Origin of the sequence: Candidatus Chromulinivorax destructor, assembly GCF_003366055.1 — a bacterium.
Classification (GTDB): Bacteria; Babelota; Babeliae; order Babelales; family Chromulinivoraceae; genus Chromulinivorax; species Chromulinivorax destructor.
Map to the genome: position 1 here is coordinate 519,045 of NZ_CP025544.1, position 115,343 is coordinate 634,387.

The window sequence follows — 115,343 nt, forward strand, 5'->3', positions numbered from 1 at the left end:
TTCATCATATGATTGTCCTGTAACTTCATACAATATTGCATGATTTAATAAACGAGCTGCAACAAAACTGTATGCTTGATCAAGCTCTGAAAATGGTACAGTTGCCAAAACAATAACATTATTAAAATCTTTCATACTCATAAAATCGAACATGCTTTGTCGTGCTGTTGCAACGATTTTATCAATATCAACCTGTAGCTCATATCCAAGAGCTGCTCTTGCAACAAGCTTTTTAATGTCTGAAGAGCTGAAAGATACCGTTGTCATGTCTTTGAGAGTTACATAAAAATTTTTATCAAATAACTTTGTATTTTGGTTTACCACTTTCAACTCCCGCTCGTCAATGCTTAAATTACATATTGAATTTTTATTACGGTAAAAACTAAATTTGCACGTACTTATAATTACAATAGAAAAAAAGATTATTTAAAAAATAATTTTAATCACGTAAATATTCTTAAGTAAGCGCTTTTTTAGCATTTTTATTAAGTAGATTACCTAATTTACGAGTGCTAATCAAGCGATATTTTTTAATTTTTTTACAAAAAATAATTCATAAAAAATGTGTTGATTTTATATTTTTTTTCAGGAAGAAAACTTTTTATAAATTATAAAAACAACTCTTTGCATGCACCAAAAAGCATCATTTGAATTGTTTATTATAGTTACAAATTCAAAACATTGACAAACAGGCATTTGATCTTGGTATAATAAAATCAGAAAAAGAGAAAAAAATAAGTAAACCAAAGGGGGATATCATGAGTTTATATAAAAAAAATCTACTTGCATGCGTCATGCTCATTTCATCAACATTATTTAGCTGTCGTCATGAACTAGATCATGGAATCACTGAAATCAAAACTCAAACTGAATTACAAAATATTTTAACAAAAAGCCAAGGTCCAGTTGTAATTTCGTTATCCATGCAAAATTGTGGATGGTGTCACAAAATGGCTCCCATTATTGAAAAAGCTGCTCATAATAAAAAATTTGAGAATATCGCTTTTTATAAAGCCGATGCTCACGCATTAACCCCAGATGAGGGAAAAGAATCTATCCCAACTGAAGATATTGTTGTTCATGCCCTTGCAGGTCAATTAGGTAACAATGATGAAGTAAAAGTACAATTATTAAAAAATACAAAAAAATCTGATAAAAATGAGCAAGGCGATACAATTATCACCCATGTTCCAGGCTATCCTTTTATCATATTTATAAATAACGGAAAATGTGTTGGAAAACAAGTTGGTGGAATAGTAAGAACTCAAGAACAAATAAATAAAAAAATATCTGAGGAACAAGTTTTTGCTGACAAACTATCAGCTATCTTTCCTAATTCAATTGATAACGATACAAAGCAAAATAAATTTAACTTGATACAGCGTAATACACAAAGAACTCAAGTAGGTGCATAATGAAAAAGGGCGGAGTTTAATCCGCCCTTTTCTATACTCTATAATTAAAGTTTATGAAACAAGTAGCAATGCTACAACTGACATAAGTTTAATCAAAATGTTTAATGCTGGACCAGATGTATCCTTGAAAGGATCTCCAACTGTATCACCAACAATAGCCGCTTTGTGTGCATCAGAACCTTTGCCACCTAATTCACCAGATTCGATGAATTTTTTAGCATTATCCCATGCTCCACCGCCATTTGCCATCATTAATGCTAGCAATACACCTACAACAGTCGCACCAACCAGTAAACCACCTAAAGCATGTACGCCTAGAAGGTAGAAAACTACGATTGGAGCTAGAATTGATAATACACCAGGTAAAACCATTTCTTGCAATGCTGCTTTGGTTGCAATTGCGATACAGCTTTCGTAATCAGGATCTGTTGTACCTTCAGCTAAGCCTGCAATTTCTTTAAATTGACGACGAACTTCAACAACCATTTTTAATGCTGCATCACCAACTGAACGCATAGTTAATGCTGAAATTAAAAATGGCATAACTCCGCCAATAAATACGCCTGCTAATACCGTAGGATCAATAACGTTAATTGCATCAATGCCTGCTTGTTGAGCAAACGCGTTGAATAGAGCAACTGATGTCATTAACGCTGAACCAATAGCAAAACCTTTACCCATAGCTGCTGTTGTGTTACCAAGAGCATCTAAACCGTCAGTGATTTTACGAACTGATTTATCAAAACCAGCCATTTCTGCAATACCGCCTGCGTTATCCGCAATAGGCCCGTACGCATCAACAGTCATCGTGATACCAACTGTTGCAAGCATACCAACTGCAGCGATTGATACACCAAATAAACCACCGCCGTAAGTAAATGCTAATAGAGTTGCACCAGACAAGAATAAAACAGGGAATACAGTTGATTCCATACCTACAGATAAACCGTAAATAATGTTGGTAGCTGCACCAGAAATTGAGCTGCGAGCAACATCAACCATTGGTTTTCCGCCTGTATAATATTCAGTGATCATACCAATAGCTACACCTGAAATACACCCAATGATAACTGCTACAAAGTAGTTCATATCAATTGCCATGTAATTCATATATGCGTATGCAAGAGATAAGAAAACAACCATTGCAAAGTATGTTGCATTACGCAATAACGCTGCTGGAGATTGTTTGATTACATAACCAAAGAAAATACCGCACGCAGAACCAAAAAGTCCCAATGCTGATAAAACTAATGGTAATGAAACAAGATCAAAAGAGTAGCCAGCGCTTAATGCTAAAATAATCGCTGAAATCATTGCACCAACATATGATTCAAAAATATCTGCACCCATACCAGCAGTATCACCAACACAATCACCAACGTTATCTGCAATAACTGCAGGGTTTCTTGGATCATCTTCAGGAATACCTAGTTCTAATTTACCAACTAAATCAGCACCAACGTCAGCAGACTTAGTATAAATACCGCCACCAACACGAGCAAAGAAAGCTACTAAGCTTGAACCTGCTGCAAATGCAGTTAACACTTGAACAAAATGAGATAATTCAGAAGTAAAAAAGAAAACAACCCCAAGACCTAAAAGCCCAAAACTTGCTACTGCAAATCCCATAACTCCGCCGCCAAAGAAAGCTGTTAACAAAGCCGCTGATTCACCTAAGTCTTTTGCAGCAATTGTTGTTCTTACGTTTGCGCCTGTTGCAGCACGCATACCGATAAAACCAACAAACATAGAAATTGCACAGGACAATAAAAATGCTGCAGGAACATAGAAATCATGAGTTGCATAAACTAATAATGCTGCAACTGCTAGAGCTACACCACTAATAATTTTATACTCTTCTCGTAAAAATATCATCGCACCACTACGAATAGCTAACGCAATTTTAGCAGCCTTGATATCATTAACCTTAATAGATGCTATGCGCATATTAAGGAAAAGAATAACAAGAAAGCCTAAAATCGATGCGCCAGCAATTATTGCGTATAAACAATCACTTGTCATAGCTAAACCACCTTTGAATTTATTGAAATTAAACTGACATTATAGTAAAAAAATACCTTTTTTACAGGCTTTTGTAAAGACTATCTTCTCTCAAAAAGGGCCGAATGATCGCTCTTTCCTTAAATGGGAACGTCAAGTGCCCAACAATTTGGTATTCATCACGACCTTTTCCAAGCACAGCAATCACACTACCTTGTCGCGATAATTGATACGCAAGTTCAATAGCTTTCGTTCTATTCAACTCTCGAATGTGCTCAAATTCTCTCATTCCCGTAAATCCTGCAACAATATCGTCTGCAATCGCTGCTGCTGATTCATCACGAGGATTATCTGATGTCACAATCGCAATATCAGAATATTTTTCTACAATTGCTCCCATCATAGGCCGTTTACTCCGATCACGAGCACCACCTGCACCAAAAACGACAACTAAGTGGTCGGTCATTTGGCGTAACGTTGAAAGAACCGCTTCATAGGAAGAAGGGTTATGAGCATAATCAATAAAGCAAGTTGCCCCATTTTTTAATGGGTACTGCTCCATGCGACCAGGAATTTGCGCCAGTGAAGCTGTTGTAGGTTCTATTGATGCAAAAGAAAAACCAAGACTGTGCATCACAATAATTGCGGATAATAAATTATACGCATTAAATTTACCAACAAGATTTGCATGAAATGCATACATATTTTCATCATGCTTAAGTTGCAATAAAATTGATCGTGATGAAAGCGTCGCTAATGCATATCTTGTAGCTGTTGGATTTTCTAACGAAAAAGAACTATACAAAGGATATTGATAAAGTAATTGAGCTCCTGATGGATCTTGCGCATTAATAAACATATGAGCTGGATCTTTTACCATGCTAAAAAAAGTAACCTTAGCATCCAAATATTCTTGCATATCTTTATAAAATTCAAGATGCTCTAACGAAAAATTAGTAAAGACTCCTGCGTCAAACTCAAGTCCATATACACGATATAAACTTAATGATTGAGCTGAGACTTCCATCACAACATATTCCATTTCTTGCTGCACACACAAATCAAAAAACATATGTAAATGTTCAGGTAAAGGTGTTGTTAAGTTTACTGCAACAAGCTGAGAACCTATTATTTTTTCAGCAGTGCTGACAAGGGCTACTTTTTTTCCTTGTTCTTTGAGCAAATGGTAGATCATGTAGGAAGTTGATGTTTTACCTTTTGTCCCAGTTATTCCAATTAATTTTAATTTTTTTGCAGGATGATTGAGTGCTTGCGCTATCATCTCAGCTAAAGCTTTACGGCAATTTTCAACATAGATACATGAAATATGAGATCGAATCATGTCGTCAATAACATCACTTGGCAACACAACACCCTGCTGCACAACAATAGTTGTCGCACCTTTTTCAAGAGCTAAACGAATGTAGGCAGCGCCGTTTTCTTTTGTACCTGGAATCGCTACAAAAGTAGAACCAGCCCCCACGTTGTCCGTGTGGCTGGTTACAGGATATATTTTTGGTAATTCTAACTTCATGGTTATACGCGTTGACTTTCGTAAGTAGTAAGACCTTTTTTCACCACGGCAATAAACCAAAGAACACCGACGATGTTTACAATAAATAGACCTGCATTGACCAAATCTGCAATATTTAAAATGAGGTATACATCCATATACGTTCCAAAGAAAGCACTTGCTGCGTATAATAATGGAAAAATGTACATACATTTACCGCCAGTTAAAAAGCTCCAACAAATTCTGCCAAGATATGCATATGAAACTAAAACGCTCACCCCAAAATTAATAACTAAGAACGAGATAATCCAGCCGCCAAACCAACCAAATACAGTTTCGTATGCTGAGATAACCATAGCTGAACTGGTTTCACCGCTACCGTTATTCCAAACACCACTTGAAAGCAATGATAACGCGATCATTAAACAAACAATGTGGGTGTTAATATAAACACTCAACATAGATAAAACACTGTCTTTAACTGCATGCTCACCCGTTGTAGCACCAAATGCAACCGCTGCTGTCCCTAAACCTGCCTCATGAATTAAAATGCCACGTTGAAAGCCAACTGCTATTGATTTTTGTAAAGCATAGCCAAAAGAACCACCAATGAAAGCTTGCGGATTGAAAGCTCCATCAAATATCAAATAAAATGCATGTGGGATCATTTGATAGTGATACATTAAAACTATTAATGATGAACCAACAAAAAGAGCAACTTTAAAAGGAACTAAAAGATCTAAATATGAAACAATACGCTGCGCACCACCAATTAAAACATACCCAATAAAAGCTAAAGCAAAATAAGCAGTAATATAAGGATCAATCCCCCATGTTTTTTGTAATGCAAGGCCAACAGTATTACACTGAATCATATTGCCACCAAACAATGCATAACCTAAACAAAATATAGCAAATGCATATGATAAGAAAATTCCCATTGGCAACAAGCTTAAATAGAGCATTGGTCCGCCTTTAGCACTTCCAAATCTATACTTGCCAATAAAAGCCATTCCTAAATATACTTCTGCATACCGAAGGGCTACTGCACATGTTGAAGCTACTAAAAGCCAAAATACTGCACCTGGTCCACCAATACATATTGCAGCTGGAACGCCTGATAAACTACCATTTCCAATATTTGCACCAAGCGTATTAATAAATGCTTGAAATGCTGTTAATTCGCCACTTTTTTTAGTCGCAGAAACATCTACCTGTGGAGAAAAAATCATGCCAATAGCACTAAAAAAATGCCGAAATTGAACAAAGCGTAATTGAAGCGTCACAAAGACAGAGACTCCAAAAATACCAATTAACAAAGGAAAGCTCCATATATTTTGAGCCGCAATGGTAATAATAGATGAAATATCCATAGTATTCCTTAATTAAAGAGCGATTATGTGGTATATCTGTTTATTAGCATACATAAAAACTTAAAAGAATCACGCAAAAAATAGCTGATTTGCGATCGAATTTTAATTCAAAAAGGATGTCCCATGAGAATTATGGCTCTTGATCTTGGTGATGCATGGGTAGGAACTGCTTTAACAGATCAACTAAGATTTTTTGTTAAACCATATAAAACTGTTGCTGCAGCAGACCTTGAAATATTTTTAACACAAGCGCTTGTACAAGAAAAAGTTTCTGAAGTTGTTGTTGGCTATCCAAAAACAATGCAAGGAACCGAAAGCGATCAAACTCGCTTAGTTGTTGCAACCAAAGAAAGATTACAGGACATGTTCCCTTTAATAAAATGGGTTTTATGGGACGAACGATTAACAAGCAAACAAGCACAAAAAATTCGTAGCCCGAAAAATAAAGAAGAAAAACTTGCACAACACTCAATCGCTGCTGCTATAATACTTGAATCGTATTTACCTTTTAGCAATCAATCAATTTCTTGACATTAATAAGCATCTTTATTTAAAGTCTTTTAATAAAAAGAACATGCAACATTATTAAAATGAAAATGGAGTAATAATGAAGTGTAGAAAGTGCTCAGGTCTCATGATTCAGCAATCTTTTTTCGATCACTTTTTAAGCTTTGAAGGATGGAAATGCTTAAATTGCGGAAAGGTCTCTTTAAAAAAAGAAAAAACATTAGAGTTTGACCACTTTGGAATATTTTTACAACAACAAAAAGTTAAGAAATAAATAGGCTTCATGTCATACATCATAACTATTCAGTACCCATACCAGTATCTTGAAGTGAGTATTGCATGCAATTCAATTACACTTGAAACAGTGGTGGTACCAAAAATACAAGCTGTTGGATTAATAATTCCAACGCTTGCACAACTGCTAACAAACCATGGTCTGATTTTATCAGACATTGCATGCATTGGAATCAATACAGGACCTGGTCCATTTAATACCTTACGAGCAATTATTGCAACAGCAAATGGAATTTCGTTTGCTCAAAAAACTCCTTTAATTGATTGTAATGGCTTAGAACTTCTTTTGCAGGAAAATAAACAAGAACATCAAGTCGCAATTCTTGACGCCTTTGGTAACGATGTTTATTTTGCAATAAAATCATCTGGGCAACAAGGCTATACATCTATTTGCAATCTGGTTGAAATGCTTAATAACACGTATAAAAATCAGTCATTATTATTTGTAGGCAACGGATCAGTTAAGCATCAATTGTATATTTCTCAAAAATTTGCGGGCAATGCACACATTGACCAAGAACTACTCTTTGCAAGTTCAACTGCACTGCTGAATCAAACCTATAAAAAATATCGTGAAAACAACACAGCTACAGAAATTTTTCCCTTGTACTTTCAAAGCCCTGTTACCAAATCTTAAAAACTATTTTCTATGCAAAAATTAAAAGAGACTTTTTAGCTCACACCTCAAAGTCTCTTAATGTATTTTTAGTTTATGAAACTATTTTGGATTCTGTTGTATAAAATCTAGAATTTTACGAGCTCCATCATCAGGAGTACCTTGTGAATTATCAATCCACAGGTCATAATTATTACCTTCATGCACAGAATAATAATGACTTGCAGCATGTCCAATAGGACTTGTACTGCGAGCTTGTTCACGAGCTTGCAAAATATCAAGCGGGACTGTTACACCAATAAGATAGACGGGACAACCTTGTAACTGTTTGAGCAAATCTTTTATCCATGCTTGCTCATACATAATGTAATCAACCACAACATTATTACCTGCTTTTGCATACCCAGCTATAGCTGCATGCATACCTTTGATAATTTTTTGACCAGATTGCCCAACATGTAAAGAGACAATATTATTTTCGATCGTTACACATCTTAAATCATTTCCAAAATCAGCATCAGCTTTTACCCCTAATGTTCCATGCTCATCAGGAAACAGATCATTAAAAAAATTATCAATACCAATGGCAAGGTAGGGAACAGCTGCTAAGCGCTGAATACTTTTTTGCAAACTTGATTTACCTGCAGCAGAGGGACCATTAAGAATAATAACAATACCAAATGTATCTGTTTTAATGTTTGTTCTAGATTGCTTATACATAAAAAAACTCAAGGCTACAAAGAAAACAAATGCAATTATTTTATACATCAATATATACTCCATGCATTTTTTATATAATAAAAACAAAACTGACAATGAAAAAATTTAAAATCTTACAATTCAAACTGAAATTATTGTAAACTGATGCTATACAAAAATAATATCACAATATAAGCATACAACAAAATAAGGTTGAAAGATGAAATATAATTTTAAAATAGTTTTAATTATGATGATCTCTTTTCAATGGAACGAAATTGAATCGATGGTTACCTCATATAACAAATCAGATGATCACGTATCAGCGAGCAATGAATATGAAGATATGTATGCTTCTATAAGCCCTACCAAACCAGAGCATATCGCCAAAAAAAGCAATGGTAATTTTTATGAGAATGTAGTTGATGCGTTAGATCATTATTTTACAACACCTATAAACGAGATTGAAAATAAAATTGATACGACACCTGAAGTGACATCCTTTATAGGTTCTCAAGATACTAAAAACAGTGTGTATGATTACCTATTTGAAGATGAAGAAAAAAAAGAAAAAACAACCGATACGTTGACTCAACTAACAGAACAAAGCGTACATCCTATTTTATTATCCGCAATTAATAGTCCAGACAAAGGCATGCAAGCTGCTATAAACTTTGTACTGAGCGAATCAAACGTTAATAATCAAAACAATCCAACAGAAACCAGTCCATTACATTTTGCAATCAAATATAATGCCTATAACTTAGCAGCACTTCTTATTGGTGCAGGAGCAAACGTCAATGCACAAGACATAGATGGTTACACTCCGTTACATAGTGCAGTGATATATCATCACAATGAGGATACTACCAATGATTCTATAAAAGCATTACTCAAGGCTGGAGCTAACTTGTATATACAAGACAAAGAGGGAAAAACTGCTGCAAAAATAGCACGAGAACTCAATATGATGCCACTTTATGACTTAATTGAGCAAGCTGCTGTCTATCGACTTATTAACTAAAAAGCATACAAAAAACACTCGTTTCAAATTGTAATAATTTGCAACAAAGAACCCCACCCCTTGCATTTCACGCTGAAAATAAACTACTATTATACATGCAAATAAAACATACTTTTAAAAAAGGAATTTATTATGAAATATACATATAGATTACTATTCATGTTATCACTCTTACCAGCAAGCTTACAACTAGAAGCAAGACATTATGGTGATTTTTTGCATGAAAAAGGAAATGACGTGCATGAAGATTCTGTAAATCATGATTTTAATTCATTAGCAGATGTCATGAAAATGATAGCACAACATAAAGCTCAAGGAACTTATGACGGTAGCACTCCATTACATTATTTAGCAAATGGTGATGAAAGTGATGCAGTTGAATTACAAATTGCTAAAGAATTAATGCAATCTCATCCTGAATTTATTAATGATCAAAATAATGAGAATCAGGAAAGCCCATTACATGTAGCTGCAGATTCAGAAAATTTTGAACTAATAAAAGCTCTTATTAACGCTGGTGCAAAAGTAAATGCTCAAGATGTCAATGGTAGAACAGCTTTACATTATATTGCTTTTGGAGACACTGAGAATGATGCTAACAATTTAAAAATAGCTCGATTTTTGATTGATCATGGAGCAGATCTGTCTATTATAGATGCTGTGCAACATGAAGAAGATGGAACTATTTTTGGAGGCCTAACAGCTGCTGATATAGCTGCTAAGTACAACACTGATTTAAAAATGAAAAAATTACTTGCTGATGCCTTAGCAAGTGAAAAAGGAAATGACGTGGATGAAGATTCTGGAAGTTTTGATTTTAATTCATTAGCAGATGTCATGAAAATGATAGCAAAACATAAAGCTCAAGGAACTTATGATGGTAGCACTCCGTTACATTATTTAGCAGAAGGTGACAACAATGATCAAGTTAATTTAAAACTTGTTAAAGAGTTGATACAATCTCACCCTGAATTTATTAATGATCAAAATAATGAGAATCGTGAAAGCCCATTGCATGTTGCTGTAGATTTAGAACATTTTGAACTCGTAGAGCTTCTTATTAACGCTGGAGCAAAGGTAAACGCTCAAGATCTAGGTGGTCGCACACCTTTACATTATATTGTCTTTGAAAACTATCACGCAGGTGATGCTAACAATTTAAAAATAGCTCAATTTTTAATTAAGCATGGTGCTGATGTATCTCTGAAAGATAACGATGGAAAAAATGTTCGCGATATAGCAATTGAACAAAAAGCTGAACCTGCGTTACGGTCACTTCTGTCAACTTTAAAAAATTTAAATATGTAAATTTAAATTAAAATAATCGGCTAAGAATAAAATATTCTCAGCCGATTATTTTGTATAGTATCATAATTCTACAATCTAAACAAACCAGAGACTAGACTAATTGCTCGCGTTGATCGAAGCACCGTGGGGGTTAGTAAACAAGCTACAAAGCCTGTTTGCTTGGTCAACTGCTTTTCAACATCAGTTAAATCACCTTCTGGACCAACTAATAGATAGTAGCTTTCGTGCATATCAATCGGACTATACCATGAAGAAAATGGCACACCCGTGACATCAAAATGAAATTTCTTGCCTGCAGTAGGAGTTTTTAACCAATCAGTAAGTTCTACTGGTGGCAAAATAGTTGGATAAGAAAAATCTTTTGACTGCTCTGCTGCTGCAATAGCAACGCGTTCTAATTTTTCTAATAATTTTGACGTGCAAGGTGTTTGGGTCTTTTCAGTTGAGAGTAACTGAATCGTCGTGATTCCAACTTCAGTTAAAGAATAAATAGCATCAGAAAGTGCATCAATTTTTAATAATGGAAGTAAAAAAGTTATTGCTGGCATAACTTTACTGTTAACTTTTCTATCTTTCCAAATACCGACAACTTTATTCTTACCTTCGCATCGCAAAAATAAAAATGAAATATTATGCTCTTTATCAAAAAGTATAACAGAATCACCTGGTTTTATACGAACAACATGCTTAAAGCGATGATACAGTTCATCAGAAGTGAACGTAATATCACCTGGATCTGTATCATGCGTAAAAGCTGAAACATCATTGCAATAAAATGCAAATTCATGTTTGTTTTCTTGTGATTTTTTTTTCTTATTCAGCATATTTTGATTTAAACCATTCAAGAGTAGAATTATATGTTTGCGTTACCTGCATTTGTCCATACGCCCATGCAACATACGAAAGAAGTACCATAGTTTCATAATACGATAACTCCCTTGGCTCAGCTATTTGTTTGTTGCAATCAACAATAGGAAGATCACTATTTTCAATGTCGGCCCAATCATCGTCATCATCATCTCCAAAAAGATCATACAACATATCATCTTGCTGGAAATCAGGATTATCTATAAAAAAACTATTTTTTACTATAATAATTTTTACAATCTGAAAATCAGAATCTATTTGAAAATTAATGTATAAACCCTCTTGTTCTTGGCAGATAATCTCATGACAATTTATTTGCGAAATAACATCATCAACAGATTGTTGTAAAGATTGCATGTTTATCATTTTTTGTGACATATCTTGTTGAGTATACTCAATTTTATTATCTTGAAATATAGATGAGCCAACAATATGCTCATTTCCATCTGTGTCACAAGAAAAAAGAATAAAAGAATTTTCGATACATACATCACGAAGAGGTATTGCTACTGTTTGTATGTACGCGTAAGCATCAAACGACCACATAATACTGCATATTGCAATAATTCTAAGCTTTTCAAACATATATTTCCTTTTTATTAAAATCTAAAATCGATATATACTTTGACTATACATATCTGATGAATTTAAATTCAATGAATCCAATGTATATCAGTTTTTATAAAATTTTAATCACTTTTCAATGGTTTAAAAAACCTCATGAATATTAAACACTTGAGGATCAACATGTCATCGGCACCCGTGAATATTTTAATTATTCTTGATGGCCTTGGAATATCTGAGCAGAACTATTATAATGCTTTTTTTAAAGCATCTACTCCTCATCTTGATAGATGGAAATTTGAACATTCTTACACAACTTTACAAGCTGCTGGAACATTTGTTGGCTTGCCTGATGGCTATAATGGAAATTCTGAAGTTGGTCATTTTGCTTTAGGGTCAGGTAGAATTATGAAGCAAACTTCAACATTATTAAATCACTCTATGCAACAATCTATATTACAGAACTCTGACATCATAGCAAATCTATTAAAAAAATTCAATACAAACAGGACTGTACATCTCTTGGGACTCGCATCCAATGGGAATATTCATAGCAATATTGATCATCTTAAAGCTTTGATATTTGTATTAAAATCTCATGACATCACTAATATTTTAGTCCACGCAATTCTTGATGGTCGAGACACAGCCCCACAATCAGCTCAACAGTTTCTTGATGCTATTGCAACTGATTTAGAAAAATATAAATGCGGAAAAATTGCATCAATACATGGAAGATTTTATGCCATGGACAGAAATAATAACATGGATAGAACGCAAGCAAGCTTTTCAATTTTAACTCAAGAACAAACATCCAAAACATCTTATACGGATAAAATAAATCAAAGTTATGATCAAAATATAACTGATGAATTCATACAGCCAACTGCATGCATAGAAAATCATACGATTCAACAAGGTGATGGGGTTATTTTCTTTAATTTTAGGCCAGACCGCGCAATTCAACTGACTCAAAAAATTTTAGAACTTGATCTATCTTTTTTTGTAACCCCTGTGCTATACCACGCATCACTTGCAACAACGCCATTAATTACAGCTGCAAAAGCAGATAACACCCTGCTTGAAGTTATATCTGCTCACAACAAATCCATTTTTACCATCGCAGAAACTGAAAAATATGCACATGTTACCTATTTTTTTAATGGACATAAAGATATCAGACTGCAAGGTGAAGTACGAGTCTTAGTTCCATCTTTAACTGATGCTGATATTAAAAAAAATCCATGCATGCAAGCTGAAAAAATAACTGCTCATGTTCTAGAATCTTTACACACAAATCCATCTGATTTTTATCTGATCAACTATGCAAATGCAGACATGATTGGTCATTCTGGAAATTTAGATGCAACTATTGCAGCAATTGAATGCTTAGACAGAGAATTAGGACAATTATATGAAGAGGTTGTTACAAAGCGCAACGGGATTATGTACATAACAGCTGATCATGGTAATGCTGAAGTTATGCACGATACAATAACAGCACAACCATGCACAAGTCATACAAGTAATCCTGTACCTTTTTACATGTTATCATCAAACAACAAAGAAGATTTAACACTCACATCTCTTGCAGATGTAGCGCCCTTTATTTTAGAAAACATGAATATTACTGTTCCTGATGAAATGAAAAAATAAAGACTAGCGCTGATTTTTGTCCTAATTACCTACTTGATAAAAATCAAATATTTCCTGGGCTTGACTGTAATCAACTTGATACTGTTGCTTAAAAATTTCATCAAAATTTGTGCGCTCTAGCATAACCGATATTGATCCTTGTTCTCCATGTACAATTGCTATAACAGGATTGTATTTAAAAAACGATGCATGTAAACATTGCATAGCTTTGCGTTCAGTATATGAGGCTGCAATTACTCCATTGATTGCATGGCAAGCAGTACGTTGAGGATAGCTTTCATCATGCTTGCATAACAATGCGATTTCTGCACGCAAAGCTGCTTCATTAAGCATTTTACAATATTTTTGTTCATCAAAAGATGCATAGCAAATTTGAAAAAACATACAAAGTGAACTTACTAAAAAGATGTATTTATTAATTGTATGCATGGGGTTTCTTTCTAAAAAAATACTAATAATTTTAAAATTTCTTATGTAGAACTGTGTTTAATCTACCTTAAGAAATAGTAAATTCAAAATAACTTTTACAAAAAAAGCTTATGACAAAGAAATCTCTTTGTCATAAGCTTTTTTAAATTTTATTAACCAAATCTTTTACAAATTTCTAACTTGCTGAAGTCTTCCATAATTAACTGCATGTTTGTCATAACGTAATGCAGCTGAATTTATAGCTTTATCATGATCATCTACATTTTTTTTAGCTGGATACCAGACTAAATCCATATATTTATCTTGATAATGAGCAATATCTTTAAAACCAAACTTACCTTCATATAATGCACGAGCTTTTGTATTAGCTAAACGAGTAAAAATAGTAATCTTTGCAGCACCACGAGCAATCATATCATCAATAACAAATTGAAGCATTTTTGTTGCATACCCTTTTTTGCGATGATCTTTATCAACTGCTAAAAATAGTAAATGCCACCAATATAATGATTTTGGATAATATGCAAGAAAACCAATAGTTTGGCCACGCTCACGCAACACTTTTAATACCAGCTTATCAGATTTTGTATGCTGTGTTTCGCTGCGATTATCAAGCATAAAATCAACTGAATAGGTATTCATGCTTTCATCACTAATAAGCATTTTCCATTCATCAGCAAATATTTTTTTTATTGCTGCTTTATCTCGTGATTCAACATAGTCAACAATACCATTGTCATAAAAAAACCATGAGTATGCAAAAAATAGTCCCAGAAGACATGTAAGTATGCCTATAATTTTTTTCATGTTAGAGCCATAATGCCTAAAAAATTTTATCATCAAACTTCCTTTAAATATGAGCTAAAAATTTGTAAGTAAACTTATAAAATAAGATAGAGTAAACGGTCACAAAAATATAGATCTAAAGAACTTGTGACTCGTAGACGATCTCATACAAAAGTAATCCTTTTGATGGAGAATTAGGAAGAGTTTGCTCAGAATTTTTTGCATCTAATGCAGCTTGAACATCATGATGAGAAAGGTCATCTCGCGAAGCAACCGTTAAACAAGCTCCAACGATACGACGAATCATATAACGAAGAAATCCCCGGCCTTTCACCACAATCACATGAGCCTGCATAGCATCGTCAAATTCTAAATGAATAGAATGAACGGTGCGAATCGTACTTTTCATATCATAGCCGGTGCAAAAAGAACGAAAATCATGTTCCCCTACTAAAAGTTGAAGGGCTTTATTAAGCTCATCAAAATCTAATGGTCGTTTAAAATACCAGCCACAATGCTGAAATAAAGGCATTGGTCGTTGAACAAAAAAGAAATATTTATATGTTTTGAGAAAAACATTATGACGAGGATTAAAACCCTCAGGAACAATTGCTATGTCTCTGATTAAAATATCATCAGGTAAAGCATTATTCCATGCAAATTTTAAAGTTTCAGGTGCGATCTGCATAGCCAATGTAAAAGTTGCAACTTGCCCAAGGGCATGCACTCCTGCATCGGTACGAGACGCACCTGAAATAGTAATCTTCTGTTTAAAAACAGACTCGAAACAATCCTGCAAAATTTGCACGACAGTAATATTATGGTTTTGAAATTGCCACCCGTGATACGCAGTGCCATCATACGCAACTATAATTTTATACGCTGTCATACAAAAAATTCGCTTCTAGTAAAGAGTTGCGCAGTATGGTAATAATGCCATAATACGAGCTTTTTTAATCTCTTTAGAAACCATTTTTTGATATTTACAAGTGTTACCAGAAATACGAGCTGGTAAAATTTTACCACGTTCTGTTAAGAATTTACGTAAGAAACCAGCGTTTTTGTAATCGATTTCTGAAACTAGTCCAGGGTTGTTACAAAATCTACAGTGTTTAGCACCGCCTGAAGAATCTTTGCGTAGTTTTTTCTTTAAAAGACGCGCACTGATTTTTAATTTAATTTTTTTAGTCATAGCTTAATCCTACTCGTTATGATCTTCGAAATCTTCTTCATCTTCTTCATCAAAATTTACTGAAGAAGTTGCAGCTTTACCAGCTACTCCACCAACAATAGATTTTTCTTCAGGTTTTCTGCCTTTAAAGCCACCACGTGGTTTTAACAAGCCTTCCATGTCATTTTTTTTCAAAAATGAATCTACATCAGTCGGAGTATCTTCGAGAGATTCAGGACGTTTGTATTCTAAAGAAGTACCTTCTAAACGATGAATCATGTTTTTCATAATCAAAGTGTTAAATTTGAAAATGTAAGAAGCACGAATATCTTTTAACAATGCATCACGGTTTTCTAAAGCAACTTCAAAACGTGCTAAGAAATAAACACCGTAATCATTTTTTTTAACTGGATAAGCCAGTCTGTACTTGCCCCAACGCTCAAAAGAAAGCATTTCGCCTTGAGCTGAACGAACAGCTTTCAGGAAGTAAGACTTAATTGACTCAGTTTCATCCCCAGTAATCTCAGGGATAGTCAGAAATAACATTTCGTAACGTAACATACGCGCCCTATATGGATACTATACCCTGTAGATGATTACAGGCTATAATAGGTTAAACAAACAGTATTTAATATAAAAAGTGTATCAGAACCATAGTATTTTACTAGTTTTGATACACTTTTCATGTATTTCAAAATGAAAAAAGTAAGCAAACCTGATTATATAAAGATATACAAAGAGGTTTCACTTGTGCAATCTTACGCTAATCTTTGAATTCTTTGAACAACACGCCCAATAATTCTAAAATGATCTTTACCGCGTACTAAAGCTACTGGAGCTTCTTTATGGTTAACAGATTCAAGAACGATAAAATCGTCTGTGTATGTTACACGCATAATAGCTTTTACTGGAATATCGTTACCAAATTCTACAGCACCAATATCACCTGAACGAGTCCAAACCTCAGGAGAGATAATTAAAAAATCACCTTTTGTAAATGTTGGGAACAAGTTATTGTTATCGATTGATAATGCAAACATAGCATTATCAGATGTGTTTAATACTGGAACAAAAACTTCTTTAAATCCAGTTGTGATTTGCATTAATTGATTGTTGTATGGAGACGGGTTTGATGGAACATCGCCAACCACTGGAACAACTTGAATTTTAAGACTTACATCAGAAGTTTCTGGTAAGCTAACATTGTTGTCAATATTATCAGTTCTTTTGCGACGCTGAGCGAACAGCTCTAAAGGACTTAGCTCGAATGCATTTGCTAATTTTCTTAGCGAATCTTCATTCCAACGTCTTGTGCCATTTTTAATATGAGTTAAATAACTTTCAGACATTCCTGTTTTTTCAGCTAAAACTTTAGTCGTCCAGCCTTTTTCACGCAATAATTCTTTTACTCTTAGCTCTGTAGATGTTGAAAAAGACATTTCTTTCCTCCCGGTATCGGAAAATTTTTGGTAGTATAATAAATAAAAACAACTTATTACTATAAAGAGTATCTACAGGCAATTATTTGTCAAATGAAATAATTTCACAATGAAAGAAAAAAATATAAAAACGCAAGAAAACAATCCTATTCTATTTGAACTGGAACAAGGATATTGGCGTGAAAATAAAATTATTTGCGGTATTGATGAAGTTGGCAGAGGTTCTTTAGCTGGGCCTATTGTGACTGCTGCCGTCATTTTAAACCCCCATGCTATAAACGTTTTTTTAAAAGATTCAAAGCTCATGACAAAAGTTCAGCTTGAAATTATTTCAAAGTGGATCATGATGAACAGCACTTACAACATTGGTATAAGTAACAGCAGAATCATTGATCAAAAGAATATTTATGCTGCAACACAAATAACTATGAAAAAAGCACTATTTCATCTGTTGCAATCAACTGAAAAACAGCCTGATCTCATAGCAATTGATGCCATGCCACTCCCGTTAATTAATACACCCTATGAAAAAATCCCTGTTGCCTCATGGACGCAAGGTGAATCAAAATCAGCATCTATAGCAGCTGCATCAATTCTTGCAAAAGTAACTCGTGACAATATTATGAAAATTATGCATAACTCTTTTCCAGGCTATGGATTAGAAAAACATAAAGGATATGGAACAGCTGCTCACATACAAGCGCTTAAAAGTAATAAGGCTTGCGTTGTACATCGCTCAACATTTATCAAAAACTTTAAAGGAAAATCTGATGAAACAGCAAAACAACAAAGCCTCTTCAGTTAAAACAGACGAAACTTTTTTTGCTGAAATTCTTGAAAGCAACATTACCAACTGGCAAGCTCAAAGTTGGAAGTGGGATGCCATTCCTGAATTTGGTTCACTTGTCATTGCAACATCTGACAATCGTACGTTATTTGGTATTATTTATGACATTACAACAGGCCCTATTGACCCAATACGACAACCAGTTGCTTATCAAAAAACTCAAGAAGAACTCTTACAAGAACAACCACAAATTTTTGAATTTTTGACAACTTCTTTTTCGTGTCTTTCAATTGGTTATCAAGAAAATAATCAATTTTTTTATAACTTACCGCCACAGCCACCAAAAATGCATACATTTGTAGGCAATGCGACAACAGAACAGTATGCAACATGTTTTTCACATGAGCATTTTTTACACCTTATATTTAATACAACAGAACAGATCAACAGAGAAGAACTTTTACTTGCAATCATACGGCATCAATTACAACACAACGTATTAACCAAAAAACGACTCAATAAATTTATTGAATCGTTTTTTATGCTTAACAGGAATAATTACTTGCAAACAAAAATGTTTTTACCTCGTTTGCAAAAACTTTTAGAATCTACTGCTGGCTGGCAGGAGCTGGCATAACAATAATTTGTGGCCGAGTTTGTTGCTGCTTACCAAAAGAACCAAGTGCATACCCCCCAGTAGCACCAAGAACAACTCCAACCATTGCAACTCTTTTTTGGCCGCCTTCTTTTAACCACGTAAAAAAGCATTCAGAAAAACTTTTTGACCCATGGTGATTAATTTGCACGTTTTCAATAACAACCGACTCCGCTTTTCCAAACAAACCTGATTTATTCATATGAATCGACTTGCGAGAGCCATCTTTTAATGAATCTTGTATCATAGGCTCAATAACTTCTGCCTGCTGGACGGTATCTTTTAAAGAATCTTCCAGCTGAGTTTTTAATTTTTGCATATCATACGTCTTTATCTTTTCTGCAAAAGATGTTGCTTGGGTCTGAACTTTCTGAGATATCTGCTTTGAATAAACCGCCAAACGACTAAGATACGAAGCCTGTAATCCATTACAAAAACAAATTATTACTCCAAAAACAATGCAATACAATTTTTTAATCATGATAAAAACCTTTTTTAATATGTATATAATTAAAGATACCAGTCGATGTCTTTGCACGCAAACGGTGATAGGTATATTTAATGGTTCTGACTATCACATCTTTTTTGCACAATTATAAACAAAGTGCTTTGCGAAAATATTTTTCTTTGTGATACTTAATTAAAATAAAATGAGTCATTTTATAAGAGAAAATAACTCACCAAAAAAATTTAAAGGGTTATCTATGTTTGGCTTTATTAAAAATACATTACAAAAAATCTATAGTGCTGTTACTTCTCATTTCGTCTCTATATTTGCACAAAAAAAAATATCTCCAGAAACTTTAACTGAAATTGAAAAAATTTTAATTACTGCTGACACCGGTATTACCACAACAAAAGTAATTATTTCTTCACTTGAAAAACAGTATGCTGCAGGTACGATTGTCGATGGTAAGCAGCTTCAACTAGCTTTAGAAAAAGAGCTTCTTGCAACCCTTGCACAAGCTCAAACAGCTCCAAAAAACTCTTCAATTTTCTTGCTTATTGGCATTAATGGCAGCGGCAAAACAACATTTGCAGGCAAACTTGCATATTCATTTGTAAGCAAAGGTAAAACATGTATTCTTGCTGCCGCTGATACCTTTCGTGCAGCAGCTCCTGAACAACTCAAGTCATGGGCAACTGCGAGCGGTGCTGATATTTTTATGGGCAGCGCTCACCAAGACCCTGCTGCAATAGCCTTTGGAGCAACAGAAAAATTTAAACAGTCGCAAGCTGATGTTTTAATTATCGACACTGCGGGCAGACTGCAAACCAAAGAAAATTTAATGCGAGAAATCGAAAAAATAAAACGAGTTATTCAAAAACAACTTCCAAATGCAACAATTCATACACTTTTAACTGTCGATGCTATGCTTGGGCAAAATTCATTTCAACAAGCAAAAATATTTCATGAAGCAGTAAAAATTGATGGCATTGTCTTAACTAAAATTGATGGAACTGGTAAAGGCGGCATCATATTTTCTATCACACAAAATTTAAACATCCCGGTAGAATATATTTCATACGGTGAAAAAATGGGCGATATGAAGCTGTTTAACTCGCAAGAATACGTCACCAGTCTCTTAGGATCATTTACTGATAAACAAACTCATGAATAAGCTCATTTTACAAATTACCCAAGCTACCAGCTTATCAACACAGCAAGCCTGGTGGTTGCTGGAACATGTTACAAAAAAAAACAGAACCCAACTTGAGTATAATCCCCATGAGTTATCAGACGATGAGCAAGCTCAACTTGCTCATTACGTTCAAGAAGTCGCAGTTAAGCACAAACCACTTGCTTATATTCTTGGCTTTGTACCTTTTTTAGATCTTGAACTTATCGTACAGCCTCCTACGTTAATACCACGCCCAGAAACTGAGGCATGGGTACATGAAGTTATCTGTATGTTGAAAGAAACAAATATAGAAAATTTACGCATATTAGACCTTGGGACAGGTTCTGGCTGCATAGGGTTATCTCTTGCACAAGCACTTCCCTTAGCTCAAGTTTACTGCCTTGATATTGCTCAATCAGCAGTAGATCTTGCTGCAAAAAATGCTCAAAAAAACAATATCTTGAACGTTAGATTTTTACAATCTGATCTTTTTGCACAACTGCCGCAAGGGTTAGAGTTTGATTTGATAGTTTCAAATCCGCCTTACATTGACCCTGCTGTTCAACTGGACAAATCAGTTGCAGCATGGGAAGATCATGGAGCGCTCTTTGCAATAAACAAAGGTATACAGATTATTGAGCAAATTATACAACAGGCTCATCATCACTTGAAAAAAAATGATGCACTTAATTACCAATTGATTATGGAAATCGATGCATCTCAAGGTGATATCGTACAAAAATTATTAGAAACTTATAATTTTAAAAATATACAGATCAAAAAAGATCAATTTGATCGTGATCGTACTGCATGGGCTCAATAAAAAAGCTTCATGTTTTATGATGAAGCTTTTTTATTTTTAAAATTTCAGTGGCTTAAAACCAAGATGAAGATTTTTGTTTTTCTTCAACTTTTGGCTTTTCTTGAGATTTCTCCATTTCTTCATATTTATAAGCCGCATACAAAGCTGCGTATAATGATGCACAAGCTCCTGTTGCAACAGTGCCTCTATTTGGTAAATCCTTTGTTGCTTCAAATGATCCTAAACCATAATTAACTACATAACTGCACGTACCAACGACCAATGCAACATCAACACTTTTTAAAATTATATCAGTAGATGCAATCGATGCTTTTTGTAAAGGCGTCCCATGCTTTGCTACATGCTTGCGGGCATCACTATATTCACGTAGAAACTTTTCAAACTCAGATTCAGGCTTTGCTACAACTAACGAGCTCATCATCAACAAGCTTATAAAAAATAATTTTTTCATTTTTTGATTTCGATTTATTTAATACAAAATTAAGATTTTTTTTCTTCTTCAGATTTCTGCATTTCTTCATACTTATAAGATATGTACAAAATAGTCAATACTGATAAAGATGTTATTACTGCAATATTTCCTCTATCTGGCATGTCTTTTGTTGCATCAAAAGATGCTAAAATAGAATCAACAACACAACTACATCCACCTACAGTAAGTGCTACAGGAACAGCATCTAAAACTAAATTTATCGACATTATTGATGCTTTTTGAAATGGTGTACCATTTTTTTTAAGTTCATGAACAACATTCAAAAAAATATATAACTATTGTAAGAATAACAAAGTGATGTTTTTCTTATAAGATGAAACGATGGCTTCAAAAAAAAGGCTTTTTTTTGAAGCCAAATAAATTTTAAGCAATCTCTTCTTGATCTTTATTTTGTTGAGCAAGCCAATCTTCATACAAAGATGAAGCAAAAAATACAGAGTACAAAGTTACGCAAGCCGCTAAAATTTTTTCATCTTTACAATCCATGTTTCTTGTTGCTTCAAATGAATTAACAATAACTTGACCAATACATGTTGCGATTCCGATTGCACAAGCACCTTTTACAGCAGGCCATATGCTAGAAACTATTTTATAATTTGCTTTATCAAATGCGCTATCTGCAAAAACAGGCATACTTACGAACAACAATGCAGCTAGCATTAGTTTTTTCATAGAAATTCTTTCACATAAAAATATATAACAATATACCTGTATTGTAATAACTCCTACGCAAAAGTAAAATGGCGGCACCTGTTTTTGGCTTTGTCTTTTTAATGCGTTCGTAACTCTTCTTGATAAAATAAATAGAGTCCACACCCAAGCCCAAGCAAAGCAAAAAGCGATATAGAAGATATCTGATGCCCTAAAAATAATGATGCATACAACATACCAAATGCTGGTTCTAAAAACCCTGCAAATGAAATAAATGTTGGGCTATATCGTTTGAGAAGCGAAGAATAGAGGTTGTAACCAATTGCAGTTAACATGGCAAATAACAATAACAGCCACCAAAAGCTCTCGGTCAGCTGCATGCTAAAAATAGCATCCCTATCAACCAAAATATTAAGAACTAAGGTTATAGCTCCACCCACGGTTAACGCCATGCCCGTCAGCAATGATGAGGACACGTGAACAACTTGTGATAACTCTTTGTGTAAAATCCAACCATAAGAAAAGGAAATAATAGCAGCTGCAAAAACAATATAGCCTGCTAAAGCCATAAACCAGGATACTTGGTTAAAATGGCCATGGTTTGATTCTAATACAATGGGAATTACTGATGCAAAGCCAATGGCAAGGCCCAATAATTTTGTTCTGTTAAGTTTTTCATTGTGCAAAAAATAAAGCATGAGTGCCGTAATAAATGGTGAAAGCACGAATAAAAAACATGCTTTGACAGGGTCAATATACTGCATCCCCCAGGAAAAACCGATGGCAGAAAACGTGTATAAACAAAATGCATAGCTAAAAAAAGATGGTCGAAGTAGTTGGCGCAACTGCTCCCACACTGAATTTTTATGTTTGGATAAATATAAACTTAATAAAATAATTCCACTGCCAAAAATTCGTGCACCTGCAACAAATAATGGATAATGATTCGTCGACATAATTAAACTATTTAAAAACATCGTTCCCGTAAAACAAAGATATAAAAATATAAGTGCTACCACATAACCCCCTTTAGGTTTAATAACTATTATTCATAATTATAATTTTTGATTTTTTTAAATACAAGATTATACTCCAATAAACCAACCTAACTTCCAAATAGAAGGAATAGCTCAATGAATCTAAAATCTATTTTTTTGATACTATCATCTATCGCATGCAACACTATGCATAGCTCGCAGGTTGATGTAACAGCAGAACAAAATCCCCAAGCACCACAAAATATCCAAACAACTTCTCAAGAAAAAGCAAAAGTAACCTCATATCTAACACCTCCATCAATAAAGCCTGTAGATGCTACGCCAGCACCTTCAAATTTTTTTACAACAGCTGCTTATGGAATTTTAAAACATGCAGGAAAAACAGATTACGAAATATTAATGGACCTTGCTAAATCAGGTACTTTACAAGCTGACTATGCAACAAATCGAAGTGAAGCTTTTAATCGATTTAATGCGGCTGCAAGAGAGCGATTTAAAGAGAAAGATTTATTATTAGCTCAGCAACAGGAAAAAATAGCTAACCTATTTAGCACTGCAAACAAGATCGACGCTGATTTTGTTTTAGCAAAAGCATTAGCTGCTGAATATTTCACCTTACAAAAAGACGCTCTAGAAAAAACTTTAAAAAAACAAGCAAATGAAATTGAGCCCGCATTGCGAAAAATAAGAAATGATATTATACAGCAAGCTGACAAAGATTATATTGATGCGCTTGCCAAACAATTAGAACATGCACATCACGCTGCATCAAATTGCCAATACCTTTACAGAGAATCTAAAAGCTCAGAGAATTTTACGTTGCAAAAAGATGAGCATTATCAAAATATTAAAGCATTCTCTGAACTGCTTGCAACTATTAATCAGGACGTAGAAATTGCAGATGATACAAATTTGTATCATCTACCAAAGAAAAAATAATTAAATATAGTAGGGCTAAAATTTTTAAATTTTAGCCCTATTTCTCTTTCTAGGTTCTGTGAACAAAATTTTTACGAAAGAGTTTTGCCCTACGTTTTCTACGAAAACTCCGGGAATTTGCTGGCCGGTGGGCCTGATACACTCTTTTTTTAGATAAAAAAGCGTAAAGTGGCCGCCGCCACTCATGTTTCCGGAGATGAGCGGAGCGATATCGTAGGATTGCATGCTACTTTTAAATTTGGTTAACTCAGCCTAGTCTTGCTATTGACTCTTTACAATGTTTTATTAAAAAAGCATTGAATAGTCGTTCTTTTAATTCTATACTGTGCATGAAATAGTACATTATTATTTAAAAGGGGTTTTCATGAAAACATTTCGCATAGCATTAACAGCAGCAATGTTACTATCGTTACATGCAACATACTTCTGTATGGAATCAACTGACAAACCTGCCCTTACACGCACATTAAGTCATGATGGAACAAGAAAAGTTCTCACTGGTAATAGTGGTGGCTTGTTTGGATCGGGAATAGATACCCTTAATAAATTAGGGCAAGAGTACGCACCAGGCTATGTCTATGCACTTGGATCAGATAAACACGCTCAAAGTCGCTGGGAAAATGTTGGTAAACATGATATTAAAACTCTAGAGCATGCCTATAAGTATGTTGCAGCTGTACAATCTAAAGGCTGGAACATATCTGAAGATGCATTAAAACCTTCACGTGATTTAATTAAAACTGATAGAAATAACAAACGGGAACTAAGTGTTAAATCTTTCAATGCACTCAATGAAAAAGGTTTACAACTTATTTATGCTTCTGCTGAAAGACAAAAACAAAAAAAATCACATACACCTTTAGATTTACAAGACCTTGAGAATCTAAAGAATTTACAAGAACTCCAAGCTCAAGCTCGTGCGCACAAAGATTTACACAATGCAACATATAAAAAAAATCTTATAACAACACCTATTAACATTCAAAGTATGGATAAAACAACTCCAGAAACTTATAAAAAACAGATTGAATACTTAGGGAAATTACACTCAAAAAAATAGCCTTCTATTTAAATAGATCCAGGAAAAAAGCTCTGATTCGTCAGGGCTTTTTTCTTGCCCATGGAAAAAAATATCGAATCTGCTATACTGAGTATGTCGTAATTTTCTTATGCAAAACAAAGTATGTACTATGACAAACCTTAATAAAATCAAAATATTACCAGCTCACGAAGCAATTAAGATCGCCGCTGGTGAAGTTGTTGAACGTCCAAGTAATATCATTAAAGAACTTGTTGAAAATAGCATCGACGCAGGCTCTACAAAAATTACCATCACCGTGCATCAAGCAGGTACATCATTAATTATTATCACGGATAATGGCTGCGGTATGTCGGCAGATGATGCAAAATTATCAGTCGCTCAACACGCAACAAGTAAAATTACAACGGTGCATGATCTTGAATCTATTACAACTTTTGGCTTTCGTGGCGAAGCTCTTGCAAGCATTAACTCTGTAAGCAAACTAAGTATTACGACAAAAACTGAATCAGATCAAACTGGTACTTACATTGCTTGGAGTTTTGGAAATTTAATCGAAGAATCATTGCGAACGCATCAAACCGGTACAACCATACAAATTGCTGATCTGTTTGAAAATATTCCTGCCCGTAAAAAATTTCTTAAAAAAAATGAAACTGAATTTCGAGCAATCGTCACGCTGTTTCAGGCTCTTTGTTTAGACTACCAGTCTATACATTTTCAGCTGTATGATGAACATAAGCTTCATTTTAATTGTCCTGCAGTTACCAAGCTTATAGATCGCTGCGCACAGCTATTTGATTTTAATTTATATAATAAAATGATACCGCTCACAGAACTAACAAACTCCTTATGCTCAGTTTCTGGTATTGTTTCGGTTCCTAGTTATTATCGCTATGATCGCAATCAGATTTTTATTTTTGTTAATAATCGCTGGATTAAAAATATCGATATAACCAAAGCAATTATGAAAGGCTATGCCGGGCAACTTCCTCCACAAAAATTTCCTGCTGCTGCAATTTTTATTACCTTACCTTCTGACCAGGTTGATGTAAACATTCATCCAAAAAAGAAGAAATAAAGTTCTTACATCCAAAAAAAATTGAAGCCGTAATTATCAATAGCTTAAAAGCAACCTTTGAAGAAACAGTCTCTGCCCAGATGCCAACATCTTTTGCGCAACCAAAAACAACTGCTCAATACCCTGCATTTTCTGTTGAGGTACAAAAATCTCATCAATCTATCAACCCTATCGATATAAAAACTTTTAATAATTTTAATTCTTTTGATATTACAGCTGATAAAAACAACTCAATTCCAACAAGTTATAACAGCACCTCTGTCGATACCAAAGTTGAAGAAGAAACAATAGAATTTACCCCGCCAATGTTTGCATCGCACGCATTTCAAACTCCGGCACAACATCACGATGAAAATATTGAACCAGTGTACGAACAGATAGAAATAACACAACATCATGATGCTATTATTATAGGCCAATACAAAACAACCTATATTTTGTTTGAAAAAAATAGCAATTTAGTTTTTGTTGATCAGCATGCGGCACATGAAAGAATTTTGTACGAACAGTTCAAAAAAAACTTTGCTGATATTGCAACAGTACACCTGATTTTTCCTGAATTTATTAAATTATCATCGCATGATATTATGACAATAACACCGTATCTTTCGCTTTTGCGTGATCATGGTATTCATGCAGAACTTTTTTCTGATACACAGCTCATGGTTCAAGCAACACCAGTTCACCTAAAAAACCAACTGTTACATGAAACAATACAACAAATCATTAGTTGGATTGATACAATCGATGAAAATGACCCTGCAAGAATATCAAACCTGCTCCATGAAAAAATTCATACAAAAATGGCATGTTCAGCTGCTATCAAGGCTGGTGAAAAATTAAATTTACAACAAATGCAGCAATTATTAGATGATCTTGCTAGAATAGAACATCGATACTCATGCCCACATGGTCGCCCAACATTTTGGATCTTGCCAATTGAAGACATTGAAAAAAAATTCAAGCGCGATTATGGAAAAAAATCAGAACAATTTTATGATTTTTTATCATAAGAAATCAATCTTAATATCTACGAAAATCTAATACAATATGACCTATACTTACTCTCAAATTCCCTGGTTACTTTGCCTTATTCTTATTGCGCTTGTTTTTTATTTATACTTACGATTAAGTCAAAATACCCCTGTTATAAAAACAAATAAATTACGAAAAAATATGTCTGCACAAGAAGCTCTTGACATGCTTTTGCAAGGAAATAATGAATATATTCAAAGTGGGACCTCAGAATTTGACCGCAAATCTGTAGCTCATAGCCAACATCCATGTGCAATCATTTTAAGCTGCTCAGATTCACGCGTCTCGCCAGAACTCATATTTAATCAACTTCACGTTGGTAATTTATTTATTGTGCGTAATGCTGGTAACATCTTAGACGAGATGGTTCTTGGAAGCATTGAATACGGAGTCAAACACCTTGCCTCTCCATTGATTATTGTGCTCGGACATGATCGATGTGAAGCTATAAAAGCGACTGTTGAGTCTGTACTTGAAAATCAAATCGAATGCTCAAGCCACATCAAACATATTATTAATATTATGAAACCAACAGCTCAAGATATTATTGATGATATGAAAATAGGAACAGAAATCTCTGTAGAAACTAAAAATGAAATTATAAAAAAGACTGCTTTTGCAAATATTCATCGAGTTATGAGTAAAATATCTCAAAATTCAGTCATTATATCACAAGCCTTACAAGAAAATAAAATCAAACTCGTTGGAGCTTATTACGATTTAGATCACGGTAATTTACGATTTATCGATTAACTAAAAAGGCTCATGAAATTATTATCTAATTTCATGAGCCTTTTTTTATTTTATGTTCCTGACAATCTCTTTAAGTGATGCAAGCAGCGGCTGCATTGCATCAAAAACAATAAATTTATCAAGATCTTCAAGATCTATCCAATGTCCCTGCAAAACTTCGACAGGACATAAGTTAATCGAACCTTGCACAGATGCACAAAACAACATAACTTCTTTTTGATACGTAACTTTTCCATGCCCTTTATACATAACAAATAATGGTTCTACGGGATAATACGCAACAACAGACAGTCCAGTTTCTTCAAATAGCTCTCGTTCTGCAGATTCTTTTGCAGATTCATTTTGTTCTGCATGCCCTTTTGGAAAGCTCCAATAACTATTCGTCTGCTGCACAACAAAAGATTGCCATCTACCATCTACTTTTTGCAAAGGGATAATTCCATACGAATAGTCTTTTACAAGTGCACTCATGATGCACACTCACATGAACTACAACTTGGCTTATCAATTGCAGGACAAGCAAGTTGTCTATAGGTGTGAGCTTCTACCAGGTAATACCACACCATGACAAAAACCCAAAACATAAATCTAAAAAGCGCTGTCAAGATGCTTTGCATCATAATAACCATATCAAGAGACATAACATGAATCAAAAATTGAGAGCTGATATAATCAAAAATATAGCCACCAATAACAAAAAGAACTGCGCCACTTACCAAGAATAAAAAGATAGATGTTATTTGAAGTATAGATATTGCAGATAAAAATTTCATTTTACCACAGGTCATATGCAAACTTGCTTGTATAGATTTTCTTATACACAGCTTATATTCAAACAGATGCATGCCAACAAATCGAAGCCGTTGATACATATAATTATATATAAACAATGCTCCAAATAGTAAAACTAACAATAAAAGCGTTGCCCATGCTGAATCCATTGCTTGCAATCCAAGATATTCAAGCCAATTATCATGAAAGTTTACCAACATCATCCGTACGAAGAAAAAAGTATAGACCGTTATCATAAAACTAAGAATAGGTCCTTTAATAGAAAAACCTCGCATTGCAGAATCAAAAGCCAGGTCTAAAGCATTTTGGATAATAACGATAGGAAATACAATATAAAAAAGCATGTCACAAAGAATTGCGGCAACAAGTTTAAAAATCAATAAAAAAGAACTACAATTCAATGCTAATTCATAATATTCTTGGCCTAATATATATTCAAAAGGACGTAATCCAAGAAAAACATCAGGAAACGAAATTATAAAGGAACCCGGCAAAAAAATATAAAAAGATAACAAGGTATATATGAGTGTTTGCAGCCCACAGATGTACAGCCAAGTATTTATATTATTTGCAATATCATAGCGAGCAAGAGCGAAAATTTTCATAATCGATTGCCACATATTTTTAAAACTTATAGGTATATTCATAGCTCTCCTTATTGTGTTTTTATAAATTTTCAGATTCAACTAATGCTTTAAACAGATGTGATCTTATAAGCAAGCATAAGGGTGATACAAGATATAATTCAACTACTATGCCACATACAAATAACAATAAAGCATACATAGCAATCACAGCTAATTCAGGTGTAACCTCAATATTGAATCCAAATTCACGATACATAATATTGAATCCAAATTGCCAAGCAATAAAAATGAAAAAAGGCAATAGTGGCAGTAAGAAAAATACTCCTTGCAACAAGCTTGATACTATTAACAGCCAAGAGCGATTTTCTGTCAGATTCCAACTTTCATTAAAAGCACGAGTTATTGAACCTTGTTGTTCTAGTAAAATTTGAGGAATGAAAGAAACTCTTAAAAGAAAATATGCAATCAAAAAATATAAAACCAATGAAACAATAAATATAACTAAATTTGAATTATTCACTCCAATATTTGATACACTACTCAAGGATCCTGTAAAAAGTGTTGCCAAAAATAGTTTAAAAGTCCCAGTAGGAATCTTAAACCATGATACCTGACGATTATATACAATATCTAATACATTTTTAGTAACAATTGTTGTATACAAAAAAATCATGCCTAATAAAAAATAAAAGCCAAGCATCCAAAAAATACATACGCTTTACTCAATAAAGCACATGCAACACAAATATATGTCATCAAAATAGATACAACAATAAAAATTGACGTCAAAGCAAAAAGTGTAAACTTCCATTTTTTTAAATCAGCCCATGATGTTTGTAGTATTGATACAATTGATAAGTTTTTGTTCATAATAAAATCCAATAAATTTAGGTGCACGTAATAATTTTTTGAACATACCATATAATGGTAATAAAAAATATTATCGCTTAAATTGATCTTTAAAATAATTTTGAGAATAATAGTACACTGTTCTATCCACAGCAAGCATGCGCAAGCCTTGCATAATAAAACTAGCACCGACAAGCAAACATACAATTTGAAAAAATAGTTGCCATGCAAAAAATAGTATAAAAAACACACCGACTAACAAATATGCATATCCTGACATACGATTTGCTACCATATAACAACTCCTTACCTCAACTCAATAATTTTTATATAACTATTTTTACTTTTTTATTATAAAGCAATTATACAATATTATACCATAGACTCATACGTAACATTTTTTTAAAATAAAAACAGTTGAAATCATTATGTAAATTTGCCATTTTTAAGAATATTTCACCCCTTAACAATCGAAAGTCATTATGCATAAAAATCATGAAGAATTTGACGTACCATTAACTGAAGACTTAATGCGTGAACATGGGATTTTAAATAGAATTTTATTAATCTACCAAGCTGTTATTGATAAAATTAAATACAAGCAAGAATATCCCCTTTCAGCTTTAGCACAATCAGTTGAAATCATTCAACTGTTTATCGAAGGTCATCACGAACGCATGGAAGAAGATTATATTTTTCCATTATTTGAAAAACATAAAAAAGAGCTTACTATTATTGCAACGCTCAAGCAACAACACATTCAAGGGCGCGAAATAACCGCAAACATACAATCGATATTAGATGGTGACAATGCTCATGATCATGCAGTTCAACTCAAAATAAAGCCCCTGCTTGAACAATTTATTGACATGTATCGACCACATGAAGCTCGTGAAGATACAGAAATTTTTCCAATGGTTCGCTCTTTTTTAACTGAAAAAGAATTTGAAGAGCTCAGCGAAAAATTTGAACAGTTTGAACACCAACTCTTAGGTGAGCATGGTTTAGAAAATATCATGAAAAAAATACATACTATAGAAAAAAATCTCAATATCATATTTTAAATAGCATACACAACACCTGGATAATAGTTCTTATTACCCAGGTGTTGTGCTCCTTACTCTTGAGGTTCTCTAAACCAAATGTGTACGAAAGATTTTTTCCTTACATTTTCTATGAAAACTCCCGGAATTTTTTGACCGGCAGGCCTGATGCACTTTTTTTAAATCTTAGTCAGGTTTAATTTCTCAAATTTTGCTTCGTTTTTTGCATAAATTGACCTAATTTTTCATGAAAAAAGCGTAACGTGGCCGCCGCCACCACTGTTTGCCAAGATGAGCGAAGCGATATCGTAGGATTGTACACAAGTTTTAAATTTGGTTCACACAGCCTAGAAAAAACAATTTGAAGACAATCTCTTGAAATATACAGTTCATAAAATATATAATATTTTCATATAGAAATTTTATATAAAAAGGCATAAAAATGAATATATATACAAAAACATTGTTTGCGTTCTGTTTTGCTATTTCTTACAGCGCATTATCTATGCATAAAAATGATATGTTAAATCTTGAGATTAAAGCTCTTAAATCTGAAAATAACTCTTCTGTTTATCAATATTATACAAACAATCAACCCCAATTTTCATTAACATATAACGAAGATGAGTCTCAAGTAATCCTCAAGTACGAAACTGCTAACAAACAACCTGTTGAAATACAATTAATACATAGAAACAATACATGCGATCAACGTAATTTTGAACAAATGCCTTTTTTTAAAGCTTTAGACCAACTTGATACATCGAAACAAATGCTTGCTTTTAAGCCATTAAGAACACCTCGTCTGTATTCAGAAATAGGAATTTATTCAGAATATGGCGTCAACAATACAACTTATTATGATTATAACAACCGCAATAGACGAATTTATTCCCGATCAACCTATGACAATTCAAACTCAACCAAAGAAAAATATTTAAATCCTGCTTTTTTTGACCAACCTGAATTTCAAGGTAAAGAAAATACTGTAGTAAATACTGGGTATTCAAACAAAGATTATGGAATTATGTTTGAACGAAGTACTAATGAATATGGCAGTATTATAGAAGTTTATTATACGAACGATTCTGATGTTATAACTTTTTATAATCCTTCAAGATTCCCCCTGTTTCAATTAACTATCAACAACCATGACTATAGCGCTCATCTCACTACTTATAACAAAGATTACCATCTTTTCTCAACGTGCTACACAGTTGAATCTGTTATAGGGACTCCAAATGATATTGATAACTACAAATTTCAACAAAAGCGACGTCAAGTCAATCTTGCAAATAATGTACATAATAAAAAAATGAAAACGTCAGCAAATTAATTATTTTAAAAAGAAGAGAAGTGATAGTACTGTCAGAGACTATCACTTCTCTTCTTTTTGATTTTTTAATCCCAATTAAAACTCATAACCAAAACTCATGCCAAAAACAAAGCCTCCAAGTTGAATATTGCCACCGCTATAAACATTAGGCGTATTTGAATCAATAATTTTATTTTCATACGAATATTCACCAAAAAAACCCAGTAAAAAATTATCTGCCAGCTGTACATTCAGTCCTGTATTTACAAAGCAACCAATACCTGCACTATTAATAATGCTATCAACATACGAAGAATTATTTTCCTGATCAAAGCAAAAATAACGTGGCCCAACTGCAAAAAAATAAGAACATCTTTTACCAAAATTAAATACTGGCCTGAGACCAATATCAACAGGTATCACCATGATTTTTGTGCTTTGACCACTATCTAATGCATGACCCCATGCCTCTCGAAATCCGACACTTCCATAAAAATCAAGGTGATCATATACCGGTATCGATGCACTTGCTTGAACTTGAAATCCCCCATGATCATAAATTTGATGCATAGGTTGTGCAGAAAAGAAAAAATAGCCAGGTTTAATCTCGAGCCAGGAACGTAGATCAGATGCATGCTGCGTTAAAGAACACAGCAATCCAAAAAATACCATAATTTTTTTGTACATAGTTCAACCTTTTATAATGATGAAACTGTAACAGTGACTGGTGAACTGACATTACCATCGCTATCAAATGCAACTAACCAATATACGCAAGAAGTACCTGCTGGCCGATTATGATCTTGATAACTCAAGGTCGCTGAGCTGACCGTTGCAATCTTTATTTCATCACGGTAGATATAGTAGCCAGTTACTTGTGATGATGAGCTTGCTGCCCATGTTAATTGATTATATAACTCATACTGAAATCCAAAATTATTCTTTTTTCCAACGCCTTGAAAGTTAGAAGCTGCTTGTAGAAAACCTAAGAAATTAAATTGAATATACGTCGGACTACCAACTGGTAAATATGAAAGTGAATAATTTGGAATTTCTCCTGTAAATGAAACTGTATCAAAAGTACCTGTAATACCACTTGAAGTAAGAATCGTATACAAGCCTGGCTGAGCATTTTGATCAATAGCAATCTCTAAAACTCCTGCTAACTGTGCAAATCCGGTAACAGAAACTAACGACGTCCCACTGGAATCAATTTCGATATGCACAAGGCTTCCCAGCATTTGGCCTGCTGCAGGGCTCAATTGTAAGCTACCAAGTGTCAACGATTCACCTGTATCTGGCCAAATAGCACCAGAGTTAGCAAAAACAGAACCTGTAAGAGTTCCCATTCCGCTCAATGTTCCTCGCTGTAAACTAAAACTACTATTTCTACAAACATTCATAATTGCTTGGCTTATAGTTCCATTCACTTTCAAATTTGCATTATTAATCGAGATAGTCCCTTGATAGTCAGTTGTTCCATTATAAACAACAGTTCCATCTCCTCTTACATTCACACTGGTACCTTGTCCACCAAAACTCGTATCGTCTACAAATGAAACTTGCTCGCCAAGTGTTAAAATATCATCGCTTTGCAATGCTATCAAAGTTAAAGATGAGCCTGAACGGAGAAAAATACTATTTCCTAAAGCTGAACCATCTAAGCCACTTGTTGCATCGGGCTGACGACCAATGCCACCAGTCCCTGCTTGAGTTGTGCAATTTGTTGTAGTAAAAACAGTTGGAATACCAGCAAGGGCTTGAATCGTAAAATTCAAATTACTATCTACAAAAATAGCGCCTCCTAGCCCACTACCTCCGCCACCTCCACCTCCACCAGAATTTAAACTCACTGTGTTAGCACCTGCACCCCCAGCTCCTCCGCCAAGATTACCTAGATCAGTACCGCCTAAAGCATTTAAACTATTGGAAGGGCCACCACCGCCTCCACCGCCTCCAGCAGTCGAATTACCACCTGTTGCAGGGGTTGTACCAGATGAATTTGCACCTCCACCGCCACCGCCTCCGCCAACTCCACCAAAACCACCTTCTACCGTATAATCGGCATCGTAAGCACCTGTCCCAGCTCCACCTCCACCACCGCCGCCATAGCCACCAGCTCCAGCTGCTCCATCGATTGAATTTGAACTAGCAGTAGTAACAACTCCTGCCCCTCCACCTCCACCGCCATCAGCACCATTTCCACCTGATGGAGTTGCGCTACCTCCCGGTGCAATGATACCTGTAGGCTGCATTCCATTACCTCCGCCAGAACTTCCACCCCCTCCACCTCCAAAAAATCCGGGTGTAATAGCGCCTCCTCCGCCACCCCCGCCAGCATCATTACCTCCAGTATAGCCACCTGCTCCATCACCAGCAGGATCTAGTAATCCATATCCATTTCCATTTTGTCCGTCAGTTTGATCTGATCCTCCATGACCTAAATTTGTAGGAGTACCAAGTACAGCCCGAGAACCAATACCGCCACCGCCACTGCCTCCGCCTCCGCCGCCAGAGGGATTGTCTATTGACACAGTAACATCACCACCGTTACCACCAAAGCCGCCTCCTCCCCCTCCTCCAGTAAAACCAGTTGTTACAACAGATCCACCTACACCAGCAAATCCTCCGCCGCCTCCACCACCTTCATCACCAGTCGGAGATACAACAGTAAAAAAACTTCCGCCATCACCGCCGACAGCAGAACAATCATAAATCAAAACATTTATCAAGGTGATTGAAGGGTATGAACCATTTAAAAACGATTGAGGCGCATAGATCGCTCCACCTGCACCAAGGCCCCCACCTCCTCCAGAGATGCCATCTCCTCCTCTTCCACCCTGTGCAATACAATTTTGAAATATCATATTTTGAATCGTAACATTACCCATAGGGATAAAAAACCCAGGATAGATATTCTGTCCATCAATAGTAACGGTTGGAGTCAACCCTGAATTTCCAATCGTAATATTTACTGAATTTGCAGAGTTATTGATAATTGGCAAAATTCCATTCAATTGAATAGTCATTGGAGTATCAAAAACAATTTCATAAGAATCATCTGGACTTGAATTTAATTCTTGATTCATGGTATTTAGACAGTACCTTAAATCCCCTGCATCTCCCATGTCACCAGGGTTATTATCAGTAGATACTGTTACCTGAAGCGTTGTTAACGCGCACAAAGAATGTGATAGCAACAAAAATATCAAATACTTATACTTAAACATTACAACAACCTACTCATTTAAAAATTGTACACCTATTTTGTAGCATCATAGTGCATAAAAATTTTTATTCAATTTTTAAAGAGTGGAAGTTGAGAAAATGCATGATTTTTCTGAACATAATCAGGTCGCATGGCAAAAGCAATCGTTGCGTAGCGAGTTTCATCACTCGATACAACAATGTGAGGTGTCGGGTTAATACCAAATTCAGGTAAAAGCACACCAGGAATAAGAAGCATTGAGCTTTGATCCTCTAACCTATAAAAATTTCTTAGGGGTGTATTAAAATCGCTGCAACTCAATGACGATGTGTATGGAGCAAGAAGAAGGGATTGATTGTTTGTACTATCAAGAAAAAGAGAAAACACGGTCCCATCATAATGTGGTCGACGTGCAATATAGAAAGGAAAATACTTAACAACCTTGAGAAGAATAGGTATAACACCATTGCTATACGCAAATATTGAAGCTACTCCTAATTCAATTGCCGCTTGCTCAAACACAGCTCCATAGGGATACTGAATATCATAACAAGCTTGAAAAAAATTTATAATTTCTGGAATATTCTTAATCTCTGGATAACAAAAACAGATATATTCATGAAAATGAATAGAATAATAAAAAGCTATCTGACCTCTTCCTGTTTTTTTAGATTCATCATACAAACCAAAATAATCGGTAGAATAGTAGTTTTTTTCTGTTGACCGAATAAACAGTTGTTTTGCCCGAGATAATTTATGCAGCCAGACTGGATGCGTATCAAGAAATTTGATAAATTTATCAAAATAGTTATAAAGAGCATCAAAAACAACAGAGCCATGTTCTTGATTACACATTTCTCTATAACCATTTTGTATAAACTGTTCTGCAAGTGGCTGCGCACTGACAGATTGCATAGCAAAAAAAACAAATACACAGGCAAACAACGTTTTTATTCTCAACATACTTACATCACTTTCTCTATAATTTTTATCCAAAGTTGCTTTATATTGGTATAAAAATTAAAAAAAGTCTTATCATTTTTATATGAGGCTCTGTAGTTCAAATTTTTACTATAGAATTTTACCCTCCGTTTTCTACGAAAACTCCGGGAATTTGCGGGCCGGTGGGCCTCATGCACTATTTCTTTACATAAAAAAAGCGTAACGTGGCTGCCGCCACCACTGCTTGCCAAGATGAGCGAAGCGATATCGTAGGTTTTTGTGCACATGTAAATTTGGTTCACACAGCCTAGTTAATCATGATTACTATTGCTACTATGTGCATGTCCTTATTTTATCTGGAAGCATTTCTTTTTATTGACTGAATCATCTCTTCAAATGCCTGTAAGAACTGAGAACGCTTTTGCTTTGAAAAAGCAGCGTTATGACTTGGAGCTAAGCCTGTTTCACGTAAATAAGTACGCAATTCACGCATTGCTTTTGCAGCACCTATATTATCATTATTAAAAACTTTTCCTGTTGGACTTATTGCACAAGCACTATTCTTTAAACAACGATCTGCAAGTAAAATATCTGTGGTTATAACAATATCTCCAGCAGTTATACGCTCGACAATCCAATCATCTGCAGCATCTGCATCAGCATTAACCTGTACCTTATGCACATTTTCATCCACAGTCATACTCAGATAACTATTGCTTACTAAGTAAACCTGCAAATTATGTCGCTTTGCCACTCGAAAAATTTCTTCTTTTACTGGGCAAGCATCAGCATCTATATAAATAATTAACATGTATAAACTTTCTAATTTCACGTAAAAATCGATACTGTTTTCTCAGCAATCATTATTCATACTAGTTTTTAATGATAACTCAAGGCCTAAAATATCTTTTACTTGATGAAATGCATCTTTACGAATCCAAAGATACATTTCATTTTTTTCATGTTTTTTATCATTCCGCCAAGAATTATGGCAAGTAATTTTTTTATCTAATGTACATTTTGATGCTAAAATATTTATGAGATAATCTTCTTCCTGCAGATTTTCTGACTTGCAAAATAAATACCATGTTTCTTCAGATTGAGTATACAAAATATCTTGATTATCAATTAATTGAGCTTGTTGCCAACCAACCTGAAGTTTATCTAATATTTCTTGATATTTAGCTTGTAAAATACCTACAGAGCATGGTTGATTATCTTTATAGCCCCACAATGCTAAGCCATTTTCTAAAGATTCGTTGTTAATATATAATTGATTATTGCTAGATCCAAACGAATGTAAATGCCAATGATTTTCTTTTGGCAAAAGATTATTAGCATTTTTAGTTAACACTTCAACAATTCTTACATCATATAAATTCTGACATGGCAAAACTTTTGCAGAACGATTAATACAGCCTTTTCCTGTAAAAATTGGCTGATTTGCAACTCGTGCTGCTAGTTGAGCATATTGCTCAGCTGCTTGATGCATTGCTGCTAAATAAATTTCAGGAACAACTTGGTATGGTGCTGGATATGTTTTTTCTAGCTTTTCATCAGTTGTTGATTCTTCTTTTTCTTTCTCTTGTTCTTCTTGAAATCCTTCAGGTCTTGCATGAAACTGATTATCCATAATCTTCCATACAGCATCCATTGCTTCATAACTACGATATTCTTGTTGATCAAGCCAGACAGGTTCAGGTAATTGTTGATTTCCAATTGCTTTAATTGCATAAAAACTTTCAACACCACACAAACTACTTTTAATTAAAACTTGTTGTCCTTTTTTTCTTCCATTACATCTTTTGAAATTTCTTCAAAGCAATCTTTAAATAATTGTTGGTCTTTACGATCTACGATTATTTCTTTTTTTTGCTCATAATACCTAACACCATCTCTTAAAGAATCACTATGAGATATTTCTTGAAAATAAGCTGTTATGTTTTTTAACAATTCTTGAGAAATCATGTTAAATCCAAAGCCTCCAGGAAGCAACCCTCCTTCAAATAAAGTAACTCTTCCCCATGGGGTACATAATCTATCTGGATATATATCGATAACGAGCATTAATCCTTGCTGCGTTTGGTCTTCAAAAGGATTAACCCCTGGACATGCTTCTTGTCCATCATAAAGACTCACTCCATAAGGTTTTACTTGCTCGCTAATTTCTTTGCATATTACAAAAACCTCTTGCACCACTTTAAATAATTCATAATCACCAGAATCATGAACATATTTCTTTAACCATGCCTGACCACCTTTAGTTTTAATTTTTGCTGCAACATCTAAAGGCGACATTACAAAACGTTTGGCTAAAGATTCTATTAACAGATTTGTTGCAACAACGCTATGCACTGTTTCATAAAGCTTTTTATTAACGCTTGCAAGCCTGCTAACATTCTTCATAACAATAGGAAAGTCTGCTTCATTTACAAAACCATGCGTTCCTATCTGATGATTAAGATGACCACAAATAAGTCCTATAATTTTTGGTGGCATGGCATCTAGATTTAGTTTTTGTTCAAGCTGAGCAGGGTAAATCAAGTATCCCGTAAACAACAAAAACATCGCTCGTAATTTTTTATACATTATAAAGTTCTTATGTTAAAAAAATGATAATTTTATATATTTTTTGATAGTATCAAAATTAATTAAATTAAAAAATAAAAACGGTAAAAGAGAATAAGAGAAAATTAAGAACCTGATGAATTTTGGACAAAAAAAAGAAGCAATATTACATTTCTGTACTATTGCTTCTTATATTTTAACATGACACCATACTTAGAAAAATATGGCGTCCCCAAGGGGATTCGAACCCCTGTTTTCGCCGTGAAAGGGCGGTGTCCTGGACCGGGCTAGACGATGGGGACATACATGGTGAGTCGCGTTGGAATCGAACCAACGACCCACAGCTTAAAAGGCTGTTGCTCTACCGACTGAGCTAGCGACTCACAAATTTCAAATTCTAAAGAAAGAAAAAAGCACTTATACCTAAATGCTACTAATAGAATATATTTCTGTGACGATATTGTCAACACTTATTTTAAATTAATTTAAAATTAAGTAGGCTATATAACAATATATGAAGATTCCAAGAATGTCCATAATTGTTGCAAGGAAAGGTCCAGCTGAAAAAGCAGGGTCAATATTAAATTTTTTAAGTAATACTGGCAGTACGGATCCAAATAAAACTGATGCAAAAACAATAATGCCAAGCGACAAACTGACAACAACGCTTCCCCAGAAAAATTGATGATACGCATATACACGAGCAAAAGCAACAAGTGCCAAAAGAATCGATAATGAAAACCCTATAAAAAATTCTCTGCGCAATATTTTGTTGATATTTGAATCATTAATATCACCTGATGACATACCTTGAATAATAATTGCTGAAGTTTGACCACTTGTGTTTCCTGCTGTGCTGACAAGCATTGCAATAAATGAAACTAAAAAAGCAGATAAAGTTGCTTCATAACTACCAAGAATAACGCTGGTTAAAGACTCAACTAACAGCAAAATAACTAAAAGAATTCCGCGACGTAAAATAATACTTGCTGATGATGTTTCAAAGTACGACTGACTTACATAAGACCCAGCCATTTTATGAACGTCTTCTTGAGCTTCTCGCTGTAAGACATCAACAAGCGTTTCACCGGTAATAACCCCAAGCAAAAAATTGTGTTCGTTAACAACAGGAGCTGTTACCGTACGATAATGCGCCATCTTGTTTGCAATCTCTTCTTGATCTTGATCAACTTCTGCAATAAATGGAACTTGTCGTAAAATTGAGCGTAATTGAGTTTCTGGACTTTTTAATAAAAGATCTTCAAGTTTAATTAACCCTACCAGTCGATTTTCTTCATCTGTTACATAAATATTACGATGTAAATCTCTACGAGGGCGAAGCCTTGGTAACAATGCAACACTTTTTGCTACGGTAAAATTTTGCATCAACGTAATCACGTCAACATTCATAATCCCACCAGCAGAATCTGGAGCAAATTGCATCAATGATAACACCTGTTCTCGATCTTTTTTGTGGAGAATATCAAGACACGTTGCTAATTCTTCATCTGATAAAAGATCAAAAAGATCGGTAATCTGATCGGCATGAGAATTTTTAAGTAAATTTGATTTATCAGCACTATTTAATGCTGACAAAACAGTTCTCATTAAAGCAGTCTGTAATTCATAAAATACAGAAATTTGCATTTCTGGCTTTAACAGCAAAAAAAGCTTAACACTATATTCAGACTCAAGACTATTCATCAACTGAGCTATATCTGCGTAGTGGGCCAAATTCATCTGACCAATTAAAATTTTACTGCGTGTTGATTCATGCAGCACAACTTCTTGAATATGAGTTGCAATGTTATCTAAAATAGTTGTACTGATCATACAAATCTCCATCATTAATACAGATATAGAAAGAGTGGATTATAGCGGCAACATTATTTGCCAATTTGACTTTAGTTTAACCTTGACATACATTAAAAATAAATGCAAGAAAAGCTCCTACAAATAGTATATTAAGGCCTTGTTACGGTATAATTTAACCAACGAAAAAACAGCTCATGAACAATGATCCAGTAATTCAAGAAAATGACAGCTTTTCAATCAAAATTTCTTGTATGCAAGCAGGACAGAGAATTGATATTTTTCTATCTGAAAAGTTTCCTATGTTTTCTCGTACACTTGTAAAAAAATTACTTAATAATCAACAAGTATTGATTAACAAATTTACAACCGCAAAGCCAAGCTATATGCTTAAAGAAGATGACGTTATCACCCTGCTATCAATTCCCATGCCAATGACGCGAGCAGCAAAAGAAGTTCCTGATAATCTTGGGATTACGATTGTAGCACGACACGATGATTTTTTGATTATTAATAAACCTGCTGGAGTTGTTGTTCACCCTCCTCAAGAAACCTACGCAGGTATTGCTCTGACCGATTGGCTCATTAAAGAATTTCCGCAGATTATATACGCTGGGCAAAAAGAACGGCCTGGCATTGTGCATAGACTCGATCGTAATACCTCGGGTATTATGATTATTGCATTAACTGATCAAGCTCATACAACATTCAGTAAAATGTTTAAAAACAGAGAAATACAAAAAACTTACATAGCCCTTGTCATGGGTCATCCTGAACAAACTGGTTCAATCGATTACGTTATCAGCCGCCACCCCGTTCACAAAAATATGATGCATGCAACACCTGGCATATCCGAAAGTGGCCAAGCTCGCGATGCACTGACCAACTACAAAGTTTTACAATATTTTGATACCTATAGCCTGGTGCAAGTTAAGCCAAAGACTGGCAGAACGCATCAAATTCGTGTCCATTTTAAAGCGCTTGGTCATGCCCTGCTTGGTGATACTGTCTACGGATTAAAATCAAAAAAATTACCGTATCATGCTCTGCACGCACAAAGTCTTGAATTTGTTTACCAAGGTGTTGCGTACTCTTTTACAACAAAAATTGATGCGAAGTTGCAGGAAATTATCGACACAAGCATTCCTCTTAAAGAAAATCCCCTGTAAAGATAATTATTTATACAGATCGTTGATTATTTCTATACTAATTATGCATACTGAAAATAAAAAGCGCTCTTTATTTTCAGACATGTTATAAAAAAGGTAGAATATATGAAAAATTTAATGATACTGATGAGCTTGCTATGTACAACTCAACTCAGTTATGCTCCAGAGGCTGCAGAAATTGACAAATCATCAGAACAAAATAATAAAGCAAAAACAGAATCTGCTGCTGAAAAAAATCAGCGTGAAGCAAAAGAATACGAACAGTCACAAGCAGCAAAGTCAAGTACTCCTCAAGCTAAACCTCTTGAAAAATCATTACAGCAAGGTGAATCCTCATCAACATCAACATCAAATCAATCATCAGGGTCAATAAATCTTGGAGACCCATCACAAGCAAATCAAGCTTCAGAATCAAGCGTTACTCAATCTACTCAAATAGCAACACAAACAGTTTCTGAACCAGGTTGGTTTATGGGCAAAAGTAAAAATACAACCGTAACAGCTCATCCTGGTGGAATTCATCATATTACCGAGACGACAGTAAACAATGGTTTTCTTGGATTTGGCAAATCAAAAACTTCAACAACTGAAATATATAAAGATTTAGAATCACAATATCCCGACCTCAACAAAAAAAGCGCAAATGAAATCAAAAAATATGTAAAAGATAATAAAACAAGTCTTAAAGATAACCTCCAGTTTGAAATCAAAAAAAATTACGAAAGCCTGGACAAAGATAGTCAAAGCTCAGGAACTATTAAAGACTTGCAAAATAAAGCAAATTACAATGCTACTTTTAATTCAAAAGGCCAAGCTATACGAGCTAAAAACCAAGCAACTGGTGATTTTCATGAAAAGCCAAGTTCTATATTGAATCAACAATCAACACCAACAAACTCTACTACTGGATACACTATGCCAAAACAATCTGCTCAAATTGCAGGATAAATAGTAAATTTATGCATTAAAAAAGAGGTCATGAATAAATTATTTATTCATGACCTCTTTTTTATTAAAAGTATATTACTGCAAACGCTGCTTTAATTGCATAAATCTATCGACATATTTATTAATAGCTTGCACATCATCAATAATAAGCACATTTTCATCATTGTATTGTGTTCCGCGTATCGTACAATTCCACGACCCTGTCCAAAGTAAAGGAGCATTATCTTGATTACACCCAAACACAAAAAATTTATGGTGCATTAATGGCATCGTGTACGGATTAAACTCTTGCGTTCTATGAACAAACACGGGAACTCCTGCCTCTTGCAAAAATTTACCTTTGCCACACGTACACATTGAGACTTGGTCGATAATCATCTGAACATCAACACCACGTTTTTTAGCATCAATTAATGCTTGAGATATTTTTTTATCAGTCAGCATGTATACAGCTCCATAGATAGAGCTCTTTTCAGCTACAATTCTCTCAATAAGCAATGCTGTTAAGTTATCTCCAGGTGCAAAAAACGCTTTACAATATGACTCAACATAACTTGCCTGCAAAAACATACCGAGTATCAAAATATACCGTCTCATGAAAACTTCCATCGCATTTCTACCTCTCCGCCATACGTACTTGGACCATCTTTTATTGCCCGAACTGTTACATCATCAGTTAATGCATAATCAGCTTCAAAAATCGTATCCTCAAGCTGCATTAAGTTTGAATCAATGCGGCCATGAAGTCGATCAGTTGCATCAATTTCAATTACACCACGGACACCTCCTCGTCCTGTTTGATTCGTAAATTGAGGATAAATACGAACATTTTTAAACGACTGCAACAATCGATTAAAAATAATATCTAACTTAGATTTAGAAATCGCTGGTCCAAATATAATTTCATGTAATTTTTGCATAAACATAGCAGGCATAACTGCAGAAAGCGAGCTGTCTTGAGAACCAATAAGCAGCAATGAAATAATTTGCTCTTCACTTAAGTGTGGTGAAGAATCAAAATGAATCTGCTGATCCATAACAGTTCCCGTTGCTCGCATGGTAATGTTGTATCGTTTAATTTTACCTTTTGCAACAAACTCAAGCATTGGTTCTGATGAATTTTTTGGCATAATCAGAACATGCCCATGGGTAATAAACAATGATTTATAGGGGAATTTTAACTCGCCTGCAACAATATCAATTGTTCCAGCTACTTCTGGCTGCTTAACGTTGTTGGTAATATGAAAATCTAAATGAGCTGTTGCTTGCAAGAAAGACGTTTCAATCGTTATAGGATCTTTTGTCTGAATAGAAATATCAAGATCACAGTTTTCTTGACGAGGCTGCGAAGAATTAAGAGAACCAAGCAAATGGTCCTGAAATTCAGCCGAAAAAATATTTCCTTGTAATTGCGTCTTATCCAAGATCAAATTTCCTTGCAAAACAGGATCTTTATCATCACGTAATGACAAAAAAATCCGACCTGACAACACTCCAAAAATTCCTTTATACCAACTAATAAGAACACTATCTAAAAACATCGGGGCATGCAAAAATGTAAGCTTAGATTGACTGTCTAACTGAGCTACAGCATGATCACAATAAATTTTACCTTCGTATAAATTTGCAACAAGATTTTGAACGCTCAAAGACTTATCCATAAAATTTAATTGCGCTGCAGCTTTAAAACTTTGCATCACATTATACAAAGATGGGATTCTAATATGCGCATCGTGCGTCTGTACATCAGCAAAATAAGTTCCTTGATGCAAGTAACCGCTCATATCAATCTTACCGGGCTGAGAAAAGCTTGATTTATACTCATCAGGCAGCATATTTTTAATACAATTAAACCCAAGAAAACCTACCGTTTTATCTAATTCTTGATCATCTTCATGAAAGTCTAAAAATGTTTCGTCTTTTGTATAATACTTGAGTGAAATAAGGTGAGGTGTTGGCGCAAAAGCTACTATTGATTCAAATTTTTGATCTAAAAAATTTCCTTGCAATGTAATTTGTTCCGCATCGCATGTAAAGCTACCTTTAATGTGAGCTTGTTCATCAAGTTTAATGCTTTCAAGTGAAAAATTATAACTCCCCTGTAAATTATCAAGTGACTTTGTTAATTGAGCAGTAATCATTCCTTTTTTTTCAGGCATCTTCCAATAACTTGTCCACCACGGTGAAAGTTGAACGCTGTTAATTGCATCAAGTTTCCATGAGGTTTCTGTCGGTGTTGATGTTCCGTAAAACACACAAGTAGAACCTACAAATAACTTTGTTGCATACCCAATTTTTTCTTTATAAAAAGTTAAAAATGCACGTTCAAGAAGCGTATTATTTTTATATGCTATATTCTGCACTTGCAACTTTCCCTGTAATCCAGAACTTACATCCAGTAAATTTCCCATGACCGTTAAGGTTGCATTGCCTGACAAATCTGGAATAACAACTTCATCAACTACTAATAGCTGCAGCAGCTCAGTTGCAATGGTAATAGAACAGGTCACAGGAATAGCATGCTCTTTGAGTCGAAATTTTAAAGGCTCAATAATAAAAGACTGATCATCGTTTGAGATAATACATGCTCCACGACTTTCATAAATATCTCCTTTAAGAAAACATGCTCCTTTTTCTTGGAGTTGGGGAATTGATAATCGACAATCTACTCGTGCATAAATTTTACGAAGATCGTGATCGTAAGGAAAAACAAACATACAATTACCAAAAAAATTCTCGATAATTTTTATGCCTTTATACTCAAAATTCCCATCAATCGTATATAATTTTGTATGAATACCATCAGAATCTCGGCTCATTTCAAAATTATACTCATAATTTACGTGTATATCACCTGAGCTATCTTGCACAATAAATTGCCCTTGCTGAATTGCAATAAAATCAAAACTGAACGGGCCTGCAATTTCCCCACTCAACATCTTAGATAAGGTCTCATAAAAATATGATTTTCCATCACGTTGCTCCTCATGCACAACAACTTGTTCAAAAAAACTATGACATGAAAATATGCCGGTCCATAAAAAATGGCCCCATGAAGAAAATATATGAAAATTATCTGCATATAGCGACCAACCATGATGTGAATTTGATGGCATAATTGTCACATGACGAAATTTAATATCAAGTGACAAAAGATCAATGCTTGCAAGCTCTCCTTCCCAATGACAATCAAAATCGTTTTTAAACATATTCTGCACCGATCGCTTAATTTCTTGGTGCACAACTTCACTTCGAGATGCAAAAAATAATGCTATAGAACACGCAAGTACGCACCCTAATAAAATTTTTAATAGCACCATAACTGATCGGTACAAAATATATCGTAAATTCATACTATAACTTTTTTAAGATAATTTCTTACTATACACACTAACAACTTCAATTACGTACAACAAAATTACAAGGACCTACGATATCGCTGTGCTCATCTCCGGAAATATGGGCGGCGGCGGCCGCTATACGCTTTTTTAGTTTAAAAAATAGTGCATCAGGCCCACCGGCTTCAATACTCCCGAAGTTTTTGTAAAAAATGTAGGGCAAATCCCCATCGTAAAAATTTGATGTACAAAATTTACATACTGGTTTTTCATCTACAACTAGATTAAAGTTCAGTGTCTTCTTGTAAGGTTGCAACTGATAACACTTCTTCAATCGTGGTTAAACCAAGTTCAATCTTCCATGCACCGTCCTGAATTAATAACTTCATGCCATCATGCTGAGCCTGCGCGCGCAAAACGTTCGCATCAGCTTTTTCGATAACCAAACGAGCAAGCGCATTACTCATAACCATGATTTCAAATACAGGCATACGCCCTTTATACCCAATACCTAAACACTTATCGCACCCAACAGGTTTATAAAATGTTACAGTTTTTGCATGAGGAGAAGTCATTCCAATAGAATGTATCATCTCTGCTGTTGGAGTATATTGTTCTTTACAATTTTCACACAGTTTACGAACAAGTCTCTGAGCTATAACAGCAAGCACTGATGATGATATTAAAAATGGCTCAACACCCATATCGATAAGTCGAGTAATTGTTGCAGGAGCATTATTGGTGTGAATCGTACTTAATACTAAGTGACCAGTTAACGCTGCTTGAACTGCAATTTGTGCAGTCTCTACGTCACGCGTCTCACCGATCATCACGATATCTGGATCTTGTCGCAAAATAGAACGTAATGCTGAGGCAAAAGTAAAGCCAATTTTGTTTTGAACTTGCACTTGATTTATACCAGTAATTTGATATTCAACCGGATCTTCAACGGTAATAATATTAACGTCTGGTGAATTTAATCGTGAAACAATTGAATATAATGTTGTTGTTTTACCAGAACCTGTTGGACCAGATACAAAAATAATTCCGTTTGGTTTTTGAATAACATCTTTAATAATTTTTGCATTGTGCTCACTTAACCCAAGATCTTCAAGCGATGCAAAAGCTTTACTCTTATCAAGTAAACGCATCACGATTCGCTCACCATGCATGACGGGTAAAACAGAAACCCGAATATCAAAAAATTTATCTGAAACTTTAATTTCGATGCGACCATCTTGTGGCATACGTTTTTCGGCAATGTTTAAATTTGCCATAATTTTAAGACGAGATATTAAAGCACCTTGAATTCGTTTTGGTGGAGAAAATGCAAGATACATGATTCCATCAACACGGTAACGAACTGCAACATCTTTTTCAAATGGCTCAATGTGAATATCAGAAGCACCCCGTTTTACAGCCTGAAAAAGAATGTGATTAACCAGCTTAACCACCGGTGCTTGCGCGCCTGCATTTAAAATATCTTGATCTTCGATCTGTCCAAGGTCTAAACCATTTTCTAAAATATTGGTATCTTCTTCAAGATCCTCCATCATTTTTTTAGCACCTTCAAGCGGATAGTAACGATTGATACCATCAATAATAGTTCCTGCTGTTGCAAGAGCGATTGGTGCATCTTTTGCAAGTAACATCGATAGTTCATCGATAGAAGCTAAATTTAAAGGATCTACGACTAAAATCGTTATTTTGCCTGCAAGCATAATGGGCATAATAATATTTTGCCGTAAAAAATTAAACTGAACCTTTGCTAACAATTCAGGATCAGCCATCTCTTCAGTTACAAATTCTATAAATGGTAATGAGTAATTTTTTGCGTATGCTTTTGCTAAATCTTGTGATGTAATTAATTTATTACTCAGTAAATATGTTTCTAAAGATTCATGAGCTTGCTCTGCATTTTTCATCAGCTCTTCTTTATTTTGATGCGCAAGCAATCCCATATCTTCTAGTATTTTCCACATGTCATGTATCATACAAAATCCTTATAGAGTTCCTGTCTATCAAATTAAAACTACGAAAAAAATAAGCATACGATTTTATATAAAATAGAGCGCGTATTTTAATCACACAACCACTCAATGGCAAGCTTGGTGAAGTTTTCATAGAAAACGTAGGACAAAAATAGCATGAAGTCACACAAACTTATACCACTATTTTTCAGTTCCAGGGCACCGTCTTGCATAAAACAAGCTGTATGCTATGCTAATTGTATTAAATGTAGTGTAGTCTATCACGTGCAAAAAAAATATAAAAAAAGGTTTTTCGTGAACAATAAGAAATATTTTACCTATCTTTCGGTTGTCAGCCTTCTTTGCACTTATCATAACCTTATGACGATAGAAAAAAAAGCTGAACAATCATCAACGCAAACTACTCACATAACGCCAAATATGTCAATTGAAACAGCAGAAATCGGCGTTCAAGAATCGGTAACTCCTAAAAAAAGAAGTGGAGTTTTCAACAGAATGATGCCTGGTCCGTACTGCCCTCATCAAAGCGTTCCTATACGAAAAATGACGTTGAAACATCTTAATGATATTTATGAGTACAGTGAACATCACAAAGTTGACATTAACGTTCTTACCAACGTATTAGAACGTCTTATCTCTCTGTCTGATAACCATGCTGGTGTAAAAAAATATAAATTACAGTATGCAGACTCTCATTTTGCGATGAATCATTTAGAAATTGCTGCTACGTATTACGAAGATTTTGCAACCCTGTACCCATCAAGTAACGAAGCTATTTACGCAGCATTTAAATCTATTGGTTGCATGTTTCAGCTATCGCTCAGCCCAGATCGTGATCAAACCAACACAAAAAAAACTATTGCACTTGCAAAAACATTCTTAAAAGAACACCCAGGTCATGAGCTTAATGCAGAGGTTGAAGAGATTATAGCAACCTGCTATACACGACTTTTTGATCATGAAGTGTATGTTTTTAACTATTATGTTAAAAGAAAAAAGTTTCCATCAGCTCGCTTACGACTTGATTTTTTTTCAAAAACATTTGAAGGTTTAATTGATAACCTTGAAGTCAAAGTTCAAGCGCTTACCAAACAACTTGAGCTTGCGATAACGCCAGTTAAAGTTGATAAAAAAACATACGTCCATAAATTTCTTGGGTAATGAATAATCGATCATTTGGTGATGCAGGCGAACAATTTGTCGTGCAATACCTACAAAAGAACGGCTTTGCTGTGAAAGCAGTTAATTACCGTAAATTTTTTGGTGAAATCGATATCATTGCCTGTAAAAAAGAGCTGTATGTCTTTGTCGAAGTTAAAACTCGTAAATCTGTAACTATGCCAATGGGTCAACTTATCAGTCGACCAAAACAACAAAAGATCATCAAAACTGCTCAGACATTTATTGTTGAACAAAAACTACAAGACTATGTCTATCGATTTGACGTTGCGCTCGTATCAGTTGACGGTACAGGATTTTGCCTTGAGTATATTGAAAACGCTTTTACCAAACCAGAACATGCTTATGCAAACAACAGCTACTAAAAATAACGCTCTCCTGAGAATTATCACCGGCATAGTCCTTGGTGCAATTTTTTGCACCACTTTTTTTTATTGCCCGTCTCAACTATTTTCTCTACTGCTCGCATCAATTCTTACCATCATTGTTATCGCAGAATGGAAAAATATATTCCCGGTCAACAGCGTCTATTTTTGGGCAATTCTTCCATTCTACCCAATTGCACCATTTTGTATGTTGATATATCTCAACGAATCCCCAACCTATAAAATATTAGTTTTGTATCTGTTTATACTCGTTTTTACGTTTGATAGCGCATCATATTTGTTTGGTAAAATGTACGGAAAAACTAAAATTATACCTTCCATTAGCCCTGGTAAATCATGGCAAGGAGCTATCGGCGGCTACTGCATAGCAACCCTTGTTTTTATAGCTATCAGCTGGAATAACAATAAATATATTGATCTGCAAACTGCTTGTGTAGTCAGCGCATGTATTTGCATCATTGCATTTGCTGGAGACATTTTTGAATCGTACCTGAAACGCTGTGCTAAAATTAAAGACTCAAGTAATCTGTTGCCTGGTCATGGCGGCTTTCTTGATCGATTCGATGCGATTATGGCAGTTTCGGTATTTTTCTTTTATTACAAAGTTTATCTACTTGCACTCTTAGCACATTAATTGAATACAAAAAGAGCGCAACCACTATCAAAAAGTGTATCGCGCTCTTTTTGTAATTCTAAAATTAAAATTTAGATGTTAGCGTATCGCTGCAAAGAAATCTGCTAAATCGGCTTGAGAAACTTTGTCATCTTTACCAGTTATCATGTTTTTTATCGTCACATAATTACCAGCTTGTTCATCATCGCCAATCACCGCAACATACATTGCCTGTAATTTGTTTGCTTTGCGTATTTTGCTTTTTAATGATGCTTCATCAAGCAACACATCGACACAAACACCTGCTGCCTGTAAACTGTCAGCAATCAGTAACGCGGTGCCATTCTGCTGAGCCTGACATGGTACAATGCACACCAAAGAGCGTTTTGGAATCTCAAATTTTGCTTGTTGATCTTCAAGTAGCATCAATAATCGTTCAACGCCAATGCCTGCTCCTACGGCCGGAACTTGTTCTTTGCTGCCAAGTTGTGTTGCAAGAGTATCATAACGACCACCACCACAAAATGTATTTTGAGCGCCAAGTGTTGTGCCAATAAATTCAAATACCGTTTTGTTGTAATAATCAAGTCCACGAACTAGGTATGGGTTATGCGTAAATGTTACGGATAATTGATGTAACTGCTGACACAATAACTCCCATTCACGTTTGCTGTCGGGCGTTAAATGATCAACAATTTGTGGTGCCGTTTTGTACAGGTTGCTACAGGTCTCATTTTTGCAATCAAACACTCGTAAAATATTGGTGTCTTTTCGTTGGATGCACGTTGCACATAAAATTGCTTCATGCGTTGTCAAAAATTCATACAAATGAGCTTTAAAAATATCGCGATCTTCTTGCTGGCCTAAAAAGTTAATCTGGAGAACATAATTTTCGATCGATAGTTTTTCTGCAAACAACGTATCAAGCATGCTGATAAAAAATGCATCGTACATGACTGAGCTTGTTCCCAGTGATTCGATACTCACCTGATGAAACTGACGGTAACGACCTTTTTGTGGGCGTTCATAGCGAAAAACTGGTCCATACGAAAACACTTTCCACGGCAAAACCAATGAACCTTGTTGTTCTACAAAAGCTCGAACAGTCCCTGCTGTCATCTCTGGACGCAGACAAATCTGTTCACGATCACTTTTTGACTCGACCGTAAACATTTCTTTGCCAACCACATCAGTTGCAATACCAAGTCCACGTTCAAACAAAGTAGTCGATTCTATAATAGGGGTCGAAATTTGTTGAAAATTATAATTTGCAAGATGCTGCATAACGATTTGCAGGACACCTTGTACAAATCGAGAGTCTAAATTATCTTGCGTACCTTTAATTCGAAAAAACATAAAAAATCCTTTATATCAAAGCTATTTGGTTCACATTATACCATAAGCAGCTTGTAATCAACAATAAATATAAAAATATATGTTGACGACCTTACATAAAAATTGCTAGAAAAGAAGGTATAAAATTAAGTCTTAAAATTTTCAAATCATAATGACCCACCAAAGGAGGAACTCACTCAACAGTTTTCATAGAATTTTTGAACGTACTGATCTATTGTAATAAAAAAGGATAAGGATTATTATGAAAAAAGTTATAGCTTTGAGTATTGCAACCTGTTTTGCATTCTCAGCTTATGCAGAGCAACAAATCGTTGCTACTGGTAAAACATTCAACAACATCACACCAATATTCCAATCAGCTTCTCCAGAAAGAGTTTCTCTTTTTGCTTCGATTCCAGAATCAAGAGCTGGTCATCGTGCAAACTTTAACGGCGATTTTCAAGTTGTTGTTCTTGGTGGTCGTAACACCAGCCGATCAGAAGCTGCTCAATACTACTTCCCTGCAACAGCAAACGGCGTAATCACATTTAATGCTTCAGTTGATGCTGCAAACTCAGGAACAGATACCCTACAAACATACTGGTCAGGTGCACAAGAAGAAACATTTGGTACTGGGACAATAACTCCTGCTAACTTCAGTGGTACTGGTGTTGGTGCTATTGGTTATAATACTGCAACTGGCGCTGGCGCTCAAGCAGGTACAGCTATAACTGTTGCTCCCGACTTAACTGCAGCACCTGCAAATAGTTTTGGTTTTGGTACAACAAATACAGCTGTTACTGGTGCTATAACAGCTGGACAAGTTGTTAGAAATAATACAACAGCTAACGCAATTACAAATGCTAGTGCTCTTCAAACCGCAACACCTGGAACTTTTGCTCCTTTCGATCTTTCAACTGTTGCAGCATTTGCTGATGCTGATGTTGTTGCTGGTGATTTTAATCTTGATACCAACAGAAATACTGCAATTGTTCGTCCATGGAACTTTGGCATCGGTTATGCTCCAAACGTACAATTTGGTGCTACTCTTGCTGAATCTGCTTTTGTCAGCACCATTGCTCCTGAACTAGAACGTTCTTTCTGGGGTATTGGCGCAACGTGGAAGCAAATCTTATCTGACAAAGATACAGGTTTTTGGCTTGAACTTTCTACAGCGTTACAAGGCGTTAAGATGAATATGAATCTTAATGAAGAAGTTTTAACTGAATTAACTGCAAACCCTTATGAAGAACCAACAACAAGCCAAACAACATGGGCTGATTCATGGGGTGCTGATAATGGTTATGCTACGTCAGACATTACAACAATAACACAAGCGTTTGCTCAAGATGCATGGTTATACGGTAAAATCGATGGTGCACAAAGTGTAACACGTCTAGCTGATATCGAATTTAAAGTTGGTTACCAATTTATCTGTGAAGATAACGTGTTAACAAACGGTTTTCTTGGTTTAGTTATTCCAACAGGTAACAAAGCGACTGCAGAATACATGGCTGAGCCAATTGTTGGTAACGGTTTCCACTTTGGTTTAATGGCTGGTGGTACATACGAAATCCAATTGAATTCAAGCGAACGTACAAGATGGTCTATGCGTGCTGATTCATGCTACCGTTACTTATTCAAGAACACACAAGTTCGTTCATTTGATACAAACAATGGTAACTGGTCACGTTATATGTATGTGTGGGATAACTACGCAGCGGAACAACTATCTGAGGTAACTCCAAATGCTCCAACTATGCGTTCATACACACCTGGTATTAACGTATTTACCCAAGAAGTTAACGTTACTCCACAAGGCCAAATCCGCTTTAACCAAGCTTTAGTCCTAGAAGCTGGTGCATTTAAAGTAGAAGCTGGTTGGAACACATTCATCCGTCAAGATGAGTTAGTAACATTGGTTAACGAATGGCAAGATAACACAGTTGTATATGCTGATGCTTCTAACAACTTGTATTCTTTATACAACGCAAACAGAACTATCTATAACGATGCTTACCAAAGTTCACCAGTAGCTGCAACAACACCTGATGCTGCAAGCTTAGCTCGTTACGAAGCTGCTGCTGTGCAAGCTTCTGATCTTAACCTGAGTGGATCAGCTGCTTCATGGTCATTAATGACAAACACCCCATACTTAGTTGCTGGTTATGGTTTTGGTGAAGATCATTCAAGCATTTTAAGCATTGGTGGATCATTTGAATATTCAGCATCAAATGATTACTTAAGCACATGGATGCTATTTGGTAAATTTAGCTTCACATTTTAACTAACGACTGTTTGATGTTTTCAACAGTCTAAAAAAATACCCGCTTACCTGTTCATGATACATGGTAAGCGGGAACTATAATAAATTATGAGATAGTTTTTAATACAAGAAAGATATCGACTATGAAAATCACAAAAAAATTGATGATTGCAGCAGGATTATTCTTCCAACTATCAAACTTACAAGCTGATTTAGACGTCAACCAAAAGCAATCGTTTAATGATGCACTTGGAAAACTTAACAATCCTCAAGCTGACAGTTTATCAATTAAAGATGCTAAAGCAAAAGTAGATGCTCTTAATATACAAGATGCAGCTGTTTCTGATTCACTCAAGTTATATTTAACAACTAATACTATTACTCCAAGTAGTAAAAAAGCAGCATTTCCAAAAGCAGATTTAGATAGCATCAAACAAAAAAAAGATGACGATATAAAAAAATCTCGTCCAGTAGCTACTCCAGCTCAAGAAGATACTCGTGACGCGGACCTTGATGCTGCAAATGAAAGAGCTGACAAAGCTGAAGCTGCTCAACAAGAAGCTGAAAATAAAGTTACTCAATTAGAAGCTAAATTTGCTGCACTAGAAAAAAAAGTTGCTGAATCTGACAGCGATATTAAAAAACTTGTTGATGCTGCAAAAGATAAACACGGCGCTGATAAATATATTCCGTTAGCTCAAAAAGCTGCTGAATCACTAAAAGCTGCTATTGAATCTATTAATGATGCAACAGAACAAGAAGCCGTAAGAAAAGCTGTGCAAGCTGTTTTAGCTCCTCAAGCTCCTGCTGCTGCATCTGCTCAATCAGGTGTAAATTTAGGTCGTTTAGGCAAAAAAGCTCGTCGTAAAGCGTAAAAATAGAGATTACGCTGTTTACATTTTACTAAAAAAGAGAGGTATAAAAACCTCTCTTTTTTATTTAGTATCAAAATGCATAGATTACTAATTACATCGCTACCCAAAGCTAGGTCCTGTGAACCAAATTTTTATTTTAGAGATTTACCCTACGTTTTTTACAAAAACTCCGGGAATCGGCAGGCCAGTGCGCCTGATGCACTTTTTTTTAAATCTTAGCCAAGTTTAATTTTTTAAAGTTTGCTTCGTTTTTTGCATAGATTGACGTAGTTTTTCATTAAAAAAGCGTAACGTGGCCGCCGCCACCACTCTTTCCGGAGATGAGCGAAGCGATATCGTAGGTTTTTGTGCACATGTAAATTTAGTTCACACAGCCTAGCACTCATTTAAAAATCTCAAGATGTCATTGCATGCATGCATAGATAACTGAATTAAAATCGAATCTAACAAACGAATAATCGATAAGCATATGACCAATTCATAATGTCAACAATTAGGTAAAATTTAACAACTTTGCAAGACTCAGTACAATTCTCTTCTTTATTTTGAGCTCATACAGCTTTACCCAGATACCATGGCGTAAGATATTATTTTAAATTTTTTGATAAAAGTATATATCATGACAAATAAAAAGAGAGGTCTAAAAAACCTCTCTTTTTATTTGTCAGATTAATATTCTATAGATTTTTAATTAAATCTATATCCAAACCCTGCGCCAAATAATGCTCCATTCAAAATCGCATCTTGCCGTTGCACAGGTGCATTTGCAGCTGAATTAAAATCAAATGTAACAAACGAATAATCGATAAACAGATCAATAAATAAAGAATGTGTAATATCGATAATTGCACCAAATTTAGCAATGCCGCCAAGGCTCCAAGCTGCAGTTCTTTCATCAGTTAAAAATGTTGACGAATCGATCGTACGCAAATAGGTTGGCTGAGCACCTAAACCAACATAGATATCGCAATGATCACAACATTCAATGAAATATTTTAGCCCAAATCCAAAATTTAATGAGAAAAACTGGGATGGAGTTGCAAATATCGGTGTTATACCAGACTTATTAAAAAAATCTATACTGGTAAAAGCATAAATATTGTGAGTAATTTCCGCAGTTGCTTCAAGCCCAACTTCTCCACAACCATTGTCATAAATAGCTTTAAATGTATCATCAGTTGATAAAAAATATGCGCCTTTTACTTCAAGCAAAACATCTTTTGCTTGTAATCCAATTGTCATTGTTCCTACTAAAAAACCTGCTAATAGTATCGATTTAAAATTTTTCATACAAAGCCTCTCTTAATTATTTTTAACCGTAAGAACAGAAACAGAAATCGCTGATGACTCCGCATCATCTGCATCAACTGATGTTACATAGTAAGTATACGTTGTACCAGGAATACGATTGTGATCATAAAAAACTAACGAACCATTCGCAGAAACAGTACCAGCTAAAACTGTTAAGCCTGCATCACGATACACATTATACGATACTGGAGTTGAACCCGATTCTGGAGCTGTCCAGCTGATCGTATTAATATAATCAGTTTGGGTAAAGAACACGTTACTTTGTGATACGCCAGTGATGGTAGCTGGGGGTAAAATGGTTATAAACGTATAGGTTTGAGAAATGTTTGAACTTTGTGCAGTTGAATATAGGTATGGAGAGTTAGGAACAAATGCTACCATTCTTGGGTTTCCTAAGTTAAAACTGTTATTATTTACAGTGCCTGTTAATGTATCTGTTGCTACATCCATAATTAAAATTTCATTGTTACTTAAATTTGCTATATATCCTGTTGTTCCATCTGAACTAATAACAATTCCAAATGGACGAGAAGGGTTAGTTGATCCTTGATTCACGATTCCTGGAGAAGATGGCGTATCTAAATTTGTTGTATCAACCACATATATATTATAAACACCAGTATTTTGCTCATAACCTGTTACATACAGTTTTGAACTGTCAAGCGCAAATACCATCTGACCACCATTGGTATTTCCCAAAGATAATGAAAGATCTAATGCTATCCCTGCTGTGTATGTTAAACCATCACCTGAAATAGCATAAGGCGTTAATACACCTGAATAATTAATTACATACAGATAGCTACCATCAGGACTTAACACACAACTACAAGTATTTCCTGTCCCTGTAATTGTTTGCACAACTGTATTATTTGATGTATCGATAACTGATACCGTAGCTGCTGCGCTATTAACAACATACGCCAAAGTTCCTGCATCATTGATAATAATCCATGTTGGAGATGCTCCGACAGCAATAGGACTTCCAACTACCGTATTATCTGATGTTTGAATTACTGATACGGTGTTATTACCAGAATTTGCTACGTACACAAAATTTCCATCTGGCGTAACAGCAACTCCATAAGGACTTGCTCCAACAGTAATGTTACTTGTAATAGCATTATCTGATGTTTGTATGACTGATACCGTATTGTTAGCATTATTTGCTGCATATACATATTGACCATTTGGTGTAACAGCTATTCCCCATGTTTCAGACGGCATTGCTATTTGATCTACTACCGTATTATCCGCTGATGAATAAACCAGCTCAGCTACTGAAAGTGCTAAGCACATCAACGATATTTTTGAAAATGTCTTTAACATTTCACTCCTTTTTAGTATGAAAAAATTATATATCCCGTATAAACTAGACATATTTTATTTTAATTCAAGCTTTCAGGTGCGATATATGCAAAAAATAATAACAAAAAAGGGCAGCTTAAAAGCTGCCCTTTTTTACGTTCTACAATAATTTACACTTGTCCACAACATTTCTTGTATTTCTTACCTGAATTACAAGAACAGTCATCGTTGCGACCAACGCGTGAATCATCTTTTTGTGCCGGTTGCCCAGTACCTGATGTATCAGACGAAGAGATCATCTTAATTTCTTCAAGCTCTTTTTCGCGCTTTCTTTCTAACTGTTGAGAGTTAAAGTGCTCTGGTTTTAAGTGGAAAATGTGATGGACGATATCCGCACGAATATTACGCATCATGTCTTCAAACATGATGTATGATTCACGTTTGTATTCGATTAAAGGATTTTTTTGGCCCCAACCACGAAGTCCAATACCTTCTTTTAAATGATCAATGTTAACCATATGTTGCTTCCAAGCTTGGTCAATAGTTTCAAGCATCAACCATTTTTCTGCACGTTGCATCACTTCTTTGCTGCTGTTATCACGATATGCAGCATACGATTTCAGCAAGAATTCAACTAAAGCACGCTCAAGATCGTCACTATTAGTTTTGCCTGCTACTGCTTGTTCAAGAGCTGCTCTGTCTAAACCAGTCATGCTCACGATTTTTGTAACAACATCTAAGCATTGAGCTGGAGTTATCATGCGATCAGGGCAATGGAATGCAACCATGTCTTGTACCATCGCATTAATAAAGTCGCGAACAACTTCATAAATCTGGTCAGCATCTTTGAGCACATCTTGGCGAATGCTAAAAATAACATGGCGATGTTGGTTTAATACGTCATCGTATTCGATTAAATGTTTACGAATTTCAAAATTATGTTTTTCAACTTTTTCTTGAGAACGTTCAATTAATTTTGAAACTGTACGCGATTCAATTTGTTCATCTTCAGCCATACCAGCACGTTGCATATAGGTTTTCATGCTATCACCAGCAAAGATACGAATCAAATCATCTTCAAGTGAAATGTAGAAACGAGATTCGCCTGGATCCCCTTGACGACCAGAACGACCACGAAGCTGATTGTCGATACGACGACTTTCGTGACGCTCAGTTCCTAAAACATACAGGCCACCAGCAGCAATTGATTCTGGATTCAGTTTAATATCGGTTCCACGACCAGCCATGTTGGTTGCAATCGTTACGGCACCATAGTTGCCTGCATGCGCAATAATTTCAGCTTCACGAGCATGGTTTTTTGCGTTTAATACATTATGAGGGACGCGAGCTGCAGTCAGCACATCACTTAATCTTTCAGATTTTTCAACGGCAACGGTACCAATTAAAACTGGCTGACCTTTTTTGTGGCGCTCAATAACATCTTTTGCTATTTCAGCAAATTTTGCACGCTCTGTTAAAAAGATTAAATCATTTTTATCAAGACGTTGCATTTTTTTATTCGTTGGAATTGCAACAACATCAAGTCTGTAAATTTTCATAAATTCTTCAGCTTCAGTCATTGCAGTACCGGTCATACCTGCAAGCTTGGTATAGAGCCGGAAGAAGTTTTGCAACGTGATTGATGCAAGTGTTTGTGTTTCTTTTTCGATCTGCACATCTTCTTTAGCTTCAATTGCTTGATGCAAACCATCACTATAGCGACGACCAGATAAAATACGACCAGTAAATTCGTCAACAATCAACACTTCGCCATCGCGAACTACGTAATCAAAATCACGTTTAAAAATAATATTTGCTTTTAATGCCTGCATAATATGATGCAAGATGCTGATATTTTCAATTGCATATAAATTTGCAATACGTAAACGTTTTTCAACTTTATCGTGACCAACTTCAGTCAATAATACTGAACGTTCTTTTTCATCAAGTTCGTAGTCTACACCACGCTCTAAGTTGCTCACTGCTTGTTGTGTTATGGTATATAAATTTGAAGACGTTTCAGATCCGCCAGAAATAATTAATGGGGTACGAGCTTCATCAATTAAAATTGAGTCGCACTCATCGATAATTGCAAAGTTTAATTTACGTTGCACATAATCTTCGTAACGAAATTTCATGTTATCACGAAGATAATCAAATCCAAGTTCATTGTTTGTTGCGTATAAAATATCTGAATTATAAGCATTTTTGCGATCGATATCATTTAAATCATGCGTTAATACCGCAACAGAAAGTCCTAAGAATTCATAGAAAGGACGTGCCCACTGCGCATCACGTTTTGCAAGATAATCGTTGACGGTGACTAAGTGAGAACCTTTTCCTGATAATGCGTTTAAATACAGAGCCAATGTTGCTGTTAAAGTTTTCCCTTCACCTGTTTTCATCTCAGAAATTTTTCCTTGATGCAACACAATCGCACCCATCAGCTGAACGTCAAATGGACGCATTCCAAAAACTCTCCATGCAGCTTCACGAGCTAGTGCATACGCTTCTGGTAAAATTTCATCTAACGATTGACCATTCTTTACACGTTGGCGTAAATCTTTTGAAAGTTCTTGCAGTTGTTCATCTGACGATGACTTCATGCGAGTTTCTAAATTATTAATTGCATCAACTAACGGTTGCAGTTGCTTAACCGCTCGGTCATTAGCTGTCCCAAATATTTGAGCCAATACATTTGTTATCATTATTCATCCTTATATAAAACAGCTTAATGAAGCGATATAAGCGTTATCTGTCTACGAGCTTTTTCTTTTTCTCTTCGATATGAACACAATGATGTAGTGCATATTGTGCATACATTATAGGTAGTGTATATGTTCTTGGCTTTGATGCCAAGATTTCTTGCAATAATTGAGGTGAAAATGGTCGAGTTAAAGAAGATCTTGCTGTTTTTTTTGATAAAAGCAGCTTGAATATCACCATATTGTTTAAAGTTATCTATAAAATCTAAGCTTACTTGGTAACAACAGTCTCCTGCAGCTGGCCCAAAATAGATCTGCAGGTCATGTGTACGGGTCGCAAACTCTTTAAGCATGCTTTCAATAGCAATAGCAAAAATATTTGCTGCACAGCCCTTCCAGCCTGCGTGAACGATACCTGCGCTATGCGTTACCGGGTCATAGATAACAATTGGCAAGCAATCTGCAGTCAAAACACCAATACCATATTTTTTTTTGTTCGTAATAATAAAGTCACCTGATTGCTCTAAAAATTGATCTCTAGAGTCTTTACCCGTAATCACGACACCTTGTACACCATGATTTTGTTGTACAAAAATCATCTGCTCAGCGCCAACCTGCTGAGCAATAACTTGCAAAACAGGAGTCATGTTTTTTTGAGCAATATCATTCGTAGCAAGACTTTGTGATGCATCACCAAAATAGATCGTAATTTTTTCAGTTAAATGAATAGCCATAAAATAGCAATCTTTCATGCATGAATAGATAGAAAAATCTTTACACCGGCAAAGATCTTTCTATCATACAAAGTCATTCATATATTTCAATAGACTTTTTCATAACCTATACAAGATAATAGAACTTTTATTTTAGGCTGTGTGAAGCAAATTTACATGTGTATAAAATCCTACGATATTGGTGTGCTCATCTCCGGAAACATCCCTGGCCAGGGCAACTTTACGCTTTTTAAGTTTAAAAAATAGTACATCAAGCCACCTGCCAGCAAATTCCCGGAGTTTTAGTAGAAAACGTAGAGTAAAACTTGAGAGTTAAAATTTGGCTCTCTCAACCGAATCTTCAATTGTTGGTAAACTGCAACTCATTAAGGAAATAATCCTGGTTCAGATTCTGATTTTACGGATTTAGGTCGTGGACTTAACTTGCTTTTATTCCTTAGTATAGCTTGCTCTTTTAATTCCTCAGGAGTCTTGTAATCTTTAATTTGAGCCTTGATATCTTGACTAAATTCTTTTAGATAACTTTGCACCTGGCTATGATCAAATTCAATATTATTTTTTTTCAAAGTGATTGAAATTTCATCAATTACTGTTTGAAGAGATTGCGCTATTGGTTCAATTTCTTTTCGCACATCAGCTTTAAAAGTTTCTTCGCTGTATCTATACGTACCGGTATCAGGATTATAAGATTTAATGAATTCTTGTTGAAGTTTATCGATTTTTGAACGAGCATCTTGCAATTGTTTATTAAGATTTTTAATACTTTTTTTCGATGAATTTAATTTTGTTTGGACCTCATCTGGCAAATTCGAAAAAAGTGTATCTGTAATTTGTTGAAATTTATACGATATGTAGTTAATAAAATCTTGAGGAGTATCAAATTTTTTATCATGAATATCTTGAATTTTTTTCAATGCATCCTGATCTACCAAGGAATCGCTTACATCAAACGTTACATCTGAAGTCGGTGTCTGCTGCTCACCTGTTGTTGATTCTGTGCCATTTTTATCACCTTGTTTTTTTGTAACAGAAGTTGAATTACTCTCTTTAAGAGCATCGTTTAGTAATTTTTGAGCTGTTGCGTCATGCTCAGTTTTTGCACGGGCATCTTTTTCGGCTTTTGTTTCTTTAGCATAAGGATCCTTAGCCTGACCTGTTTCTCCTTCAAGTTTTCCAGATTTAACAGGAGCTTCAGGCGCCATTAATTGCAATGCACACATTAAAAACATAGATAATACTATTTTTAGATTTTTCATACATACTCTTTTTTATATAATTTTTTTAATTACTTAAAAACCCCGTAAGTTAATTTACGGGGTTTATTATATTCTATAAAAATAGAGATGCGTAATCATAGAGTTATAGATTTTTTATTCCATTGGTTCTAAATACGACTCTTCAACTTTTGGTCGTCGTAAAAATGCAGGAACATCAAGTGAATCTTGCTCATACCGGTTATTAAATGAATATATATTTTGTTGTGGTGTATGATCTTTTTCATGATGTGCAGGCATTATCACTTGCTCAACTAATTGAGGTGCCCCATCAACTCGTTGTAAGTATTCACTATACACAGGAATCACTTGTTCTGGAGCTTTAAGTTTGTGCTCAACAGGCTCTTCTCCTTTTATCTTAAGGTCAAGCATTTGGTCTGCAGGAATTTCAGCCTTAGTTGCGTATGCTAAAGGATTTTCAAATCCTGTTGCAATCACCGAGACAGAAACTTTATCTCCCATGCTTGGATCAATAACTGAGCCTAAAATAATATGAGCATTTTCATTTGATTCATCATAAATGACCGATGCTGCATCATTAATTTCGTGAAGCGATAAACTTAATCCACCCGTAATATTAACTAAAATGCCGCGAGCTTTTTTCATATCCATATTTTCAATGAGATTCGACGAAATTGCCTGCTGCGCTGCAACACGAGCTCTATCATGACCTTGAGCTGACCCAGCGCCCATCATAGCAAGACCCATGCCCTTCATGATTGCTCGCAAATCAGCAAAATCAACATTAATATGACCTGGCTGTGTCACAATATCCGTAATACTTTTTACTGAGTGAATCAGCAACTGATCAATCATTGCAAATGATTCAATCATAGTCACTGAGCGGTCAACAACATCGAGTAATTTTTGATTTGGAATAATGATTAACGTATCAACTTCTTTACGTAACTGCTCAATAGCTTCTTGAGCGACCATCATGCGACGACGACCTTCAAATCCAAATGGCTTTGTTACCACCGCAATTGATAAAATGCCACGTTCTTTTAATGCTTTTGCAATAACAGGAGCTCCACCTGAGCCAGTTCCTCCGCCCATACCTGCAGCAATAAATACAATGTCTGCATCGCCAATTGCTTCCATAATTCGCTCAAGATCTTCTTCTGTTGCGCGACGACCTAAATCAGGGTTAGCGCCTGAACCAAGTCCTTTGGTAGATTTTTTACCAAGTTGAATCTTTTTTAATGCATTTGAATGGTATAAAGCTTGAGAGTCAGTATTGGTAACAATAAAATCAATATGCTGTAAATCTGAACTAATCATACTATTAACGGTATTTCCACCAGCTCCACCAACCCCAACAACTTTAATAGAAAGAATGACGTCACTTTTTAATTCGTGTTCTTTATCAAACTCAATCATCACAGCTCCTTTAATAGCCTTTATATACAAAAATCATAGAATAGCTCATAGCCTGTCCTATTAAGAATGCTTTTGTAAAGAATATATAAAAAAATAGTTGATTAAGATGATTCTTGCATACTTATAGATAAAAATTTTGTGAGTTTATTACAAGGTTTTTGCCTACAACTTACTCTGCCTTATTAAATTTTGATAGGCTGCATAAACTAAATTTAAAATTAAGATACAAGCCTTGCATATCGCTTTGCTGATCTCCGGAAATATCGGTGGCGGCGGCCAGTTTACGCTTTTTTCATGTAAAAAATAGTGCCTTAGGCAGACCAGCCAGCAATTTCCCGGGAGTTTTCGTAAAAAACGTAAGGTAAAACTTGAGAATGAAAAATTGAGAAACTCAACCTAAGCTAAAAATATATAATTAAAAACCCAGATCATGTTTTCTTTTTGAGTATTATGTTATTATAAAAATATAGATTTATTTCCAGTTTTAATTTTATAGGAATGGCATATGAAAAAAAATAGAAATCATTATCTGAATTTTTGTTTGACTATCTCTCAAATAGTATCTGCATCTGCAATGGATAAAGATACTCATGATGATTATAACTATGCAAAAAACCAACCATATCTTAATAAATATATTACAAATGAAGCAAGTCTTGGTATTAATAAAAATACTGTTCCCTCACTAGAAGATATTCAAGGCGTAACATTTGTTGAGCGACTCATTGCTAACATTGATAAAAACATTGATTTAACTACTGCAGACTTTGAATACTTACAATCAAAAATTAAAATAAATCCTTCTCTTTTTTGCATGAAGTTTATGATTCATCTTTAGATGAAGACGTGGACTCTCATCTCATAGAACTATTATTTAAAGCTATAATTCAGAATAAACCTCAAATGATTGAGCTTGCGACTCTTCTTGATGTTAACGATGTTAATTTAGATCTATTTTGCCCATTCCCAGTAGAACATATAGTAAGAACTCATCATTCATCATCTCTAGATAGTATTGATGTAAAAACTAAAATAGACGATGAAACTTATCCAGAGACAGCTTTATGCACTGCTGTTCGTTGCAATAATAGAGAAATCATAAATCTCTTACTGAGCAAAGGTTTTGATATCAATTTAAATGGAATGGGTTGTTTTGAGGGAATATGCTTGCATCATGCATCTTTTTTAAATAATCCATCTATGATCAGGTTCTTACTGAGCAAAGGCGCTACAATAAATATAGTTGATGACAACAAAGAAAATTCATTGCATAAAGCATTGCGTAATGGTCAAACAAAGACTGACAATGGCCAAAAACTAGAACAAACAATCTTAACTCTGCTGGATGCCGGAATAAATGTAAATGCTCAAAATGAAGATGGTGATACTCCTTTACTTTTGGCAATTCTATATAAAGAGTTCAACATTATTCCTTTATTATTATCCTATAAAGCAGATCCAAAAATTAAAAACAATGCTCAGATATCTGCTTTTGATGTTGCATGTAAATTTGAATATAAAGACATGATCAATCTATTTTTAAAAGAGCAGGCAACAAACAAAAGAAAAAGAGCTGAAAGTATATAAATTTCAATAAAATTTAAGCTTTATGAATCAAATTTAAAAGTAGCATAGAACTTGCGATATCGCTTTGCTCATCTCCGGAAATATTGGTTTCCAGGGCCACTTTACGCTTTTTTCATGTAAAAAATAGTGCCTCAGGCCCACCGACCAAAAAATTCCTGGAGTTTTTGTAAAAAACGTAGAGTCAATCTTTAACGTAAAAAATTGGTTCACAGAACCTAACATTGTATCTACATTCTCAAAAGTGATACAAAAATATTAGATTATATTTTTGTATCACTTTTTATTTGATGAGCTCTTAGAAAAAATCAGAGACCCATGATTTCATTCTTATAAAAATTTTATGTAGTAACGGTCCTTGCATTGAGTTCATCGTGGTATGCTTTGATGTTCTCAACGCAAACATTAATAAACCATATCCTGTTGCATACATTGGATTTTGTAATGAGTCTGGAATAATTTGATCTTTTTTTGGCACACCTATACGCACAGGCATAGATAAAATATCTTGCGCAAGTTCATCAATTCCTTGCAAGAGTGATCCACCACCCGTAATGACTAACCCGGTTGTCATAAAATGCTGTAAATCTGAACTTTGTATCTCATGGTTAACCATAAAAAATAACTCTTGAGCGCGCGCTTGCAAAATAAACCCAATATGCTCTTTCGTTGCAAGTTCAGTTTGTCCACCTTGTGCCATGACTACCTGCACTTCACCTTGAGTCTTTGTCGAGTCAAAACCAACATAACCAGCCTGATGCTTAATACGCTCTGCATCACCAATATTTGCACGTAATCCAACAGCTACGTCATTGGTAAAATGATTTCCTGCAATAGGAATAACTTTGGTAAATCGAATTGTTCCGTTTTGATACACTGCAAAGTCTGATGTTCCTCCACCAATATCTAAGACGCCAACACCAAGCTTACGTTCATCGATACTCAATACACCATCAGCTGATGCAAGTTGCTCAAGAACAATATCTTGAACTTTAATGCCAACCATTTCACAGCATTTTACTAAGTTTTGAATTGATGCAACAGACCCTGTAACTAAATGAACAACAACTTCTAACCTAACGCCATGAAGACCTATTGGATTTTCAATCTTATCTTGCCCATCAACCATAAAATACTGTGGCAACACATGCAGAACTTTTTGACCTTTTTCGATCTGAACAGCTTTTGCCGCAGCTAAAACGGTATCAATATCTTCTTGCGTAACTGACGATCGTTTAATTGGCACAGCACCACTTGAATTAAACGACTGGATATGACTTCCAGAAATTCCAATATATGCAGACTCTATTTCACATTCCGCCATCAATTGTGCTTCATCTACAGCTTGCTTAATTGACGAAACTGTTTTTGCTATATCAACAACAACGCCTTTATTAAGTCCATACGAAGGCGCTCGACCAACACCTAAAATTTCAACTTTATCATGGCTTAATTTACGAGCAATTAAAACACAAATTTTTGTTGTGCCAATATCAATAGCTGTAATTATATTTGAAAAAACTTTTCCCATCTTCACCCCCCCTTATTTGTAGAAAATAGAACGATTTGTTGATCAAATCTAAGATCGCAGACCCAGGTGATATTATTTTTGCATGGTTTACCACGCTTATCTTTACAAGGCTTGTCGATAATTTGTCCCCGTAATTTTCGACACTCCCCAATATCTTGCATCGTTGGCGGTCGAGCATAGTCGACAAGCAACGAAAGGTCATCCCCATTTTTTTGGTCAAGCCAAACATTATATTTGCCAACCCAACGAATTGAGAAATCTTGCAAAATAGGATCTGATAACGACCCAACAAACTTTATTAAACGATCAATATCTTTATGATGAAGTGTGCCATCGTAGGTCACATTTTCAAGCTGAGAAATTAATTTATTTTCAAATACAGTTTTGTCAAAAATTTGACCCTGCTCAGAAAGAACAAACGAATCATTAACCATAAACATTGGCTGATACGCTTGAATCGTAAAATTAAGTTGATCAGGATTTTGCATATCAACAATAATTGATCTGATTGCAGAAAATTGTGATTCAATTGATGGTAACAAGGATGCTGGCTTTTTATTTTCTTTATATGCCGTATCAATAAAAGATTTGATCTCAGCTTTCATAGCCTGAGAAAAATTTGAATCTAATGTAAATGAACAGTCATCAGGATACACTAACGTCATATCTGGCTTGTGCTGATGACGTAACCACAAGCAGAGTCCAATGAAAGCAAACGCTATCATTACTTTTTTAAATGCTGTCATATGCCCCCCTATCCAGCAAAAAATTACTCCTTTTTGTATACTAATTATCGATTTCAATAGTCAATAATCTCAAATAAAAAGAGGGTTATGTTGCTTGATAGGAAAAAAAGGCCCCTCCTAGAGGCAGGAGCGAACCTTTTTTACTTTTTTATTTTTACAAAATTTTATTGTTTCTTGGGAGATATATAAAAATAAGCGCGAGAATCTTTTACTGCTAAAACTTCACGTACACACTCTTGCCACTCTTTGAATAACACGGGGTCAACTAATTTATTTTTACTAAAATTGCGTATGTTATATTGTAAAAAAATCATGTCATTTTCTATATCTTCTGTACCTAAAAAATCTTCTAAATAAAGTCCCATAGCTATAAAAGCTTGCTCTATAGTTACTTTTTTATAAGTCTGTATTTTTATAACTTGAGATAAAGATTTAAGCCAAATTTCCCACATTATAGAATCAATCATATGCTTATTTTTTAAAAAACTCATGTTAGTTAATACTGTCGCAAGGTCACTTGATGGCTTATGATCAAAATATCTTTGCAATAATCTAGCAACAGCATTAAAACTTTGTAATTTTGTTAATTTTTTCTGCATTACAATAAAATCCTGTGTTTTTAATTTCTCTAATGCATAAATCTCTAAATTTTAGTTGATTTTTTACCATTGCAATCTCTTATATGCTTTTTGATAACTTTCTTCAGATTCATAAAAGCTTCTATGAAATTTAAGCGCTTGATTGAGCCACTCAAGAGCAATACAATGAGGAATTATTCGGCGCACTAATGGTTTAAAGTCTTTAATAAATTCATCAAAAGGTATAAATTCAGATTCACTTGGTTTATCATCTAATGCAAGAAAATGCCATGGATAATCTTTTGTGAATTCAAAGATAATATTATTATAATTGTCATTATACATCCATGCAGAAACAAGAGGATTAGCATCTCCAAAAGTAGTACAAATTTGATAATCTAAACCAACCCAATAGCTACTAGAATTATTGGATGCTGGAACTTTAAAAAACCCAGTTTTATCTTGATAATACCTATTTTGCATGAGTCCTAAATTTTGTGAAATCGACTCATGTAATTGTAATTTGCCCTCAATTGCTTTTTTCAAACATATAATAAAAGGCTCGAATATTTCACTTACAGACTCTTGCCCAATGCATATTTGATAGTCGTCATACACAAAATATAATTTAATCATGTCGCAGCATAAACTTATTTTATCAATATCATGACCATGACCTGAAATAATTTTAATATACTCAGATGTTGATAATGAAAATATTAATTCTTTCATAATATAACCAATTTAATCTTCTTGTTTAGTTAACTTTTTTGATGTGCTATCTTTCATAAAACCTTGCTCAACTAATGCATCTTTCACTTTTTGGGGTAAAGTCGTTATATCTTCTACAATATAACCATGATAAATATCTTCTTCTTCATACTTTAAAATTACAACTTTACCATCCTGAACAGCTACACGCTGAGTTGATTTTTCAACAGAAAATGAATTATCCAAAGCATCTTGTCCATCTCGTGGAGGCTTTCCTATATGATCTGGACTGTTTGGATGATGCTTTGGAGATGGTCGATACGTTCCATGAGGCGCTTTAGAATTATTATTATTCTGCTCTTTATTTCGATTTGCCTGCAAAATAAAATCATCAGGATCTTGGTTGCCATGAGAACCGCACCCAGGAGAATCTTTATCTAAATCTGGGGCAGCTGGATCAGATTGACCACATCCAGTTGATTTTGATTCTGGTTCATCAGTTGGACCATGAGCAGTATCAGTAGGTCCTTGCTGTGGAGTCGTTGGTGTTGTCAAGGTTGTTGGGGTTTGCAATTCATCAGTTACTCCTCCACAACCACTATTTGGTGAAGGCGTTTGTGGTGTACTGTCCATAGGAGTCGAATCTGATGAAGATTCTGAAGTCGAATTCGTTGTTGATTGATTGCCTGAATTATTATCAATTTGATTACAAGAAGGAGTATCTTTTGATGAGACTGGTTTTGTTGCGTTTGTAATAATCGTATGATTACGTGAATAATTTGTGATTACCCATCTATTATTCTCTTTATCTAAAGTCCAGGAATAACCTTTTACATCATAATAACAACCATCATTACCTCGTAAAGGTTTACCATCTTTAGATAATGCAGCCTGAAAAGTTTCCGCTGAAGAGCTAACCGGAAAATAAGCAGAATGATCTGGAAGAAGATCATAAATTTCAGGAGTTGGAAGATTCTTTTCAATAGTACTTAAGACTTTATCAACTTCTGCCTGCTTTTTTGCAGCAGCAGCTTGAATGGCTGGCTGATTATTTTTGACATAGTCAGCCACCTTTGCTTTAACATCTGGTGCAGAATATAAATAATTCTCCATACCATACATAGGCGGTATCTCATGCACATCATGAGAATTTCTTGGAATAAGGTATAATCTTTGAGATCCATTATTTTCAAGCACAACAAGAAGTTGGCACTGCCTCCCGTCATACTCTATAGGAATCAAACGCGCATCTAAAATATCATCTTGCTTAACAGCTCCCAAAGATCCAATATTAATAGCTTTCTCAAGAGAATATGCTAAATCTCGCGAATATTTTTCTAATTGATCAAGAACTGATCTTTCTTCAGGTGTCAATTTTTTATAATTTCTTGCCTGCTGTATATAGTCAAAAATAAATTCTCTATTTTGATACATAAAGCTTCCGGCAAGAATTCCTACTCCAATAGGTCCTGCAAAAGTTCCTAGAAGAGACTCTAAAATATATGCTTCTGCCAACACAACACTTGTTGCCATTATCCTTTTTTGCTCAGAATATTCATTGATTGCATAACTATCGCAATTAAGATTTTCAAGAAAAGAAAAAATATCTTCTAAGTATTTTTCATGCTGAGCTTGATAGGTATTTTCTATATTATTTTTGTCTGAATGCCTTGCAATAACTCGCTCTTTATCTCGTGTATCTATGTTGATAAAAGCAATAAGTGCCTGTACCAGCTCATCAAATATTTTTTCTTTTTCTTTGCTTGCCCCAGGTTCTAATAATTTTGCAATAACTTGACTGAAAAAAATATACGCCTGTATCTTTTTTTCTTTTTGAGCTTTTTCTATATCAGTTAATTGATATGATTTTTTATTTTTATATAAAAAATGCCGATTTTCTTTTTCATACAAAGCATGCGCGGTAAAAAAAGCTTTTATTTCTTCACACTGCTTACGATAAACAAGATTTTTTGTAAGCTCTTCTGGTTCTATAACAGACTGTTTTGTTTGTTTAGTTCTATCGATCTGCGCTTTCTCTTGGGTGTCTTGTATAAAAAAACTTGCTCCAACAATAAAAAATCCTGCTCCAAGTGCAAGTGGCGCTGATAATACTAGACCACTTGTTGCAAGACCGTATATACAAGCTGCAGCTGCCATTGCAGAATAATCTACACCTGCTTGAAGTGAGGTTACTGGAGGAGATTGTCGATCTTCATCATGATCATCAGAATCACGATCATCTTTTGATGTGTCAGATTGCTGACCTGGGGCTAATTCAAACCATGTACCAGATGAGTGCTTTGCTGTAGGATTACTTTTTTCTTTTTCTTTTGAACGCTTTAAAGCAACAACCCTATCAGCAACGCGAGAACCCCGTGGTGCTATATAAGGAGTTTTCTTAGGAGAATTTGTTGAATTGGTTTGTTCAATCGGGGCAATAAAAGTCTTATCTGGAATACTTTTATTGATCTGATTACATACATTTTTATTTTTTGTAATATTTTTATTAAATTTTTCAGTTGCTTGCAATGAAAAAAAACAGACCAAAATCATGCATAGAGATAACAGCTTCTTCATAAGTGATTTTCGATAAAAAAGTAGAAATAATGTATATAAACTGTATGTAAAATTGAACTTTTTTAACAAATAAGTCAAATATAAAAACTTGTATATACAGCTACCAATCAATACTAAGCTGTGTGAATCAAATTTAAAAGTCGTGTACAATCCTACGATATCGCTTCGCTCATCTCCGGAAGCAGTAGTGGCGGCAGCCACGTTACGCTTTTTTTATGAAAAACTACGTCAATCTATGTAAAAAACGAAATAAACTTTGAGAAATTAAACCTGGCTAAGATTTAAAAAGAGTGCATCTGGCCCACTGGCCTGCAAATTCCCGGAGTTTTTGTAAAAAACGTAGGGTAAAAATCTTTAGTAAAAATTTGGTTCACAGAACCTACAATGACTATGAGAGTTTAAATTTTAAGGCTTACAAATAATTGTTTCTATTCATCACAACAAAAGGTAAATCCATAGATTTTTATGTGCAAAAAAGCATCTTTTTTACATTGCCAACTACAAAAGCTGAACAACAAAAAAAGATGCTTTTTTTATAACTATATTTTTTAATTTTTTTAAAAAATCTCTTGTACTGTTATTTGAAACTTATTAAATCGAATTGTAAAATCATCATACGATTGCACAAGACGTTTTTTAGAATCTATAGAAATAGAAGTATCATTACTATCTAAACAATTTTTAAATGCAACTAAAGACGGCTGGCAAGGACAAACCTCTAAATAAACACAAAAGAGCTCCTGGCAAGCAGCTGCAAGAGCAATAAAATCAAGCTCAATATATAAATATTCTTGATGCTCAGTAATTTGCTCAGATATAACGTTCATTAATTGATCTGCACCTGTAACACCTTCTTCAATGATCGTACCATTCATCATTAAAAACAGATCAACAATCTGCTGAATCTCTTGAATATCATGATACATGACTGACGTTACTTGCTTGAGACTTTGCCAATCAACAATTTTTGATTGCGCAGCCAAACAAATTCCTGACTCATAAAAAAAAGCTTGATCTTGCGGTGCATAATCTGTGAAAACCGCATGCATCATTGAACTTACACTTAGTAGTATAAACAACCACTTCTTCATAACAATACAACTCCCTTAAAAACTCTCTCTATTTTAATAACTTTTACTAAATCTTTTTAAGCTGCAAACCAATTGAATACATCAAAATTCCAGCAGCAACTGATGCATTGTAAGAAATATCAGGACGACGCTGAGGTAATAATATTTTTGTACCCATTTTTGCTACATCTGCAGAAATTCCATGCTCTTCGTTTCCAATAACTAACACAGCTGGATCTTTAAATGTAAAATTTGCAACGCTTTCTGTTCCGCCAAGTGTCGCACAATAAATGTTATAACCAGACTTTTTTAGTTCAAATAAAGCTGCTTTTACTGATGCTGCAAGATAAATTGGTAAATGAAGCGCTAAGCCAGCTGATGCTTTAAAAGCTGCTGGAGTTAACGAAGCTGCATTTGATCGAACTAAAATAACACCATCGACACCCGTGCAGTAAGCTGATCGTAAAATAGCACCTAAATTACGAACATCCTGAACTTCGTCAAGCACAACTATAAATTTATGTTTATCTGGGGTGAATATAGCTTGTGTAAATGGAAATTCTGACACAAATGCAATGATCCCTTGGTGATCTTTTGAACCAGCAACATTATCAAGTGTTTCACGAGTTACTAATGAAACTTGAATATGATTTGGAATTATTTTTGATAAAGCTGTCCATGATTTAATTGGATTTTTTAGCGTATAAATAGCGCCAATTTTAAGTCGCTTTGAGTGTAAAAGCTCAGTGACAGGATGAACACCATAGATGATGTTTGTATATTTAATTGGTTGTTTTTTTTTCATAAGATTCCGCTCATCCGCCAAAGTTTTTCACAACGGCTTCATTTGATTTAATTTGAAAATAGATAGATTATATCAAGCTTACTGCATCTACTAAACGGCGTCAATTTGCAATTAATAAAAAATAAAATCAGCAAAAAATAGATTAAAAACTGATATTTTTTTACACTAAACAGTATGAAAAAACTCTTCAACAAAACTCCACAAATCTTTTCCGATTCAGGCATTGTAACCACACCAGACTTACTTAAAAACTGGATCGAATTAAGCAAGTCTGCTGCAACAGCAAATGCTCAGCAATTTCAGCAGTGGCTTGGACCTGTGACAAAGATATCTGCAGTATTAAAATCAAATGCTTACGGACATGGACTTATTGCAATGGCTACTCTTTATGATGAGTGTGATGCTATTGCAACATTGTCAGTTATTAATCTTTACGAAGCTGTTCAACTTCGCCAACATGGTATTAAAAAAACAATTTTGGTTATTGGATATCTTGATGCAGCCTACGACCTTATCGTCAAATATGACATCCATGTTGTCATCTACGACCTATTGCTCGCAGAACAATTAAACGAAGTTGGTAAAAAATACAACACTCAGATTATTGTTCATATAAAATTTGATAGCGGCATGCATCGACTTGGAATTCTTCCTGATAACCTGGATCAATTTATACAAGAACTTAAAAAATTACCTTTTATTACTATTCAAGGAATTTTTTCTCACTTTGCCCAAAGTTACATTGCTACAACAACACATCATCAAGAAGATGTCTTTGTTATCGCAACTCATTATGGATTACAAACCCATATTTCTAATTCTCATGGCACCTTGACTGCACATCATAAAAACTATACTTTTGCACGCATAGGCATTGGTCTGTATGGCTATCTTCAAAAATATGATCAAGATGTTCAAAACATGCTTAAACCTGTATTATCATTAAAAACAAGAATTCTTCAAATCAAACAGGTCAAAGCAGGATCTTTTATAGGATACGACGCTACGTACCAAGCTCCAACTGATATCACGATTGCAATCATAGCAATTGGTTACGCTGAAGGGCTTGATGCTCGCTTGTCAAATTGCGGATCAGTTATGATTAACGATCAATTTGCTCCCATTATTGGCAGAGTGTGCATGAATTTAACCATTGTTAATATCAGCTCTATACAAAATTGTAGCGTAGGACAGGTAGTAACCGTGCTTGGATCTGAAAAGAATTTATCAATAAGCGCGTATGATTGGTCGGCTCTCACGCAAGCGAGTGCTTATAATCATCTAACTAAAATTTCGTCATCTCTTGTTAAAATTATTGTTGATTAATTTTTTATCATATAAAAAATTGCATAAAAAATTCATATAAACGCTTGCACCATAAAAAACGCCGTACAAAATTGACAACTATTGATTTTCTTAACATCATTGTGATAAAATTTTTTCAGATATGATTCTAAATAAAAAAAGGAGATCACTATGAAAAAAAATCTATACGCAATGCTTTTAGTTGTAGCTGTTGGATCAATAGCTAATGTACAAGCAGGTTGTTCATCATGTAAAAAAACAACAGTTCAAGTCTCTTCAGACTCAGGCAAAGTATCTTCATCAACAGCTGAATATAAAGACAGAATGCATAACATTGAAGAATGCATTAAATCAGTAAAAGATAAAGCATTAGGCAAAAAGAAATCAGCTTCGCTTGCAGAATTGACAACAATTGAAGCAAAAGTTGATGACTTTGCTCAAGATACATTCCGTGATGCAAATGATAAATTTAACATGCATGCTAAACATGTTCGTAAATTAAGATCTGAACTAAAACATGCTCGTGAATACGTAAAGAAAAATGGTATTAACTAATACAAGCAATGCGCTCTAGTTAAGAATCAAATCAATGAGAGCCCCAATATTATATTATTGAGGGCTCAATTTTTTAATTTCAAAAAAGGAAAAAATATGAAAAATATCAACGCGTATCATATACTCATGTTACTTATGGTAACAACAACATCAACAAGTCTTATGTCAATGAATCAACTTCGCAAAAGTGTAAACTCAACAGCTCATAGCGCTACATCAGCAGCAAGTAATGCAGTTGGTCAGGCAACAAATGCAATTGAAAACAATGTTGTTAATCCAATTGAAAATAATGTAATTCACCCAACTCAGAAAATTGGTGAATCTGTTGTAGAACATAGCAAAGAAGCTATTAAAACAGCAGAAGAAGCTGTTGATACAACAGGCAAAATAATTAAAGCATTACCTTCAATTATCAGAGAGCTTTCAGATATTATGAAAGATCTTCAAAATATTATCAATACAGGAATGGCATCTGCTCAAGCTACATCTGCAGCAATGAACCCTCTTACAAAAGAGATGTCTCAGTCGATTGGAAAACTACAAGAAACTATATCTCATCTGATATAATCTCATTGTACATGGTATCTTATATGGCTGGTTGTTATATAACAATCAGCCATTTTTATATCCTGCTATCAGATAAAAATAATAATTTCAAGTCTTATAAAAACTTAATCTTGCCTTATACTTATATTTCATCCACAAATTTATAGTAGATTACAAGGCATACAAAATGTTTATTGTTGAAGGAAATATTGGCACGGGCAAATCAACGTTCTTAAAAGCGTTGCAACATTCTTTATCAAACGTTATTGTTACCCTTGAAGCTGTTGATTATTGGCAAAACGAATCAACAGGGCAATCTATTTTACAAAATTTCTATGAATCCCCACACCGTTGGGCATATACAATGGAAACACTTGCTTTAAAAGTTCGTATTCCAGAGCATATCAAACAACAAGCATCAAGCTTGCCAAATATTGTTGAACGATCAATCTATTCAGGTTATCATTGCTTTGCTCACAACAGCTTTGAGCAAGGTTATCTTAATCAGTTAGAATGGAATATTTACAATAGCTGGTTTAATTTTTCAACTGCTAAACGTTGCTTAGCCCCTACAGGTTTTATTTACCTACAAGCTGATCCAAAAATTTCTTATCAACGCACCGTTGAACGCCAAAGGGAAGCTGAAAACTCAATTTCATTTGAATATTTACAGCAAATTCACGATAAACACGAAGCTTTTTTAATTCACAAACAAAACATCCATCCTTCAATCATGCATGTGCCTGTTTTAGTTTTAGATTGTAATTACGATATCGTTCATGATAATAACAAACTATTGCAATACGTAGAACTTGTTAAAGATTTTATCAAAACTCACAGTCAACATCATGTTGAGTTACAAATTTTACAACCACTGCATAAAAATCTATAACATTCAATCGTAAATTTCCCTGCTCCTGCCCACCAAAAAGTTTTCTTATAGAAAAACAATAGATTAAAATCATTGATTCTAGCAAGTCAAACATGGTACAATGTTTCATATTGAAATTAATAAGGAGTTTTCTATGAAAAAATTTAATAAAAACATTTTTAAAATGTTACTCTTACTGGCAGTTGGCAATTCATCACACATGATTTTGACGATGGAAGAAGATAATTATGATGAAGAATATGAATTTTTCCATGTGTCAATGCCATCGTATCAACAATCGGATCTTGATGCTACAGCAGATATAGATTCAGACAATGACTCAGTTTCATCAGAACATAGTGATTCAAGTTATGTTTTTGAAAAAGTATATTACAACCCACATCAACTTGATGTAAGTTCTTACGAAATCGACAATGATCAAGAAGATGAATCACCTTTTGTAGAAGGCATTGCCTACACAAGCCCAGATACTTTTGTTCTTACAGAAGTTGTAAAACTTGATGAGCAATCAATTCCAGTTGATTTTTACAGTTCAGAACATAAACGCAAAACAGCTGCTCATAATATCATCCAAGGTATTCTTGCGAGACTAGAAGCAACAGACCGTGATCTTAATCAAACAGAACATCAATTAGATAGCCTTGAAAAGGCTTCCCATAAAGATGTCACCATGCAAGAAAAATCATTACAATTAATTGAACAAGATATTGATGAAGCGACAGACGAATTAGCAGCTGTTGCATCAAATATTCGTGTGCTTGCACATTCAACAGATAAATCTGTTAAAGGACAATTTGACAAAGCTCAGGGTACTATAACACGATCACACAATAAAGCTGTTAATGATTTAGAAAAGGTAAGAAAAAAATTACAGAATCAGTCTAAAAAAATTAATAGAAAAATTAAAAAAACACTCAAAATTAAGTAAATATAATTTCTTAATAAAAAAGTACCCAGTCTAAACTGGGTACTTTTTTTACTATAAATATCTTTAAGTTGAGTAAACCAAATTTTTACTCTAAAGATTTACCCTACATTTTCTACGAAAACTCCGGGAATTTGCTAGCCGGTTGGCCTCATGCACTATTTCTTTACATAAAAAAAAGCGTAACGTGGCCGCTGCCACAATTGTTTGCCAAGATGAGTGAAGCGATACCATAGGTTTTTGTGCACATGTAAATTTGGTTCACGCAGCCTAGGCTGTTATAAACTCAACCGAATTTTTTCTTGGTACAAATTTCGTGCAAGCGTATCTAAATAAATACCAATCGTTACATCGTGACTTTTTTCACCGACCGTCTCAACCGTAAAGTCATGAGGTAACAAAGTTTTTGCTACAGAATCTTGGTAGCAAACATACGGTTGATTAGATATCACTAAACAACTCCCTACAACTGGATTTAATTTCATCCATTCTATAACAGTATCACCTGTTGTTGGGCGAGCCAATGCACCATTTTTTGTGATTTTCATAGGAGCGTTTATCAATACCACAGGTATGTGGTCCATATTTTCAGGTTTTTTTATAGTATCATATACAAATTGCATAAGTTCAGCTTCTGTTGCTGGCACAGCAGCTGAATCTTTAAAATTATAGTCACGTTGTAATGCTGTAATTTCTGCATCAGTTAAAGGCCGAGCTCCCGATAAAATCACTACGTTATCAAACCGAACACCCTGCTTGCATAATTGTATAGCATATTGCAATCTGCTTGCAATGCGGTCATAGGCAGCACCCATTAACAATACATAATCATATTGTTGCTGTTGAGGAACAATTTCATCAACGAGGTGTAACTTATGAAATAGATCAAAAAAATCATTTTGATTTGCAACATTTGTATCAACAATATCCCATCGTTCACAACCTTCTTTTCGCATCCACCCGGAGTCTGCTTTTTGCGTTGCCTGAACTATCGAAGCTAACGAACCATCATGTTCAATATCAGTTAATGATAATAACTGTAATAAGACATCAGTTGGATGCCCTTGTTCATTAACAATACTTTTATTGCATGTTTCTTGAACTACTGATTCATGATTTTTATTCATCGTAGCTATACCTGCACCAATAAACAATGTCAGCGCGAATAAAACTAACTTTTTATTTTTCATATATTTTTTTAAGTTAAAGTAAATATTCTATGTTTACCAACTTTTATAGTCATACCTACACGCCATGCAATTTCAGCTTTAAATTCTAAAACTGTTACACCATCACATGACACAGCACCTGATTCTATTAAGCGCTTACCATCAGATGTTGATGCGATTGCACCAAGCTCTTTTAACAAGTCTATAATCCATATTGGATTACTTATAGTTGAAGGCAAGGCAACAGGCTTACCTTGTGATAAATCTTTTTTCTGAAACAGTGCAATAAAGTTTTCTTGCGCTGCAACAGCTTGCTGCTCAGACCAAAACTCTTGAATAATGTTATAAGCCATCTGTTTTTTTAAATCCATAGGATGAACTTTTTGCTCAGCTACATTGTTTTTCATAGTTTGAATGTCTTGATCAGATACTGATAACAACAAACTATAATAACGCCACATTAATGTATCGGATATCGACATTAATTTACCATACGCATCTGATGGCTGGTCAGTTAATCCAATATAATTACCAAGTGATTTTGACATTTTTTCAACGCCATCAAGACCTTCTAGTAATGGAGTTGTTAAAATTACTTGAGGTGATTTCCCATACTGCTCTTGTAAAAATCTTCCACATAATAAATTAAATGTCTGATCTGTTCCACCAAGCTCTACGTCTGCATCAAGTGCTACTGAATCATATCCTTGCATAATTGGATACAATAATTCATGCAACGCAATAGGCTGTTGATTGCTCATACGTTTTGCAAAATCATCACGTTCAAGTAGGCGCGCAACCGTAACTTTTGCACAAAGCTGAATTGTGTCACTAAATGATAACTTTGATAACCAGGTCGAGTTATACTCGATACGAACTTTTGCGGGGTCTAAAATTCGTTCAATTTGCTCAAAATAAGTTTTTGAATTTTTTTCAATATCTGCAACTGACAATGGTGGACGAGTTTTTGATTTCCCCGTTGGATCACCAATAGCAGCAGTGTAATCTCCAATTAAAAAAATAACCTCATGCCCAAGATCTTGAAATTGGCGCATTTTTCTCAATACAACCGCATGACCTAAGTGTAAGTCTGGTGCAGTTGGATCCATACCTAACTTAATTTTTAATTTTTTACCAGTTTCTAACTTTTTTTTCAGTAATCCTGCTGGCAAACAATCAACAGTTCCTTGTTGCAATAGTTGTAATGTTTTTTCGATTTGATCCATTATAATAATCCCACTTTCAAAAGAAGTTGTTGTAACACATCAATGATGATGTATACAAAAGTAACAAGTAACGGCTGTATAATAAAAAGTGCCAATGAAAGAACAAGGCATCCTATAATAATTTTTTGGAATGATAATTCTTGAAATCTTGGTAGATAAAAATGAAATATATATTTAAAAATACCAAGTACACAATGGAAAACAAATAACATTAAATTTTGTTGATACATAAAAAATAACAACCCAAGAATTGATTCAACAAACGATGATGGATGAATTGTCAAAGCTGGATGAGCTGTATGTATGTTAAACAAACCCATGCTTGCACCAAGAATAGTAACGACCATCAAAAGAACTAAATTACCAAGAGCTCTGCCCATAAATTCAACAAATGCTCGCAGCTTAAGATTTTTACCATACATGGTATCAGGTAACAAAGGAATATAACGGCCCCATGCAGGGATAATACCAAAAGGTAACAAATTAGCATAAAACAAATTCCACAAGACTGCTGCAAATCCAAAGACATTAAAATGGTCTAAGGGATTAAAACTTAAAAAGCCTAACTGCTCTGGTGTATCATCCCCCATTTTTTTTGCAATATAGGATTCAAACCAACCGGTAAAAGTAACAGTTACAATATATGACAGGAAAGCAATAATAATCAGTTGCAAATTGCGTATAAGATCTAAATTCATTAAAAATCCTTCCTTAGAAGTGAAAATATGTACCCTATCAAAATACCATAAAAAAATGAGATACCAAAATGAGAACTGAGATATCCCCAATTTTTGAAAGATCTCTTATTCTGTAGTAAGCTAAAATTCTATAGTTATTTTACCAACAAAAAAAGACTTTGAATCGAAATATACCATGGAAAAACGATACGACCATACCAGTCAAGATCAACAGGCTCGCGAGATTTGGCAAAAAAACGATACGTACACAAAAAATTCACATCAATCTAAAAATTTCACCATAGACACACCACCTCCAACAGTCTCTGGTTCTTTACATATTGGGCACATTTTTTCTTATACACAAGCTGACATCATAGCCCGATACAAACGTATGACGGGTCATAACGTATTTTATCCATTTGGATTTGACTGCAACGGTCTTGCTACCGAACGTTTTGTAGAAAAAAAACATAAAACTGGCGTAGCAAAACTTGGTCGCGAAAAATTCATTGAACTATGCCTTTCGACAACTGAAGAGATGAAAATCGAATTCGTTCAATTGTGGCGCACTATCGGTATTTCAGCTGATTTTGAAAAAACATACTCAACTATTGGCAAAAAAGAGCAAAAAATATCACAAGAATCGTTTGTTCGTTTATTTCACAAAAAACATCTGTATTTAAAAAATGAGCCTGCATTATACTGCACCTCGTGCAGAACAAGTGTTGCTCAAGCTGAGTTAGATGACAAAGAAGTTGCAACAACTTTTAATGATATTGAATTTACAACATCGACAGGCATCAAAGTCGTTATAGCTACCACACGCCCAGAATTGCTTCCATCATGCGTTGCAGTTATGTACAACCCTGAAGACGAACGCTACCAACAACTTGCAGGACAAACTGCTATCGTACCAATTTACGGCAATGAAGTTCCTTTCCTTGCAGATGAAAGTGTGAGTATTACCAAAGGAACTGGTCTTGTTATGTGTTGTACCTTTGGTGACAAAACTGACATAGAATGGTTTAAAAAATTCAACTTACCTTACAAGCAATCAATTGGTTTTGATGGCCGCTGGGCAGAACATACAGGCCCTCTTGCAGGTCTTAAAGTTTTAGAAGCTCGTCAAACAATTTTACAACTGCTTGAAGAGTTTAATCTTGTTCTTACCAAAAAAAATATCAGTCATAATGTAAACGTTCATGAGCGTTGTAAAAATGAAATTGAGTACGTTGTTTTACCCCAATGGTTTATCAACGTGGTAAGCAATAAAACAAAATTCTTAGAGCTTGCTGACCAAATAACCTGGTCGCCTGCATTTATGAAAACTCGGTACATCGACTGGGTAGAAAATTTAAGTTGGGACTGGTGTATTTCTCGTCAACGTGTATTTGGAATTCCATTTCCTGTGTGGTATTGCCAAGATTGCGACAAAGTTTTAGTTGCAGACATTGAGCAATTACCACTTGATCCTCAAGAAACTACCTATAAAAATGGTGCTTGTGATGGCTGTGGTAGCAAAAACTTACGCCCAGAAAAAGATGTTATGGACACCTGGAATACGTCATCAATTACCCCATACATTGTGCAACAACTCTATTACGACAATGATGAATCTCCATTTGAAACAAACCCAGACTTTATTCCGATGAGCATGCGTCCACAAGCTCATGATATTATTAGAACGTGGGCTTTTTACACGATTATTAAAGCATGGATGCATAGCGAAAAAACACCATGGAAAGAGATTGTCATCTCTGGTTTTGTGTTAAGTGAACAAAAAGAGAAAATCTCAAAATCACAAGGCAACAGTCCAACAGAGCCATCAGTCTTAGTCAACCAATTTGCACCTGATGCTATTCGTTACTGGACTGCTACAGGCACCCTTGGTTATGACATTGCATTCTCAATTGATCAGATTAAAACTGGCCAAAAACTCATGACAAAACTATGGAATGCCTTTAGTTTTATCAACATGCACATGGAAGATTATCATCATGTATCTGTAGCAACTACAGAACTTGGTGTGGTTAACCAATGGATGCTTGACGCTTCAACAACTATGTTAGAAAAATATACCGCAGCTCTTGATAAAAATGAGTTTGGTGCAGCTTTACAAGCAGTAGAAAAACTTTTCTGGAGCGATTTCTGTGATAACTATCTTGAAATTATTAAAGATCAATTCTTTAAACCAGAAAACTATACTCCAGAGCAAGTACAAGCTACTCGCTGGACGCTCTTTGCTGTAGGATTAAGAATTTTGCAATGTTACGCTCCATACTTGCCACACATCACTGAAAATATTTATCAACGAATATTTAAGTCAGTTGTGGGCAAAAGTTCATTGCATATCACACAGTTGCAACACAACATGCACCCTGTTGATACTGATAATAACGCTGCGATGGAAAAAATCTTAGAAGTTATTACAACGGTCAGAAAACTTAAAACTGAACAACAGTTATCATTAAAAACTGAACTTACCGTCTTAACCTTAGATGAAAGTTTAAACTATATTTTTGCTGATCAAGAAAATATTATTAAAGGTGTTACAACAGCCAAAGAAATTGCTTATGCATCAAACATAACAAATTCAGTGCTCTTGCAAACGAACGAAACCTGGTCAGCTCAAGTTACAGTGAGCTTATAAAATAGCTCAGTAGATAGTAAGAAATACCTCAAAGAAAAGGGAGCTTTATAAGCTCCCTTTTCTTTAAAATTCAGTCTTGATTGTAGATAGCTTTTATTAAAAGTATATTTGAAGCTACTATTGATTTTTTAAAGTCATTAAAAATAAAAGTATCATCTATTTTAAGCTTTTTTTTTACCGGCTCTTCTTGTTCTTGCCCTGTAAATTTTTCAAATGAATCACCTACAAATAAACTTTCAAATAGCTTATTAGTATAATCTTGATCAAAATTCAAATCTTTATATGCAGCTGTATTGATAATACCTAATTTTATTCCATTTTTTTTCATATTCGTAAGAGCTTTTCCACTTATTTGAGCAACAACTTGCTGCAATAATTGATTATAAAGGTCTTTTGTAATACCAACTTCAGGCGTTACGGTGTTGCCATTTGCTAGCATTTCAAGATATTCTTTGTATGTTTTACCACCACGCAATGCTATAAACAATATTGAATCATCGTCTTCAGCTTGCGTCCCTTTGATATGTTTATGCAACTTTACATACTCAGATTCATTAACAGCTCCCTGAGTACTTTGCTGAGCAATATCCTCAAGCTTCATGAGTTTTACAACATCATCCATACCAATCATTCCTCCAGATGGGGATTGTATTCCTGCTGGCCCAACAGCTCTCCAACCATCAACAAAAGAATTTTTTGTTGCATTAAAAACTTTAAGCATCGAAGTTGCTGTTACTTGTATTTTTTCTTGTGCGATATAATCTTTCATAGCCTTTATAATTGATGCTGGTATATTTTTACCATCTTCTTGAACTTGCTCATGTATTGCACTCAAATCTTTTTTAATAACTCCAAAATCGATTCCTGCAAACAACTGTAAAAGAGCCGCTCTCATAATTTCAACATTCTCAGGATCTTGCAAATCTTTAAGCTCTTTATTGATAACGACCTTATAGCCTTCTTTTTCATCAAAAAAATATACTGCATTAAATGCAGCCTGAAATGCGCTCATAGGAGCCGGATACAGATTAAGCATAATTTTTTTTGTGCCATCCATTTTAAACTTCATAGATTCAATAATAGAAATAGCTTTATCATACACAGCTTTTGCTGCAAGTATGACTTGTTCTTGTCTATATAAAGTCTGTGTAACATGTGGATATTTATTAGTAAGGGGAACCAATCTATAAACACCTGTACTCACAACTTTTGGTTGCAAGCAATTTTGCAATTCAACGACTAAATTTGCCCATTGAGCTGATAAAGGATCAATAACAATATCGACTGAAGTACCTTTATACTCATTTGCTTTGACAAGCCATGCATCACCAAAAGATTCCGGTTTTTTCATAGCTTTTTTTGCATCAAAAGATCCATTAAATAAAGCTATAGCTTCTTGAATTTTATTTTTCTGAGTTATGCAATAATCGTTTTCAGCGCACAACGTCATAAAATATTGCTTGACTTGCTCTGGTTGCAAATTTCTTTCAAGATTTTTGATCAGACTCGTTGTATCACCTTGCTCAGTCATAACAAGGTCGTATAGTTGCTTGCTATTTTTTCCAACAATACTGACCGATTCTTTGTTAACAACTATCTCTAAAGGCATGACAACCTGGCTGTCTGAAGTTTTAATATCAGCTTGCTTAACTGATGCAACTAAAACTTCAAGATACTCTACATATGATTTTTGATGAGCAATTGCTGTGTCTAAAATTGTCTTTGCTTGCTGCCCTATTAAAGTTCCTTGAGTTGAAAGCGGACTTGCTGTTGCAAGCGCACCATTCTCATACGTATCTTTAAACACAAATGTCCATTCATGGGCCTGTTGTGATGGAGCTATTATAACTATTTTTTTTGATGCATTATCTGCAACTGGTTTTATATCAACAGCGCGTAAACTTCTCACCTGATCTTGTATCATTTGGGGCATAATTCGTGCAACATCTAAATTTAAACTAAACATTTTATCGTCTTTATACATAGCTGATTGAGCTAATTTCATATAATCAATAATTTGTTGAGGTGTTTTTCCTACGTAGACATCAGGAGCCCATGCAGTTGTTGCAGACAATAAAATAGCATGATTAATAGCTTGGACATAATTATCAGGAGTTGTATGTGCAGGCGCTACGAGATCTATAAATTTTGAATATTCAAAAAAAGAATCGGTATCATCAGATTCATCAAGATGTTGAATCTCTGTATACACATCTTTTAATTTTTTATCTTTCAACGCAATTGCTTCACCACAAATAAAAATCAATGCTGGTGATACTATTTTTTCATCTATAATATTTTTTTCATCCAGCATCTGCGGTAATTTACCAATATTTTTTGGCAAAAGATTGGTATTAAAATTCATTGCTTGGATAGAATGAAAACTAAAAAAAAATAGAAATACATAGAAAACAGATGAAAAACTTTTCATGACTTACAATCCTTGATCAATTTAAATTCGTATAAATGTAGGGTAATCTTTACTCTTTTGTACTACAAAATATTTTTAATTGTAAAGATTCTTACAAGATCTACTTTAATTAAAAAAAGAGCTAGGCTATAATAAAAATATGATAAACCTTACCAGCAAACTTAAAAACCTCAATTTCGATACAGAATCATACAAAGTACAAGCACAAAAAGCTTTACAAGCTCTTGGCTATGGTGACTTTGATCTTGGTATTTTGTTGACAACAAATGCTACGATTAAAAAATATAATGCGACGTATCGAGATAAAGACAAAGCAACAGACGTGCTCTCATTTCCATTTCATCATATTCCTGCAGGAACAAAAATCAAACCTACCTGCGATGATGATAAAAATCTTGGCGATATGATTATATCAATAGAGTATGTACAAGCTGCGGCAAAAAAATTAAATACCACGTTTGAAAAGCGTATGAATCGCTTACTCATTCATGGTATTTGTCATTTACTTGGTTATGATCACATTGAAGATGATGAATTTAAAATCATGATCAAAAAAGAAAAATCTCTTGCAAAGTCAATCGATCTAGATTGCTCCTGGGAGTAAGAACGGATACGTTCTATACATTCGCAAAATAGTATTAAATTTTTGTTCATACATCAGATCATCTGATGCTAATTCTGCAATGTCTTGCTGCATCAACATCGCATAATCTATCGGCAATATTTCAGATTTTTTCTGTAATTGCCAAAGTAAAAAAGAAAGATGCCCTTCTTGCTCAAAAGATTTTTGCTTGCCAATAGCGCTATTTACAAATATTTCTATATCACGCATAAGATGACAAATTGGTTCATAAAAACTTGTATAGTACGCTTTTTTAGATGCAAAAAAAGATGCACCAGAAAGTGTTATTACCGGAAACATCGCAACTAATCCAATCATTAACTGATTTTCTTCATATAAAGTATTAACCGCTCGTTGCAATTCTACAATTGGACTAAAAACGCTTCGCTCCAAAGCTGGAAAAATTTCTGTTAAATTTGCTTTTGGATATGATAAAATAATGCTATCTTTTGCTGCTACACGCAAACGCAAAGCTTCACGTTGCTCAAGAGTCATTCCATCAAAAATTTGTTGATTGACTTCATTCATATTTACACCAACAACTCCTTGCGCAAAACTGTTTTTTTCTTGAGTAGTAAATAAGCCAAATATATCCATCTTTCTGCCCACATATGAAGTTGCTTGGCCTATATACTTAGAACTTTCATCAACAAGCGCCTCAACATCCGAAACATCAGCCCCTCGAGCTGGAGCAGAACTATCACCTTGGACAAGCAAAGCATGCAGTATTTGCTCTTCTCGTTGCGTATCAAGTAACTGATTATTTTTTTGACCTGAGAGAGTATTCATCATTTTTACCACAGGACGCTCTACTTTTGTATTCCAAAAATCTTGTACTGACTGGCATGCCCCATCAATGCAAGCATGTACATCATCTTTATACAACATATAAGCAATAACACATGCGCATGTTGCAGCAACAGTCGATGCATAAGCAACCTGATTTCGCTTAAAATGATGTGCAGGTTGACACGTAATATAGCTTGATGACATGTTTTTACTCAGATCATAAAAACTTTCAGCTGTATTAATAATAACTGAATAAATATCAAGATTGTTTTTACCTAAAGGACGATCTAAAAAAGATTCATGAATCTGGACAACTGTCATAACTGTTTTTTCAAACGAATCTTTATCTGGTGCCTGCAAGAGCATTTTTTTAGTTTGTTTAATAACACCAATACATGTATATGTTTGAGCAGAAAGAGATTCAAGATTTTTAATTGCATCTTGTATCGTGTCAATATAGGAAGCATCATGAAACCAACGAGTTATATTTTTATCTAAAAAATCTCGCTTTTCATAAAATAGTTCTGCTTTCCAGTATGCAAGAGCACGACTATGCTTTTCAGCTTTATACAGCATTTTATTTTCAAGAGAACTAAGTAAACACAAATAAACTTTTGCACCAAGAATAGATTGTATTTCAACAATATTTGGTGACGATTCTGTTAAAAAAAATGAACAAAATTTTAATGAATGGATAAGGTCATATAATTCTTGCATCGAACTTTCAGAATGAACTGATGCAGAAATATCTTGAACTGCGATCGCAGCTTCAAGCAATGATTGATTTTCAATCATCTTTAATTTTTGATGTAAAAGCCCATCTAATGAATCTGCGTAAAGCGCATCTAATCGCAATGGTTGAAAACTCACGATAGCTAATAAAAAAACCAGAACATATGTCATAAAACTCCTCTACTTTACTTACATTTTATTATATGAATTTTATCACTACCTGTATGTAGTATACGATGTTTGCTAATAAAGCAAATTGGCAAGCTTAAAATTTATCTAAAAAATATATTTTAAGCACCATTGTAATAACCTTATTTTGCGATTTTTACAAAAATTACAACCATCTTTTTTGTAGATTTTTTATTTCAATTTTGCAGGTATTTTATTAAAAAAGAGCATATTTTACTTAATTACTGCAATAAACAAGATACTCATTTTAAAAAATAGCTCATCAATATCATCTGACAACCAAGTAATAAGACAATACGAAATGTTAAAAACAGTCTGCTAACAACCTGTCAAAGCAATAATTCAATATGAAATTTTATTTTTTTTTGTAGTTGACCATAAAGAAATCATGTGATAAACCAAGATGACAATGGCTGTGTAATAAGAAAGGATTTTCCATGAAATAATCTCAGCTTTTATTATTTTTTACCACATAAAAAATAATTTAATGATAAAAGGCAATACAACAAATTTTACATGCAAGGTGTTTACAATTACCTGTAAAATATTCCACCTTATTCATAATAGAAATCAGAATTTATATAGAAAGAATACTCTATGAAAATGTATTATATCTACCTTATCCTTCTATGTTCAAACGCTATTGTGTATCCTGTAATTGAAGATAAATATACACAGCAAACTATCGAACATATTGATAAACTCATGGCAGAATTGAGTAAAAGACTTGAAGTTTACCACTGCCCACCAATGCCTCAAATTACTATCAACCAAAGCGTATCAAGCGATCATTCATCAGCCCATCAAAGCGCTCAGTATCAAAAAACAACGAATGATCTCCTCCAATTTAATGAACAAAGCCAAAAAACAATACAAACATATATATCAAGTAGCATTGACAGCTGTAAAGGTGTTATAGCAAATATTGCTGCATTTATAAGCAACAACAAAATAAAATGCTCATGCGCAGGTCTTGCAACGGTATACGGTTATATTGGTTATCAAATTTACAGCAGGCAGCAAATTCTTACGACCGCTTCATCATGGAACAGCTGGAGAAATAATTGTAGCTTTGAAGAATTTATGAGTTATTCTGCGCAAAATATTGGCGATGATCTTATTTATGAAATTCAAACGCGTTATGCTGACCCTGAAAATCCTACCAATTTTATCTACTCATTAGTTGAATTTTCAAAAAATTTAGCTTATGAAATTAAAAATGCTGAAGAATTACTTACTATCTACACGTGGCTTGAAAGAGTTCGATGTTCACACTTATTTTTTGTTGATGCAGCAACGATTGCAACGGCACAAGCAAAATTACATAAATTGTTATTTATTAAGCATATTTTTGCAACCTGGTATGCAAACTATAAAATAGAAAAAAATTAAATAAATTTTTTATAACGAAAAAAGGGATGTGCAAAATAGGCACATCCCTTTTTCATTTCTTATGACTATACGTTAACGTATAATCCAAATTTCGATAGAAGATACTTCATATCATCGTCACCGAATCGTATACCAAGACCCCAAAAGGCATTAGCATTCGTCTGACTCACAAAGTCATCGGCACCAAATACAAAGTACAAGTTGTTCAAGAAGAATATTCTATTCATCCATTTTAAATGTGGTCGTCGATCACACATGTCATAACGCTGTAAGCCTTTAAAATCAAATGCTTCAAGCGTGGTTGTCCATGCAATTTTTTCGTTTGAGAATGGAATATAATAATCTGCTCCAACACCAAATGCGCCTTCAAATAAACCAAATCTGACTGCTATATCTCGGTAAATTTTACCAAACTGAAAACCAAAAGCCATAGGATTTCGTTCTCTTATAAGCTTTTCAGGCGCAAATGCGAACTTATTGCGAGCTGCATCATCAGTTGTTCCAATTTCAGGAAGCTCTGCATAATCTAAGATTCTACCTTTTTCATCAAAATAACTTTCATACACAAAATGACGACTTAAAAATCCTTTTTCTGAAGCAACAATTTGTGCTAAATAAAAGAAACTATCAGAAGTATGTATACGAATGTTAAAGTAACCTTTTGAATCAGCATAAGCGTAATTATCGACAGGACGATGCATCGATTCTGAATGGCAATCAAAAATAATACCCAAGGTCTGAAACTTTGATAGATAATTTTTCATACCAGTCACTGCATCTTTAATATCACGATACATTTCATCTTCGTTGACCAGTTTTCCTAGTAAACCACGTCCTTCATCAATTTTTTCAATAACAGAACTCATACTTGCAAAACCATCAGTTGCCTCTTGTGCTGCTGATTCAAATGAAGAAGCAGAGCTACCTAAATGATCTGCTATACGGCTAAAATCAGATTCAACTCGCGTTGAAAGCCTGTTAATATGCTCTGTTAAAGACGGCATATCTTGTCGTAAAGTACGGGCGAAATCTTGAAAATCAGCAATCATTGACTGCATGTTATCTTCATTATTTGTTGCAACGATATTTAATGAGTTTGCAAGGCTGTTGAATTTCTCTGCCGCCATTGACATGTTTTCAAGCATCATTCTCAGCTGATCACCACGTTCAGCGCTATTAAAAGAATCTTTTAAACTATCGGTTATTTGTTCAACATGTGTTGCAATATTACTAAATTTAAACAGAAGCTCATCCATAGAAACAGATTCACGGCCAGACTTAGCAAGCGATGACCCTGGAACTAAACATGGTAGTAGCGGATCGCCAGGTATAACTTCTAAATACTTAGTACCAATAAGCCCATCTTGCCGAACGATTGCATAGGCATTGTCATACAATCTATATTTTTCATTAACCATAATAGTTGCACGTGCTTTATGATATGGTTCAGTTAAAACAAGGCTTTCGATCCAACCTACTTTAACACCCGCCATCTTAACTTCTGCCTTGCGAGACAAACCTGCAACATCATCAAATGAAATATTATACGCAACATAACCTGATGAATTAAAACGAAAAGCTCCGATTCCTAGAATCATGAACATGAAAACTGCTAGTGCAACGACAACAAAAATTCCTACTTTTGTTTCTGTGTTTATTTGCAAAGTCTTGCTCCAATCCTAGACTTGATATGTTTTTATTACATCATATATAATAGCACCATCTGGCAATCTTTTTTGTTTTAAGATCGCAAAAACCTGCGCTATTACATCCTCTTTTGAGACAGTGGCCATAACTGAAAACACAGTCGATGAAAACTGTGTTGCAAGCAAACCTTTTACTGAATCAGGGATTTTATCATATGGGATTCCATATAATTCTTTGAGTGCTGCATCCCAATCTTTTTGCCAATTTGATTCTTGTTTAAAAGAAGATATATCTATTTTTTCTTCTTTTTTTTCAAGTATACCATTTTTCTCATTTTTTTGCGCTATGTCTAATAACACGCAAACAGATGGTGAAAATAACCACGGTTGTAGTACATCACTCTCATGAGCAACAGTGAAGATATCCATTAAAAATATTTTTTTATTACGAGCATTATCTGCTTGGTCAACTGACCCCTTACTATAAAAAATTGCATCTGCAAAACATGTTGAAAATTCTTTAATTGTAAGTAATTCAGTGACATCATTAAGAGGAGATTTTCTTTGCTTCATGTGATCTATAAAGGGTTGCAACAGGGATGGCTTTTCTGTTATTTTTGCAATTCTATCAAATAACCACGTTGCAAAAACTTTCCGATCTTTACCTGCAACACCTTCATCATAAAACTTTTGCTGCACAAGATCATACAACCCATTAATATTAATTTTTCCTGATTCAGCAAAAAAGGTCAAGTTAATGACAACTGGAAAGTTTTTTTCAATTTCTTCAAAATTAAATTTTTGCCCATCATTTCGCACCGCTAAAAATTTTTCAAGAGTTTTTTTTACAGGATCAATAGGAGCTTTTTTTTCAGACGATTCAGACTGTTTATTTGTATCATTTTTACCTAACTCATCAGCTGAAATAGATAAATAACTTTGAGCTATAGCAACACAATTAACCGTAAAGTCTTGTAATTTTTCTCGCTGCAAAAGAGCTGATGATAATTTTTTATGGGTAATTCCTTTGATCATGAACATTGATACGAGGGTTGCGCACAGCGCTAACATCGAAAATGTAATAAAAAGAATATAACCTTTTTGCTGTGTCATGATGTTACCTTTTATAGTTAACGAATACTGTAATCCTTACTTTATTTTACACTTTTAACAAACAAAAAAGCCTATTTTTTCGTTGCAGCCCTTATAGCAAATATGCTTTTAGGAGCATTATCAACCGTTGATGGAATAGAAAAGCCTAGCGTACAAGTTTGTTCTTTTTGTTGTAAAGTTTGCCCAAATGTAATTTTCATTTCGATAAATTTAGGTACCGGTGCGCCCCCTAAGTCTTCTAATGTATCTTCTTTATCAGCTTGATCACCAGGATTGATTTTTTTTTCGACAGATTTTTCTGCACTTTCTGCAGGTTGCCATTGCTTGACAAGACGAACAATAGGGGCAAGTTCTTCTTGTTTCTCTTGCTCACCTTCTTTGGTTTTTTCTGCACGAAACTGTTTATTTAAAACAACTCTGTCTACTAAATGGTAAGATAATTCTAACGATTTAATCCCTGTTATCAATTCATAAAACTTACCTGACTGCAATGATTTTTCATCAATTAATTCAGTTGCAGGAGAGATTTCTTTTCTCATTAACCTGAAAAGATTTTCATGTGCTGGATCTGGCTGCAAGGCATAAACAACACGAACAAAACGATCAGTTATTTTTTCATATGATTGCAAAGGATTTGTTGTCAAAAAAGTTAAGAAGTCTAGTTGCTCACCTTTATTAACACTATAAAAATAAAAGCTGCGTTTTTTAAATTCTTTTGATACTGGTTTTTTTTCTTGTTGCGCCTGCAAATTTTCAAGCTCAGCTTGTTTAAACCATATTGATGTTAAGCCAGCAACGTCTTTTTCAAATCTGCTTTGTAATGTTATGATTTGGCTATCTTGAAAAACAAATCGCTGAACTCTTTGCATATTGCGCGAAGTTTGATTATAAATCTCAAATAAACATGTCATGATTATCGTTGAAACAGCCATAACAATAATAATTTCTAGCATCGAAAAACCAGGTGACTTCATTTTTTTGGTACCTTTGGTATATAAACAAATGTATAAGAACTACCATATAACGTATCGCTCTGCTCAGCTTTTGTTGTAATAAGATACAAATCTTGAAATGATTTAAATTTTGTTTCTTTAAAGTCTGACCGAGTCGCAATCGTTACGGTCATGTCAGGATTAAAAAATTCTTTTGTTTTTGTTTGCAAACTCTCCGTAACAGGCCCCTTAAAAGCAAAAAGCTCTTTTAATATATCCAAACGATAGGCAATTAATTCAGTTTGCATCTGTAATTTAGCAACTAAAGCTTTTTCTGCAAATGCAATTCTATTAAATAAATATGCTTGCATCATAAAAAGGGATGACCCAAATATTGCTAAAATACCAATCGCCAGTACCACTTCGATAAAAGACATCCCCGATTCAAGGTGCTTGAAAGGCTTCATACACAGACATCCTTGCATAAAAAGGGTTAATGACAAAACTAAAATTGCTATCTTGCGCAGCATTTTCATGCTCATGAATGATATTAACTGCAACAGGTTGACTTGTTCCATCAGGCATAATGTAAAAAAGAACGTCTTCAAGCTGCGCTGCATGATTAACTTCGTCTATTCCATTAATAAAAAAATTTTTAATTTTAAAGTCTTTTGAAAAAACAATTTGAGTTATATATTGAGCATCTTTAACTTGTGTAAATTGCTTGTGAGTCGATCTTTCAATTGACTTTGGATCTTTTTCTCGCATCTGCACAAGCTCTTCTTTGATATTAAAATAAACTTGATGAACTTTTTGTTCCATAACAGATCGTGCAAGAGTTTGTTGAATCAAAGAATCAAGCGATGAAAGAAATTCTTTTTGAACAGCAGCTGGTTTTACTCTAAAAATGTTAGGAACCACAAGGGCTCCTAACATTGCAAGCAAAGCAAAAACTATCATCAATTCTAATAAAGAAAAGCCTGATTGTTGTGTACTATTCTGCATCAATTCGATCTTCTTCTTTGTCTGGATTTCCATTTGAGTACAGTTGATATGGTGGCTTAGCACCTTTTTCATTTTTTTTGTACACAAGCGGCTGTCCCCAAGCATCTTCAATTTCTTTGCCGCTCCACTTTGAATCAGCTAAGTATGGCCCTGACCATCCAGAAATGCCATCAGGTCGTTTTTCTAAATCAGCTAAGGTCGTTGGCCACTGATGGGTATCAATGTTATATTCTGTGATTGCTTGTTTTGCGATTTTCAACGTGTTTTTTGTTGTTGCTTCATTTCCTTTGCCTAAAATACGAGCAAAAGAGGGAGCGATCATACCAATAATAGCTAAAATAATCACCAAAGAAATCATTAATTCAACTAAACTGAATCCTGATTGCAGCGATTTGTGTTGCGATACCATAACATTATCCCTTTTTTTGACTTGAAGTTTTTTAAAACTTCGAAGAGTTATACATATTCATAATAGGACCCATAATTGCAAACATAATAACCCCTACAACTAATCCCATGACAAGGGTCATAACTGGACCAATCATAGCAGTTAAATTATCTGCAATCTCAGATAAATCTTCTTCATAATTTCGTGCTACCACTAAAAGCATCTGATCTAACGTACCATTTTGCTCACCAGTATTAATAAGATAGATAGCAAGTGAAGGAAAAATTTTTGTCTCTTTTAAAAAGGGTGTAATTTTACCCTGTTTGATAATTTTATCTTTTGCTTGCTGCAGGGATGTAGATAAAATGCTGTTGGAAATAATTTTACAAACAATATCTAATGCAGGTGCTAAATTGACACCATTTTCAAGCAACATACCAAGTGTACTTGAAAACTGTACGACAGCATTGGTACGAGAAAAATATCCAAAACCTGGAGTATATAAACTGAGATAATCAACCGCATACTTGCCTCTTTTTGTCGAAGCAGCATATCCAAGAATAATTAAAAAGAGTGTAAACATTACCCCTAAAAACATGTAGTGATTAATTAAATAATCTGACGATACCATTAATATTCTTGTTAATAATGGTAATTCTCCAGACATACCACTAATTACATTCATTAAATTAGGAACGACAAATATCATTAACCCAATAACAATTGCAAAAATAAGCGCAAGTTGAAAAAGTGGATACGATAAAGCTCCCGATATTTTTTTTCGTAAAGCCTCTCGACGCTCAAGATAATCGATCAATCGATCCAAAATCACTTCTAGCTTGCCACTTGCCTCTCCAGCACGAACAAGCTGAACATAAATAATACTAAAAGTATCCGGATATCGTTCAAGGCCATCAGCAAAAGAAGAACCTTCTTTAATGCCATCTTTGATCGAAACTAAAATATTATGCAGTTTTCCAGTAAACTGCTCAGTTAAAAGTTCAAGAGCTTGCAGCAAAGGAACCCCTGAGCGAAGCATAACACCTAACTGCTTGGTGAAAAAAACAAGATCTTTAAAGCTCACTTTTTTTTGAAATAAATTTCCAAAAAAATGTTTAAAAGAAGATGAGTCGTTATAAAGACCTATTGAAATTGGATATAATTTTTTGGTAACAAGCTCTTCACGAACAGCTCCTACCGATGCAGCTTCCAACTGCCCTGAAGTTTGCTTACCTGTTCTTGTAAGAGCTTTATAGACGTAAAGTGCCATTTATTTTCAACCTTTTTTTCATTCGGCTTATGCAAATTTGCCAATACTATCTTTTCAAGTATATTTCTAACTATAAAGCTTTATCACAAAGGAAATTATTATGCAAAAAAACTCTGTTTTTTTCTTGTTCATGGGGTTGATTCTACAGACTAATCAACAATTTGCAATCGACAACGATAATTTAATACCATTATTAAGTCATCCTCATAAACAAGAACAAGCAATAAAAAATCAAAATTTACTGCTATTTCATCCAGAAAATGAACTACTCAAATTTTTCTTACGACCAATTAAATTTAGTCCACATGGCATTGAACATTTTTTTATGCATACGTATAATCACGAAAAATATACGGAATATTTACCTTACACGTTAGATCACATGATTCAGTTTCTTGAATATGGTCAACAACACCAGCAAGATGAACGATACGCATTATCAATTATAAAACTGTTTTTACAAAAAATAAAAGGATGTGATTTTGTCAATTCATACAGTTTGATTACCGCAATGCCAAAGCTTGCTCAAAATTTAACCCCATACGTTCAAAAAAAAGAAGCATCATTCTTGCAAGAGCTACAACAAAGCTTAAAAAAACGATTCTCACACATATTTTCTACGTATAGCTCATACTTCCAAAAAAATCCTGATGCTTTTTTAGAAGCTTTATCAGAACAAATTGCAAAAAAAACAAACGAGGTTCAAACTCAACAACACATTGATGTAGAGCATGTAAGAAAAGATATCTTACGTTTTTTAGAAATCTGTATGAATAAATTAGTCTGGTCACCTCATGAAGCATATGATGCTTGGATCTCAATCAATGAACTAGCAGAACAGTCTCACAATTTTTTAACAAAAAAATTAATCAATGATGCTGATGCTCTTGATGATATTTATTGGTCGCTCATTCATCGTTTTTGTTATTTTATAGAAATTTCGCACGATGATATCAGCGAAGAAATATTTAAGCAGATCGTCAGTGATATTTATACACAAGATTTATTATTATTTGCCATTGAAGAACAAGAAAATTTAATCACAAGCAAAAAAGATTTTTTACTAAGAAAAATAAAAAATCACTATGCACCAAAACCATCTATAGAAAAAATGCCTGAACACAATATTACTGCAAGCAATAATCAACCTCTATAAAAAAAGAAAATAATGAAGAGATCTTTAAAGCTAAATTTTTTTCTGCTTGCTCTATGCATAATCAATCTGCCGCTACAAGCAAGTGAAAAACAAAAACATATACAATTTAAAGAAGATCTTAATCAAACCACAACCTATAGTCCAGATCATACGTATCAAAAAACGCTTATTGAAAACAAATCGGCTTATGAAAAAAATAGAGATTATAATACAAGCAAAAAAGCAATGCGTAAGAAAGAATGGGATGCTCTACAAACAAGACGAACCAACTTACTAAAATTACCGGACAAAAGGCGTGCAATCATGCAATCTAAAAACAAAGAAATTGCTGACATGCAAGAATTGCATACACTGCGAAAAGAAAATATCTTTTATAAAAACAGCTTTCAATTAACTTGCGCCAGCTTTATTGTGGGTGGAACAGCGCTCTACTTATTTCATCATTGCATATAAATTTTTATCGTAAAAAGTAGCATACGTCAGAGACCTCAACAAATAATAAATTTGTGGTATTCTATAAGAAACTATTATTACTATATGTACGAAAAAAAATGCATGAAAACCCTCCAGCGGTTGCTTCTCTTTACGATTATTTTTACAATCAAAGAAATTGAATGCAGTCAAAACGAACAGCCAACTTTAGAGAAAAGCTCATCTAGAAAAATTTCATTTGATGAATCTTGCAATTCAACGTCATACTTTCAGGTAGACGCACACTATTGCAATACACAAAAAGAGTATATTCAATATATCACAGCAAATATTGCTCATAATTTTCAAGATTTATCTATTGAAGAAAAACAAGAGCACAAGAAAAAACAACAACGAATTGCTATTTTAAAAATGAAATCCCCGGAAGCAAAAATTAAATGGATACGCAATAAAATAAAAACGAAGACAACTCTTAAACAAAAGCATACATAAAAATATATCACAAACCACTCAGTGCGTATGATATATCTTTATTACAAATTTTATAAAAATTAGCCCATGAATAAAATCAAAATTTTGTCGTTCTTCATAACAATTGCATCAATGACACTCTCAATACAAGCAAGTTCACCTTGTGATCAGTATAATGAATTATCACCTCTTGTAACTTTTAATGAACGTGCTAATGAAATTGTAACGTACACCCCAGATTATAATTATCAAAAAGCTCTTAAAGAAAACATGGCGATAGTAGAAGAAAATATAAAAAATTTACCTAACTTACCTTACGATCAAAAAGCTGTTTACATAGAAAGAACGCGTAATGCAGTTAATGTAAAAAAGCGAATGTGGGCTACCATTGAGTCGAAAAGAACCACAGATTATCCTTTTTTATTACAACAACAAGAAGAAATTAAATCCCTTAAAAAGGAACTTAGTTATAATAAAAAAATTATAAACTTGATGGTGGCAGGTCTGATTGGAACAACAGCAACATGTGTGTATTTAAGCTACATTTGCAATTGTAATTCCAACCAAAAATAATTCGATCAAATAACCCCTCTCATAAACTAGTAAAGATCCAAATATATGAACATCGCCAAAAAATTATTTTTTATGATATTCATCACAAATATTGCAATAACAACACAAGCAAGTGAACCATCTAAAAGTATAACGTTTAATGAATCGAACAATACAGAATTACGCTACGACCTTGGACAAGAATATTATCTGGCCGAAAAAAATAATCTAAAAAGACTTGCGATAAGCATGCAGCAAAACCCTTTTCAAAGTTTTCAAGACTTATCTGAAGAAGAAACAATAGCTTTTAATCAAAAAATAAAAAGGGCTATCTTTTTCTCAAAAATGTCAGAAGAACAAAAGATTGCATGGACGGCGCAAAAAATTCGATATAAAAATTTAAAAAGAAAAGAAATAAACACATCTGACAACGAAAAATCCACTTTTAACAAAAAATCTAAAACGTCATAATAATACGACGGCTCTATGCAAGTGTATACCATAGCTTAAACATGCTGTGTGAACCAAATTTACATATGCATAAAAACCTACCATATTGCTGCGCTCATCTCCAGAAATATTTCCGACAGCAGCCACTTTGCGCTCTTTCTATCTAAAAAAAGAGTGCATTCAGCTCACAGCCTAGCAAATTACCTAAGTTTTTAAAGAAAACGTACAGCAAAAATTTCTTGTAAATATTTGATTGGCAGAACTCAATATTCATCATGAATGTAATGTATTTTATGTGTTAAAAATAATTCCACAATATCATTGATTCCTAGAATCAAAAAAGGTTATAGTTGCAAGTAGAAATAATACTTTTAAAAAAGGAAAAGTTATGAAATCTTATAAAAAATTTTTTATATAGTCTATTTTTAGCGTCATGCGTGCATGCATCTATTTTTGCCGGTGGCATGACAATAATTACACTTAACCTGCCTGCTGGAGAAGTTCTGTCAAATTTTCAAGGTGAGCATCGCTATGAATTTTGGGCATTAGATACTAAGCTCGGTGTTGAAGGTAAGGTAAATCTAATGCAACCTGAGCCAGGCACTGTAAACCAATTTAAAATTGATCCAAAATCTCAGATAGCGTATGGAGTCTATAAAGATTCCAACAAGATAAATGCTCATATGGCAAATCGTTTTTATGGCAAGGCTAAGTGGAATTGGACAATCGATGGCAACGGTGGTGAAACAATAGTCGGATCATAAAAAATTTACATGCTAATAAGACAAAAGGGAGTAAATAATATTACTCCCTTTATTTTTTTGTACATGCTCAAGTTTAAAAATCTAAAGTAAGTTGTAAACCCACCGTTGATAGAAGTGAAGCAAATGAACCATTAAATGGCATATTTACAAATATGGATGCTTGCGGATGAATTCTGTTGGTATTTTTTAAGAAAGCTGAATCAAAAGATAATACAGCTATCATATTATGGCGAGTCTGTTCATTTAAGCGTAAATCTGTATTAACTTGTTCATAACCAAATCCAGGTGTTTGTACTGATATCTGATCTTGAGCTTTTCTATAATATTCATACGCTAATTTTAATGATAAGCCGCCAACAAAATTGTATGCTTGTGCGTACAGATCAAACTGCTGAATAAAACCATACTCTTTATACACCATAGCAACTTGTGGTAACAATAATGAGGTTTGACTTGGAAAATTTGAAACTCGACGTGGTTTTGCATTGCCCCAAAGATATAAAAATTGGCCTCTAAATCCACATTGGAAATATCTTCCAAGGTTAACATCAAGACCACCGCCAAATGGAAGCCCAACTGATCCATCATTGCCAAAAGGTACTGACATGATCTGATTTTCATCAGCGACGATTCCAGTTGGAACGCTCAAACCTAAACGTAAATGAACTCGAACGTTGCGAAGCAGGCTGCGACCTTGCGGATAATCACAAACATAATCAAGAAGCATCGTAACGTCACCAAAGCCAGCCTGGCTATAATTTCCGGTAGAAAGATTAAAGTCCTGCAAAGCTTCACTCGTAAAACTATTAACAAGTTGCGTTTGAATAGCTTGCCCTGCAAAAGTTTCATTATTACCGGAGTACACCCAGTTTACATCAGTTAAGTTAACTTTATACACGGGAATAGAAACTTTAAAGTAACAATGTTGATGAAACATATACGATGCAAGAAGCGCTACCTGAGATCCATCAAACGTTCCGGTTGGAGTAAATAATCCATTTTCACCATTATTAACACCCCCACCAGCACCACCTGCCAACGAGTTAACCAATTGATTAAATTGGCTTGCATTACCAAGACCTTGAAACAACCCTAATAAATTTTGCTCTGGTTCATATATTTGCAAAGCATTTACTTCATGACCATCTTCATTAAACGATACGTTATCATAACTCAATTGCGTAAGTATCGTAAACTGGAATTTTGACTTTCCATAAATAGGCTCAGCTTCGATCATAAAGTTGTATGGTTCTAAAAAGCCAAGTGGCGCTGCTACCATACACGAATTGAGCATAAGAAAGCTACAAATAGCTATGAGTTTGTTTTTCATCATCAAGTGTCCTTTTCTATCTATATATTTCATGAATCAGCCAATAAACCAAAATCTGCAGCCAAGAGTAAGCTTCCTGAAGCATAGTCACGTACAATTCCTGTAATTCCAATAGAATTAAGAGCAGGAGCTATTGCAATATCAGCTGTAGAATAAGCTAAACTATAATGTCTACCTGAGTACCCTGCAGATAACGAAGGTTTAAGATATTTTACGGTTGCAGGCTGTTTACCTATTTTATACGAAGTTGCAAAACCAAATGACCCATCAATAAACATGTTATTACTCATATAATCAAAAATAAGGAGCGGATAATCTTGACCTTTGAGCAATTGATCTTCAATTGGAGTTACCACACCATTGGTAATTGTAAATCTATTTAATCGAGCTTGCTCAGTGGCAAAATCAATGGACAAAACATACAGATTACTTGATGCATAAAAATGTGCAGGATTTGCAGTTGTTGAAAGCGTTTGAATTTTGCTGACTGCTGGCAAACCAAAAGGAATCGATATTGGCGTTACAACACCTGGAAGACCATCTTGTAGATTGATAGAATACAGACCAGCTGTTGTTCCAAGCAACATGAACTCATCATCAATGAGCATGTCTAAACAGTATGCATATGAATTAAGCTGTGCAGCGGTCACAATTTGAACAACATCTAAAGCTGCTGGGTTGCTTGCAGTAAATTTAGCAGATGCCAATGCAATTCGATACACTCCATTATTGGTCATGACATATAAAAAGTTATTATCATTCACAATTTTTTTTACAAACGTAAAATTACCAAGTGTTTTGCAGGTTTGATTGCCATCAATTAAAGATGCTGCAGCTAATGTATTTGGTAGATACGTAAAACCTGTTCCATCATCATGAGATAATACTGACAAACCATTGTCACCACCCATGAACAACCAATTTTGACCGTTGTTAAGTCCATCATTACCAAAAGCAGTCGTGACAACTGAACCGATAGCAAGACCTTTATCAGCATTTAAAACTATTGAGGTGCTTGCTGATTGTGGCAGAATTTGAAACGTTTGCGTTCCAATATCAAGTTGACCTGTTTGAGCAATAATAACATTGCTATTTCCTGTTAGAGCAACCATCGAAACTTGTACGTCGGTTGTACTAAACCCACGAGTTGTAGAAGGGAATGCAATAACACCTTGCGCCCCGCCTTGATTTTGGGGTAATGAACTATTTGTTTTGGTACTTAACTGAGCAAAATCAGCAGATTTATTCCAGGTTGTTTGTTGAATTGTGTTTGATGCACTTCCGCTAACAAACATTGTTTCACCACTATTACGATTTTTGATAGCAAACAACATCTGATCTTGCGATCCAGCAACTCGTTGCCATGTTGTCCATGCTTGAATACGACCTTGCACGTCAAATAAAGCATCTGATTTAAACATGCCAGGAGTTGTTCCAGTTGCAAATGCTTCTTGAATTGTAATATAAACAGAATCACCTTGCACAGTTAACTGATCAATGTAACCATCTCCAGCTGCAATAGGCACTGGCCCATTACCAACTAATAAGCGAGCAATTACAGCAGGGTTTAAGCTTTCAATATCAATTTCATCCATATCTGCAAGCACTTGGGTAAATCCCTGAGTCCTATACGTAAAGCCACTAATTGTAAAATCTGCCTTAACTGAATTAAAAGCTGCTATTTTACCAAAGTTTTCATTGGTTGAAGGCATAGTCACCATCGGCATTGCGTAAATAGATTGAGCCCCATCTACACCATTATCTCGAGCAGCAAACAGATAACCTAGCTGAGTTGAAGTTGAAGTCGTCGATATGTTACGAACCGCAACTTGTCCAGCACCTGGCGTAGCTGAGTAAACTGCTGAAACTGGTGTATTAACCGTCGATGCTTGCACCAACGCACTATCAATAACTGATGAATAGGTCAATGAACCTGAAGTATCTCCTGTAGCATTAACGCCGGTCGCCACAAATAACCCGACAGCTCTATTGTCTGCTACTGTTCCAGTTGAACCAGGCACAACGTTTAAACCAACATACATACCAAGCCCATTTCCTGACGGGTATAAAGCGACAGTATCACCAATAACACTTAAATCTGCGGTGCCAGCAGTCAGCACTGGAGTGTCATAGCTTACAACCTCACTTGCTTGCTCTTGTAAACATGAATATGAAGCACCATTGTATGTTCTTGAAATTAACTGAATGAATGATAGTCTTGATGGATTATCTGAACCAAAAGCTCCCTCTGATCGAGCTGCTACAAGGTTCATTGAACCAACACCTGCAATAGCATTGATCACTTGACCATCAGCAAAATCAAATTTGTTGATAGTCGAGATTCCTTCATCAGAATTCAGTCCTTTGGCATTATCATTAAACGTCACTTCTTGTAGGTAATATATAGAATTTCGATTATCATCAGTAACAACAGCTGGATTAGCACCAACTAACGTTATATCAGTAAAAGCTTTTTCTAATAAAGGATTAACAACTTGTGTAACATCAATTGAAGCATCTACGGAAGTTGTGAGCATTGCATCTGAAGTGAGGTAAGGATACGAAATAAGGGAAGCAGTTCCACCTGAATTATCTGGAGCTATAAATGGCGTATAAGAAATCCCATACTTTTGTACCGTTTCAGTCTTACTACTTAAATCATCTGCAGTTGTGGTCCACATTTGATAATTCAAACCATTATAAATTGCAGATCCAATAGAAAAATCGAATGTTACACCAGCCGTCGTATTGTCTCCAATGGCAACAACAGCTTGAAGGTGGCAACTTGCTATCGACAAGAGACTTACCATAAAAAGTTTTTTTATCACGATAAAAAGCTCCTTAACTTTTAATATAAAGCATATCAGTATATTTATGCATTTTTAAATATCGACCCACTTTTCTGTTTGGAAATTTTATGCTATTATGAGCGTATAATAGACCTAGTTAGTGTACACATTTTTTAAAAAATTAGATCCTATGCATACAAAAATATTTTCTGCTACTCCCATTGGAATTCATGCTCACCTTGTTGAAGTCGAAGTCGACCTTTCATTCGGGCTTATCAACTTTTTTATTGTAGGGCTTCCTGACACTGCAATTAAAGAAAGTCGTCAAAGAATCCAAACAGCTTTAAAAAATTCTGGAATCAAGCTTCCTGAAAAAAAAATTACCGTCAATCTTGCTCCTGCAAGCCTTAAAAAAGAAGGTACGCTCTTTGACCTTCCTATCGCAATTGGAATCTTACAAGCTTGTAAATATTTGCAAATGGATGCCAATTTTTTAGAAGAAACTCTTTTTATTGGAGAACTTTCACTTGATGGAAGTATAAAATCTATTAACGGAGCTTTGCCAATTGCATATGATGCGCACAAGCTTAATAAAAAACGAATTATTTTACCAGAACAAAATGCTCACGAAGCAGCTCTTATAGGCTCTATTGAAGTTATTGGTGTTAAAAATTTAGTTGAACTTATTTTTTATTTACGAAAAGAACAACCAATGACTCCTACCCTGACTGACTTTCATAGCTATATTGCAGCATCACAAGCAACTGACCTTGATTTTTCTGATGTTAAAGGCCAACAGTATGCAAAACGTGCATTACAAATTGCAGCTGCAGGGCGTCATAATATTTTATTTGCAGGTCCTCCTGGATCTGGCAAAACCATGCTTGCAAAAAGACTGCCAACAATTATGCCAAATATGACGTTTGATGAGTCGGTTGCAACAAGTAAAGTCTATTCAATTAGCGGCAAACTTAATAAAGAACCACTCGTAACACAACGTCCATTTCGCAACCCTCACCACACAATTTCACAAGCTGGTTTAATTGGCGGTGGAACGTTTCCTAAACCAGGCGAAGTAAGCCTTGCACATAATGGGATTTTGTTCTTAGATGAATTTACTGAATTTAAACGAGACACCCTTGAAGCTTTGCGCCAACCACTCGAAAATCGCATGGTAGAAATTGCACGAGTGCAACAATCGATATCATTTCCTGCATCATTTTTACTGGTTGCGGCATTAAATCCATGCCCATGCGGCTACCTTGGTGACGCACAAAAAGCATGTTGCTGCTCACCAATGCAACTTCAAAAATACAAAGATAAATTATCAGGACCGCTGCTTGATAGAATCGATATTAAAGTTACGGTCTCTGCAGTTTCGTATGAAGATGCTCAAGCAAAAAAAACTGTTGATGCTATTTCATCAGCATCACTTAAAGAAGGTGTTAACAAAGCACTTGCAATGCAAATGATACGATTTGGCACCGAAAATAAAACCAATAGCATGATGAGTGCAACTGATGTAGAATTATACTGCAAGTTAACACCTCCAGCAGAGCAACTTCTCAAGAATGCTTTTACTAAATTAAGCATGAGTATGCGCGGGTACCATAAAACATTAAAAGTTGCTCGAACCATTGCTGACATTGAACATGCTGAGTTAATTGATGTAAAGCACATTCAAGAAGCTATTATTTATAAATCTTAGAAAAATAGAGTAGGAAAAATATGAATTTAAAAAAAATTATAATCTTGGCACTAGCTATCGTAACAAAATCATCATGTTTTTATGCTGCTGAACAAACAAATCGATCAATTGAATCAACTCAACAAACTTATGATAATCAATACAATGTAGCTCGTTACAATCCCCAGCCTTATCGTAACCAACTACATAGTGTTATAGATCAGTTGCAAGCGAATTATGCTTTTTTGACTGAGCATGACAGAAACATCACTCTAAGCTTAACGCCAAGATCGACTGGCCTTATAAAATCAAATATTTTATTATCAAGAATAGGACGAGATTCAAAGGTTACAGGAAGAAGCAACGAGATTATAAATTCGTTGATTCCAGAAATACACGAAATACAAGATACCACACAGCGTGCATTATTTCTAAACCTTATGGCTACAATCAATGTAGAACTTGATAAATACGGTAATCGTCATCATAAATAATTATTTATGACAAATCGTTTGACATCACGATGAATATAAGGTATATTTATTTTGTGGTAGATATTTCAACTAAGCAATTTGCACTAAAAACCACCATTACTTGAAAATCAAACTATATCGCGGGGTGGAGCAGTCTGGTAGCTCGTTGGGCTCATAACCCAAAGGTCGTTGGTTCGAATCCAGCCCCCGCAACCAAATTCATAAGTCATTGTAAATTTTTACAGTGACTTATTTTTTTTGTCTTAATTCTGCTAAAAACTCATTTCAATTGACTTTTTACATACCAAACAGATACTTAACAAAACAATTTTTTATTAATTTAAAAGTACAAAGGTTTTTATGAATCTGTTCGCATTACTTTCTGGTATTATTTTCATGATGCATCCCATTGAAAAGTTTAAAATCCCTCATGATTGCCATAAAATTGAATCTGCAATAGAAAAAATTGCCTATGGTCAATTTGCAACGTTACATTATGATCAAGATATATACAATAAGCTAACTGCCTTACTAGAAAAAACACATACAATATTAAATTGTGATGACAAAATACTTGAAGATCGCAACAAACGAGCTCTTGATCATAATTCGTTGATTCAAGATTTTAATCACATTTATCATGAATATCACATGGCGCAAAAACACAATGAACATTGCCCTGAAATTACAAGCTACTTAGAAAAAAATAAAAATATCGACCTGACTCAGCTGTCAGATCATGAACAAGAAGCTTTCAGTGTAATGCAAGACATGAGAAGAAGTTTACAATGTGATAAAGAATGTTACCAATCTTTTGATATATTAGAAATATACTCTCATAAAAAATAATCAGATGCATCAAATCATCTATATAAAAAAGACATGATAAAATTTATCATGTCTTTTTTGTTTAAAACTTACCAGTATTTTTAATTTTTATATTTTTAAATTATTTATTTACTCAAGATACGAAAATGAAACGCCAAAAGCTTTTCGTGTCGCATAAATACCAGCAAAAAATAATAAACTTAATGGCCCAAACCAGGACCAAAAACCAAACCCATGTAAAAAGAAATGGGTATCCATCACAACATGAAAAAATCCAAAATTAAGATCATGCGAAAATGAATATTGTGCTATGAAGCGTGATATTGTATAAACAGCACTATAAAAAACAGACCCTAAAGCAAGTAACTGCACACAATAGTTACGGATCATTTTCATAAGATCTTTGGTATGGAAATCAACCTTAAAATAGTACGCCAAAATAGCTATAAATAAAGCTACTCGAACGCCAGCAGAAAGACTTGTTGCAAGAGCTAACCCCATGCCACCATACACACCAATCAGCATGCGATTCATAAAAAAATTCAATGCAATCGTTGCAATGGCTACACCAGTTGCAATGCCAGTCGATTGTAATGCGTAAAATGCATTAAGCAATATTTTTTCTAAGGCAAAAAATAACAAACCAACTAAGTATGCGTTCATGTTTGACTGAGCCTGAAAAACATGCTCCATCGTAAATTTAGAAGATAAAAACATGGTCTCAAATATTTCTCTTGACGATATCATCATGATAAAGGTAACCGGTACAATCATCCAAATAACAAATTTAATAGCTTCAGCAAGATATGCTCCAAGCTCTTTTTTTGAGTTACCAATTTTAGAAAAATAAGGTAAAAGAACGATAGATAATGAAGTTGCAATAACGCCTAACGGAATATTAACAAGCTGGTATGCAGTACGGATTAATGATAATGTACCGCTTTGCAAGTACGAAGCAAATGCAGAATCGATCCAAAAATTTACTTCTCCAATCCCTACGCTGACAATACATGGAAACAGCTGCAGCATGACCTGTAAAAAGCCTTTCCATGCAATAGCTCCTGGCAGCCTAAACTCAAATTTATAGAGCATACAAACCCAAAGATGTAATAATAAATTGAGGAAAGCTGCAACAACCCAGCTCCAACACAATGCATCAACTGACCATGAAAAATAAAGTCCAAACGACAATGCAACAACATACAAACAGTTTAAAATAACGGGAGCCAAGCCTGGCAATAGAAATCGATGTGAAGCTTGTAATGCTGCAGCCAAAACTGAACTTGATGATAACAGCAAAATAAATGGAGCTAAAATTCTTAAAAACTGGACACTTGCGTGCAACGATTGCGCAGATGCGCCTGGAGCCATTTGATGTACAAAGAATGGTGCATAGTAACAAATAACTGCAATAAGACACGTAATCAAAGCTTCGATCATTAAAAATGATACGGTTAATAATTTATTAACTTCTTGCTTGCCATATTTTTGTTCTGCATGAATAAATGACGGAACTAACACTGATGACAAGGCGCCTTCTGCAAATACTTTTCGTAATGAGTTTGGCACACGCAAAGCAATAAAAAAGGCATCAGATATTGCTCCAACGCCTAAAAACTGAATTAATAAAATTTCTCGAATATAGGCAAAAAATCGACTCAACAACGTAGAGCTGCCAATACCTAGAGTTTTTTTTATAATTGAACGAGACATCTCTACCATCCTTGATTTATAAAATTTTTATACGACTATCAAATCTAATTTTTTATCTTTAACCACGCACAGTTCTTCCATGCGATCTGCAATTACTTTGCTATGAGTACTTACGATGAGCCCCATGTTGTATTTTTTCTGATAATGCATAAGCAAATCAATGACTTGCTGGCTAGAAACATCATCTAAATTTCCTGTTGGCTCATCAACGAGCAAAAACTGCGGAACTATAAAAATTGCTCGCAAAATTGCGACTCGTTGTTGCTGACCCCCAGATAACATTGCAGGATATGCATCAGCTTTATTGAGTAAATTAACTTCAGTAAGTAAGTTACGTGCATGCTGCAAACTTTGCTCAGTTACGGTTCCTGCCAAAATAGCTTTTAACATAACATTTTCTAGTACCGTCAGTTCAGCAAATAGTGATGCTTGCTGAAAAACAATGCTAATATTTTTTTGAAAAAATTCAGCTTTTTTTTGCGGTGTAAAAGATTCATATTTTTCACAAGACAACTTCTCAGTTGTCAGTCTAATATAACCAGCTGAGGGTGTATCTATTCCTGCAAGCAAATGAATCAACGTCGATTTGCCACTGCCAGATGCTCCCATAATTGCATACGATTTGCCTTGCTGAAATTCAATTGATACATCATGAAAAACTTCAACAATATGCCCTAATTGGCGATACGTCTTTGAGAGCGAAATGATTGATAGCAGTACATGCATAGAAAACCTCATATAAATTTAAGAACGTGTGGTTATGTATAAAATTACACTAAAATTTATATCAAAAATTGAAAACCAGCACCCTTCTATTGTAATCATTTTTTTAAAATTTTATATAAAATTTAGACAATAGAATTTTACTGATAATCGCTTTTATTTTAATAATCTTTATTCAAAAAAAGATGACAACTAAAAGATCTTTAAACAACCAGCATTCGACGTTATATTCGTAAAATATATTGTTTTTCAAATAACCGCTCCCTAATATAAGAGAAATTGCAACGATAAAGTTGAAGGTTTTTTCTACAAACTAAGGGGGAGGGGTAGAACAATGGAAACAAATATCAAGAACAATTCCACAAAGGATATCATGGCTCAAACAATACCTGTAGTTCCTGCTATAGATGTCATTGTTTTTCCGCACATGATTGTTCCATTACTTGTTATTGACGAACGAATCATTCAAGGTGTTAATCAAGCAATGAGCGGGCAAAAATTAGTTTTGCTACTCTCTGCAAAAAGCTATGATGAAGAAGAGTCTCCAGAAATAGAAACTGAAAATCTCTATAGAATCGGTACGGTAGCTTCGATTATGCGTGTGATTAATGTACCTGAAGGTGGTATAAAAATTCTTATACAAGGTATGTGCCGCGCAGCTGTACAAACAATTCAGACGACTGATGGCATATTAAGTGCAAATATTCAGCCAGTTGAATTTACTAACAAAGAAGATGAAGAAACAATTGCTTTGGTTAAAAATATTAAAGAAGTTTCTGGTCAACTATCTATGACAAGTCAGTCATTTAGCCCAGATTTTCATACTATTTTAATTAAGATGCAAAATCCTGAAAAAATTGCAGAATTTATTCTGTCTCATCTTGATCTTGAAACTGTAAAAGCTCAAGAACTCTTAGAACAAACAAATCTTAATAGCTTGCTTGAAGGCATCTATCAAGAGCTGCACAAAGAGATTTCTGTAGCTCAAGTGCAAGAAAGAATCAGAAATCATACTCGTGATGCGATCAATAAAAGCCAAAACGAGTTTTACTTACGCGAACAGCTTAAATCAATTAAAAAAGAGCTTGGCGAAACTGATGACGACTTTGAAGCTTTACGAAATGAGCTGCAAGCAAAAACTTTACCTGAAAAAGTAAAAGCTGAGATGGAAAAACAGCTGAGTAAATTAGAAAGAATTTCTCCAGACTCAATGGAAGCGACCGTAACAAGAAATCACATTGAATGGGTGCTTTCATTACCATGGGGTGTTTATACGAAAGACAATCTTGATATTGCGCATGCAAAAAAAGTCCTTGATGAAGACCATTACGGGTTATCAGAAATCAAAGAACGTATTTTAGATTTTATCTCAATCAAAAATCTAAAAGCTGATGGAACAAGCCCTATTCTTTGTTTTACTGGTGCTCCTGGTGTAGGAAAAACTTCACTTGGCAAATCAATTGCGCGTGCACTTGGTAGAAATTTTTACCGAGTTTCACTTGGTGGCGTTAAAGATGAATCAGAAATCAGAGGTCATCGCAGAACGTATGTTGGTGCAATGCCAGGACGATTCATTCAAGGTTTTAAAAAAGCAAAATCGATGAATCCTGTTATCTTGATCGATGAATTAGATAAAATTGGTTCAGATTTTCGAGGCGATCCATCAGCTGCTATGCTAGAGGTGTTAGACCCGCAACAAAACAAAGAGTTTCATGATAACTATCTAGGAATTCCGTTTGATCTTTCAGACGTTTTGTTTATCGCAACTTCAAATGATGTCAGTGCTATTTCTGGACCGTTACGCGATCGTATGGAAATTATTGAACTTTCTGGCTATACAACTGAAGAGAAAATAAATATAGCTAAAAAGCACCTCGTTCAACAAGCTGTAGCTGATTCAGGGCTTCAAGCTGAAAATTTCGTTTTAAACAATGAAACGCTGGGCGAAATCATTACTGGGTATACACGCGAATCAGGTGTTAGAAACCTTGCGCAACAAATTAAAAAACTGTGCTCAAAAGCTGCGCGATCTTTTGTTGAAAAACAGGAAATTATTTCTATCAACAATCAAAATCTTGAGCTGCATTTAGGGCCAAAAAGATTTATGGATGAACTGGTTCATGCAAAAAATATGGTGGGAATAACGAACGGTTTAGCTTGGACTTCATTTGGCGGTGAAGTTTTAAAAATCGAAGCTTTAATGATGGCTGGCACTGGTAAATTAATTTTAACTGGTCAGCTTGGCGATGTGATGAAAGAGTCTGCACAAGCAGCTTTAAGCTATGCTCGCTCTCATGCACAAGAGTTTAATATATCTGATGATATGTTTACAAAATATGATCTACACATTCACGTACCTGCAGGCGCAACGCCAAAAGACGGCCCATCTGCTGGTATAACTATGTTAACATCTATTTTATCTGCATTAACAAATCGCTTAATTGATGCTTCATGCGCTATGACAGGTGAATTAAACTTACGTGGTGAAGTGATGCCAATTGGTGGCGTTAAAGAAAAGCTGCTTGCAGCAAAACGTAATCATATGTCATCTATCATATTGCCTGAACAAAATAAGCATGATTATGCAACAATTAAAGAGTTTACTGATGGTATTGATGTCATCTGGGTAAGCCATGCAAATGAAGTGATGGAACGAGTATTATTACCCCATAACCTGGGATAATAAAATAGAATAGAAATAAAAAAGGGACGGATGTACACCGTCCCTTTTTTACGTAAAAAACAACTTTCAGTTTAGTTTACAGAACGTAAATGCAACTTACAATGTATTTATTTATTTTCAAAATAGTTGCTTTTAACAAGCACTTATTGCTAGTATAGTTTCATACTGAATCAAAAAAAAGGAGAATAGTATGTCTAAAAAATCAAAACAATGTTCATATACTGGTCATATGCACACCATGAACAGAATCGATGTTGAGAAAAAAGCATTTGATAGCGTAACAGCTCAACAATCTAAAATGGATTTAATGTCTCAACGTGGAGTGCCAGTTAAGCATAAAAATAAAGGCACTGATGTTGCCTTGCCGCAAGAACTACACAAAGAATCTGCATGCAAAGCATGTAAATAATCAGCCCTGACTTAAATCTAGGGTTTTTTGAACTGATTAATAAAAAATATTTTTTAAAAAAAGGAATATGCTATGAAAAATTTAAATTTATATTTGACGATGACGCTTATGGCTATTGTTCCAGCAAGTCCACTATTAAGTTCTGGTGCAAATACAGCATCAATTGCAAGTGCAGAGACTGCTGTCATACAAAGTAATTCAATTGCAGGCAGTCAAACAATGGGATTAGCATCTGAGTTTTCTTCATCAGTCACTCCTGCTCCTGCAGTTACGTCAATTGATTCTGGCAACGTAGCAACACCGTCAGCTCCAACACCAGTTGAAAGCGCAACATTACTTAGTGATAACAGTGCTCCTGTACAGGTAATGCCAGTTGAACAACCAGCTCAAAATGTAGCAGTAGCTTTAGCACCTGTAGAGCCAACTGTACCTGCTCCAGTCGTAACTGAGGCAGATCAAGCTCAAGTAGCGCCAGTATCACAGCAAGCAGCTCAAGAATCTGTAGCTTCTGCTGTCCCAGCAACAAATCAAGAAACTACTACACCATCAGAAGAAGAATGTGCATGGAATAGTATGGGCAGTTGTGTTCAATCAGCTCTTTTTTCAATGTACGCAGCTGCATGTAACGGTGTTACTGCGGTTAAAAATATGATTTGGTAAATAAAAATATCAGATAAAAAGAGGCGTTTTGCATCATGCAAAATGCCTCTTTTTTATTTTTGGTGTAAGTGAATCATGAAGTGATGCACTTCTTTTTTAATATCTTGTAAAATTTCTTGTCTATCATAGTTTTTAATAGCTCGATCAATCAAACTAACAATGATGCAAACATCTTTTTCATCAGCACCAAATGTCGTGATTGCAGGAGTTCCAATTCGAATACCACTTGGATGTAATGGTGGTTGCGTATCAAAGGGTATCGCATTTCGGTTGATAAAAATATCAACCGACTCTAATACCTGTTCAACTTGTCGACCATTCATACCAGTTGGCAACACATCAATCAAAAAAAGATGATTATCAGTCCCACCTGTTAACACTTTATACCCAAGACTCATAAACATTTGCGCCATGACTTGAGCGTTGCTTATAACCTGTTTTTGATAGGTTACAAATGAAGGCTGCATTGCCTCAAGTGCTGCTGTTGCTTTTCCTGCGACATGATTCATTAACGCTCCACCCTGCATACCAGGCATTAACATTTTATCAAGAGACTTTCCAAGCTGTTTTTTCGACATAATCACCCCACCGCGAGGACCTCGAAATGTTTTATGCGTTGTCATGGTAACAATATCTGCATGTGGAAATGGTGATGGATGAAGATCAGCTGCAATAAGCCCTGCAATGTGTGCAACGTCAGCCATCAATAAAGCGCCAACTTGTGCAGCAATTGCAGCACAACGTTCAAAATCTATAGTTCTGGAGTATGCTGATGCGCCAACAATAATTAATTTGGGCTTATGCAACAATGCAAGTCTTTCGATTTCGTCATAATCAAGCAACAATGATACTGGATGCACACCGTACGAGACAATGTTGTAAAATTGATGCGTCCAGTTAACTTTATGGCCGTGCGACAAATGGCCACCAGCTGCAAGATCCATGCTTAAAATGGTATTACCAGGTTTGAGTACTGCAAGATACACAGCTGCATTTGCTTGCGAACCTGAATGTGGCTGAACGTTAACATGCTCAGCTTTAAATATTTTTTTAAATCTATCAATTGCAAGAAGCTCTATCTGATCATACACAGCACAACCGCTGTAATAGCGAATTGAAGGGTACCCCTCAACGTATTTATTGCAAAGAACTGAACCAGTAATATCCATAATCTCTTTGCTTGCATAGTTTTCTGACGCAATTAAATTGATGCCATATTGTTGACGATATTGCTCTTGCTGTACAAGCGTTTGTAATTCCACATCTTTCATTTTTTTACTCACAGAGTCTTATTGCAGACTTGAACATGGTTAAAATTCAAATTTATATAAAACATCATACAAATATTACACCTAAATTAAAATATCCTCAGACTCAATAATCTGAGGATATCCAACCATACACATATAATTGAGAGTATATTATAAATAACCTCTGTAATGAGCTGTTTTAGAATCTACAGCAACTGCATGAACTGGTGCAGATGGCCTGGTATCAGGGCTACTGCTTCTTGAAGAATAGTCTTCAGCAATTTCATTTTCTTGATCAATCTGAATCATTCGTTGATTAACAAGCTCAAACAAAGCTGCTCTTTCTCTTTCAATTCGCCGTGCTGAAGGCTTCTTAAAGCAATATTTTGTTTCTAAGTTTTTACGCATGACTTGCAGTTGATCTAATATAGGCTGATCTTGAGGTCTA

At 34.6% G+C, this 115,343-nt stretch carries 112 protein-coding genes and 3 tRNA genes (2 of these 115 cut by a window edge); 48 read left to right on the forward strand and 67 right to left on the reverse strand.

Annotation, left to right across the window (positions count from 1 at the left end; all coding sequences use genetic code 11):
* Positions 1-324: the start of a ribonucleoside-diphosphate reductase subunit alpha gene (locus C0J27_RS02615; RefSeq protein WP_115585641.1), read on the reverse strand. It extends 2,187 nt beyond the left edge of the window; only the first 324 of its 2,511 coding nucleotides appear in the window; the start codon lies at positions 322-324; its stop codon lies off the left edge, out of view.
* Positions 325-758: 434 nt separating this feature from the next.
* On the opposite strand from C0J27_RS02615, the gene C0J27_RS02620 reads away from it, so the two are divergent.
* Positions 759-1,415, forward strand: coding sequence for a thioredoxin family protein (locus C0J27_RS02620; protein WP_115585642.1), 657 nt, complete (start codon positions 759-761; stop codon positions 1,413-1,415).
* A 51-nt stretch (positions 1,416-1,466) separates the two neighbouring features.
* Here the strand turns inward: C0J27_RS02620 and C0J27_RS02625 are convergent, their stop codons facing one another.
* The 3 genes from C0J27_RS02625 to C0J27_RS02635 all read right to left on the reverse strand — a co-directional run bounded on the left by C0J27_RS02625 (position 1,467) and on the right by C0J27_RS02635 (position 6,302).
* On the reverse strand, positions 1,467-3,437 hold the full coding sequence (locus C0J27_RS02625; protein ID WP_115585643.1) for a sodium-translocating pyrophosphatase: 1,971 nt from the start codon (positions 3,435-3,437) through the stop codon (positions 1,467-1,469).
* 61 nt (positions 3,438-3,498) lie between these two features.
* Entirely contained in the window at positions 3,499-4,950 is a 1,452-nt protein-coding gene (locus C0J27_RS02630) for a UDP-N-acetylmuramoyl-L-alanyl-D-glutamate--2,6-diaminopimelate ligase (RefSeq protein WP_115585644.1), read from the reverse strand.
* Positions 4,951-4,952: 2 nt separating this feature from the next.
* Positions 4,953-6,302 (reverse strand): alanine/glycine:cation symporter family protein, encoded by a 1,350-nt coding sequence (locus C0J27_RS02635; protein WP_115585645.1) that lies wholly within the window; start codon positions 6,300-6,302, stop codon positions 4,953-4,955.
* A 123-nt stretch (positions 6,303-6,425) separates the two neighbouring features.
* Between C0J27_RS02635 and ruvX the strand changes: the two genes are divergently transcribed.
* From ruvX to C0J27_RS02645, 3 genes are all read left to right on the forward strand, one after another.
* Positions 6,426-6,833 carry a Holliday junction resolvase RuvX gene (ruvX, locus tag C0J27_RS02640; RefSeq protein ID WP_115585646.1) on the forward strand — a complete coding sequence of 136 codons (408 nt, stop codon included), beginning with the start codon at positions 6,426-6,428 and terminating at the stop codon, positions 6,831-6,833.
* 76 nt (positions 6,834-6,909) lie between these two features.
* Positions 6,910-7,083, forward strand: a complete 174-nt coding sequence (locus C0J27_RS05670) for a hypothetical protein (RefSeq protein ID WP_162801674.1) — start codon at positions 6,910-6,912, stop codon at positions 7,081-7,083.
* 9 nt (positions 7,084-7,092) lie between these two features.
* The gene (locus C0J27_RS02645) at positions 7,093-7,740 is read left to right on the forward strand and encodes a tRNA threonylcarbamoyladenosine biosynthesis protein TsaB (protein WP_115585647.1); all 648 of its coding nucleotides are present in this window, start codon (positions 7,093-7,095) and stop codon (positions 7,738-7,740) included.
* Positions 7,741-7,821: 81 nt separating this feature from the next.
* On the opposite strand, the gene C0J27_RS02650 is transcribed toward C0J27_RS02645, so the two are convergent.
* On the reverse strand, positions 7,822-8,439 hold the full coding sequence (locus tag C0J27_RS02650; RefSeq protein WP_162801741.1) for a chloramphenicol phosphotransferase CPT family protein: 618 nt from the start codon (positions 8,437-8,439) through the stop codon (positions 7,822-7,824).
* Positions 8,440-8,638: 199 nt separating this feature from the next.
* On the opposite strand from C0J27_RS02650, the gene C0J27_RS02655 reads away from it, so the two are divergent.
* Positions 8,639-9,442, forward strand: coding sequence for an ankyrin repeat domain-containing protein (locus C0J27_RS02655; protein ID WP_115585649.1), 804 nt, complete (start codon positions 8,639-8,641; stop codon positions 9,440-9,442).
* A 132-nt stretch (positions 9,443-9,574) separates the two neighbouring features.
* Complete coding sequence (locus C0J27_RS02660; RefSeq protein ID WP_115585650.1) at positions 9,575-10,750, forward strand: ankyrin repeat domain-containing protein; 1,176 nt, start codon at positions 9,575-9,577, stop codon at positions 10,748-10,750.
* A gap of 68 nt (positions 10,751-10,818) precedes the next feature.
* On the opposite strand, the gene C0J27_RS02665 is transcribed toward C0J27_RS02660, so the two are convergent.
* On the reverse strand, positions 10,819-11,574 hold the full coding sequence (locus C0J27_RS02665) for an RsmE family RNA methyltransferase (RefSeq protein WP_162801742.1): 756 nt from the start codon (positions 11,572-11,574) through the stop codon (positions 10,819-10,821).
* On the reverse strand, positions 11,564-12,202 hold the full coding sequence (locus C0J27_RS02670; protein WP_115585652.1) for a hypothetical protein: 639 nt from the start codon (positions 12,200-12,202) through the stop codon (positions 11,564-11,566). The genes C0J27_RS02665 and C0J27_RS02670 overlap by 11 nt, the downstream gene beginning before the upstream one ends.
* 162 nt (positions 12,203-12,364) lie before the next feature.
* On the opposite strand from C0J27_RS02670, the gene gpmI reads away from it, so the two are divergent.
* On the forward strand, positions 12,365-13,837 hold the full coding sequence (gene gpmI / locus C0J27_RS02675; protein ID WP_162801743.1) for a 2,3-bisphosphoglycerate-independent phosphoglycerate mutase: 1,473 nt from the start codon (positions 12,365-12,367) through the stop codon (positions 13,835-13,837).
* A gap of 21 nt (positions 13,838-13,858) precedes the next feature.
* On the opposite strand, the gene C0J27_RS02680 is transcribed toward gpmI, so the two are convergent.
* From C0J27_RS02680 to C0J27_RS02705, 6 genes are all read right to left on the reverse strand, one after another.
* A complete protein-coding gene (locus C0J27_RS02680) occupies positions 13,859-14,266 on the reverse strand; it encodes a hypothetical protein (protein WP_115585654.1) in 408 nt (135 codons plus the stop codon).
* A 165-nt stretch (positions 14,267-14,431) separates the two neighbouring features.
* A complete protein-coding gene (locus C0J27_RS02685; RefSeq protein WP_162801744.1) occupies positions 14,432-15,073 on the reverse strand; it encodes a GNAT family N-acetyltransferase in 642 nt (213 codons plus the stop codon).
* Positions 15,074-15,188: 115 nt separating this feature from the next.
* Positions 15,189-15,941: a tRNA pseudouridine(38-40) synthase TruA gene (gene truA / locus C0J27_RS02690; protein ID WP_115585656.1), complete on the reverse strand. Its 753-nt coding sequence runs from the start codon at positions 15,939-15,941 to the stop codon at positions 15,189-15,191.
* Between the two features lie 15 nt (positions 15,942-15,956).
* Positions 15,957-16,244, reverse strand: a complete 288-nt coding sequence (gene rpsR / locus C0J27_RS02695) for a 30S ribosomal protein S18 (protein WP_115585657.1) — start codon at positions 16,242-16,244, stop codon at positions 15,957-15,959.
* 9 nt (positions 16,245-16,253) lie between these two features.
* Positions 16,254-16,784: a 30S ribosomal protein S6 gene (locus tag C0J27_RS02700; RefSeq protein ID WP_115585658.1), complete on the reverse strand. Its 531-nt coding sequence runs from the start codon at positions 16,782-16,784 to the stop codon at positions 16,254-16,256.
* Between the two features lie 197 nt (positions 16,785-16,981).
* The gene (locus C0J27_RS02705; protein WP_115585659.1) at positions 16,982-17,662 is read right to left on the reverse strand and encodes an XRE family transcriptional regulator; all 681 of its coding nucleotides are present in this window, start codon (positions 17,660-17,662) and stop codon (positions 16,982-16,984) included.
* A gap of 109 nt (positions 17,663-17,771) precedes the next feature.
* On the opposite strand from C0J27_RS02705, the gene rnhB reads away from it, so the two are divergent.
* Together rnhB and C0J27_RS02715 are read left to right on the forward strand one after the other, a co-directional pair.
* On the forward strand, positions 17,772-18,467 hold the full coding sequence (rnhB, locus tag C0J27_RS02710) for a ribonuclease HII (RefSeq protein WP_115585660.1): 696 nt from the start codon (positions 17,772-17,774) through the stop codon (positions 18,465-18,467).
* The gene (locus tag C0J27_RS02715) at positions 18,433-19,086 is read left to right on the forward strand and encodes a hypothetical protein (RefSeq protein ID WP_115585661.1); all 654 of its coding nucleotides are present in this window, start codon (positions 18,433-18,435) and stop codon (positions 19,084-19,086) included. Before rnhB ends, C0J27_RS02715 begins: the two co-directional genes overlap by 35 nt.
* Here the strand turns inward: C0J27_RS02715 and C0J27_RS02720 are convergent.
* On the reverse strand, positions 19,058-19,585 hold the full coding sequence (locus C0J27_RS02720) for a hypothetical protein (protein ID WP_115585662.1): 528 nt from the start codon (positions 19,583-19,585) through the stop codon (positions 19,058-19,060). The two genes, C0J27_RS02715 and C0J27_RS02720, sit on opposite strands and share 29 nt — an antisense overlap.
* A gap of 223 nt (positions 19,586-19,808) precedes the next feature.
* Between C0J27_RS02720 and ftsY the strand changes: the two genes are divergently transcribed.
* Both ftsY and prmC read left to right on the forward strand, forming a co-directional pair.
* Positions 19,809-20,726: a signal recognition particle-docking protein FtsY gene (gene ftsY / locus C0J27_RS02725; protein WP_162801745.1), complete on the forward strand. Its 918-nt coding sequence runs from the start codon at positions 19,809-19,811 to the stop codon at positions 20,724-20,726.
* Positions 20,719-21,549 carry a peptide chain release factor N(5)-glutamine methyltransferase gene (gene prmC, locus C0J27_RS02730; RefSeq protein ID WP_115585664.1) on the forward strand — a complete coding sequence of 277 codons (831 nt, stop codon included), beginning with the start codon at positions 20,719-20,721 and terminating at the stop codon, positions 21,547-21,549. Before ftsY ends, prmC begins: the two co-directional genes overlap by 8 nt.
* Positions 21,550-21,601: 52 nt before the next feature.
* On the opposite strand, the gene C0J27_RS02735 is transcribed toward prmC, so the two are convergent.
* From C0J27_RS02735 to C0J27_RS02750, 4 genes are all read right to left on the reverse strand, one after another.
* Positions 21,602-22,000, reverse strand: coding sequence for a hypothetical protein (locus C0J27_RS02735; protein WP_162801746.1), 399 nt, complete (start codon positions 21,998-22,000; stop codon positions 21,602-21,604).
* 29 nt (positions 22,001-22,029) lie between these two features.
* Positions 22,030-22,248, reverse strand: a complete 219-nt coding sequence (locus tag C0J27_RS02740) for a hypothetical protein (protein WP_115585666.1) — start codon at positions 22,246-22,248, stop codon at positions 22,030-22,032.
* A 157-nt stretch (positions 22,249-22,405) separates the two neighbouring features.
* A complete protein-coding gene (locus tag C0J27_RS02745) occupies positions 22,406-22,714 on the reverse strand; it encodes a hypothetical protein (RefSeq protein ID WP_115585667.1) in 309 nt (102 codons plus the stop codon).
* 98 nt (positions 22,715-22,812) lie between these two features.
* Positions 22,813-23,712 (reverse strand): DMT family transporter, encoded by a 900-nt coding sequence (locus tag C0J27_RS02750; RefSeq protein WP_115585668.1) that lies wholly within the window; start codon positions 23,710-23,712, stop codon positions 22,813-22,815.
* A 114-nt stretch (positions 23,713-23,826) separates the two neighbouring features.
* Between C0J27_RS02750 and C0J27_RS02755 the strand changes: the two genes are divergently transcribed.
* The 5 genes from C0J27_RS02755 to C0J27_RS02775 all read left to right on the forward strand — a co-directional run bounded on the left by C0J27_RS02755 (position 23,827) and on the right by C0J27_RS02775 (position 28,538).
* On the forward strand, positions 23,827-24,630 hold the full coding sequence (locus C0J27_RS02755) for a hypothetical protein (RefSeq protein ID WP_115585669.1): 804 nt from the start codon (positions 23,827-23,829) through the stop codon (positions 24,628-24,630).
* 364 nt (positions 24,631-24,994) lie between these two features.
* Entirely contained in the window at positions 24,995-25,690 is a 696-nt protein-coding gene (locus tag C0J27_RS02760; RefSeq protein WP_115585670.1) for a hypothetical protein, read from the forward strand.
* Between the two features lie 130 nt (positions 25,691-25,820).
* Positions 25,821-26,750 carry a DNA mismatch repair endonuclease MutL gene (gene mutL, locus C0J27_RS02765; RefSeq protein ID WP_162801747.1) on the forward strand — a complete coding sequence of 310 codons (930 nt, stop codon included), beginning with the start codon at positions 25,821-25,823 and terminating at the stop codon, positions 26,748-26,750.
* A gap of 80 nt (positions 26,751-26,830) precedes the next feature.
* Positions 26,831-27,763: a DNA mismatch repair MutL family protein gene (locus tag C0J27_RS02770; RefSeq protein WP_115585672.1), complete on the forward strand. Its 933-nt coding sequence runs from the start codon at positions 26,831-26,833 to the stop codon at positions 27,761-27,763.
* 37 nt (positions 27,764-27,800) lie between these two features.
* Positions 27,801-28,538 carry a carbonic anhydrase gene (locus C0J27_RS02775; protein ID WP_115585673.1) on the forward strand — a complete coding sequence of 246 codons (738 nt, stop codon included), beginning with the start codon at positions 27,801-27,803 and terminating at the stop codon, positions 28,536-28,538.
* Positions 28,539-28,583: 45 nt separating this feature from the next.
* On the opposite strand, the gene C0J27_RS02780 is transcribed toward C0J27_RS02775, so the two are convergent.
* From C0J27_RS02780 to C0J27_RS02800, 5 genes are all read right to left on the reverse strand, one after another.
* Positions 28,584-29,009, reverse strand: coding sequence for an NUDIX domain-containing protein (locus tag C0J27_RS02780; protein WP_115585674.1), 426 nt, complete (start codon positions 29,007-29,009; stop codon positions 28,584-28,586).
* A complete protein-coding gene (locus C0J27_RS02785) occupies positions 29,006-29,977 on the reverse strand; it encodes a hypothetical protein (protein ID WP_115585675.1) in 972 nt (323 codons plus the stop codon). Before C0J27_RS02785 ends, C0J27_RS02780 begins: the two co-directional genes overlap by 4 nt.
* Before the next feature lie 19 nt (positions 29,978-29,996).
* The gene (locus C0J27_RS02790) at positions 29,997-30,581 is read right to left on the reverse strand and encodes a hypothetical protein (RefSeq protein ID WP_162801748.1); all 585 of its coding nucleotides are present in this window, start codon (positions 30,579-30,581) and stop codon (positions 29,997-29,999) included.
* 11 nt (positions 30,582-30,592) lie between these two features.
* Positions 30,593-30,787 (reverse strand): hypothetical protein, encoded by a 195-nt coding sequence (locus C0J27_RS02795; RefSeq protein ID WP_115585677.1) that lies wholly within the window; start codon positions 30,785-30,787, stop codon positions 30,593-30,595.
* A 70-nt stretch (positions 30,788-30,857) separates the two neighbouring features.
* Positions 30,858-31,061 carry a hypothetical protein gene (locus C0J27_RS02800; protein WP_115585678.1) on the reverse strand — a complete coding sequence of 68 codons (204 nt, stop codon included), beginning with the start codon at positions 31,059-31,061 and terminating at the stop codon, positions 30,858-30,860.
* A gap of 187 nt (positions 31,062-31,248) precedes the next feature.
* On the opposite strand from C0J27_RS02800, the gene C0J27_RS02805 reads away from it, so the two are divergent.
* Positions 31,249-31,830: a hemerythrin domain-containing protein gene (locus C0J27_RS02805; RefSeq protein WP_115585679.1), complete on the forward strand. Its 582-nt coding sequence runs from the start codon at positions 31,249-31,251 to the stop codon at positions 31,828-31,830.
* 421 nt (positions 31,831-32,251) lie between these two features.
* On the forward strand, positions 32,252-33,145 hold the full coding sequence (locus tag C0J27_RS02810) for a hypothetical protein (RefSeq protein WP_115585680.1): 894 nt from the start codon (positions 32,252-32,254) through the stop codon (positions 33,143-33,145).
* Between the two features lie 75 nt (positions 33,146-33,220).
* Here C0J27_RS02810 and C0J27_RS02815 read toward each other — a convergent pair whose 3' ends face one another.
* From C0J27_RS02815 to mgtE, 9 genes are all read right to left on the reverse strand, one after another.
* Entirely contained in the window at positions 33,221-33,811 is a 591-nt protein-coding gene (locus C0J27_RS02815; protein WP_115585681.1) for a hypothetical protein, read from the reverse strand.
* Positions 33,812-33,822: 11 nt separating this feature from the next.
* Positions 33,823-36,354: a hypothetical protein gene (locus C0J27_RS05775; RefSeq protein WP_162801749.1), complete on the reverse strand. Its 2,532-nt coding sequence runs from the start codon at positions 36,352-36,354 to the stop codon at positions 33,823-33,825.
* A gap of 68 nt (positions 36,355-36,422) precedes the next feature.
* Positions 36,423-37,295 (reverse strand): hypothetical protein, encoded by an 873-nt coding sequence (locus C0J27_RS02835; protein ID WP_162801750.1) that lies wholly within the window; start codon positions 37,293-37,295, stop codon positions 36,423-36,425.
* Positions 37,296-37,626: 331 nt separating this feature from the next.
* Complete coding sequence (locus C0J27_RS02840; protein WP_115586209.1) at positions 37,627-38,079, reverse strand: YaiI/YqxD family protein; 453 nt, start codon at positions 38,077-38,079, stop codon at positions 37,627-37,629.
* Positions 38,080-38,127: 48 nt separating this feature from the next.
* A complete protein-coding gene (locus tag C0J27_RS02845; protein WP_115585684.1) occupies positions 38,128-39,030 on the reverse strand; it encodes a hypothetical protein in 903 nt (300 codons plus the stop codon).
* Positions 39,031-39,041: 11 nt separating this feature from the next.
* The gene (locus C0J27_RS02850; protein ID WP_115585685.1) at positions 39,042-39,863 is read right to left on the reverse strand and encodes a hypothetical protein; all 822 of its coding nucleotides are present in this window, start codon (positions 39,861-39,863) and stop codon (positions 39,042-39,044) included.
* Positions 39,864-40,066: 203 nt separating this feature from the next.
* Positions 40,067-40,144 (reverse strand) — tRNA-Glu (locus C0J27_RS02855).
* A 5-nt stretch (positions 40,145-40,149) separates the two neighbouring features.
* Positions 40,150-40,225 (reverse strand) — tRNA-Lys (locus tag C0J27_RS02860).
* 97 nt (positions 40,226-40,322) lie between these two features.
* The gene (gene mgtE, locus C0J27_RS02865; RefSeq protein ID WP_162801751.1) at positions 40,323-41,675 is read right to left on the reverse strand and encodes a magnesium transporter; all 1,353 of its coding nucleotides are present in this window, start codon (positions 41,673-41,675) and stop codon (positions 40,323-40,325) included.
* A 176-nt stretch (positions 41,676-41,851) separates the two neighbouring features.
* Here mgtE and C0J27_RS02870 point away from each other — a divergent pair, with 176 nt between their 5' ends.
* Together C0J27_RS02870 and C0J27_RS02875 are read left to right on the forward strand one after the other, a co-directional pair.
* A complete protein-coding gene (locus C0J27_RS02870; RefSeq protein WP_115585687.1) occupies positions 41,852-42,823 on the forward strand; it encodes an RluA family pseudouridine synthase in 972 nt (323 codons plus the stop codon).
* 105 nt (positions 42,824-42,928) lie between these two features.
* Positions 42,929-43,771 carry a hypothetical protein gene (locus tag C0J27_RS02875; protein ID WP_115585688.1) on the forward strand — a complete coding sequence of 281 codons (843 nt, stop codon included), beginning with the start codon at positions 42,929-42,931 and terminating at the stop codon, positions 43,769-43,771.
* 75 nt (positions 43,772-43,846) lie between these two features.
* Here the strand turns inward: C0J27_RS02875 and C0J27_RS02880 are convergent, their stop codons facing one another.
* The 3 genes from C0J27_RS02880 to gspE all read right to left on the reverse strand — a co-directional run bounded on the left by C0J27_RS02880 (position 43,847) and on the right by gspE (position 49,103).
* Entirely contained in the window at positions 43,847-44,368 is a 522-nt protein-coding gene (locus C0J27_RS02880) for a phospholipase D-like domain-containing protein (RefSeq protein ID WP_162801752.1), read from the reverse strand.
* Positions 44,365-47,124, reverse strand: coding sequence for a translocation/assembly module TamB domain-containing protein (locus tag C0J27_RS02885; protein WP_115585690.1), 2,760 nt, complete (start codon positions 47,122-47,124; stop codon positions 44,365-44,367). The genes C0J27_RS02880 and C0J27_RS02885 overlap by 4 nt, the downstream gene beginning before the upstream one ends.
* A gap of 269 nt (positions 47,125-47,393) precedes the next feature.
* The gene (gene gspE, locus C0J27_RS02895) at positions 47,394-49,103 is read right to left on the reverse strand and encodes a type II secretion system ATPase GspE (protein WP_115585692.1); all 1,710 of its coding nucleotides are present in this window, start codon (positions 49,101-49,103) and stop codon (positions 47,394-47,396) included.
* A 291-nt stretch (positions 49,104-49,394) separates the two neighbouring features.
* Between gspE and C0J27_RS02900 the strand changes: the two genes are divergently transcribed.
* The 3 genes from C0J27_RS02900 to C0J27_RS02910 are packed head-to-tail and all read left to right on the forward strand — an operon-like array spanning position 49,395 to position 51,299.
* Positions 49,395-50,261: an outer membrane protein assembly factor BamD gene (locus tag C0J27_RS02900; protein ID WP_162801753.1), complete on the forward strand. Its 867-nt coding sequence runs from the start codon at positions 49,395-49,397 to the stop codon at positions 50,259-50,261.
* Complete coding sequence (locus C0J27_RS02905) at positions 50,261-50,644, forward strand: YraN family protein (RefSeq protein ID WP_115585694.1); 384 nt, start codon at positions 50,261-50,263, stop codon at positions 50,642-50,644. The genes C0J27_RS02900 and C0J27_RS02905 overlap by 1 nt, the downstream gene beginning before the upstream one ends.
* Entirely contained in the window at positions 50,625-51,299 is a 675-nt protein-coding gene (locus tag C0J27_RS02910) for a phosphatidate cytidylyltransferase (RefSeq protein WP_252120588.1), read from the forward strand. The genes C0J27_RS02905 and C0J27_RS02910 overlap by 20 nt, the downstream gene beginning before the upstream one ends.
* Positions 51,300-51,377: 78 nt before the next feature.
* Here the strand turns inward: C0J27_RS02910 and hisS are convergent, their stop codons facing one another.
* Entirely contained in the window at positions 51,378-52,634 is a 1,257-nt protein-coding gene (gene hisS / locus C0J27_RS02915; RefSeq protein WP_115585696.1) for a histidine--tRNA ligase, read from the reverse strand.
* A 241-nt stretch (positions 52,635-52,875) separates the two neighbouring features.
* Between hisS and C0J27_RS02920 the strand changes: the two genes are divergently transcribed.
* A complete protein-coding gene (locus C0J27_RS02920; RefSeq protein ID WP_115585697.1) occupies positions 52,876-54,900 on the forward strand; it encodes a hypothetical protein in 2,025 nt (674 codons plus the stop codon).
* A gap of 122 nt (positions 54,901-55,022) precedes the next feature.
* Positions 55,023-55,754, forward strand: coding sequence for a hypothetical protein (locus tag C0J27_RS02925; RefSeq protein ID WP_115585698.1), 732 nt, complete (start codon positions 55,023-55,025; stop codon positions 55,752-55,754).
* A gap of 687 nt (positions 55,755-56,441) precedes the next feature.
* On the opposite strand, the gene C0J27_RS02930 is transcribed toward C0J27_RS02925, so the two are convergent.
* The 6 genes from C0J27_RS02930 to ftsZ all read right to left on the reverse strand — a co-directional run bounded on the left by C0J27_RS02930 (position 56,442) and on the right by ftsZ (position 64,466).
* Positions 56,442-57,044, reverse strand: a complete 603-nt coding sequence (locus C0J27_RS02930) for a hypothetical protein (RefSeq protein ID WP_115585699.1) — start codon at positions 57,042-57,044, stop codon at positions 56,442-56,444.
* A gap of 12 nt (positions 57,045-57,056) precedes the next feature.
* A complete protein-coding gene (locus tag C0J27_RS02935) occupies positions 57,057-58,394 on the reverse strand; it encodes a YncE family protein (RefSeq protein ID WP_162801755.1) in 1,338 nt (445 codons plus the stop codon).
* Between the two features lie 149 nt (positions 58,395-58,543).
* On the reverse strand, positions 58,544-61,081 hold the full coding sequence (gene secA, locus C0J27_RS02940; RefSeq protein ID WP_115585701.1) for a preprotein translocase subunit SecA: 2,538 nt from the start codon (positions 61,079-61,081) through the stop codon (positions 58,544-58,546).
* 23 nt (positions 61,082-61,104) lie between these two features.
* The gene (locus C0J27_RS02945; RefSeq protein ID WP_162801756.1) at positions 61,105-61,812 is read right to left on the reverse strand and encodes a purine nucleoside phosphorylase YfiH/LACC1 family protein; all 708 of its coding nucleotides are present in this window, start codon (positions 61,810-61,812) and stop codon (positions 61,105-61,107) included.
* Positions 61,813-62,177: 365 nt separating this feature from the next.
* Complete coding sequence (locus C0J27_RS02950) at positions 62,178-63,068, reverse strand: hypothetical protein (RefSeq protein WP_115585703.1); 891 nt, start codon at positions 63,066-63,068, stop codon at positions 62,178-62,180.
* Between the two features lie 114 nt (positions 63,069-63,182).
* A complete protein-coding gene (gene ftsZ, locus C0J27_RS02955) occupies positions 63,183-64,466 on the reverse strand; it encodes a cell division protein FtsZ (RefSeq protein ID WP_115585704.1) in 1,284 nt (427 codons plus the stop codon).
* A 505-nt stretch (positions 64,467-64,971) separates the two neighbouring features.
* Between ftsZ and C0J27_RS02960 the strand changes: the two genes are divergently transcribed.
* Both C0J27_RS02960 and C0J27_RS02965 read left to right on the forward strand, forming a co-directional pair.
* Positions 64,972-65,304 (forward strand): hypothetical protein, encoded by a 333-nt coding sequence (locus tag C0J27_RS02960; protein WP_115585705.1) that lies wholly within the window; start codon positions 64,972-64,974, stop codon positions 65,302-65,304.
* An 8-nt stretch (positions 65,305-65,312) separates the two neighbouring features.
* Positions 65,313-66,053, forward strand: coding sequence for an ankyrin repeat domain-containing protein (locus C0J27_RS02965; protein ID WP_162801757.1), 741 nt, complete (start codon positions 65,313-65,315; stop codon positions 66,051-66,053).
* A 295-nt stretch (positions 66,054-66,348) separates the two neighbouring features.
* Here C0J27_RS02965 and ftsA read toward each other — a convergent pair whose 3' ends face one another.
* The 7 genes from ftsA to C0J27_RS03000 all read right to left on the reverse strand — a co-directional run bounded on the left by ftsA (position 66,349) and on the right by C0J27_RS03000 (position 74,068).
* Entirely contained in the window at positions 66,349-67,581 is a 1,233-nt protein-coding gene (ftsA, locus tag C0J27_RS02970) for a cell division protein FtsA (RefSeq protein WP_115585707.1), read from the reverse strand.
* Between the two features lie 2 nt (positions 67,582-67,583).
* On the reverse strand, positions 67,584-68,327 hold the full coding sequence (locus C0J27_RS02975) for a hypothetical protein (RefSeq protein ID WP_115585708.1): 744 nt from the start codon (positions 68,325-68,327) through the stop codon (positions 67,584-67,586).
* 164 nt (positions 68,328-68,491) lie between these two features.
* The gene (locus tag C0J27_RS02980) at positions 68,492-68,926 is read right to left on the reverse strand and encodes a hypothetical protein (RefSeq protein WP_115585709.1); all 435 of its coding nucleotides are present in this window, start codon (positions 68,924-68,926) and stop codon (positions 68,492-68,494) included.
* 63 nt (positions 68,927-68,989) lie between these two features.
* Positions 68,990-69,637: a hypothetical protein gene (locus C0J27_RS02985; RefSeq protein ID WP_115585710.1), complete on the reverse strand. Its 648-nt coding sequence runs from the start codon at positions 69,635-69,637 to the stop codon at positions 68,990-68,992.
* Positions 69,638-69,649: 12 nt separating this feature from the next.
* Entirely contained in the window at positions 69,650-72,193 is a 2,544-nt protein-coding gene (locus tag C0J27_RS02990) for a hypothetical protein (RefSeq protein WP_162801758.1), read from the reverse strand.
* Positions 72,194-72,750: 557 nt separating this feature from the next.
* Positions 72,751-73,284 carry a hypothetical protein gene (locus C0J27_RS02995; protein WP_162801759.1) on the reverse strand — a complete coding sequence of 178 codons (534 nt, stop codon included), beginning with the start codon at positions 73,282-73,284 and terminating at the stop codon, positions 72,751-72,753.
* 46 nt (positions 73,285-73,330) lie between these two features.
* On the reverse strand, positions 73,331-74,068 hold the full coding sequence (locus C0J27_RS03000; RefSeq protein ID WP_115585713.1) for a TrmH family RNA methyltransferase: 738 nt from the start codon (positions 74,066-74,068) through the stop codon (positions 73,331-73,333).
* A 174-nt stretch (positions 74,069-74,242) separates the two neighbouring features.
* On the opposite strand from C0J27_RS03000, the gene alr reads away from it, so the two are divergent.
* The 5 genes from alr (at position 74,243) to C0J27_RS03025 (ending at position 78,294) form a co-directional block, all read left to right on the forward strand.
* Complete coding sequence (gene alr / locus C0J27_RS03005) at positions 74,243-75,394, forward strand: alanine racemase (protein ID WP_115585714.1); 1,152 nt, start codon at positions 74,243-74,245, stop codon at positions 75,392-75,394.
* Between the two features lie 150 nt (positions 75,395-75,544).
* Positions 75,545-75,928, forward strand: a complete 384-nt coding sequence (locus C0J27_RS03010) for a hypothetical protein (protein WP_115585715.1) — start codon at positions 75,545-75,547, stop codon at positions 75,926-75,928.
* Between the two features lie 96 nt (positions 75,929-76,024).
* Positions 76,025-76,495: a hypothetical protein gene (locus C0J27_RS03015; protein WP_115585716.1), complete on the forward strand. Its 471-nt coding sequence runs from the start codon at positions 76,025-76,027 to the stop codon at positions 76,493-76,495.
* A 166-nt stretch (positions 76,496-76,661) separates the two neighbouring features.
* Positions 76,662-77,366 (forward strand): deoxynucleoside kinase, encoded by a 705-nt coding sequence (locus C0J27_RS03020; protein ID WP_115585717.1) that lies wholly within the window; start codon positions 76,662-76,664, stop codon positions 77,364-77,366.
* Positions 77,367-77,499: 133 nt separating this feature from the next.
* Positions 77,500-78,294: a hypothetical protein gene (locus C0J27_RS03025; protein ID WP_115585718.1), complete on the forward strand. Its 795-nt coding sequence runs from the start codon at positions 77,500-77,502 to the stop codon at positions 78,292-78,294.
* 275 nt (positions 78,295-78,569) lie between these two features.
* Here C0J27_RS03025 and C0J27_RS03030 read toward each other — a convergent pair whose 3' ends face one another.
* Genes C0J27_RS03030 through C0J27_RS03040 form a run of 3 tightly spaced genes read right to left on the reverse strand, consistent with a single transcriptional unit; the run spans position 78,570 to position 81,384 of the window.
* Entirely contained in the window at positions 78,570-79,481 is a 912-nt protein-coding gene (locus C0J27_RS03030) for a hypothetical protein (RefSeq protein WP_115585719.1), read from the reverse strand.
* A gap of 8 nt (positions 79,482-79,489) precedes the next feature.
* Positions 79,490-80,686: a tyrosine--tRNA ligase gene (gene tyrS, locus C0J27_RS03035; protein ID WP_115585720.1), complete on the reverse strand. Its 1,197-nt coding sequence runs from the start codon at positions 80,684-80,686 to the stop codon at positions 79,490-79,492.
* Positions 80,686-81,384 (reverse strand): zinc metalloprotease, encoded by a 699-nt coding sequence (locus C0J27_RS03040; RefSeq protein ID WP_115585721.1) that lies wholly within the window; start codon positions 81,382-81,384, stop codon positions 80,686-80,688. The genes tyrS and C0J27_RS03040 overlap by 1 nt, the downstream gene beginning before the upstream one ends.
* Positions 81,385-81,559: 175 nt before the next feature.
* On the opposite strand from C0J27_RS03040, the gene C0J27_RS03045 reads away from it, so the two are divergent.
* The gene (locus C0J27_RS03045; protein ID WP_115585722.1) at positions 81,560-84,016 is read left to right on the forward strand and encodes a valine--tRNA ligase; all 2,457 of its coding nucleotides are present in this window, start codon (positions 81,560-81,562) and stop codon (positions 84,014-84,016) included.
* Between the two features lie 70 nt (positions 84,017-84,086).
* Here C0J27_RS03045 and C0J27_RS03050 read toward each other — a convergent pair whose 3' ends face one another.
* On the reverse strand, positions 84,087-86,447 hold the full coding sequence (locus tag C0J27_RS03050; RefSeq protein WP_115585723.1) for a hypothetical protein: 2,361 nt from the start codon (positions 86,445-86,447) through the stop codon (positions 84,087-84,089).
* A 139-nt stretch (positions 86,448-86,586) separates the two neighbouring features.
* On the opposite strand from C0J27_RS03050, the gene ybeY reads away from it, so the two are divergent.
* The gene (gene ybeY, locus C0J27_RS03055) at positions 86,587-87,051 is read left to right on the forward strand and encodes an rRNA maturation RNase YbeY (RefSeq protein ID WP_115585724.1); all 465 of its coding nucleotides are present in this window, start codon (positions 86,587-86,589) and stop codon (positions 87,049-87,051) included.
* Here the strand turns inward: ybeY and C0J27_RS03060 are convergent.
* The gene (locus C0J27_RS03060) at positions 87,031-88,761 is read right to left on the reverse strand and encodes an NCA2 family protein (protein WP_115585725.1); all 1,731 of its coding nucleotides are present in this window, start codon (positions 88,759-88,761) and stop codon (positions 87,031-87,033) included. The genes ybeY and C0J27_RS03060 overlap by 21 nt on opposite strands.
* Before the next feature lie 615 nt (positions 88,762-89,376).
* Between C0J27_RS03060 and C0J27_RS03065 the strand changes: the two genes are divergently transcribed.
* Entirely contained in the window at positions 89,377-90,171 is a 795-nt protein-coding gene (locus tag C0J27_RS03065) for a hypothetical protein (protein WP_115585726.1), read from the forward strand.
* A gap of 65 nt (positions 90,172-90,236) precedes the next feature.
* Here the strand turns inward: C0J27_RS03065 and C0J27_RS03070 are convergent, their stop codons facing one another.
* The 7 genes from C0J27_RS03070 to C0J27_RS03100 form a co-directional block, all read right to left on the reverse strand.
* Positions 90,237-91,835, reverse strand: coding sequence for an MlaD family protein (locus tag C0J27_RS03070; protein WP_115585727.1), 1,599 nt, complete (start codon positions 91,833-91,835; stop codon positions 90,237-90,239).
* A gap of 15 nt (positions 91,836-91,850) precedes the next feature.
* On the reverse strand, positions 91,851-92,930 hold the full coding sequence (locus C0J27_RS03075; protein ID WP_115585728.1) for a hypothetical protein: 1,080 nt from the start codon (positions 92,928-92,930) through the stop codon (positions 91,851-91,853).
* A gap of 71 nt (positions 92,931-93,001) precedes the next feature.
* The gene (locus C0J27_RS03080) at positions 93,002-93,904 is read right to left on the reverse strand and encodes a PulJ/GspJ family protein (RefSeq protein ID WP_115585729.1); all 903 of its coding nucleotides are present in this window, start codon (positions 93,902-93,904) and stop codon (positions 93,002-93,004) included.
* A complete protein-coding gene (locus C0J27_RS03085) occupies positions 93,901-94,329 on the reverse strand; it encodes a type II secretion system protein (protein WP_115585730.1) in 429 nt (142 codons plus the stop codon). The genes C0J27_RS03080 and C0J27_RS03085 overlap by 4 nt, the downstream gene beginning before the upstream one ends.
* Complete coding sequence (locus tag C0J27_RS03090; RefSeq protein ID WP_162801760.1) at positions 94,307-94,867, reverse strand: type II secretion system protein; 561 nt, start codon at positions 94,865-94,867, stop codon at positions 94,307-94,309. Before C0J27_RS03090 ends, C0J27_RS03085 begins: the two co-directional genes overlap by 23 nt.
* Positions 94,857-95,276, reverse strand: a complete 420-nt coding sequence (locus C0J27_RS03095) for a type II secretion system protein (RefSeq protein ID WP_115585732.1) — start codon at positions 95,274-95,276, stop codon at positions 94,857-94,859. The genes C0J27_RS03090 and C0J27_RS03095 overlap by 11 nt, the downstream gene beginning before the upstream one ends.
* A gap of 31 nt (positions 95,277-95,307) precedes the next feature.
* On the reverse strand, positions 95,308-96,525 hold the full coding sequence (locus C0J27_RS03100; protein ID WP_115585733.1) for a type II secretion system F family protein: 1,218 nt from the start codon (positions 96,523-96,525) through the stop codon (positions 95,308-95,310).
* A 100-nt stretch (positions 96,526-96,625) separates the two neighbouring features.
* Here C0J27_RS03100 and C0J27_RS03105 point away from each other — a divergent pair, with 100 nt between their 5' ends.
* From C0J27_RS03105 to C0J27_RS03130, 6 genes are all read left to right on the forward strand, one after another.
* Positions 96,626-97,681, forward strand: a complete 1,056-nt coding sequence (locus tag C0J27_RS03105) for a hypothetical protein (protein ID WP_115585734.1) — start codon at positions 96,626-96,628, stop codon at positions 97,679-97,681.
* 12 nt (positions 97,682-97,693) lie between these two features.
* Positions 97,694-98,134, forward strand: coding sequence for a hypothetical protein (locus C0J27_RS03110; protein ID WP_115585735.1), 441 nt, complete (start codon positions 97,694-97,696; stop codon positions 98,132-98,134).
* Between the two features lie 102 nt (positions 98,135-98,236).
* On the forward strand, positions 98,237-98,605 hold the full coding sequence (locus tag C0J27_RS03115) for a hypothetical protein (RefSeq protein ID WP_115585736.1): 369 nt from the start codon (positions 98,237-98,239) through the stop codon (positions 98,603-98,605).
* A 66-nt stretch (positions 98,606-98,671) separates the two neighbouring features.
* On the forward strand, positions 98,672-99,157 hold the full coding sequence (locus C0J27_RS03120) for a hypothetical protein (RefSeq protein ID WP_115585737.1): 486 nt from the start codon (positions 98,672-98,674) through the stop codon (positions 99,155-99,157).
* 45 nt (positions 99,158-99,202) lie between these two features.
* On the forward strand, positions 99,203-99,607 hold the full coding sequence (locus tag C0J27_RS03125; protein ID WP_115585738.1) for a hypothetical protein: 405 nt from the start codon (positions 99,203-99,205) through the stop codon (positions 99,605-99,607).
* A gap of 416 nt (positions 99,608-100,023) precedes the next feature.
* Positions 100,024-100,350 (forward strand): hypothetical protein, encoded by a 327-nt coding sequence (locus C0J27_RS03130; protein WP_115585739.1) that lies wholly within the window; start codon positions 100,024-100,026, stop codon positions 100,348-100,350.
* 73 nt (positions 100,351-100,423) lie between these two features.
* Here the strand turns inward: C0J27_RS03130 and C0J27_RS03135 are convergent, their stop codons facing one another.
* Together C0J27_RS03135 and C0J27_RS03140 are read right to left on the reverse strand one after the other, a co-directional pair.
* On the reverse strand, positions 100,424-101,683 hold the full coding sequence (locus tag C0J27_RS03135) for a hypothetical protein (RefSeq protein WP_115585740.1): 1,260 nt from the start codon (positions 101,681-101,683) through the stop codon (positions 100,424-100,426).
* A 26-nt stretch (positions 101,684-101,709) separates the two neighbouring features.
* Positions 101,710-104,508 (reverse strand): autotransporter outer membrane beta-barrel domain-containing protein, encoded by a 2,799-nt coding sequence (locus tag C0J27_RS03140; protein ID WP_162801761.1) that lies wholly within the window; start codon positions 104,506-104,508, stop codon positions 101,710-101,712.
* A gap of 151 nt (positions 104,509-104,659) precedes the next feature.
* Between C0J27_RS03140 and C0J27_RS03145 the strand changes: the two genes are divergently transcribed.
* The 4 genes from C0J27_RS03145 to C0J27_RS03160 all read left to right on the forward strand — a co-directional run bounded on the left by C0J27_RS03145 (position 104,660) and on the right by C0J27_RS03160 (position 107,478).
* Positions 104,660-106,177, forward strand: coding sequence for a YifB family Mg chelatase-like AAA ATPase (locus C0J27_RS03145; protein WP_115585742.1), 1,518 nt, complete (start codon positions 104,660-104,662; stop codon positions 106,175-106,177).
* A gap of 44 nt (positions 106,178-106,221) precedes the next feature.
* The gene (locus C0J27_RS03150; protein ID WP_162801762.1) at positions 106,222-106,650 is read left to right on the forward strand and encodes a hypothetical protein; all 429 of its coding nucleotides are present in this window, start codon (positions 106,222-106,224) and stop codon (positions 106,648-106,650) included.
* Between the two features lie 118 nt (positions 106,651-106,768).
* Positions 106,769-106,845: transfer RNA gene (locus C0J27_RS03155), tRNA-Met, on the forward strand.
* A 144-nt stretch (positions 106,846-106,989) separates the two neighbouring features.
* Positions 106,990-107,478, forward strand: coding sequence for a hypothetical protein (locus tag C0J27_RS03160; protein ID WP_115585744.1), 489 nt, complete (start codon positions 106,990-106,992; stop codon positions 107,476-107,478).
* A 108-nt stretch (positions 107,479-107,586) separates the two neighbouring features.
* Here the strand turns inward: C0J27_RS03160 and murJ are convergent, their stop codons facing one another.
* On the reverse strand, positions 107,587-109,170 hold the full coding sequence (gene murJ, locus C0J27_RS03165; RefSeq protein ID WP_162801763.1) for a murein biosynthesis integral membrane protein MurJ: 1,584 nt from the start codon (positions 109,168-109,170) through the stop codon (positions 107,587-107,589).
* A 27-nt stretch (positions 109,171-109,197) separates the two neighbouring features.
* Entirely contained in the window at positions 109,198-109,896 is a 699-nt protein-coding gene (locus C0J27_RS03170; protein ID WP_162801764.1) for an ABC transporter ATP-binding protein, read from the reverse strand.
* A gap of 370 nt (positions 109,897-110,266) precedes the next feature.
* On the opposite strand from C0J27_RS03170, the gene lon reads away from it, so the two are divergent.
* From lon to C0J27_RS03185, 3 genes are all read left to right on the forward strand, one after another.
* Positions 110,267-112,576 carry an endopeptidase La gene (lon, locus tag C0J27_RS03175; protein WP_162801765.1) on the forward strand — a complete coding sequence of 770 codons (2,310 nt, stop codon included), beginning with the start codon at positions 110,267-110,269 and terminating at the stop codon, positions 112,574-112,576.
* Positions 112,577-112,766: 190 nt separating this feature from the next.
* Positions 112,767-112,985 (forward strand): hypothetical protein, encoded by a 219-nt coding sequence (locus C0J27_RS03180; protein WP_115585748.1) that lies wholly within the window; start codon positions 112,767-112,769, stop codon positions 112,983-112,985.
* Positions 112,986-113,057: 72 nt separating this feature from the next.
* Positions 113,058-113,645: a hypothetical protein gene (locus tag C0J27_RS03185; protein WP_115585749.1), complete on the forward strand. Its 588-nt coding sequence runs from the start codon at positions 113,058-113,060 to the stop codon at positions 113,643-113,645.
* Positions 113,646-113,698: 53 nt separating this feature from the next.
* Here C0J27_RS03185 and glyA read toward each other — a convergent pair whose 3' ends face one another.
* The gene (gene glyA, locus C0J27_RS03190; RefSeq protein WP_115585750.1) at positions 113,699-114,916 is read right to left on the reverse strand and encodes a serine hydroxymethyltransferase; all 1,218 of its coding nucleotides are present in this window, start codon (positions 114,914-114,916) and stop codon (positions 113,699-113,701) included.
* A 150-nt stretch (positions 114,917-115,066) separates the two neighbouring features.
* Positions 115,067-115,343: the 3' portion of a hypothetical protein gene (locus C0J27_RS03195; protein ID WP_115585751.1), read on the reverse strand. It continues 368 nt past the right edge of the window; only the last 277 of its 645 coding nucleotides appear in the window; the start codon falls outside the window, past its right edge; the stop codon is at positions 115,067-115,069.

Coding starts and splice junctions, on each gene's coding strand:
- C0J27_RS02620 (WP_115585642.1), top strand. CDS start 759: ATGAGTTTATATAAAAAAAATCTACTTGCATGCGTCATGCTCATTTCA.
- C0J27_RS02625 (WP_115585643.1), bottom strand. CDS start 3,437: ATGACAAGTGATTGTTTATACGCAATAATTGCTGGCGCATCGATTTTA.
- C0J27_RS02630 (WP_115585644.1), bottom strand. CDS start 4,950: ATGAAGTTAGAATTACCAAAAATATATCCTGTAACCAGCCACACGGAC.
- C0J27_RS02635 (WP_115585645.1), bottom strand. CDS start 6,302: ATGGATATTTCATCTATTATTACCATTGCGGCTCAAAATATATGGAGC.
- ruvX (WP_115585646.1), top strand. CDS start 6,426: ATGAGAATTATGGCTCTTGATCTTGGTGATGCATGGGTAGGAACTGCT.
- C0J27_RS05670 (WP_162801674.1), top strand. CDS start 6,910: ATGAAGTGTAGAAAGTGCTCAGGTCTCATGATTCAGCAATCTTTTTTC.
- C0J27_RS02645 (WP_115585647.1), top strand. CDS start 7,093: ATGTCATACATCATAACTATTCAGTACCCATACCAGTATCTTGAAGTG.
- C0J27_RS02650 (WP_162801741.1), bottom strand. CDS start 8,439: ATGTATAAGCAATCTAGAACAAACATTAAAACAGATACATTTGGTATT.
- C0J27_RS02655 (WP_115585649.1), top strand. CDS start 8,639: ATGAAATATAATTTTAAAATAGTTTTAATTATGATGATCTCTTTTCAA.
- C0J27_RS02660 (WP_115585650.1), top strand. CDS start 9,575: ATGAAATATACATATAGATTACTATTCATGTTATCACTCTTACCAGCA.
- C0J27_RS02665 (WP_162801742.1), bottom strand. CDS start 11,574: ATGCTGAATAAGAAAAAAAAATCACAAGAAAACAAACATGAATTTGCA.
- C0J27_RS02670 (WP_115585652.1), bottom strand. CDS start 12,202: ATGTTTGAAAAGCTTAGAATTATTGCAATATGCAGTATTATGTGGTCG.
- gpmI (WP_162801743.1), top strand. CDS start 12,365: ATGTCATCGGCACCCGTGAATATTTTAATTATTCTTGATGGCCTTGGA.
- C0J27_RS02680 (WP_115585654.1), bottom strand. CDS start 14,266: ATGCATACAATTAATAAATACATCTTTTTAGTAAGTTCACTTTGTATG.
- C0J27_RS02685 (WP_162801744.1), bottom strand. CDS start 15,073: ATGAAAAAAATTATAGGCATACTTACATGTCTTCTGGGACTATTTTTT.
- truA (WP_115585656.1), bottom strand. CDS start 15,941: ATGACAGCGTATAAAATTATAGTTGCGTATGATGGCACTGCGTATCAC.
- rpsR (WP_115585657.1), bottom strand. CDS start 16,244: ATGACTAAAAAAATTAAATTAAAAATCAGTGCGCGTCTTTTAAAGAAA.
- C0J27_RS02700 (WP_115585658.1), bottom strand. CDS start 16,784: ATGTTACGTTACGAAATGTTATTTCTGACTATCCCTGAGATTACTGGG.
- C0J27_RS02705 (WP_115585659.1), bottom strand. CDS start 17,662: ATGTCTTTTTCAACATCTACAGAGCTAAGAGTAAAAGAATTATTGCGT.
- rnhB (WP_115585660.1), top strand. CDS start 17,772: ATGAAAGAAAAAAATATAAAAACGCAAGAAAACAATCCTATTCTATTT.
- C0J27_RS02715 (WP_115585661.1), top strand. CDS start 18,433: ATGAAACAGCAAAACAACAAAGCCTCTTCAGTTAAAACAGACGAAACT.
- C0J27_RS02720 (WP_115585662.1), bottom strand. CDS start 19,585: ATGATTAAAAAATTGTATTGCATTGTTTTTGGAGTAATAATTTGTTTT.
- ftsY (WP_162801745.1), top strand. CDS start 19,809: ATGTTTGGCTTTATTAAAAATACATTACAAAAAATCTATAGTGCTGTT.
- prmC (WP_115585664.1), top strand. CDS start 20,719: ATGAATAAGCTCATTTTACAAATTACCCAAGCTACCAGCTTATCAACA.
- C0J27_RS02735 (WP_162801746.1), bottom strand. CDS start 22,000: ATGAAAAAATTATTTTTTATAAGCTTGTTGATGATGAGCTCGTTAGTT.
- C0J27_RS02740 (WP_115585666.1), bottom strand. CDS start 22,248: ATGTCGATAAATTTAGTTTTAGATGCTGTTCCTGTAGCACTTACTGTA.
- C0J27_RS02745 (WP_115585667.1), bottom strand. CDS start 22,714: ATGAAAAAACTAATGCTAGCTGCATTGTTGTTCGTAAGTATGCCTGTT.
- C0J27_RS02755 (WP_115585669.1), top strand. CDS start 23,827: ATGAATCTAAAATCTATTTTTTTGATACTATCATCTATCGCATGCAAC.
- C0J27_RS02760 (WP_115585670.1), top strand. CDS start 24,995: ATGAAAACATTTCGCATAGCATTAACAGCAGCAATGTTACTATCGTTA.
- mutL (WP_162801747.1), top strand. CDS start 25,821: ATGACAAACCTTAATAAAATCAAAATATTACCAGCTCACGAAGCAATT.
- C0J27_RS02770 (WP_115585672.1), top strand. CDS start 26,831: ATGCCAACATCTTTTGCGCAACCAAAAACAACTGCTCAATACCCTGCA.
- C0J27_RS02775 (WP_115585673.1), top strand. CDS start 27,801: ATGACCTATACTTACTCTCAAATTCCCTGGTTACTTTGCCTTATTCTT.
- C0J27_RS02780 (WP_115585674.1), bottom strand. CDS start 29,009: ATGAGTGCACTTGTAAAAGACTATTCGTATGGAATTATCCCTTTGCAA.
- C0J27_RS02785 (WP_115585675.1), bottom strand. CDS start 29,977: ATGAATATACCTATAAGTTTTAAAAATATGTGGCAATCGATTATGAAA.
- C0J27_RS02795 (WP_115585677.1), bottom strand. CDS start 30,787: ATGAACAAAAACTTATCAATTGTATCAATACTACAAACATCATGGGCT.
- C0J27_RS02800 (WP_115585678.1), bottom strand. CDS start 31,061: ATGGTAGCAAATCGTATGTCAGGATATGCATATTTGTTAGTCGGTGTG.
- C0J27_RS02805 (WP_115585679.1), top strand. CDS start 31,249: ATGCATAAAAATCATGAAGAATTTGACGTACCATTAACTGAAGACTTA.
- C0J27_RS02810 (WP_115585680.1), top strand. CDS start 32,252: ATGAATATATATACAAAAACATTGTTTGCGTTCTGTTTTGCTATTTCT.
- C0J27_RS02815 (WP_115585681.1), bottom strand. CDS start 33,811: ATGTACAAAAAAATTATGGTATTTTTTGGATTGCTGTGTTCTTTAACG.
- C0J27_RS05775 (WP_162801749.1), bottom strand. CDS start 36,354: ATGTTTAAGTATAAGTATTTGATATTTTTGTTGCTATCACATTCTTTG.
- C0J27_RS02835 (WP_162801750.1), bottom strand. CDS start 37,295: ATGTTGAGAATAAAAACGTTGTTTGCCTGTGTATTTGTTTTTTTTGCT.
- C0J27_RS02850 (WP_115585685.1), bottom strand. CDS start 39,863: ATGTATAAAAAATTACGAGCGATGTTTTTGTTGTTTACGGGATACTTG.
- mgtE (WP_162801751.1), bottom strand. CDS start 41,675: ATGATCAGTACAACTATTTTAGATAACATTGCAACTCATATTCAAGAA.
- C0J27_RS02870 (WP_115585687.1), top strand. CDS start 41,852: ATGAACAATGATCCAGTAATTCAAGAAAATGACAGCTTTTCAATCAAA.
- C0J27_RS02875 (WP_115585688.1), top strand. CDS start 42,929: ATGAAAAATTTAATGATACTGATGAGCTTGCTATGTACAACTCAACTC.
- C0J27_RS02880 (WP_162801752.1), bottom strand. CDS start 44,368: ATGAGACGGTATATTTTGATACTCGGTATGTTTTTGCAGGCAAGTTAT.
- C0J27_RS02885 (WP_115585690.1), bottom strand. CDS start 47,124: ATGAATTTACGATATATTTTGTACCGATCAGTTATGGTGCTATTAAAA.
- gspE (WP_115585692.1), bottom strand. CDS start 49,103: ATGATACATGACATGTGGAAAATACTAGAAGATATGGGATTGCTTGCG.
- C0J27_RS02905 (WP_115585694.1), top strand. CDS start 50,261: ATGAATAATCGATCATTTGGTGATGCAGGCGAACAATTTGTCGTGCAA.
- C0J27_RS02910 (WP_252120588.1), top strand. CDS start 50,625: ATGCAAACAACAGCTACTAAAAATAACGCTCTCCTGAGAATTATCACC.
- hisS (WP_115585696.1), bottom strand. CDS start 52,634: ATGTTTTTTCGAATTAAAGGTACGCAAGATAATTTAGACTCTCGATTT.
- C0J27_RS02920 (WP_115585697.1), top strand. CDS start 52,876: ATGAAAAAAGTTATAGCTTTGAGTATTGCAACCTGTTTTGCATTCTCA.
- C0J27_RS02925 (WP_115585698.1), top strand. CDS start 55,023: ATGAAAATCACAAAAAAATTGATGATTGCAGCAGGATTATTCTTCCAA.
- C0J27_RS02930 (WP_115585699.1), bottom strand. CDS start 57,044: ATGAAAAATTTTAAATCGATACTATTAGCAGGTTTTTTAGTAGGAACA.
- C0J27_RS02935 (WP_162801755.1), bottom strand. CDS start 58,394: ATGTTAAAGACATTTTCAAAAATATCGTTGATGTGCTTAGCACTTTCA.
- secA (WP_115585701.1), bottom strand. CDS start 61,081: ATGATAACAAATGTATTGGCTCAAATATTTGGGACAGCTAATGACCGA.
- C0J27_RS02945 (WP_162801756.1), bottom strand. CDS start 61,812: ATGGCTATTCATTTAACTGAAAAAATTACGATCTATTTTGGTGATGCA.
- C0J27_RS02950 (WP_115585703.1), bottom strand. CDS start 63,068: ATGAAAAATCTAAAAATAGTATTATCTATGTTTTTAATGTGTGCATTG.
- ftsZ (WP_115585704.1), bottom strand. CDS start 64,466: ATGATTGAGTTTGATAAAGAACACGAATTAAAAAGTGACGTCATTCTT.
- C0J27_RS02960 (WP_115585705.1), top strand. CDS start 64,972: ATGAAAAAAAATAGAAATCATTATCTGAATTTTTGTTTGACTATCTCT.
- ftsA (WP_115585707.1), bottom strand. CDS start 67,581: ATGGGAAAAGTTTTTTCAAATATAATTACAGCTATTGATATTGGCACA.
- C0J27_RS02975 (WP_115585708.1), bottom strand. CDS start 68,327: ATGACAGCATTTAAAAAAGTAATGATAGCGTTTGCTTTCATTGGACTC.
- C0J27_RS02980 (WP_115585709.1), bottom strand. CDS start 68,926: ATGCAGAAAAAATTAACAAAATTACAAAGTTTTAATGCTGTTGCTAGA.
- C0J27_RS02985 (WP_115585710.1), bottom strand. CDS start 69,637: ATGAAAGAATTAATATTTTCATTATCAACATCTGAGTATATTAAAATT.
- C0J27_RS02990 (WP_162801758.1), bottom strand. CDS start 72,193: ATGAAGAAGCTGTTATCTCTATGCATGATTTTGGTCTGTTTTTTTTCA.
- C0J27_RS02995 (WP_162801759.1), bottom strand. CDS start 73,284: ATGAAGAAGTGGTTGTTTATACTACTAAGTGTAAGTTCAATGATGCAT.
- C0J27_RS03000 (WP_115585713.1), bottom strand. CDS start 74,068: ATGAAAAAAAAACAACCAATTAAATATACAAACATCATCTATGGTGTT.
- alr (WP_115585714.1), top strand. CDS start 74,243: ATGAAAAAACTCTTCAACAAAACTCCACAAATCTTTTCCGATTCAGGC.
- C0J27_RS03010 (WP_115585715.1), top strand. CDS start 75,545: ATGAAAAAAAATCTATACGCAATGCTTTTAGTTGTAGCTGTTGGATCA.
- C0J27_RS03015 (WP_115585716.1), top strand. CDS start 76,025: ATGAAAAATATCAACGCGTATCATATACTCATGTTACTTATGGTAACA.
- C0J27_RS03020 (WP_115585717.1), top strand. CDS start 76,662: ATGTTTATTGTTGAAGGAAATATTGGCACGGGCAAATCAACGTTCTTA.
- C0J27_RS03025 (WP_115585718.1), top strand. CDS start 77,500: ATGAAAAAATTTAATAAAAACATTTTTAAAATGTTACTCTTACTGGCA.
- C0J27_RS03030 (WP_115585719.1), bottom strand. CDS start 79,481: ATGAAAAATAAAAAGTTAGTTTTATTCGCGCTGACATTGTTTATTGGT.
- tyrS (WP_115585720.1), bottom strand. CDS start 80,686: ATGGATCAAATCGAAAAAACATTACAACTATTGCAACAAGGAACTGTT.
- C0J27_RS03040 (WP_115585721.1), bottom strand. CDS start 81,384: ATGAATTTAGATCTTATACGCAATTTGCAACTGATTATTATTGCTTTC.
- C0J27_RS03045 (WP_115585722.1), top strand. CDS start 81,560: ATGGAAAAACGATACGACCATACCAGTCAAGATCAACAGGCTCGCGAG.
- C0J27_RS03050 (WP_115585723.1), bottom strand. CDS start 86,447: ATGAAAAGTTTTTCATCTGTTTTCTATGTATTTCTATTTTTTTTTAGT.
- ybeY (WP_115585724.1), top strand. CDS start 86,587: ATGATAAACCTTACCAGCAAACTTAAAAACCTCAATTTCGATACAGAA.
- C0J27_RS03060 (WP_115585725.1), bottom strand. CDS start 88,761: ATGACATATGTTCTGGTTTTTTTATTAGCTATCGTGAGTTTTCAACCA.
- C0J27_RS03065 (WP_115585726.1), top strand. CDS start 89,377: ATGAAAATGTATTATATCTACCTTATCCTTCTATGTTCAAACGCTATT.
- C0J27_RS03075 (WP_115585728.1), bottom strand. CDS start 92,930: ATGACACAGCAAAAAGGTTATATTCTTTTTATTACATTTTCGATGTTA.
- C0J27_RS03080 (WP_115585729.1), bottom strand. CDS start 93,904: ATGAAGTCACCTGGTTTTTCGATGCTAGAAATTATTATTGTTATGGCT.
- C0J27_RS03085 (WP_115585730.1), bottom strand. CDS start 94,329: ATGAAGCCTTTCAAGCACCTTGAATCGGGGATGTCTTTTATCGAAGTG.
- C0J27_RS03090 (WP_162801760.1), bottom strand. CDS start 94,867: ATGCAGAATAGTACACAACAATCAGGCTTTTCTTTATTAGAATTGATG.
- C0J27_RS03095 (WP_115585732.1), bottom strand. CDS start 95,276: ATGGTATCGCAACACAAATCGCTGCAATCAGGATTCAGTTTAGTTGAA.
- C0J27_RS03100 (WP_115585733.1), bottom strand. CDS start 96,525: ATGGCACTTTACGTCTATAAAGCTCTTACAAGAACAGGTAAGCAAACT.
- C0J27_RS03105 (WP_115585734.1), top strand. CDS start 96,626: ATGCAAAAAAACTCTGTTTTTTTCTTGTTCATGGGGTTGATTCTACAG.
- C0J27_RS03110 (WP_115585735.1), top strand. CDS start 97,694: ATGAAGAGATCTTTAAAGCTAAATTTTTTTCTGCTTGCTCTATGCATA.
- C0J27_RS03115 (WP_115585736.1), top strand. CDS start 98,237: ATGAAAACCCTCCAGCGGTTGCTTCTCTTTACGATTATTTTTACAATC.
- C0J27_RS03120 (WP_115585737.1), top strand. CDS start 98,672: ATGAATAAAATCAAAATTTTGTCGTTCTTCATAACAATTGCATCAATG.
- C0J27_RS03125 (WP_115585738.1), top strand. CDS start 99,203: ATGAACATCGCCAAAAAATTATTTTTTATGATATTCATCACAAATATT.
- C0J27_RS03135 (WP_115585740.1), bottom strand. CDS start 101,683: ATGATGAAAAACAAACTCATAGCTATTTGTAGCTTTCTTATGCTCAAT.
- C0J27_RS03145 (WP_115585742.1), top strand. CDS start 104,660: ATGCATACAAAAATATTTTCTGCTACTCCCATTGGAATTCATGCTCAC.
- C0J27_RS03160 (WP_115585744.1), top strand. CDS start 106,990: ATGAATCTGTTCGCATTACTTTCTGGTATTATTTTCATGATGCATCCC.
- murJ (WP_162801763.1), bottom strand. CDS start 109,170: ATGTCTCGTTCAATTATAAAAAAAACTCTAGGTATTGGCAGCTCTACG.
- C0J27_RS03170 (WP_162801764.1), bottom strand. CDS start 109,896: ATGCATGTACTGCTATCAATCATTTCGCTCTCAAAGACGTATCGCCAA.
- lon (WP_162801765.1), top strand. CDS start 110,267: ATGGCTCAAACAATACCTGTAGTTCCTGCTATAGATGTCATTGTTTTT.
- C0J27_RS03180 (WP_115585748.1), top strand. CDS start 112,767: ATGTCTAAAAAATCAAAACAATGTTCATATACTGGTCATATGCACACC.
- C0J27_RS03185 (WP_115585749.1), top strand. CDS start 113,058: ATGAAAAATTTAAATTTATATTTGACGATGACGCTTATGGCTATTGTT.
- glyA (WP_115585750.1), bottom strand. CDS start 114,916: ATGAAAGATGTGGAATTACAAACGCTTGTACAGCAAGAGCAATATCGT.